The organism is Actinosynnema sp. NPDC050436 (genome assembly GCF_040655415.1).
Taxonomy (GTDB): Bacteria; Actinomycetota; Actinomycetes; order Mycobacteriales; family Pseudonocardiaceae; genus Actinosynnema.
In genome coordinates this window covers 56,873-172,215 of the sequence record NZ_JBFAJV010000012.1, presented here as the reverse complement: position 1 = coordinate 172,215, position 115,343 = coordinate 56,873, and the positions used below count along the sequence as shown (strand labels likewise).

The following is a 115,343-nucleotide window of genomic DNA, read 5'->3' as shown; positions in this document are numbered from 1 at the left end:
GTGGAGACGCTGCACCGCGTGGTGACCGATCACCGCCTGATGTCGACGGAGGTCCTCTTCCTGGGCATGTGGACTTCGTTGGAGCGCTACGAGTTCTTCGACCCGGACACCCCGGACCCGGTGGGACGCGCGGACTTGCTTCCGGGTGACGAGCACTGGCGCCGCGTTCTGCCGTGGGCCGCCCGCCGCCGGGAACGCCTCGCCCGGACCTACTACCGTGAGATCCACGACGACCGCGGCGCGCTGAACACGTTCCTGGTCGATTGGGTCCTCCTCCAATCCTTCCTGTCACACGGCGGCTACCACTTCGGTTTCCTGGCCTCCCGCCCGTTGTTCCGCGACGCCCCACCACCGCCGGCACACCTCACGGACCTGATCGACCCCCGCTACGTGCACGGCGGCCTCACCGGTCTGGACGGGCACTCGATGTCCACCATGACCGCGCACAGCCACGCATACGGCCCACGCCGCCACCCGCTCACGGCAGCACACGAGCATTTTGCAGGAGCGATCATGCCTTGGCTGCGGTCGTTGCAGATCTCGAACGCCACGCACGCCGAGACCCGCTCCCGGCCGGACCTGGACGCGATCCGTTGACGACGTGCGCACCAGCCTCGTCGGGCTCTGCGGCGGGCCGGGCACCAGGTCAGGCTGTGCCGGCCGCCGCGGCGAGCAGTCGGGCGAGTTCGGCGGGCTTGATGTGCATGGGCCAGTGGCCGGAGTCGAGGTCGATGAGGTCGAGGTGTTCGACCCGTGCGAGTTCGGGTGCGTCACCGGCGTCGATCCACGCCTGCGCCTGGGTCGGGGTGAACTCGGGGCACACGAGGGTGACCGGGACTTGGAAGCGTCGCTCGTCGGTCAGTCGCACGGTGCCGCCGGTCACGCCTTCGGGAACCGGGATCGCGGCGGTGGCGAAGGCGTGTTTGGTTTGCTCGTCGAGGTCGGCCGAGTCGGGTCCTGCGAACGGTTCCCAGGCGGGGAAGGGCATGGCGCCGTCGCGCAGTGCGAAGAAGTCCGCGTAGGGCTTGCCGTCGGCGGTCGGGAAGCCGCCGATGAGCACCAGCCGGGCGATCTTGTCAGGTCGCGCGTCCGCGGCGAGCCAGGCCAGGGTGCAGGCGGCCGAGTGCCCGACCACCACGGGCTTGCCGGGTGCCGCGTCCACGGCGGCGAGCACGGCCGCCACCTGGTCGTCGAGCGTCGCGGAGGTGGACCCGTCGCCCTGCCCGGGCAGGGTGAGCGGAACGGGGTAAGGGCTCGGACTACGCGACCGACGGCATGGCGGGCGGGTACGGCTACGCCCAGATGGCGGCGGCCGAGGACAGCACCCCGGTCCTCCCGCTCGTCGGCCTGGGTGCCCTGGCCGTGCTGGGCTGTGCCGCCCTCCTCCTCCGCCCGGCCCGCCGCGACTGACCCACCCTCCGAAAACGACGGGCACCGGGTTCTTTCCGAACCCGGTGCCCGTCGCCCGCTCGGAAGCGACCGCCCTACCTGCACCACGCGGTACGCCAGAACTCCAGCGTGCCGAAACCGCCGTGCTCGCTTGCGGTGGACATGGCCGGAACAACGCACGTGAAGGTGCTCCCTGTCTCTGCAAGAAGAAATGCGTTGCGATGCGCCTCCAGATCAGTGCACACTCATGACACACCACGAAGGAAGGGTAGGGACCATGACGGACATGCGGAAGCGAGAGTCGCAGCGCCTGCACCACAGCGCCGCGATCGCCGCCCTGTGCCCGTCCTTCGAGTGGTGCCATGCCGCTTCGAACCGGTGTGAGTGGGCGCTGACCGGCGCGGACTCCCCGCCCTGACCTGAACCAGGTCGTACCGGCAGGGAGCCGCCCATCGGGAAACCGATCCGGGCGGCTCTTCTCGTTCAACACACCCGAAACACCTTTCCCGGTGGCGAGCTTGGGAAGCGGAACGGCCTCCAAAACTGTTACCCGAGGGTTCGACTCCTTCCGCCACTGCTGGATGCCGTCCATTCCTGTATGGGATCGGCGCGGTCGTTGACAATTCCACAGCGGAGCAGACATGAATTTCAGCGCTTCGCCGACCGTCACACGGTCCTGGGCGGGGCGCCGGGAAATGCCGTCCCGGGGTTGCCCGGGGACGTGCGGCTCCCACGGTGGAGACGGGCGGTGCCGCCCACCCCGACCGTAGATCGGGTGCCCGTCAGGGCGTTGCCGGTCGGTCTCCACCACCAAGCCCCTGGCGTGCAGCGGCCACAGCAGCGGCGACCTACGCCGGCCTGCTCGGGTTCGACTTCTGCCGGGGATGCTTCCGCCCGTCTTCGCCATCACGATGGCGGAGAGGGCGGGTTGTGCGGTCGTGGTGAACTCGGGACACGTCGGTCTTCCAAACCGAAGCAGCGGGTTCGATGCCCGCCGACCGCTCTGCGCGAACCCCGCGGCGAAGGTTCGCCAAGGCCGATGCGACTGCTGGCCAGGTCACCGCACCCTCACTGCGGAGGACCGGGATCGATACCCGGATCGGCTGCGTTGCAAGACCCTGCCCCTGTGGCTCAGTCGGATAGAGCGCCGCGCTACGAACGCGGAGGTCCCAGGTTCGAGTCCTGGTAGGGGCGCAACTTGCTGTCCACTCAGGACAGTGAGGTGACGTGCCCACGCGGTCCAGCGGCCGGGGCACCTGTCTCGTAGCGAGGGACCGGGTTCGACTCCCGGGGAACTCGCACCACGACCCGCCACCGACCGCGTCCGCGTGGCGGCCGGCCCATATGGCCCAACGGTAGAGGCAACGCGCTCAGAACGCGTCCGGTCCAGGTTCGAATCCTGCATTCTCCGCAGAAGGACCAGGTTAGAGCCCTCGCACGCACACCGACCACCGCCCCGCTGCGAGTGGTGGTGACGTCCCGTAGCTCAGCAGGCAGAGCGTCCGCCCCACGCGGAAGGTCCCAGGTTCGACTCCTGGCGTGGACGACTGTGACCGAAGCCGAAGAAGACGAGGCACCAGATTGTGATTCTGGTCGAAGCCGGTGCGAGTCCGGTCGGTCACCCCACCCACCGCCACACCCGCCCGGTGTGGCGAACGCGCGTGACCCGGTGGTCGACCGGAGCTCATATCTCCGGTGTGCCTGGTCCGACACCAGGACGCGCGACCGGAGCGACGCCCTCTCACCACGGGCGGTCGATCCCCTCGGCCCGCGTCACGACGGTCGTGAGGCGGCCTGCAAAGCCGTCGATTCCGGGTTCGACTCCCGGGTGGGTCTCGTCACCGGTCTGCTCCGCAGTGGAGTTGCACGCCCTCTGGCACCTCGGCCGCCGCGTCGCCAAGCCCAGAGGTGATCACCGCACCCATCCGACCGGTACGACAGCCAGTGCAAGCGTCGCGTTCAACGACACGCCGCAACGACGCAGCGGATCAACGACGCCTTGACCAGCCCCCATGTGCGATGTCGGCGAGCAGTCGCAGTGGTGCTCGGGGATCGGTGAATCGGGGTGGGGTGGAACCTGCTCGGTGGATAGTATCGATCGGGAGCGTGCCGGTCGGTCAAGGCGAGGCGGACTCATGATTCGAGGTCCGTCGTGCACGTCGGACAACCTCGGGCCGCTCCCTGGACCGCCGGTGCTGTGACACGAGGAGTTCTCCGGGTAGATGCGCACTGCCTTGCTCATCGCAACCGACACCTACGCCGACCCGGCCTTCAGTGCCTTGGCTTCGCCCGAGCACGACGCCGTCGAGCTGGATCGCGTGCTCAGCGACCCCTCGATCGGCGAGTTCACCACCGAGGTGCTGGTCAACCGCCCGGTCGAGCTGCTGCGAACCCGATTGGAGAGCGTGTTCACCAACGCCGGCTGGGACGACTTCCTGCTGCTGTACCTGTCCGGCCACGGCGTGAAGGACCGCACCGGGCGGCTGTTCTTCCCCGTCCGGGACACGCGGGCCGGGCTGCTGGGGTCGAGCGCCCTCGACGCGCGGTTCGTCCGGGACCTGGTCAACCACAGCCGCGCGCGCCAGGTGGTGGTGCTGCTGGACTGCTGCTACGGCGGCGCGTTCCCCAGCGGGATGCTGCCCAGAGCGGCGGGGAACGTCGACGTCGTCGACCAGTTGGACGGCGGGGCGGGCGGCAGCGGGTGCGTGGTGATGACGGCCGCGACCCACATCCAGTACGCGTTCGAACCGGGCGGCCGGCGGGACGGCGATCCGGAACCTTCGGTGTTCACCAAGGCAGTGGTGGACGGGCTGCGCACCGGGGACGCAGCCCTGGACGGCGACGGCGAGATCACCGCCCGGGAACTCTACGGGTACGTCTACGAGCGCGTGCGTCGGGAGAGCCCGGACCAGACGCCCACCAGCAGCGGCACCATCAGCGGGGAACTGCGGATCGCCCACGCGGGTGCGTCGCTGCCCGGTGGGGTGCCCGACGAGTTGCGCAGGCTGCTGCGCAGCGCGGACCCGGCGTTGCGGCGATTAGGCGCACGGGAACTCGGCGCGCGCGCCGCTGCGGGCGACCACGCGGCTGCGGTGGCGATGCGGTTGCTCGCCTCCGGCACCAACCCCGACCTGGCGAAGGTTGCCCGCGAAGTCCTGACCTCGTCCCACGAACCGCTCAGCGACGCCTCACCGGCGGTACCGGAGCGCACCCCGCCCACGCCCGACCCCGCCCCGCCGGCCCTACCGGACTCCCAGCCGACCCGGCCACCGGCCGACCTCGGGCCGCCGGAGACGGCGCCGGCTGCTCGCCTCCGGCAGCTCCATCTGGAACACCGCGACATGGCAGAAGGTCCAGGACTTCGACACGTCCGGCGTGAGCGCCTTCAGCCCGGACGGCCGCCTGTTCGCCACTGTGGTGGCCCAGCGCGTCATCGTCCGGTCGACCTCCTCGTGGGCCGAGGTCGGCGACGTCGAGGTTGCGGACCGGGTGGAGGAATTGAGCTTCAGCCACGACGGGGCCTACTTGGCCGTGACGGCCGAGAGCGGTGCGGCGCTGTGGCGAATGGTTGGTCCCGCCTACCGGCCGGTCGCGGGACCAGATCCTGACCCTTCAGGACGCTCGCATTCAGCACGCGGAGCCCCCGGGCGCTCGCCGTCTCCTGGGATGACGAAGTGTCGCTGTGGGACGCTTCCAGCTGGAACTGCCTGGGCAGCGTGTCCGTGCCCGACGTGCAGGCCGTGGCGGTGAGCGCTGACGGACGTCGCGTCGCGACGGCCACCGGTACGTGGATCACGCTGTGGCAGACCCCGCGCTGGCGGGTCGAGCGGAGGGCGCCCTACGAGCGGTACAAATACGGGCTGTTGCAGTTCAGCCCGGACCTCAAGACAGTGGCAAGCCAACACAGCGACGGGCTCTGCTTGGTCGACGCTTCGACGGGCGACGTCGCCCAGCTCCTCTCCACGAACATGTACGCGGTCGCCTTCAGCCCGGACGGCGAGTTCTTGGCCGGCGCGTCACACACCGGTGACTGGCGGCGCCCGGACGCCTGGGTGTGGCGACGCGACACCCACCTCCCGGCGGGGCACACGGACGACGCGGCGTTACCTCTCGCCGAATGACGAAAGAAGACGTGAAACGGCGCGCACACGCGAACTGCGGATACACGGCGTGCTGGCCACGACGGTGGGTGTGGTCGTCCCGGTGGCGTCCGGGATGTCCTTCCTGACCCTCGCCATCGGAGCCGAGACCGCGCTGGTCGCGTTCGGAGGGATGCGAGTGGCCAGGCGCTTCTGGACCGCCCGACCCACGACGTGACGGTCCCGCCAGCCGCCCTCGTACTGGATTTCGTGGATGTCGCTAGCCGAGGGCGAGAGCGCCGAGCGCAGGCCACGGCGGACCCTTGCGTAGCAGGGACAGGATGTTCCGGCCGTGCCGACGCCCGTCCGGGAAGTCGTCGCGGACGTCCCAACGCCAAGCGGCGACCAGCGCGAGCACGAGCCGCCGGCACTCCGCGAGCAGGACGTGGTCGATGCCCGGATAGCGCGCGCCGACCTCCTCCGGCAAGTGGGCCACGTCGAACTCGACGGGTCCACGACAGCACGTCTCGAAGTCGATGAACAGGAGTCCGTTCTTCGTGCTCTCGTCAGGCAGGGCCTCGGTGTAGGCCAGGCGGGAGAAGCCGTCGATCGCGGAGTGCAGGTGGGTGTAGCCCCTGCGGGCACCGGCCGCCCTGGTGCGTTCGGCCTGTTTCGCCTGGTCGCTGCCCTTGCCGTGGACGCGCCACCCGCCGCCGTCGGGGATCACGCCGACCTTCTTCACGTCCGGGTGGACCATGTGGCCGGGTCACCGGGCGGTGATCCGCCGCGGCGCGCGGTTGTCCTGCCCGGTCGGGTCGAGGAAACGGCGCCGGTTCAGGCCCAGGTGGGCCAGGTGCCGGCCGACCGGCGCACCGAGACGGGCGTGCCCTCGGCGGCGAGTTGCAGGGCGATGCGGCGGGCTGACCACTTGCGGTCACGACGCAGCCGCTCGATCCGGGCCACCACCTCGGCGCGGGTGGCGGTGGGCTGCCGATGCGGAGCACTGGCGCGGTCGGCCGGACCGGCCTCGCCGAAACGGCGATGGCGGTTGACCCACTTCGAGGCGCACTGCCGGGAGATGCCCGTCTCCGCCGCGACGTGGGCGATCGGGCGGGTCCTACAGCGCCGGACCAGGCGGTGGCGGCCTTCGACGGACAGCGGGGCGTTACGGTGGAGCACGGACGGGTCTTTCTCTCGGCGGATGTGTTGGTCGCACTTCCATCCTGCCGCCGAAAGACCCGTCCCCTCGTCTCAGCCCCGGCCAGGTGTCACCAACGTCATGACCCGCAACAGCTAGCGTGCTCGAATCGATCACCCACGCTTCCGAAGGGCGACCCAGTCGATCATGAGCGCACCGCACGTCTACCGGATCACCAAGTACGATCCCGCCGATCGCGATGACCGGGGCGCGTACCGAGGGTCCGAGGACGTGTCGAGCGACCACGGTCCGGTGGAGGCCGCCTACCTCGCCGCCGTGACGGCGTTCGCCGAGGACATCGGCGTGACCCGGCTGACCATCCGCGACCCCGCGGTCAGCGGGTTCGTCCACTTCGGAGTAGAGCCGCCCATCGACGGCCACGGGTTGCACGGGCTGTTCCCACCCGACCTCACCGGCTACCACGACGGCGCGCGGATCACCCTGGACGTCGGTCGTGAACTGGTGCGCGCCATGCTGCGTGACAACGGCGCGTGGTGCCGACTGGAATCCGAGGACCGGTTCTTCGTCCATGTCGGCTACGACCAGTACATGTACATCGGAAGCGCGCAACCGTGCGGACGTGCGGTCGCACTGACCGCCGCGAGCGGTTTGTTCGTCGAGCCGCTGGACGGCTCGCCCTACGACCCGGATGGCGACGGGCCCTACGAGTCGCGTCCGGCGGACGCGGCGTTCTGGGCCGAGGTGGCGGCACTCGCGGCACGGCACGGCAGCGTGCTGTTGGAGGAGCAGTTCGTCGGCAACCGCTCCCGTTGGCTTCGACTCACAGCCGACGCCACGGTGCCCGACCTCGGTCCGCGCGCCCTCCTGTCCGTGTGGCCGGACCTGTCGGCCGATGTCCCGGCAGTGCTGCGCACGATGTCACCGGACTTCACCGGCCGGGCCGTCGTGGAACACGCGGACGGCCACATCCGCAGCTTCCAGGCCGACGGCGATGACCGGGCGGGCCTGACCGAGGCGTTGGCAGGCGTCCGAGCGGCCATCCTCCTGCCGCACACCACAGACGACCACAACCCACTGCTCGTGGCAGTGCAACCGGACGACGACGGAATCGTCCGCGCTCGCTGGCAGATCTGAACCGCGGTAGACGAGCCGGTGGCGCACCCGGCTCATCGTGAGCCTACGGCCCACAACACCTGGGCGTCCTGTCGTCGGCAGAAGCGTGCGTTCACCACACGCTGCTCGCGGCATGAGGGGTGCCGGTTGATCTGCCGCACGGGCGTGGGCCGGTCCTCCCGGGAGGAGATCGGACCGGTCCGCGCTGCTCAGCGCGGTCAGCGGATGGTGTGCCAGCACGCCATGTGGCCGGACTGGGCGTAGTCATCCGGTCGATGCCGGCCGTCGCGTGTCGTGAAGGCACGGCAGTGATTCTCGTCGACGACTGTGCGGATTCGGGACCCGCCGGGGGCAGTGGGAGAGCAGGATTGGCGGCGTGATGAACGTCTTCGTGAGCTACTCACGACGGGACTTCTACGCTGCCGAGGCGCTGGCCTCGGTCCTCGCCGCTTCCGGTGAGGTCGAGACCTGGTTGGATGTCGAGCACCTGGTGCCGGGCACCGACTGGTCGAGCGCGATCGACACCGCGATCGACCAGGCCGACGTGGTCGTGGTCGTCGCGTCACCCGCAGCGATGGCGTCGGAGTGGGTGACGCAGGAGTGGAAGCGCGCGCTGGCCAACGGCACCCCGGTGCACGTGGCGCTGGTCCGCGACACCGAGCTGCCCTCGGAACTCGCGCTGGTGCACGACCTGCGCGGTAGGTTCTTCACCGAGGCGCGCAGGATGGTCGAGGTCCTCCTGGGCCGCGCCGCGCCCGGTTCCCGCCGCCGATTCCCGCTGTCACCGCAGGTGGCCCTGCTGTGGTTGTCGCTGCTGTTCTGCACGGTCATCGCGGGAGTGGGCGCCACCCTGGGCTGGGACCTCAGCGTGGTCTACCGGCCGGTACATGCCGGTTTCGAGCGGATCGGTCTGGCCACGGCGTTGGCGAACGTCCTGGTCGGGGCCGGGCTTGTTGCCGTCATGGTGCGCCTGTTTCGACGCACCGCGTCACCGTCGTCGTTACGGGAGGCGTTCGCGCGGACGGGTCTCAGCCTGATGCTGTCCCTCGTCGGAACGCTGATAGTGGGCAACGGATCTTATCGCGAGGCGGCCGGGCCGGACGCGCGGACGGACTCGGCGTGGCTCTACCTGGCTGCGGGGGCTGTTGCCCTGTTCGCGTTCGTGTTGGTGTCACGCTCGCGCGTCATCCACCTGGAGATGCCGACCGGTCGCGGCGACGACCACATCCGCGCTCGCTTCAAAGGTCACCGCACGGGCAGGTTTCGCATGCGCCGGTTCGCGCACATGTGGGCCGTGTACCGGCCCAGGATCGACGCTCTGAAGCAGGTCACCGGCGTCGGTTCCGCCGCCACCTACCGGGTGTGGAGCCATCCCGGGGACAAGCCCTTCGCCAACGTGATCGCCGGAACGTGCGAGGCCGCCGGATTCGCCAAGGACGAGGTGGATCCACGTTGGGTGTTCATCGTGGTGAGCACTCGGACTCCGGCCCAGGCGATCCGCTACGCGAACGAGGTCTTCGGCGATCGGGTCGTGTTCGTGCTGACGACCAGCCTGCCCTCCCTGGAAGACCGGACGGTCCTGCGCCGCTATCAGTGGCTCGACTTCCGCGAGCAGCAACCCGAGGGGCTGTACGAGTTCCTGCGCGCGGTGGTCACCGGCGAGCAGGGCGAGCGAGGCGTGGTCACCGTGCCGATGGGCGTCGACTCCTTCCGCGCGCCCCGCTACATCACCAACTACCTGGTCTTCGGCCAGGTGCTGATCGGCTTGGCCGCAGCGCCACCGCTGGGACTCCTCCTCGCCGGGGACTTCGCGCGGGCGGTTCCGGTCGTGCTGGTGACCGCACTGCTCGCCGCCGCCGTGGTCAACCTGATCCGCCGGACGGCGGACCGCACGATCACCGCAGGCGGGTGGTCGATCAGGTCGGTGTTGGTATTACTGCTGTTCATCGCCTGGCTGGTGCTGGCACCGGCCCTCCCGCACATCCCGCCGGTCAACCGGATCGTCCTCGCCCTCGTCGTCGTGGCGAGTCTGTTCGGCTCGACGAAGGTGCTGCTGTCACTGTGGCTGCCACCCGAGGAAGGGCAGAAGGTGCGGCCGGCGTCACCGCCCGTGACACCACCCTGGTACGCCTTCTCGGTGCCACTCATGTCGTTGGTGCTCGCGACCGGCTACTTCTTTGTGACCCAGCCCTGACCGGCGGGAACCCGCCTTCCCACGACACTGACCAACCCATCGCCCACCGACGACGTCTGTACCGCGTCACGACCGCTCGCATCTCGGCACGGGCCGACGTTCCGAACGGGTGGCTCGCGGTGGGAGCTGACGTTCGGCGGAGGGCTTGCCTACTGCCCGTAAGAGCGGCGGAGATCGGCGAACAGCAGGTGGTTGAGCCGCCGCCGAAGGTGTCCGGTCTTGCTCGGGTCCGGGAGTTCGGTGGGAGTGAGCAGGGTGAATCTCAGGAGGGTTCCCGCGTTCCCGGCGTCCGTGAGCGTGAAGTGCACCTGGTCGTGGGGCCGGCTCCGCCACAGCGATGACCACACGACCCGGCCTGGTTTCTCCGCGTCCAGAATTCGGGGGGCGACCTCGTCGGGGAGCAGGTCGAGCCACGGTCGTGATCCTGGCCGGCGGGGTTGCGCGAGCGACTGCCAGACAACATGCGGCGGCGGAGGCAGTACACGCGCCCGTGAACCGATTTCGATCACCCACGCAGGATATGCGGTTTCTCTGGTCCACCGTCTGATCATTGACACAGGCGGACGTCGTACCCCTCACCGTCAACGGCATGAGCGGACCTTCGCGCTGTCGGTAGTCGGTTCTGTCTCGGGTCCGAGGGTTTCCGGGCTCCGTGACGGCGGCACCGTGCTACCGGTGATCGTTTTCCGTCGAGTGTTCCGTGTCCATCGAGGCGGTGTGGACCCGGGCGTGCCGGAACGGGGAGGAGCCCAGGATGAGCGCCGCGCCGACCAGTCCGGCGATACCGGTCCACAACGCGGTGCGGTAGCCGGCGGTGTCGGCGAGGATTCCGCCCAGCGGCGCACCGACCACGATCATGCCGCGGTTGAGTGAGCGGATCGTGGTGTTCACCCGGCCTTGCAGGCGGTCGGGGGTCACCGATTGCCGGTAGCTCACGCTCCGCGAACGCCCCACCGAGCACCGCGCTGGCCAGGGTCACTAAAAAATAATTACTCCCAGCCGAAATTCCCCCAGCCGGAGTTCTCGCAGGCCGTAGGCGAGGTAGACGGTGCCGAGCATGCTGTTGGCCAGGAACCACAGGTGGCCCGACAACGCCGCGGGGGCCAGCGTCCGATGCCGGTACACGTAGGCCAGGCCCTCGCGCAGTTCCGTCCAGACCGGCCGCCGTTCGGGGCGGCGGGGTGCCGGTCCGGCGACCGGGACCGACGCCAGCAGCAGGCCGGAGACCAGGTAGGAGACCGCGTCGAACAGGATCGCCACCGGCGCACCGACCACCTTGATCAGCCAACCGGCCGGCACCGGGCCGGTGGTCTGGGCGGCGGCATCGGACTGCTCCAATCGGGCGTTGGCGGCGGTGAGCGACGTCCGGGGCACGAGCCGGGGCAGGAACGACTGGTTGGCCGCGTCGAACAGCAACGACAGCACCCCGAAGGCGAAGACGACCACGACGAGCGTCGCCATGGTCAACAGGTCCGCGAAACGCCAGCACCGGGAGCACGCACAGCAGCGCGGCCCGACCCAGATCCGTCGCCACCAGGACCGGCTTGCGTCGATACCGATCGACCAGAACCCCGGCAACCAGACCGACCGCCAGGTACGGCGCCCAGCGCGCCGCGTTCAGCAGACCGAGCTGGGCGGTACTGGCGTGCAACGTCTTCAACGCGAGGATCTGCAGGGCGAACGCGGTGACCGGCGTGCCGAAGGCCGACACGGTCGACGCGGCCCAGAACCGGCCGTACCCCGGCAACCGGCGCAACGACGCCCCGACTCATCGGACCTCGTGACGAACGAATCCACCGTCTCCCCATGGCGCCACTGTCGCCTGTTCGGCGCGGTCACGGAACAACCTGGCGAGCGCATGGTGTGGCGGTCCATCCGCAGACGGCGTCGGTGGACCAGGATCGGCCCGGTTGCCCTGCTGTCGACAGCGCGTGCGATCGCCTTGTCGACCGAATGTGGCAGGGGATACGAGGGGCCCCTTGCCGCCTTTGCCGTCGACCGGTAGCTCCCGGTGTAGCGGCCCAGATGGGCAGAAGCGGCAAGGCGCAGCACGACGTCGTCAAGGCTCGACAGATCCGTGACCCACCACGGTCACCCCGCACCGGCAGTACCAAACCAGTCGCGGGTGAGCGCGTGTTGGCGTCGAGGTGTGCCGCTCAGTGCGGTGCGACGACGCGCTGGACGCTGTCGCGGAGCAGGGCTCGGCGTCGCTCGTGCAGCTCGGGGGGTTCCTGATCGCTGGCGGCGTAGACGTTGCTGACCGGTGACCATGCCATGGACATCGCAATGACCATGGCCATCAGGTCGAACGGATCTCCGGGCCGGAGGAGGCCGGCGGCTTGCGCGTCGGTGATGGCGCGCAGTTTGGCGTCGTCGAGGCGGTCGGCGTCGTCGACGAGGTGACCGGTCGGGCGTCGTTCCAGGCGTGTCCAGGTGGCCAGCCGGATGAGGTCGGGGCGGCGGAGGTACTCGTCGTAGAGGCGGACGGCCCAGTCGGCGAGGTCGGCGGTGTCGATCGGCACGACGGTCGTGATCCGCTCCAAGGAGCCGACGAAGATGGCGTCGAACAGTCCGTCCTTGCTGCCGAAGTAGCCGTAGAGCTGAGCCTTGTTGGTGCGTGCCGCCGCCACGATGCGTTCGACGCGCGCCCCGGCTATCCCGTGTTCGGCGAACTCCTGCGTCGCCACATCGAGGATGCGCTGCCGCGTGGCAGCGCCACGCGAGGTCAAGGGCTTGTCAGGCACACGGCGAGGGTAGCAACAGACCAGTCGGTTTGCCGGATGGGTGGGGTTCGACTAGCCTCCAAGCAGACAGAACAGTCTGTTTGCTATGAGGTGCACATGAGGACCACCGTGGGTTGGCAAGCCGACCGCTCCGGGACCGGGTTGCGGCGGACGGCGCTCGATCGCCGAGAACTGCGGGCCGACGACGTCGCCGTGCGCGTGGACTACTGCGGCGTCTGCCACAGCGATCTCCACGCCGTCCGCACCCGTGCCGGCGACGCACCGTTGGTGCCGGGGCACGAGTTCACGGGCGTGGTGACCGACGTCGGGGCCGAGGTCACCCGATTCGCCCTCGGTGACCCGGTCGCCGTGGGCAACATCGTCGACTCGTGCGGCGGGTGCGCGATGTGCCGGGCGGGACAGGAGAACTTCTGTCACGAGTTGCCCACCCTGACCTACGCCGGCACCGACCGCCACGACGGAACCACCACATTGGGGGGCTACTCCCGCGAGTACGTCGTCCGCGAACAGTTCGCCTACCCGCTCCCCGCCGGACTCGATCCCGCGTCCGCCGCTCCTCTGCTATGCGCGGGAATCACCGTCTGGGAACCACTGCGAGCCCTCGGCGTCGGGCCGGGCACCCAGGTCGCCGTAGCCGGGCTCGGCGGCCTCGGACACCTCGCGGTCAAATTCGCCGTCGCACTCGGGGCCGACACCACGGTCATCACCCGGTCGGCCGGCAAAGCCGACGACGCCCGCCGGCTGGGCGGCCACGACGTGATCGTCTCCACCGACCAACGCCGGATGGCCGCGGCCCGCGAACGGTTCGACGTCGTCATCGACACCATCGCCGTCCCGCACGACGTCGGCCCCTACCTCAAACTGGTCGCCCTGGACGGAACCCTCAGCCACGTCGGACACCTCGGCACGATCACCGTGCAAGCCACCGATCTGTTGATCGGACGCAAGAAGCTCAGCTCCGCCGGCAGCGGCGGCCGTCCCGCGACTGCCGCCATGCTCGAATTCTGCGCCCGGCACAACATCACCGCCGACATCGAACTCCTCCCGTCCGCACGCGTCAACGACGCCTTCGACCGCCTGGAGCGCAACGATGTCCGCTACCGCTTCGTACTGGACATGTCAGACCTGCCGTAGCACCCCCGACGACCCAGAGGGCCCGCCCGCGTCCAAGGGACTCACCTCGACAGAAGCGGACGGGTCGTGGTCCCTCAACGACGCCGGGGAATGTGGTGGCCGGCTGTCGCGGGATGGTGGGTTGGTGACGAAGTGGGCCACGCGACGTCGTCGATGGCGAGCCACGGCGCGACGGCCACGGCCGAGGGCGTCAGCCCGGTGAACGCCTTGACCTCGCGGTGGAGGTGCGACTGGTCGACGTAGCCGCACTCGGCGGCGACACCGGCAGCGGTGTGCCCAGTCGAGAGGAGACGGGCGGCATGGTCGAACCGCACCAACCGAATGGCGCGCTTGGGACTGATTCCGAGCCGGGACCGGAAGCGCGACCACAGGCGTTTGCGGTCCCACCCGACCTCACCTGCCAAGCTGTCGACCTGTACCTGCCCTCGGCTCGTGAGCGTCCGCCGCCAGGCGTGGGCGACTTCCGGTTCGACTGGCCTGCGAGCCCGTAGCCGTTGACCCACGACCTCGGCCGCGATCGTGAACCGCTCGTCCCACGACGTGGCGGTGCGCAACCGGTCCTCGATCCGCCCGGCATCGCGACCCCAGACGTCCGCCAGGGGTGCCAGCGTCCCGCTGAGATCGGGTGCTGCGTCGAGCACCGTGGCCGCCACGTCCGGCTCCAGCCGGATCTGGAGGCATTCGCCCACGCAGCCACCTGCCCGCAGATCACCGGGCACGAGCCCGATGACGACGCTGCCGCGCTCGCGCCGGCCACGGCTCTCGCAGACGACACCTGCTCCCTCGCTCAGGTCGATGAGCACGGTGACGGACGGGTGCGCGACCATGGCGATGTCCACGGGAGAGCGGAGGCTCTGGCGGAACCCGGCCATGCCAATTCCCGGCAGCCGATCCGACGGGCGCGGGACCGCGATGTCCACCGATGCCCAGTCCGGCGGTGTTCCGGTCGACAGCACACCACCAGTCTAGGGATCGGGGACCACGGGCGGGGCGCTCGGTGTCCGTTGCCGCGAGGTCCAGCTCAGCAGCAGTTCGCTGGTCGCCTCGGGCACCTCGAACGCGGGGAGGTGCCCAACGCCGGACAGCAGTTCGATCCGAGCGTGGGGCACCGACTCGTACCGGCGCACCGACGACGGGTCCCAGCGCGGGTCGGCGGTACCGAAGATCACCAGCACCGGGACGGTGAGGGCGGCCAGACGATCGGGCACGCTGCGCTCGGCGATGTACTCGGTGTTGCAGCGCAGAATCGTTCTGAACGTGCGATAAGAGGTGTGCTTGAGATCGGCGACCACGTCATCGGGTACGTCCACCGTGCGAGCGGCCGTTGCCCGGATGCCCCTGCGGATCATCGCGTCCGAACGCCTCGGCCAGATCAGCGGTCCGAACGGCGGGCCCAGCAGGACCCGCAGGATCAACGGCTGGGGGAGCAGCGCGTCGGGATGCGGACCGCAGCTGATCAGCGCGATCGAGCGCACCAGGTCGGGGCGCTGTTCGGCGAGGGCGGTGGCGACGTAGCCGCCACTGGAGTGCCCGACGACGGTGACATCACCGAGGCCAAGGCCGTCGAGCACCGCCGCCACCTTGCTGGCCTGCGTGGGCACGTCGTACGACGGTGAAGGCGGGGATTGGCCACAGCCCGGGAGGTCGACCCGGACGACGTGGTGGTGCTCGGCAAGGACCGGGACCACCGGGCTCCACGAGGCACCCGAGGCTCCCGATCCGTGGATGAGCACCAGCGGCGGTGCCTGCCGTGGACCGTCCTGCACCACGTGTATCCCCTGCGCGTGCCCGACACCGTTCTCGCTCATGCGAGGAGGATGCACGGTCACCCAACCGCCAGGATTGGACGAATGTCGTCGTGCGACCGACGTCGCGGGACTCTCGCCGCGTGCCCGGTTCCAGCGAGCGGTCGAAAGACGCCTTCTGGTGGGCAGCACAGCTACTATGTGCAGGCTGGTCGGAAAGAATGGAAGTGGAGATCTGACCGTCAACCACGTTATCGTGGACGAGGGCAAGGTCGTTGACGCCCTCCTGTGGCAGGCGGGCAACATTCCTGCGAGGAGTGAGATGATCCACCTTTCCTTCAACCTTCCGGAGTCCTCTTCCCCGTGGCGTGCGACCTGGGATGATGTCACGCGGCTAGGGACCGCGACCATCTCGGAGGTCGACCTTCGCTATAAGTACTTCGGGGTCGACGTCGAGATGGTCGTGAACGACGTGGAAATCGTCTCGAAGAGAAGGTCCGTGACGCTCGTGGATCTGGCGCTATCACTTCGTGGAGCGGTCGATCGGATCTCTCGCGGAGAGGATGCAGCATTCGACTTCACGGAAGAATTCCGGGGAAGTCTGGGTGGCGCGAGGAGAGTTCCTGGAGAACGTCTCGAAGTTCCTGCTGGCGGTGCATACGCGACTGGTCGAGGAGGTCCCAGGGTTGGGCGAGAACCCGGTCGTCCGCAGAATGACCTAGGGCCGACCTGGACTTGGACGGGGAGCGGGTTGCCTGTTGCGGGTGCCGGGAGCAAACCTCGAATGGAGGCCGCAGGACATAGGGGTTGGCGACAGGGGAAGGGTGGAGCGACGCAACCCGTCAGTCACGCGTCCCGGCTGGTCGGTCCACACTGGATCGACAGGTGGAACGCCTCCGACAGGCCGTTGTCAGATCTCGAAGATGCCCGGCGCGAGGCTGCGGGCGAGGCAGAACTCGTTGCCCTCCGGGTCCGCCAGCACGACCCAGGAGCGGCCGTCGCCCTGGCCGACGTCCGTCTTGGTCGCGCCCAGATCGAGCAGCCGTGCCAGTTCCGCGTCCTGGTCGCCGTCGATGGGTGTGATCTCGAAGTGCAGCCGGTTCTTGCCCGTCTTGGCGTCGTCCACGCGGACGAACGTCAGGCTCGGCACGGTCGGCCGGTCGCGCAATTCGGCGAGGCGCTCCTCGTCGGGCTGCTCCGGGTCCGGGCCGATCTCCACGGCGTCGCCGCGCTCCCCGTAAACGACGTAGCCCAATACGCCGCACCAGAACTCGGCAAGCGAGCGCGGGTCGCGGGCGTCGACGGTGATCCACTCCAGACGACTGGTCATTCGGGTCCTTCCGGCGGTCACGGTTGGTAGTACTGCGGGCACAGCATTCCACTACACGCGCGGCGTTCCACCTCATTTAAGGCGTCATGCAAGCGGGTCGCAGCACGGAACAAGAGGTTCAACGGCCGTAGCGACTGCGGAGCCGTGATGTCCTCCATCGACTCCAGAACGCCAGTGCTGAGGCCGAACCGGGCGGCGGACTCGACCACGGACTCGTCGAGCGCACTCGGCGCTACCTGGTCGCCTCTACCGACCACCGCGTGGCCTGGATCGCCGACCACGGCGAGCTGCACGTACCGGCCTGAGGCATGTCCGGATCCTCAGTAGAGCTGGCCTACCTGTGACAAACCGGTCCGGAGTCGAGCACCTCGCCCGTCTCCTCGCGTGATGACCGGGTCGCCCCTGCAGTTCCGCCCGGAGCCGATCAGTCGAGGAAGGCGGGCAGGAGGCGGCTCAGGTGCTGCCGCCCGTCGGGGGTGACAACGAGGTCGCGAGGCCCGGAGCCCCGCCGGACCCAGTCACGGGCGAGAAGTGCGTGCAGTATCTGTTGACCGAGACTCCCACCCACGTGGGGAAGGCGCTGGGCGCGGTCGAGGCACGCCAGGGCGAACCGTCGGCGTCCCGGGTCGATCGCGGTCGGGTCGACACCGAGGTCGTGGTACGCCGACAGGTCGTCGCCCAGTGCCAGGTCGGGTCCGGAGCCGTCGGGCGGTTGCAGTGCGCCCCGGTCGACGAGCATGGCGAAGATCCGCACGCCGAGTCGTCCGGCCGCGTGGTCGTAGCACGTGCGGGCGACCGCCCCGTTTGGTTCGGCGCGGTCGGGCGGGAGCAGGGCGTTGCTGCCGGCGTAGCGCGCGAGGGCGGTGAGGACGTCCACGACGTCGGAAGCGCCGATGCGGTAGAGGGCGTGCCGGCCGACGTGCTCGACGGTCACCAGCCCGGCGGCTCGCAGTCGGGCCAGGTGGTTGCCCAACCGGGGAGCCGGAACGCGCAGCATGTCGGCCAGCTGCACCATCGTGTGCGGCCCCTCGGTGGCCAGGATCTGCAGCGTGGTCAGCCGGACGGGATCCGAGAGTTCCCGCGCCAGTCCGGTGATCGCGCTCTGCACGATCTCGCCTCGGTCGCCCGGCCCGCTCATGATCAGCCCTCCACCGCGAGCCTATCACCGATCACGAAGTCCTGAATGGTTGTTGCGCTCCGTCGACCGCGGCATCTACCGTTCAGGAGCTGCTGAAGGGTGGATGAATGGATGAGGCGACGGCGGGGCTCCGGGTCATGCTGTGGGGCCGTGGAGTCTCCGCGCTCGGAGACGGCCTGTGGTTCACGATCTGGGCCCTCTACCTCACCCGGGTCGTGGAGTTGGCTCCGATCACCGTCGGGGTGGGGATGGCCGTGGCCGGTGCCGTGGGCATGGTCGCCGCAGTGCCGCTCGGAGCGCTCTCGGACCGGATGGACGCACGGCTGGTGCTGGCCACGCTCACGCTGGTACGCGCCGGAGCGATGGTCGGCTACCTCGCGGTGGACAACACGTGGTCGTTCCTGGCCGTGACGGTGCCCTTCACCGCCTTGGCCACGGGCGGAACAGCGGTGCGGACCGCGCTGGTCGCCGGACTGGTCACCGAGCCGGATCAGCGGGTGCGCGTGCTGGCCTGGCAACGGGTGGCGCAGCACGCCGGGTACGCCGCCGGCGCGGCAGTGGGCGCGCTGGTGCTCACTGCGGACACCCGGTGGGCGTACGCACTCGCCATCGTCGGCAACGCGGTGAGCTTCCTCGTGCTGGCGGCAACGACGCTGCTGGTCCCCGCGCCCGCCACCACGACACGATCGCAGCGACAGTCCACGATCAGGACGGTTCTGGCCGACCGGCCCTACCTGTGCATCACCGGGGTCACGGCGGTGCTCTCGCTGTGCTGGGCCATGCTGTCGACCGGGCTGCCCCTGTGGCTGTCCGGCTGGACGCACCTACCGCTGGGGCTGGGCGGGATCGTGGTCGTGATCAGCTCGGTGGGCATCGCCTTGCTCCAGGTGCCGTTCTCCCGGTTCGCACGCACGGCACGCCAAGCGGCGAGAACGGCCGTGGTCTCCGGCGTCGTGCTCGCCGCGAGCTGCCTGCTGTTGGCCACGACGTCCGGCGGTGCGGGGGCGGGAGCCGTCGTAGTGGTGATCATCGTTGCCGTGCTGCACCTGCTCGGCGAACTGGGCTACGTCGCGGCGCGGTGGGGCTTGTCGGTGCACCTCATGGACGACGGGGCCAAAGGCGCCTACCAGGGCGCAAGCGAAGCGACCACGGCGGTCGTGCAGATGGTGGGGCCGGCAGTGTTCACCCTGGCGATCGCCGGCCTGGGCCCCGTGGGATGGCTGCTGGTGGCGGCACTGTTCCTGACCGCTGTCGTCCCCGTCCCAGCGCTGACCCGATGGGCCGATCGAACCCGAGAGCGCTCACCCGCCACTCATTGATCGATCTCGATCGGGGGCGGTCTCCGGGGCGAATACCGTCGCGTGATGCCGTGCCACTCGGCCGCCCACGCGCAGACCGGCCCGGTATTGCTCGCCGCAGGCGATGACCACTCCGGCTTCCGTGGGAGCGACCCGCTCACGAGTTGATGGTGGGTGCCGACGCGTTGACCGGTCTGGGCGTGGTCCGCTGTGCCTGGGTGGGCGGTCGAGGACGATCTCGACGGCGGCGAATGGTTCAGCTGTGGCGACCGGACGAACCCAGACGGCAGCGAGTTCTCCTTCTGTGCTTACCGGCCGCACCCAGGCACGGTGATCGTCGCCGTCGCGTGAAGGCGCAGTACTGCGCGGAGTTCGCCGAGTGCCCGGAGCGGGCATTCGGAACCTCCGAAGACGCGCCGCCGATCCCGCTGCGATGGGCGGTTGCAACGCGTGGATCACCTGATCGGGACTGGCCGTGCAGCTCCTGCACCTGGAGGATCAGGTTCATGGTGAGAGGCGGCCGACTGACCGTCGGGGTGGAGGAGGAGTACCTGGTCGTCGACCCTGTGAGCCGGGCAGTGCGCCCGGACGGTCCCCGTATCGCGGAGCGCGCCGCCGACGTGTTGGGTGGACGGGTCGGTTCCGAGTTCACCCGGTTCCAGGTCGAGACGAGGACCGATCCGCACGATCGCGTCGGCGAACTCGGCGAACAGATCGACGAGCTGCGGACGACCGTGGCGCACGCGGCAGCGGAACAGGGGTTGCGGGTGGTGTCCTCCGGCTCCCCGGTACTGGGTGAGGTGACGCCGCCGCCGGTCACCGACGGGTCGCGCTACACCGCGAGTTCGGACCACTTCCGGGCGTTGGACGACGAGCAGTCCGTGTGCGCCTGCCACGTGCACGTGGGACTGGCCGACCGGGCGCAGGCGCTGCGGGTGAGCAACCACCTGCGACCGTGGCTGCCGGCGCTGGTCGCGCTCGCGGCGAACTCGCCCTACTGGGCCGGCCGTGACACCGGCTACGCGAGCTGGCGCGCGATGACGTGGGCACGCTGGCCGGCCGCCGGAGCGCCGCCGTACTTCCGCTCTCCCGGGCACTACGACGACCTCGTGGGCCGGCTGCGCGAGACCGGGGCGATCATGGACTCCGGTGGCGTCTACTGGGACGTGCGGCCCTCCCACCACGTGCCGACGCTGGAGGTCCGCGTCGCCGACGCCGCGACCACAACAGAGGAAGCGCAGCTCTGCACCGCGCTCGTGCGTGCCCTGACCGACACCGCGTTGGATGCCATCGCCGCCGGCGAACCCGACCCGACTCCCGGGCAGGAGGTACTGCGCGCGGCCTGCTGGCGTGCCGCTCGCGACGGCCTCACCGGCCACGTCACCGACCCGCGCACCGAGCGCCTCGTCCCCGTCCAATCCCTGGTGGCAGACCTCGTCTCCCACACACGGACGGCCGCCGAACGATACGACGACCACCACTTCATCGAGCAGGCATGGCAGCGGCTGCGCGAACACGGCGGGGGAGCGGACCGCCAACGCTCCGTCCACCGCCGTCATCGCCGGCTCGCCGACGTGGTCGACCACCTCACCATCACGACCCAGACCCGTTTCAAAGCGACGCAGGGAAGCCGGTACTCGGCCTGAACGCCCTCGGCACGGCGGTTGTCCGGTCGTTCTCGCCGACCCGGCTCCGCATCGGTCCGTCAGGAGATCGCCGTCTGATCCGCGCCTTGGCCGCGAAGAGCTTCGCAGGTCGGGATCGCGTCAGCGATCGGATCCGAGCCGATGCCCGTAACGGGTGACCGGTCATGTTTTGCCCTCTGAGGTTTCAGTCGATGCGGCTGTCGTAGGTCTCGCGGTGGGCGAGCACGTCGTCCATGTGCGTCTGGGCCCAGCTTTTGAGGCCGCGCACCGTGTCGTACAGCGACAGGCCGAGATCGGTGAGTTCGTAGGTGACCGTGACGGGCACGGTCGGTGTCACGGTGCGGGTCACCAGGCCGTCGCGTTCCAGGGCGCGCAGCGTCTGGGTGAGCATCTTCTGGCTGACCCCGGCCAGGAGGCGGGCCAGTTCCGAGTAGCGCATCGCCCGGGGCTCGCCGGCGCAGTCGGTGCCTGCCTGGTGCGGGCTGCCGTTGCCGAGCGCGGCCAGGACCAGCGTGACCCACTTGTCCGAGATCCGGTCGAGCAACCGCCGACTGGGGCACGCCGCCACGAACGCGTCGTACTGCACCTTGGCCTGCGCCCTCCGCTGGGCCGCCGTCATCGTCGCCATCGGAACCACTCCTCCCACCCCTCCGGGTGCCTTACGCACTCCGAAGTGCCTACTTCCCCACCGAGAGCTACATGCCAAGGATGGCGCAGGAAGCCATCAGGCATCAGTACCTGTTCTGACCCGAAAGGCAGCGCAGCAGCATGAGCACGCTTCCCGCTCCACTTCCCGGCGGCACCTGGACCCTGGGCGACCTGACCGTCACCCGGTTCGGCTACGGCGCCATGCAGCTCGCCGGCCCCGGGGTCATGGGGCCGCCCGCCGATCACGACGGCGCCCTCGCCGTCCTGCGCGAGGCCGTCGACCTCGGCATCACCCACATCGACACCGCCGACGCCTACGGCCCGCACCTCACCAACCGGCTGATCCGCGAGGCGCTGCACCCCTACCCCGACTCGCTGCACATCGTGACCAAGGTCGGCGCGACCCGCGACGAGCAGGGCGGCTGGCCCCCGGCCCGCAAGCCCGACGACCTGCGCCGCACCGTCCAGGAGAACCTGGACAACCTCGGCCTCCGGACGCTGGACGTGGTCAACCTCCGCCTCGGCGACGCCCAGGGCCCCGTGACCGGCTCGCTCGCCGAGGCGTTCGAGACACTCGTCGACCTCCGGCGGCAGGGCCTGATCCGGCACCTCGGCGTGAGCAACGCGACGCCGGAACAGGTCGCCGAGGCACGGTCGATCGCACCGATCGTGTGCGTGCAGAACAGGTACAACCTCGCCCACCGCCACGACGACGAACTCATCGACGAACTCGCCGAGCAGGGCATCGCCTACGTGCCCTTCTTCCCGCTCGGCGGCTTCACCCCGCTACAGTCCTCTGCCCTCACGGCCGTGGCCACCAGGCTGGACGCGACACCGATGGCCGTCGCCCTGGCCTGGCTGCTGCACCGGTCGCCGAACATCCTGCCGATCCCCGGCACCTCCTCGGTGACACACCTGCGCGAGAACGTCACAGGCGCGGGAATCCCACTCTCCGACGAGGACCTCGCCGAACTCGACAAGATCGGCCGCTGATTTCACGTCATCATGACGATGCGGATCGTTCAGCCATGGTGAAGGACAGGCGCAGCTCTCCCCAGAAGTCACACAGCGTCACAACCCCACGATCACTGGAACCTGGGCCCGCCTCGTTGTCGAGGTCCCACGCCGCCGTCTGCGCGAGTTCTTGCTTCCGCTGAACTCACGGTTGCCGGCGAACGCACCTGGTTCCGCTCATCGTCGCGTTCCGGCCGCCCGTGGTGTCGCGCGGTCACGGGTTCGGCGTGGGTGTGCTACACCCGGCTCGCGGTGAGCAGCAGCGGGGAGGCGACGCCCTGTCGGGCGCTCAGATCGGCCAGGAGGCCGGCGAGCCATCCGATGGTCTCCGGTGACCACTCGGCGAGGGTGCCGTGCAACGTGACCGAATGTCGGGGTGGGCCGTTCCAGAAGCTGTCTTCGAACGGAGGCTTGATGTCGGCCTGGTCGGTCGTGTGCGACTCGCACGCGAACACGACCTGGTCCAGCTCGGCCAGCCAGGACGCGATCGACAGCACGGCGGGGGACCGACCGCCGGCCAGCGTCACGCGGACCGAGGTGCGTGCAGTCGGGTCGCTGTCGGCGAACCAGGCCGTGGTGAGCAGCGTCGGCGACCGGAGGATCTCCGGTCGCGACGTCGTGTCGAGGCACTGGACAGGCAGAAGAACCTGGACCGCGTCCAATGCCAGGCTGCCCAGCCGCGCTACCGCGTCACCGGCGCATCGCAGGAACGGTTGCACCGGCAACGGCCGATCACCCGGCACCGATTCGGCCTCCACCTGAAACCACGCGCCGAGCGAAGCGTCGGCCAACGGGTGCTCCTGGCCGGCGTCGTTCATCCCCCACAGCCCCGCCGGGCCGTCGTCGCGCAGCCACCCCATCGCGATCGACCGCTCGTAGAACACCAGGTACGCGTCACGGTCGGTGTCTGGAGAGCGCCACGGGTGCGGCGTGAACTCGCCGTAGAAGGCCGCGAACATGGTGCCCGCGAACCTGCGAGCACCATGTGCCAGGCCAGGGACGACTTCCTCGCTGTTGCCCGTCACGTCACCTCTTGCCCAGTCACGATCGCGTCAGCTCACCGGTCGGGCCCGGTGACCCGGCACGCCACGTCAGCCTGGCGGTTGCGCACCTCTCCGCTGTCGATCTCCCAGTTTACGTCGACGTCCACGTGATTGCGCCAAGACGGCGACCTGTTCGACATGCGGTACTGGGAGCTGGAGCAGATCAAGTTCCGGCTCTCCGGCGCGCGCCTGCCGAGTTCGCCGGCGAAGGCTGGTCACCGGGGCGGCACCGGACCGAGCGGGTGATCTGATCTCCGTACTGGCACGGGAATCACCGCGCACGTCGTCGGCCAGTCGAGGACCGCCCACTCCATCCGCCCTCCGCTGCCGAGCTGGTCCAGCCGTTGCGCTCGATTGATTCCAGGTCCAGCCGCCCTCGGTGACGGACCGACCGATCTGGCGACGCCTGACGTGACGGGGTTCGAGCCCGCGCCCTCCAGGCTCGAACCCGGGGTTCTGCCTGCTGGGCGACGCGTCGTCGCTGCGGTGGGTGCCTAGTGGGCGGTCGGGGCGGGCCGGGTTTCGTGATTGCGGGCGGCTGTGGCGCAGGCGGTGGCCACCAGCCAGAGCACCGGGCCTGAGATGCCGCCCACCAGGTCCACGTGGCCTGGCAGCACCAGCACCAGGAGAAACGCCACGTCGACCACGCCCAGGACCGCGGTGTTGAGCCAGTAGCCCAGGCGATTGTTCGTCCGGGTCATCGTCAGCGCTACGAAAACCGCCTGTGCGCCCAGCAGAGCCGCGCAGAGGAAGAACATCAGGCTCTCCGCAGTCAGTTCGGTCGTGGGCGGGCCTTCGGCGAGCGTGCTGATCACCATCGACAAGCCCAGGCCCACGTGCAGCAGGCCCCACAGTACGTACAAGGCGGCTGCGGTCGTCGCCCAGCGGCGTGTGGTCTTCATGGTTCGGCCCCCGTGATTTCCCCCGAAATCGCCGGACCGGGTATGGCCCGGGTATTGGCAATGTAGGGCGGGGGAGGGGTTCGGGCATCAGGGTGATCACCCAGGGTTGCCCGGAGATGCGCCCGCCCGGCACGCTCGGGAAGTCTTGCGGGAGGCGGCGCGGACGCGCTGCGCTGGAAGTGCCTTCGATGCCGGCCTCCGGAACGCTGTCCACGCGGATCAACCCGCACCGGCTGGTGCTCGCCGACATGATCGCCGTCTGCCGCACCGTCGTCCTGTTCAGCGCGAACCTGAGAGGACGTCGAGTTCGTCCCGAGGTGGATTCGACAACGGACCGGGCGACAACCGGCCTCCGACGTCCTCCCAGCGCTGTTCCCCTGCCCCCGCGGTTGCGCAATCATGAGGACCGTGGCGACGACAGGATGGTTCCTGGCCCTCCGGGTGTTGCGGATCGTGCTCCTGACAGTGGTGTTGCCCCCGTTGATCGTCGGCGTGGCGGTCGGTTCGGTGTTGCTGTACTTCCTGGGCGGGTTGGGCTGGTGGAGTTGGACCTCCCTGGTCTGGGCGGCTTGATCGTCCTGGCAGGTGCTGGGCTCGCCATCAAGGAACTGAGATCGATGAGCGACGAACGCCACGACGTCGACGTGGTCCTGTTGGGCGTCGTCGTGTTGGTGTTCATGGCCCTGGCCCCGGCCTCCGCGACCAGGGCGCGGTTGACGCTCGACAACGCCGTCGCGGTGGAGTGCACAGTGCTGGCCCTGAGCCCGTTCATCGCGCCGGCAGGGGACCCTCCCACACCGTCGACCCAACACGACCTGGAGTGCGCGGGCGGGTACCCGACAACCTATTTCAAGCCGTCTCCGCAGGCCGAAGTGGGCGGGCGGTTCACACTGCTGGTCGATCCCACCAGAGCGTTTCGCCCGACGACAGCGAGCCACCTGGAAGACGAATGGTGGTGGGGGCGGCTGATGACCGCCGTCGCAGCAAGTTTGTACATGATGTGGAGCGGGTGGCTCGGAGCCCGCCGGCTGATCACCACCTCGTCACGCCCTCCCGATTCCCCGACGCCTGCTTGAGTCTCGACGCCGTGGAATCGGCCTGTCGGTCACGACGCACTCGACTGCCCGCGCCGGTCGCCGCCCGCACGCGGTGGGACGCCGCTGAAGTCTGCCGCCCGTCGATAGCGGTGTGCACCACCTCGGATGCGCCGCCGGCACCGCTGAACCGTCCAGGCCACCGACCTCAAGGCAGGGCACCGATCGAAGTAGGTCCAGGCTGAGCATGGCTTGGTGGACTCGGCTCGTCTTCCCATGCGGACCAGCGGTACTTGTCGTGGTCGTAGTCGCGGTTGGCGTAGAGTTGTGACCCAGCCTCGCGGCCGGCGCTGCGGAGCGGATCACTCGACCGTCGCGGACACCGATCACCTGATCGGTTGCTCCACCCGTCGACTAGCGGATTACCGCATTCTGCGTTGACATCATCCCGGAAAACCGCGTCTGGCTCGATTCACTGCTTTCCGGCTACGCTCGCGTCGGCTTGTCCGAGCAGCGACGACATTGCGGTCGATGGTCCGCCCCTGTCCGTTCCCGAGTCGTCGACCTATCTTTCGGGATGTCACCGTGGCATTGATCAGTCCGAAAATTGTCGGCCCGCTGTCGGTGCTCAGCACGTCGATACGCGTGTTGGGTCAGATCTCCGGCGTGACCGTGTCCGTCTACTCGGCGAAACCGAACAAGCACCTCGTTGCCGAAGGCGTGGCGACCGGGAGCGACCAGCGTTTCCCGCTCCTGCCGGGCGCGGTGCTCACGGCGCAGGACCAGTTGTTCGCCGTGCAGGAGTCGGGCGCGGAGTCCAGTGCCGAACCCGCCGGGGACCTGCTCGTGGGTGTCCAGCCCGCGCCCACCGCCGTCGCGGAGATCGGGCACGTCGACTTCAAGACCCACCTCTACGAGTGCGGCCGGTACATCTGGCTCACGGGCGCGGTTCCCGGCGCTACCGTCGAGGTGCTCATCGGTGGTCAGGTGCAGGTTAGCGGGCTGTCCTTGGAAGTCGGCGCGAGGCTCGTGCTGCCTGCCGGGTTGCAGAAGGGCGTGCAGGTCACCGCGCGCCAGGTCGTGCCCAACGTGGGCAGCGGACCCGCCACCAAGCAGGCACCGAAGCCGCTGCCGCTGGCCGCCGGCGCGCCGCTGCCACCACCGGTCATGCACCCGCCCGTGCGGGGATGCGACGTCTCGTTGCACGTCACGGACGCTTTCGACGGCGCGCTGGTGACGTTGAAACGCGGCTCGGGCGCGACGGAGTCCGTGGGGTTCGACACGAGCGGCGGGTACTGGTGCGTCCAGACGCCGTTCGTGGCGGGCGAGGTGCTGACGATCCGCCAGGAGGTCGCGAAGGACTGCCAGCGGCAGGGCCTTTGGTCGGAGCCGCTCGAAGTGGGCCCTGCGGCACCGGTCGAGCCGCCGCTCGTGCTCAGCCCCCTGTGCGTCGGCGCGACCGTCGTGACCGTGGTGAACCTGCGCCCGGGCGCCCTCGTCCGGATCTTGGCGAACGGGCAGGCGTTCACCGGGCAGGCTCCGCCCGATGAGACGACGTTCGACTTCACGGTGGCCCCGCTGACGGGCGGATCGGTCAGCGCGACCCAGGAGGTCTGCGGTGTGGAAAGCCCGCCGTCGCCGGGCGTGAAAGTGCACCCGCACGACGAGGAGGTGGCTCCCGCCGCAGTCGTCGGCCCGTTGTTCTCCTGCGCGAAATCGGTTTCGGTGGACCACGTGCACCCCGGCGCGACGCTCCAGGTGCGCGCGAAGAACGCGAACTACGACAAACCGATCAGTGACCTGGTGACGCTCTACTCCGCTCAGGCGACGATATCGGTCACACCGCATCTCAAGGCCGACGACGAGGTCTACGTCGTGCAGTGGGCCTGCTCCGACAAAGGCGTGAAATCGGCGGCCGAGACGGTGAAAGCCCATCCCCCGCTGGTCGCGCCGGCCCTGGCCGCACCGATCTTCGACGGTGACCCGTCCGTGCGGGTCGACGGCGTCATCCCCGGCGCGCTGGTCGAACTCCACGTCGACAAGGGGTTCGGCTTCGAGGTCGTGGGCTCCCTGGTCGCGAACAACCTCGGCCCGGTGGAGATCCACCAGGACGTGGTGTTGGCGCCCGGCGACGTCGTGGTGGCCGAGCAGTTCCTCTGCGGCACGTCGGTCAAGTCCGCTTCGGTGCGGGTGACCCCCGCGTTCGGGCGGCGGCCGTTCTACATCCTCGGCCACAACACGAACACCATCGCGGAGGTGAAGACGGCCCTCGCACAGGGCGCGAACGCGCTGGAACCTGACGTGAACGTCTTCTCCGACGACGAGGGCAAGCTCTGCATCAGCCACGGCGAGGGTGACTCCTCCGCGCCGGTCCTCGTGGACTTCCTCAAGGACCTGCACACCATCGCCGTGCAGAACCCGCAGTTGGCGCTGGTCGTGTTCGACTGCAAGTCGACCGCCGCGACACCGGACTTCGGGCTGGAGCTGCTCGACGCCATCCGCGCGAACCTCACGTTCGACCTCCCGCTGAACGTGATCATCTCCGTGGCCTCCTTCGACGACGTGAGCATGTTCGACAAGATCCACGGCCTGGTCGACGGGCGGGAGGGGCTCATGATCGACGAGGAGAACGACGCCGTCGCGGTCCGGGACCACTTCGCCGCGCACGGGGTGGTGAACCGCTGCTACGGCAACGGCAACCACTTCTTCAACCCGGTCACCAGCCCCAACCTGAGGCCGTCGGTGGAGCACGCGTGCGCCCTGCGGGCAGGCGAAGACGCGTTCAAGTTCGTCTACATCTGGCCGATCAACAGCGACGACTACATGAAGGAGGTCATCCGGATCGGGCTCGACGGGATCATCACCGACAACGTGGGGTCGCTGAAGGCGATCATCGGGAACGCGGAGTTCTCGGGCGTGGTCCGCCTGGCCACCCGCGCGGACAACCTCTTCAAGCAGCCGAACGCGGCGTACGGGCTCTCCATCCACACCGCCGACGTGGGCGACGCCGGTACCGACGCCCACCTCACGTTCACGCTCACCGGGACCAACGGCACGCGATCGAAGACGATCGACTCCGAACTCAACGGCCGGATGGAGCAGGGCGACTGGAACCACGTCACGATACCGAGCCCCGACCTCGGCGACCTCCTCTCGATCACCGTGGAACGCGACGACGTGGGCAACGGCCCGGACTGGTTCCTCGACCGCATCATCGTGCGCAGTGCCCGCTACAAGGTGGCCAAGGAGGCCGTGTTCGACGTCTGGATCGACTCCCCGGCGAAGTTCACCAAGCCGCTCGTGTGACGCGAACGGCCTGCCGGAACCGGACGCATCCCAACTGGACCGGACCCGGTCAACAGCAGGAAGTCCGGCACGTGTCTGCGCCGTGCGCCCAAACCCTCCAGGAGGGGAAGACGCCCACCGTCAGTCCCGCGCTGAGTCGACGCCGCGAACCACCCCCGCTCGCGCGGGGGAAGACCGGATCATCAAATCGACACGCATGTGTTTGCCCGGACCACCCCCGCTCGCGCGGGGAAGACACCGTCACCAGGTGGGCCGCGTCCGCGTGCTCCGGACCACCCCGCTCGCGCGGGGAAGACGCGTCCCGCCAGCACGTCACCTCCGACTGGCCGGGACCACCCCCGCTTGCGCGGGGAGGACTGGAACCACTCGCCGGGCACGGTACGCACCACCGGACCACCCCGCTTGCGCGGGGAAGACTCGGTCTTCTGCGACGCCTCGTGGTCGCGCCGCGGACCACCCCCGCTTGCGCGGGGAAGACCACGAGCTGACCGGGGTGGCCGGTGGCGTGCGGGGATTACCCCCGCTTGCGCGGGGAAGACGTGGCGTTGCGGCGGATCAACGGGCCGCAGTGGGGATTACCCCCGCTTGCGCGGGGAAGACCGTTGAGCGAACTTCGTAGTCAACTCCACTTGGGGATTACCCCCGCTTGCGCGGGGAAGACACTCTTTGACCAGTGAGTTTACAACGAGGTGAGCCGGTTTTCATTCGGTGCGTTCCGGTTCCGGAATCCGCTATCCCGGCAGTAGAGTCCGGGCGTGACTTCCGGAACCACCGCTGACGGCACACGTCGTCTCCTCCGCGCGACTTGCGGAGACGACCGGCTCGGCGAGGGCGGGGTCGAGCAGGAACAGGAACTCGCCGACGAGGCCGGCACCGCCCAGGTCGACATATCGCTTGCAGGATCCGGACCAGCATGGACCTCCTAGCCGTCGGTGCCGGCGCGGCCCGGCCTGGACGACCTCGACACGCTGTCCGGCGTCGGTGATGAGTTTTCGGGCCAACCGCCGTCATATACACCATGAGCCCCATCACCGACGACCTCGCGCCGCTCGCCGAGCAGGCATTCGGCGCTCGCGTCGAGCCGCACCGCCGCGAGCTGCACGTCCACTGCTACCGCCTGCTCGGTTCGTTCGAGGAGGCCGAGGACTTCGTCCAGGAGGTGTTCCTGCGCGCGTGGCACCGCCGCGAGACCTACGAGGGCCGCGCGTCGGTGCGCGCGTGGCTCTACCGGATAGCGACGAACGCCTGCCTCGACGCGCTCGACAAGCGTCCGCGACGACCGGGCGCGAACGGCGAGGTCACGTGGTTGCAGCCCTACCCCGACGAACTCCTCGAACAGCTGCCCGACCTGCGCGAGGGCCCGGAGGACGTGGCGCTGGCCAAGGAGACCATCGAGCTGTCCTTCATCGCCGCGATCCAGCACCTCGCGCCACTGCCACGGGCCGTGCTCGTGTTGCGCGACGTGCTCGGCTGCTCGGCGAAGGAGACCGCGCGGCTGCTTGAGACCACAGTGGCCTCGGCCAACTCCGCCCTGCAACGCGCGCGGGCCGGGTTGCGGAAAGGTCTGCCCGAGGACCGGGAGGCGTGGCGACACGCCGCCGAGCCGGACACCGCCGAGCAGGAGCTGCTCGCCCGCTACGTCGAGTGCAGCGAGCGCGCCGACGTCGAGGGCTTGGCGGCGCTCCTGCACGAGGACGTCCGCTTCTCAATGCCGCCGACGCCCGGCGTGTGGACCGGTCGGAGCACAGTTGTGCAGGGCTGGATCGACGGCGGGTTCGGATCGGGGGTGTCCGGTAGCCTGCGGTGCGTGCCCGCCCTCGCCAACGGTCAGCCTGCGGTTGCGGGCTGCGTGCGCAAGCCGGGCGACGCCGCCTGCGTTCCGCTGGCGATCGTCGTCCTGCGGGTGCAGGACGAGGTCGTGACCGAGATCGTCACCTTCGACGGCGCGGTGTTCGAGTACTTCGACCTGCCGGCCACGCTCGGCGCGGAGGGCGGTGCGCGATGAGCGATCCCGCCTCGATCACCGTCACGCCGGTGTTCGTCGCCGACCTGCACGTCGAGGGCGAGCGGATGCCGGTCTACGTGCACGTCATCGACCACCCGCACGGGCGCGTGCTGGTCGACACCGGCATGACGGAACTGCACCCGGCGGCCGGTGACCTCGATCCCCGCCTCCGGCCACTCGACGAGCAGGACTTCGACCTCGCCGGCATCGACATCGTCGTCAACACCCACCTGCACGGGGACCACTGCGGCGGCAACCACCTCTTCGCCGGCAAGCCGACCTACGTCCAGCGCCGGGAACTCGACGACGCGCGCAGCCAGGATGTCTACATCCGCGAGTGGGTCGACGCACCCGGCGTGCGCTACGTGCCGGTCGACGGAGAACTGGAGCTGCTCCCCGGGCTCCGGCTCGTTCCGGCGCCGGGCCACACACGCGGCTCGCAGGTGGTCGTCGTTGAAACCGGCGGGCGTCCGGTCGTCATCGGCGGCGACGTGGCGGTATGGCACGGCGAGTTCGACGAACCGCCCACCGAAGGCCGTCAACGAGTCCTCGAACTCGACCCCGAACTGGTGTGGCTCGCACACGAGCACGAACCGTGGCGACCCCGCACCGCCTGAGACATGACGGCCCGGCTGCCACCCCGCACGCGCAGGCCGCGACATCGTCAGGCACGAACCGCAGCCATGGCGACGAGGCGACTTCTTCGGACCACATGACGTTCGCGTGACGGAAGTCCTCGCGGCCTTGGCCAACGTCTACGACCACCTGCCACGTCTACGACCACCTGCGGGCGTCGTGAGTCGGACCGGCCTGGGGCGCAGCTCATCCGCCGGAGCGTTCGCGGGCGATCGCGGCATTCCACTCGTCGACGAGCGGCAGCAGGCCGCGCAGGTCGTGCACGGTGGCGTCGGGTTCGCCGTCGGTGTGGCCGAGTTCGTGGACGGGAATCGTGCTCTTCGGGATGTGCACGGCGCGCATCCCGGCGGCTTTCGCGCCGTAGACGTCCTCGAACAGCCTGTCTCCGACAAAGACCGCGTGTTGTGGCGCGATGTCGCCGAGTGCGCGCAGGGCGCTGCGGAACGCCTCCGGGTGTGGTTTGGTCCACGCGATTTCGCTGCTGTACACCGCCGCGTCGATCAGGTCGAGGACGCCGTCCCGCTCGAAGATGTCCTCGTGCCACCCGCGTGGCCAGGTCGTGTTGGACAGCACTCCCACCATGATGCCGCGTTCCTTCAGGCCGGCGAGCACTTCTGCGCCCTGCGGGTCGATGTGGGTGTACGGGGTCCAGGCGGTGAGGTAGGCGTCGAGCGCAAGGTGTTCCATGGGGATCTCGGCCAGGGTGAAGATCTGCTCCAGGGTCGCCGACACGCTGTCGTCCAGGCACCTCCTCATCAGTTGCCGCTCGGCTGCGTGCAGCGCGGCGCCCAGCCGGTCCGCGTCGTCGGGGTCGATGGCCATCGCGGTCTTCGACCACTGGCCGAGGATGTCGATGTCGCACCAGGGTGTGAGCGTTCCCGCCCAGTCGAAGATCACCGCTTCCACCCGCATGGGGTTCGTCCCGTCCTTCCGTGGTTCGAGTTCGTCGGCACGCCTGCGCAGCAGTACCCCGAACCGCTCAGTGCTTCCGGGGTGTGTCGGCCTGCCCGGGTTGTGCAGGCCGACGGGTGTGTCCCATCGTCGTCACCGCCGCTACCGCCCACCGCTCGCCAGTCGGTCCCCTCGCAGAACCCCAGCAGCGGACAGGAGTCGAAGGTGTCGAAGCCAGCGAGCGTCAGCCCGGTGACAGTCGTCGGTTCGGTCGTCCTGGACAACAAGTGGTTCCCGGTGGGATCGGTGCGGACGAAGTCCGCCGACCACCCGTTGTGGCACGTGCACCGGCGGCATGGCGGTGTGGGGCGCAACGTCGCGGAGAACCTGGCACGGTTGGGCGTCCCCGTGTTCTTCACCGGGCTGTCCGGATGGGACGCGGTGGCCGCTGAGATCGAAGGGCGACTCACGGACACCGGTGTCCGACTCGCGGTCGTGCGGGTGCCCGACGGCGTCGGCAGGTTCGACGTGCACCTCGACCACGCGGGGGAGTTGGTCCGGTCGCGCATCTGCCTGCCCGATGCGGAACTGCTGACCTGGGACGCGGTGAGCGCCGCGCTGCCGGACCTCGGCGGCGCGGCCGTGGTGGCGGTGGAGACCGGGTCGGCGCGGCGGCTGTTCGAGGCGTTGCGGTTCCACACCTCGCGGCGCGGCGCCCGCTTGCTGGGGATGCCGACCCAGCTGGTGAACCTGGGACCGCGCTGGAAGTTGGTGCGACAGGTGGACATCCTGGTGCTCAACCAGAAGGAGGCGGCCTTGCTGACCGGCCTGCCCCGGGGCGACCTGTCCGCCGCCCGCGACCAGGTCCGCGCGCTGCTCGCCGGCGGGCCGTCGACGGTGGTCCTGACCTGCGGCGGGCTCGGCGCGATCGCGGCCTCGGCCGAAGACCCGGAACCGGTGCACTACCCCGCACAACGGGTCACGTGCGTCGACGACACGGGAGCAGGGGACGCCCTGACCGCAGCGCTGGTCGCCGGCTTGGTCAGTGGCGCGGACCTGGCCACCTCCGTCAGGTCGGGCCTCGACGCGGCCCGGGTGACGGTCGGGTGCCCGGCCGGGGTCTGCCGGCGGGTCGGCGGTCGGTGAGGAGCCCGGCCGAAGTGGGCGGTCGGCTCTCACCCGAGCGACACCGGGTGCGCGGCGATCGGTGTCGCCGACCGGTCACCGGTCCAGCGCGGCGCGTCCGTCCGCACGAAGCCGAGCAGGTCCAGGGCGCGGGTGACCGTGTGGTCGACCAGGTCCTCGACGGAGGAGGGCCGGTGGTAGAAGGCCGGGACCGGGGGCATGACGATCGCGCCGGCTGCGGTGGCCTCGCACATCAGCCGCAGGTGACCCGCGTGCAACGGGGTCTCCCGGACCAGCAGCACCAGCGGTCGGCGTTCCTTGAGCTGCACGTCCGCCGCCCTGACCAACAGGGTGTCGTCGAAGCTGTTGGCCACGCCGGACAGCGATTTGATGCTGCACGGCGCGACGAGCATCCCGGAGACGGGGAAGGAGCCGCTGGAGATCGCCGCACCCAGGTCGTTCTCCCCGTGCACCACCGAGGCTCGCGCCTTGACCTGTGCCACCGTCAGGTCGGTCTCGTGCGCGATGGTCGCTCGCGCGTGCCTGGTCAGCACGAGGTGGGTCTCGACGCCGCAGCGGGCGAGCAGCTCCAGCGCGCGGATGCCGTAGACCACGCCGGAGGCACCGGAAATGCCCACGATCACTCGTTTCACGACTTCTCCTCGTGCGCTCAGAACTCCACGGGTGTTCCCTCGGGCCGCCGGTCGAACAGCACCCCGATCCGGTCGCCGTAGGGCGCACCCCGCCAGTGGTAGGTGTCGGTGTCCGCCGAGAACCCGTGCGACGCGACGGTCTGCCAGACGTCGGTGGGGTCCGCGCCGCACACGACCACCTTCGCCCGCCGGTCGAACTCCATCGCGGCGTGCAGCAGTTCCCGGTCCGGTCGCGGCGAGCTGATCACCGCGAGGAACTCGGCCCGTGCGGCGTGCGGGTAGGAGACCCGGTCCACCGCGAATCCGGCTGCGGTGAGGTGGGCGTACATCAGGTACTCGTTCTGCAGCGACATCAACGTCAGCCCGGATTCGTTGCCGGTCACGATGGTGGGGTAGAACGGCGCCGGGGCGGCCAGCACCCGTTCTACGGTCGCGACCGGACTCTGCCTGGCGGGCACGTAGTAGCCCTTGAACTCGGCGAAGGGCCCCTCGGTCTCCAGTTCGGCTCCCACCTGTCCCTGCACGACGTACTGGGAGTCGACGGGCACGCCGAGTTCGTCGTCCAACACGGTCGCCCGTCCCCGCAACTTCGCCGCGATGTCGAAGTCGCTGCCGTCGACCGGCAGCCGCGAGGCGCCCGCCAGCAGGTGGACCGGGTCGGCGCCGATGAACGTGGTGAACGGCAGCGTCCGCCCGGAGTCGATGTGCCGCCGCCAGTTGCGGTGCGCGTCGGTGCGCGGGTCGAAGAAGATCCGCACCCGGTGCGGGCCGACCACCTGGATGCGGTAGACCCCGAGGTTGAGGTCGCCCTCCGGCGAGTGCGTGATGGTGACGCCTGCGGTGATGTAGCGCCCCGCGTCACCGGGTCGGTGCCACGGCACGGGTACCTCGTCCAGCCCGCCGAGTTCCCGCCACCCGCCCCGCGCCCACCGGGTCGGCTCGGCGGGTTCGGCGATCCGGCGGCCGAGGGCGGGCAGCCAGTCGTCGGTCCCGATGCCCATCGCCGCCAGCAGGACCGGCAGCGGGCAGGGGTTGCCCAGCACCGCCGCGCCGGGGTGTCCCTCGACGTTGCGGAACAGCGTCACCGGGCGGGTGCCCCGCCGGCGCTCCTCCTCGGCGAGCCACCGCGCCAGCTCGACCGTCGGCGAGATCGGGTCGTCGTGGACGTGCACCGGCACCGCGCGGTAGTGGGCCGGCAGGTCATCGAGGTGCGGTGCGCGCTTCACCGGCGACTCCGATCCGACTGCCGGTGAAGGCCGTCATGGTGATGCCGTCGGCGGCCAGCCGCCGCGCGATCTCCGGTTCGGGGCAGGACATCACCCCGGCGTCGACCAGGATGCGGTAGTCGGTGGAGTGCAGGGGGACGTCCTGGACGCGGTCCTGCCGCACGCCGTCGACGTTGTGCCCCGCGAAGTCCCGGGGCACCCGGTGCTCGGCGTGTTCCAGGAACGCGGTCATGTTCAGGTGGTAGGTCCGTCCGTCCGGCCAGTGCCCGATGATCTCGTAGACCGCGAAGGGCTGCGGGTCGCGCAGCAGGCAGCCGACCTCCTCGAACGCCTCGCGGACCACCGCGTCCCGGGCGCACTCGCCGACCTCGATGCCGCCTCCCGGCAGCAGCCAGTTCCCGGCGAAGGGCCCGTTGCGCTGGTGGACGAAGGTGATCGTGCCGCCGGGGCCGGGCACGACGGCCAGGGCGGCGACGACGATCCGCTGGTATCGGGTGGTCTGGTCGCTCAACGTCCCACTTCCTGTTCCGGTACGGTGACCGCCCTGGTCCGCGCACCGGGGGGCGGTTCGGTGCCCTCCCACGGGAAGACCACCCAGTCATCCAACTCCACGGCGACGAAGTCGACTTCCCCGGCACCGCGTTTCATCCGGACGAGGACGGTGGTCCACACCTCGGCGGCGCCTGCCAGCGCCACCTGCTCGCGCACGTGGCGCAGCGTCGCGCCGCTCCCGGCGACGTCGTCCACCACGAGCACCCGCCTGCCCCGCAGGCCGGTGAGGTCGTCGCCCCAGAGCACCGTCGGGGGTTGCTTGTCCAGGTACTGCCCGTCGCCGACGTTGCGCCCGACCGCGATCGCGTGGAACGTCGACACGCCCAGGGCGTTGGACAGGGCGACCGCCGGCACCAGGCCGCCTCGGGAGACGCCGAGCACGCAGTCGACCTCCGGTGCGGTGGAGCGCACCCGGGCGGTCAGGCTCCGGATCGCGGCGTCGAAGTCGGCCCAGGTCAACAGGTAGAGGGAATGCCTGCTCCACAGGTCGTCCCCGTCGGTGCCCGTCGGTCCGGCCATCGTGCCTCCTTCTGGTCCATCGGTCGGGCCGGCGGTCCGCGACCCGGTGTCGTGCGGGTTCAGCGCCGTCCTGCGAGGAACTCTGTGCGGTAGTCGGGGTGCAGTTGCGGTGCGCGGTCCAGGGCGTGCGGCTTGTTCTCGCCGAGCCCGGCGGCGGAGACCTGGACGAACTCGGCCCGCTCCCGCAGCTCGTCGATCCCCAGCGCCCCGGAGTAGCTCAACCCCGAGCGGATGCCGCCGGCGTACTGCTTGAGCAACGCCGCGAGAGCGCCCCGGTGCTCGAAGGTCGCCTCCACGCCCTCCGCGACGTAGTCCTCCAGGTCCTCCTTCGTGATCTCCTGCCCGCCGGCCCTCTTCAGGGTCAGGGGGACGCCGAGCGTGACGAACCCGGTGGTGACCTTGTAGCGCCTGCCGTCGCGCTCGATCGGCACGGCCGCGCTCTCGTCGGCACCGGCCAGCATGGATCCGAGCATCACCGTCGACGCGCCCGCCGCCAGTGCCTTCACCATGTCCCCGGAACTCCGGATGCCGCCGTCGGCGATGATCGGCGTTCCGGTGGCCGCCGCCTCCTCGGCGCAGTCGAGCACGGCCGTCACCTGCGGCACCCCGGCGCCGGCGACCTGCCTGGTGGTGCAGATGCCGCCGGGACCGATGCCGACCTTCACCGCGTCGGCGCCGGCCTCGATCAGCGCTCTGGTGCCCTCGGCCGTCGCCACGTTGCCCGCGACGAGCGGGATGCCGGGGAACTCGGACTTGACCTTCCGCAGCGCGGCGAGGGCCTGGGCGGAGTGCCCGTGCGCGATGTCGAGCAGCAGCACGTCCGCCCCGGCGGACACCAGGGCCCCGGCGCGCACCAGGTAGTCGTCCTTCACCCCGATCGCCGCCCCGGTCACCAGCGAGCCGCCGGCGTCGGTGGTCGCCGCCGGTGAGCGGACGGGGTCCACCGGCACCGCCTTGACCTCGGCCACCATCCGGACCTGGTCGGCGGCGGGTTGCATCCGGTGGAGGAAGCCGCAGCCCCCGAGCCGCGCCAGCTCGGCGGCCATCGCGGCTTCGGTGCACCACGGCGTGTTGGCGGAGATGATCGGCAGCGCCAACTCGATCCCGGGCACCAGCCGGGTGTCGAGCCGGACGTCCCGCCGGCTGTCGGCGCGGGAGAGCTGGGGCACGAGCAGCACGTCGTCGAAGGACAACCCGGCCCGCACGACCGGCCTGCGATGGGTGGCCACGGGAACTCCAACCTGGTCGGTGGTCGATCGGGGTCAGTGCCGGGTGATGAGTCGCGTCCGCATCCCCGGATCGGTCTGGAAGACCCCGCGCAGCACCGAGGTGGCCATCTTCGCGGCCGTCCGGACGCCCCGGATCGTCATGCACAGGTGTTCGCCGCTGGCGAAGACGGCGACGTCGGGCGAGCCGGAGACCGCGCTCACCGAGTCCGCGATGCCCGAGGTCAACCGCTCCTGGACCTGGAGCCGGTGCGCGTGGTCGTGCGCGATCCTGGCGAACTTCGACAGGCCGACGATCCGGTTGCGGGCGACGTAGGCGATCGAGACGTCGCACCAGAAGGGCAGCAGGTGGTGTTCGCACAGCGACCACACCCGGATGTCGCTGACCTGGATCAGCTGGTCGGAGGTGACCGACTCGAAGGTCGTCTCGATCTTCCCCGGGTCGTAGTCGACGAACTCCCGCCACCAGCGCGCGTACCGCGCCGGGGTGCCGCGCAGCCCTTCGCGGCCGGGGTCTTCGCCGATCTCGGCGAGCAGCGTCTCGGCCAGCGCCTCCAGCGGGTCCCGCCCCTGTTTCGACCCGTTGTCGCGGTAGCCGAGCTCCGGCTCGGTGATGGGCAGGGCGGGGTGCGCGTCGTCGAGATGCTCCGATGCCGTGAAAGTCATCTCATACTCCTCTTGAGTGTCCCCATGCGAGTACGTGCAGGCGGCTCGTGAGGTTCCACCGGCGGCTCACGACCGCGTCGGCCACCGCTCCCAGCGTCTGGGAGAGCTCGTCCGCGGTCTGACCCTCCGGCATGATCCACACCGGTGCCAGGTCGTGCCGCGCGACGACGGTGGCGACTTCGTCCAGGTCGTCGGTCGACTGGACCACGAACTTGAAATCGGCCTTGCCGGAATCGCGGAAGGCGCGCAGCGCCGAGGGCACGAGCCTGCGCGACTCCGGGTCGCCGGAGTGGGCGAGCTTGGGCGAGACCACGAACCGGCGGACCAGTCGTTGGACTTCCGGGCGCGGTGCCCGGGTGCCGTTGGTTTCGACCTCCACGGCCACACCGCGGTCGTGGAGCCGTTGCAGCACGGGAATGAGCCTGGGTTGTTGGTTGAGCGGTTCGCCGCCGGTCAGGATGATCAGGTCGACCTCCATGTCCAGCAGCCGTTGCGCGACCTCGTCGGCCGACATCGGGTGCAGCTCGTCGGCGGGCACGTGCGCCACCGGCGAGCTGATGCCCGTCCAGTCCCACGTGTAGGGCGTGTCGCACCACCGGCAGGACAGGTTGCACCCGCCGAGGCGCAGGAAGCCGCAGATCCGTCCCGCGCTGGGGCCTTCTCCCTGCACGGCTCAAGTGGGCCCGAAGATCTCGTTGACCACGAGCTCCGGACCGGTGCGGGCATCACCCCCGCCCGTTGTCGCCGTGCTCCCGGACCGCAGATCCGACATGGACAGCTCCTTTCACGACGGGCTCAGCCGTGCGCCGGCAGCCGGTACTCCGCCCAGGTGCGCGGTGTCTCCGAGACCTTGACGGCGCTGAGTTCGGGGAACTTCTCCTTCCACTGGTCGAAGATCCACCGCGCGATGTGCTCGGCGGACGGGTTCAGCTCGCCGAGCACGTCGTTGAGGTGCCGGTGGTCGACCTCGTCGTCGATCCACGACTTCACCGCGCCCAACTCGCCGAAATCGCGCACGAAGCCCGCCCGGGTGAGCTGGTCGGGCGGCGCGCTGAGTTCGATCACGACCACGTAGTTGTGCCCGTGCATCCGGCCGCACTGGTGCCCCTCGGGCAGTTCGTGCAGGACGTGGCTCGCGGAGAAGTGGAACTCCTTGGAAATGATCAGCATCTGGCCATCCTCCGGCTCGGGTGTCGTCGGTTCGGCGGTTGTCCGGATAGCAGGGAAAGAACTTCCCGGATCCCGGCGAAGGCGGCGCCCCTGCCCCGGGCCGCCGGTCGCCCGTTTCGAGGAGGGCGGTGACAGGTCCTGGGTGGAGCGCGGTCTCGGCTGTGGTGTGCGCTTTCGCCCGACCGGTTGAACGACCACCGGGACCGGAGCGTCGGCCGGTCCACCTGGACGCGACCGGTTTTGGGAGAAGTCGGCGGCGCTTCCGATCCGTTGGAGGTCCGCCCCGTTCTGTATACCCGGCAAATCGGAACCGGGCAACAGCGGGCTTTTCGGTGGAAGCCGTTCGGAGGTCGGAGGTTACCCCGGTCTGGCCAACAAAAATTGTTGATCGTCCACCTGCGACGGACTGCCCGGCGCGGTACGGAAAACCGAAGGGCGACCGCGTATAGCACTTCGGTCCACAAGTGCGGGGCGGCGGGTTTCCTTTTGTGCCTCTAAAATTTGGCAACCGCGGATGTCGTCCGTTCGTCACCCCGCGCACCTCTGGGATTCATTGTTCTAAGTCATCGGGAATATTCGCTGCAGCGTGGGTATTTTTCGGGTTCGCGCAGTGCCCGCGCCGCCGAACGGGTGCCTGCCCGAATGCACGTGTTGTCCGTGGGGCGGGTCGCCGGGTACACAGGAGCCAATCGACCTCCGAGAGCACGTCGAGAGATCGCGGGAACTGGTTCACCACTGCGCCCCGGCGGGCGGGGTGCCCGCCGCTTCGCCGGCGACACGCTGCCCACGGCCGCAGGGGACACCTGGCGGATGGTCGAGTCCCACTGCACCGGAACGTGCCGCACCGGGACCGCTGTCCGTGCGCACACCGCCCCGGAGGCGGACCTGTGCCGCTTTGTCCGTGCAAACCCGTGGCCGGTGCCGGCCACCACTGTGGAGGTGGTCGCAGCCGTGGAAGTACTGGTGGTGGGATGCCAGTCCGGTGACGAGGGCAAGGGCAAGTTCACCGATCTGTTCTGCGAGCACGCCGATCTGGTGGTCCGCTTCCAGGGCGGGCCGCACACCGGCCACACGGTCGTGGTCGGCGGGACTCCGCTGCGCTTCGTGCAACTGCCCGCCGGCATCAACCGCGACGTGCGCGGTGTCCTGGGCAACGGGTGCGTCGTCGAACCGGGCTCGCTGCTGGAGGAGATGGCCGAACACGGGGTGCACGACCCGCGACAACTGCTGATCAGCAGCACCGCGCACGTCGTGCTGCCCTACCACCGGCTCCAGGACGAGGCGATGGAGTCCTGGCGCGGCGACGTCGTCGCCAGTTCGGCGGCCACCGGGTTCGCCGACGGGACCGGGAGGATCGGCTCGACCAGGAAGGGCGTCGGCCCCTGCCGGGAGGACAAGGTGGCGCGCATCGGGCTGCGCCTGGTCGACCTCCTCGACCCCGACCTGACCCGCGCCCGGCTCCGGAAGCTGGTCCCGCTCAAGCGGTCCCTGCTGGTCGACACCTTCGGCATGGCGCCCGAGGCGGTCGACGCCGAACTGGACGCCGACGTGCTGGCCGCGCGGTTGCACGACTTCGGCAGGCGACTGGCGCCGTTCCTGGGCGACGTCGCGGCCGAGCTGCGCGCGGCCCGGGAGGCGGGCGCGACCATCGTCCACGAAGGAGCCCAGAGCGTGGCGCTGGACCTCGAACACGGCACCTACCCGTACTGCTCCAGCGGTTACAGCGCGGCAGGAGGGGTGACCGTGGGGACCGGGACGCCGGTGAACACGCCGATCTCCGTGGTCGGGGTGGCCAAGGCGTACATGATCCAGGTCGGTGGCGGTCCGCTGACCGCCGAGCTGACCGGCGAGGCGGCCGACCGCCTGGTCGAACGCGGCCTCGAAGTCGGAACGGTGACGGGGCGCAGGCGCCGTGTGGGGTGGTTCGACGTGCCGTTCGTCCGGCACGCCGTGCTGCTGGACGGCGTGACCCACCTGTGCCTGACCAACGTCGACGTGCTGGCAGGACTGGACGAGGTCGCCGTGGTCTCGCACTACGCGCTCGACGGCCGCCGGATCGACCGCTACCCCGTGTCGCTCGCGGAGGCGGCCCGCGTCGAGCCGGTCCTGCAACGGTTCGCCGGCTGGCCCGAGTTCGACCGGGAGGAGGTCGCCCGCGCCGGGTTTGCCGCGCTGCCGGTGCAGGCCCGGCAGTTCGCCCGGTCCGTCGAGGCCGCGGTGGGGGCGCCGCTGGCGGCGGTCGGGATCGGCAGGGAACGCCACCACACCGTCTGGCTCGACCGCGGCGCGGCCCTGCGCGACGGCCTGCGCAACGACACCCGGCGCGACACCGCCGCACCGGCAGGGCGTTGACGAGCCCATGCGCCACAACGACGTCCACGTCGTCGGCCTCGGGGTCGAACTCGGGCAGCTCGTGCCCAGCCGCGTCGCCCTGGCCGACGGTCGGTTCAGCGCCGACGACGCGGCCAAGACCGGACAGGTGTCGGTGTCGTGCTCGGACCGCACGGCCACCGAACTCGCGGCGGCGGCCGGGCGCAAGGCCGTGCAGGAGGCGCGGGGAGCCGGCATCGACATCGACTCCCGGCTGGCGTTGCACCTGCACGCCAGCGTCTGCGCGCCCGGCATCGAGGTGTGGTCGGCCTCCTGCCACGTCCTGGGCCGGCTGACCGGGCCGGGCCCCCTGATGTCGCTGCACCTCAACGCGGTGTCCAACGGCTGCCTGGCGGCCCTCGAACTCGCCGCGCAGGTGATGGCCGGCGCCGACGCCGACGCCTGCGCGCTGGTCACCACGGCGGACAGCTTCACCGAACCGGAGTTCCCGCGCTGGAGCACCGAACGCGGCATGGTCTTCGGCGACGGTGCGACGGCCGCCGTCCTCGCGCGCCGACCCGGGATCGCGGCCCTGCTGTCGACCGCGTCGTTCACCGACCCGACGATGGAGGGGCTGCACCGGGGCAACGAGCAGGTGGTGGGCGGCGGGAGACCGCACCTGACGCCGATCGACCTGCGGGGCCGGAGCAGGGCCCACCTCGCGCAGGTGGGAGGCCCGGCGACGGTCTCGGCACGCCACCTCGACGTGCTGGCCGGCGTCATCGGCCGCGCCCTGGACGACGCCGAGGTCAAGGCGGACGACCTCGCCCGGGTCGTGCTGCCGTTCTTCGGCCGCCAGTTCATCGAGCGCGAGTACCTCGAACCGTTCGGCTTCCGCTCCCGCGACACCCTGCTCGACCTCGGCCTGACCGTGGGACACCTGGGGGCGGGGGACCAGCTCGTGGGCCTGGACCACCTGCGGGCGCGCGGCGAGGTCGGCCCCGGGGACCTGGTGCTGCTGATCGGGGTGGGAGCCGGGTTCACCTGGACGACGGCCGTGGTGCGCATCGAGTGAACGGACACGCGGCACCCGCGACCACATCGACACCCACGGGAGAACCCATGAACCAGGACTCGGCGCAACGCCTCCGATTCGACGACCCGGGGACACTGGCCGACTGGCACAACACGTTGGCACTACTGCGGACCCACGACCCGGTGCACTGGGACGAAGGCATCGGCGCGTGGATCGTCACCCGGCACGCGGACGTCAAGGCGGGCCTGTTCAACCGCGACCTCTCGTCGCGGGGACCCAGCGCGTTCATGGACCTCCTGGACGCCGCCGGGCAGCGGGAACTGCGGGAGCTGCGCTCCTTCTACGAGCACTGGATGGTGTTCTCCGACTCGCCCTACCACGAACGCGTCCGCACGTGCGTCCAGCGGGTCCTCACCCCCCGGGCCGTGGAGCGGCGACGCGCCCACGTCCGCGAGGAGGCCCGGCGGCTGGCCGACGCGGCCACCGGGCGCCCCGTGGACCTGTACGCGGAGTTCTCCCGACCCCTGGCCGTGCGCGTCATCTGCGACCTGCTCGACATCCCCGTCGAGGACTGGGAGGAGTTCTCGGTCTGGTCGCGCGACCTGATCGCGTTCATCAGCACGCCGCGCCCGGAACCCGCGCTCGGCAGGATCGCCCTGGACTCCTACCACGCCACCGTGGATTACGTGCGGCGTGCCGCGAAGGACCTGCGTGCGAGAGGACTCGTCGAGAACCCGATCCTCGCGGTCGAAGACCTCGGCGAGGCCGCGATGGTGGCCACCTTCGCGCAGTTCCTCACCGGCGGCTGCGACCCCATCTCCGCCGCGATCGGCAATGCGGTCGCCACCCTGCTGGCGCACCCGGCCGAGCTGCGGCTCGTGCGCGACGACGACACCCTCGTCGGCAGCGCCCTGGAGGAGTGCCTGCGGTTCGAGACCCCGTTCACCATCATCCCGAAAGTCGCCCGCACCGACACGGTGGTCGGCGACGTGCACCTGCCCGCCGGCTCCCGCATCCACTTCTCGATCGCCGCAGCCAACCGCGACCCCGAGGTGTTCCCCGACCCCGACCGGTTCACCGTCACCCGGACGCCGAACCCGCACCTCGGGTTCGGCCTGGGGGCGCATTACTGCATCGGTGCCGGGCTGGCCCGCGTGGAACTGGCGGAGGCCGTCCGGGCGCTGGCCGACGGCCGCGCGCGGTGGCAGCCGGCCGGGACTCCCACCTGGGTGTCGAGCTTCGGCCTGCGATCGGTCGCGACCGTGCCGGCACGGATCGAGCCGGTCTGAGCCTCCTCCGGGTTCCCGAACCCGGACGACGCGGTCGCAGCAGGACTACCGGCGAGGAGAGAACATGCGCAGGAACGACAAACGCAGCGGACCGACCGTGTCGCAGCAAGCCGCCGACTCGGCCCGGATGTCCAAGCCTTTCCGGGTCCCCCTACCGCTGCCGCCCCGACTGGTCCCCCCGCTGTTGCGCGCGGTCCGCCGTCGCTTCCGGCGCATCGAGGAGCCCTACGTCGCAGAGCTGCGCAAGTGGCTCGTAGAGGACGTCACCCACCACGACGTCGACGGCGTGCCCGTGGTGGAGATCGTCCCGCGCAGCGCGCCCGACGACGTCCGGGAACGCGGTGACCGCGCCGTCTACCTGCACGGCGGAGCCTACTTCCTGGGCAGCGCCTGCGACGGCCTCGCGGTGATGATGGCGGACGAACTGCGCCTGCCCGTGTTCTGCATCGACTACGACCTGGCACCCGAAAGCGTGTTCCCGGCCGCCTTGGAGCAGGCGGTGCGCGCCCACACCGCCCTGGCCGCAGCAGGCGGCCGGACCGTGCTGTTCGGCGTGTCCTCCGGTGCCGGACTGGCCCTGTCCCTGGTCAACCGGCTGCACCGCGAGGGCCTGCCGCTGCCACGCGCGCTGGGCCTGTTCACGCCGTGGACGGACCTCACCGGCACCGGGGACAGCTACCGGGCCAACGAGGGGCGCGACCGGGCCATCCGATGGCGGTACCAACTCGAACGGGCGGCCCGTGCCTACGCGGGAGCCACCCCCGCACGGCACCCCGGTATCTCGCCGATCTACGACACCTACCCGCCCGACTACCCACCCAGCATGATCACCACCGGCACCCGGGACCTGTTCCTCAGCGACTGCGTCCGCCTCTACTGGGCGTTGCGCGCGGTCGGCGCGCCGACCGAACTCCGGGTGTGGGAGGGGATGTGGCACTCGTTGCCCGATGATCCCGGGATGCCGGAGGCCCAGGCGTGCCGCGCCGAGGTCGCCGGCTTCCTCCGCCGCGCCCTCCAGGACGCCGACGCCCCCCACGACGGGAACCCGGAGTCCGCGCGGGCCACGAGGTGAAGGGGCGGCCGGTGTCGCGTCCAGCGGCTTTCACGGCGCGGGAATGGGCGAGGCTGCTCACGGTCTGCGGCGCGCTGCTGTTCGAAGGGATGAGCCTGTCGAGCATCAACGTGCAGGCACCCCTGATCCGCGACGACCTCGCCCTGTCGCCCTTCGTCCTCCAGGTGACGGTGTCGGCGTTCCTCGTCGTCGTCGCAGGCGGTCTCCTCGCCGCCGGCCGCTGCGCCGACCGCTACGGACGCCGCCGGGTCTTCATGATCGGCGTGCTGCTGTTCGGCATCGGCTCGGCGGCGGCGTTCCTGGCCGCCGACGCCACCGTGCTCGTGACCGGGCGCGTGCTCCAAGGCGCGGGTGCCACGCTCTCGCTGCCCGCTGCGATCGCCGTGGTCACCACGACCTTCGCCGCAGGAGGGCCGCGCGAACGTGCACTCGGCTTCTACAGCGCGATGGGAGCCGGCGGCTTCTCCCTGGGACTGGTGGTCACCGGCGTGGTGACGACGCTGTTCGGCTGGCGATGGGGTTTCGGCATCTACGTCCCGCTGGCCGCGCTCGTGCTCGTCGTCGCCCGCCGCGCGATCCCGGCCGACGAGGGCGTCGAGCGGCCGGCCCCGGTCGACTGGCTCGGGGCGGTGACCGGGACGGTGGGCCTGACCGGTGTCACCTTCGCCCTGGCCGCCTCCCCGGAACCCGGGCAGGCGGGACCGGCGGTCGTCACCGGGTTGCTGGGCGCCGCCTTCCTCGCGGCCTTCGTCACGCGGCAGCGCACCGCCGCCCAGCCGCTCGTGCCGGCCGAAGTGGCGCGCGCGCCGGGAACCCGGCTCGGCGGGCTGGCGCTCCTGGTCGCCTTCGCCGGCATCGCCGCCTCGCTCTACCACCTCAACCTCGGCCTGCAGGGCGAACTCGGCTACTCGGCGCTCCAGGCCGGACTCGCCTTCCTCCCGCAGGGCGCGGCGGTCGCGCTGCTCTCCGGCACCGGCGCACGTGCCGCCGGCCGCTGGGGCGCGGTCCCCGTCATCACCGCCGGGATGGCACTGGAGGCGGTGGGGATGGCGCTCTTCCTGACCGTCGGACCGGACCGCCCCTACGCCCTGACGTTCCTGCCCGCGTCGACCCTGGTCGGCCTCGGCCTGGCCGCCATCTTCCCCGCAGCGACCGCACTGGCCGTCACAGGCGTGCCCGACCGGTCGCACGCGGTCGCCGCCGGCGTGGTGACGACGTGCCAGCAGGGCGGCGGGGCACTCGGGCTCGCTCTGGTCACCGCCGTGGCCCTCGGCACCACCTCGGTCACCGCCGTGCACACCTGGGCGATGACGCTGATCGTGCTCGGCACACTGGCCGGGACCCTCGCCGTGCGGCTCCTCGCGGCGCGACTCCGGTGATCCACCCACGGCGGCGTGGACCCCCGGACCCGCACCGCCGCCTCAGACGGCGGTGCGCCCGCCGTCGACGGGCAGGACCGCACCGGTGATGTAGCTGGACCGGTCCGAGGCCAGGAAGGCGACGAGCTCCGCGATCTCCTCGGGCCGGGCGGCGCGGCGCATCGGGGTCGTGGCACCGAGCCCGTCGATGAACTCCACCAGGTCCGGGTTGGTGTGGACCGGCCCCGGAGCGACGGCGTTGACCCGCACCCCGGTCCCGCTGTACTCGGCCGCCCACGCGCGGGTCATCCCGTTGACCGCCGCCATGGCCGCGGCGCACGGTGCGCCACCGGGCAGACCCAACGACGCCGCCATGCTGGAGATGTTCACGACGCTGCCCCGGCCGCGCTCGGCCATGCCCGGAACGAGCGCCCCCACGAGCAGGAACGGAGCCCGCACATTGACCGCCAGCAACGAGTCGACGGTCCCGGAAGCGATCTCGGCGGTCGATCCCCACGCACAGAACCCCCCGTTGTTGACCAGGACGTCCACCGGTCCCACCGCTGCGGCCAAGCGGGCGACGGCGGCGGCATCCGCCAAGTCGGCCGCGACGAACTCGGCCACTCCACCGCACCGCTCGATCTCTGCCACCACCTGCGCACCACGCTCGACGTCACGGCCGTGGACGATCACGGTGAAGCCCATGTCGGCGAGCCGCACGGCCGATGCGCGCCCGATACCGTTGGTGGACCCGGTGATCAACGCCCTCCGGGAACGGAGGTCGGAGTCGGGTTCGTCACTCATGGCCGCTCCTCGCAGAATGTGTCGCAAAAGGACGATCGCAACAGTGCCGGCACGGTCGCCGGGAAGGTCGTCTCCACGTCGCACGCTACGTCATGTCGGTGGATCGCGGGAGCGTGCGAACGAGTGCTTTGCACATACCCTAGAGCCAAGGCGCACAACGATGATCGCACATGCGGAGTGGTGAACCGATCTCAAACGGTGCTGTTCTTTCGGTTCGAGGGGGTCTGACTGTTCGTTCCGACGATGGTGTGGACGTCATGGCGTGATGTGGGACGGTGCCGGCGCGCGCCTCAATCGCTGATCTGAGAAGGAACTTCGGGGACTGAGCCAGACAGACGAAGGTGGCGAATGGAGTGACCGGCCTGGAGGTGCACCTCGCGCAGTCCCTCCCGGGCTCGGCAGGCCAGAGCGGACACGCCGTTGGCGGTCATGCCGAGTACTTGGGCGGCCTGGCTGGGGTTCCCCTCAATGTTGGTGGCACCGGGGCAGGGGACGAAACCAGCCGGTGCCGTGTTCCGATCCGCCCAGAACGCGAATCCCGCCGGTTCACGACGAAGTGCCCGGACCAGCGGTCGGCAGTCGCCACGCTACCGCGTCCCTGAGGGAACGTAGCCGTGGACGGCTCGCCACGCTCGACGGTGGTGCACCCAGTTCCAGCACCTTCCCTTCGGTGTTCGGGCAGCACTTCCTCTCCGGTGGACGGGCCTCCTGCCGCTCTGCCTGGTCTGGGGAGCCGACCGGGTCCCGACGCCGGGGCGACGTCCGGATGCGCGGTCGGTGAACGGCGGGTATCCCGACGATCAGTCTGCGGCGAGCCGCAGGGAGGAAGCGTTCTACATGCCACCGAGAAACCATTCCGCCCTTGACCACACGCAGCCGACATGACCCGACGCGACACCACTGCAGTGGGTTGCTCCGGGAAACGGCGTGCAGTCGGACCCAGTGGAGCGGTGTCGGTGCCCTGGAAGTCCGTGCCGTGGACGCCGTGCGCCGCGCGGGGTCCCTGACGACTTGGCGTCGGTCGTGGATCCAGCCGCAGTCGTGCCGGGCAGGACTGGTCGCAAGGGTCGCCGGTGGTTGTTCTCCTGCGGCTGACGAGGTCGGCGGAGTCGGTGTTGGCGCCGCAGAGCACGACGATGACGCGGTCGTCGGGTCCGGGCTGGTGGGTGCCGGTGTGCAGGGCTGTGAGCGCGGTGGCGGCACCGTGGTCCACGGCGGTGCGGCGGTCGTTCTACAAGGTCTGGCGGGCGGCGGCGATGGTGGCGTCGACCGGGACCGAGTGCGTCTGCGCGCGTCGGGCGGCCTTCAACGCCAAGTCGGACACGCGGCGCGCGCCAGGGGAGTCCGCGGCGATGGAACGGACCCCGACGTCGACCGGCCGGCCGTGCTCTAGGGCGGCGTTGAGGGCGCGGCAGTCCTCGGGTTCTACGGACACCACGCGCAGGCCATGATGGACAGCGGCGGTGGCGACTTCGATGAACAGGCTCCCGTCGCCTACCGACACGACGATCGTCATCCCGCCGGAGGTGCGGTCTGAAGTCGGGGAGAGCGGGCGCTCTCCCCGACCAAGGTGCCCGCGCCCGCAGCGATGAGCGGGTGGTAGTAGGCGTGCGAGGCGACCGTGCTCGGGTGCGGTCTCCGGGTCTGGCACCGTCGCGGTGATGCTGTGCTGCCTGGCCGCCCACGCGCAGTTCGGTCCGGCGTTGCTCCCGGAGGTGATGACCACCCTGGCCTCCGGCATGGCCTGCTCCTGCAGTGAAGCTGACCGCGCCCCGGGCCTTGAACGAGCCCGTGTGCTGCGTGAACTCGGCCGCCTGCCACACCTCGGCCGCGCCGGACCGGTCGGCCTGCACCGGCAGGAGTCGGACCGGATGGACCAGGTGGGCGAGGTCTTCGAGTCGATCAGGCCGTCCACCTGGCACGCTGGACGGCCTGGAGCGGCCTCTCCAGCTTGTCGGCGTCATCGGTGCGGGTTCTCTGGATGTTGTGGCAGTCGTGGCTGTCGCGCTGTGTGATCGGCCTCGTGACTCGCAACTCCACCGGCACATCGCGTCCGTGGGCGGCCTCGATCGTCGCTCGAACGGGTTGTTCTACCGGCGGGGAGGGACCTACGCCCGCGAGCGGGTATTCGGGAGGCGTGACCGACTTGTCGTTGATTGGAGTCGTGATGGGTTACAAGGGACTTGCGGCCGCTCTCGTGGTGAGCTTGGCGGTGGTGTCGACGACCGGGGTGTCGGGTGCGACACAGGTCTCCGTGCGACATGAACAGAAGGCGTTGTTCAAGAGCACGAGCGAGGAGCGGATCAAGAGCTTGCGGATAGCGGGCTGCGTCAGCGAGGCCGACCCGGTGAGCGGCAAGGTGAAGGTCAGTGTGCGCGCGTTGGTGCCTGATGACGCGGTGCCCAACGGTTGTGTGGCCACTCCGCTGGCGCCTGAGGCGACGACGCAATCTCCGCTGCGGCAGCAGGACGACGAGAACTACGGCGAGCAGGTGCTGGGCGAGTTCCCGGTCAGCGAGGTCCCGAAGCAGGGCACCGCTTGGGCGTGCAGGTTCTCGGGCAGTGAAGCTCTCATGGCGATCGCCGGCCTGGGGAACGCAAAACCGGACTACTGCATCGAACTGCTGCCGGGCAAGACCTACCACCTTTCCTGAGCATGGACTGTCGGCAGGAGGACGATTGCGTTCACGCTGGTGCCGTTCCGGCTCATCCACTCCGCGCCCGGACATGGCTGCGGTCGTGGAGGCGTCCAGGCACCGGCTCGTGGTGCACGGCAGCTGACGGCGACGACACGCCATGGAACGAAGACCGTCCGACTGTGCCAGCGAGGCGAAGACACCGGAACCGGTCCACGGAGTTGACCCGGACGCGAGGCTGGTGGCGCTGACGTGTTCGCTTCGGGGCCCTCGGTCAGGCGGGGCCAACGACCTCAGTACCCAGGACGACCGCCGTCGAGCCCAAGACCGCCACGACGTCACCCTCCACCTCCCCGCTGCCGGTGCCGGTGCTGTGGCAGGGCGGGGTGAAGCTGCGCGGTGACGGCAGTCCAAGGGGTGGCTGGTTCCTCGACGCGCCCCCGCCGCAGGAGGCATTCACCTCCGGAGCCCGGATCGCCGTACCGTCGGTCTTCGACGGAATCGGACGGTTACGCGCAGGGCCGTCGTCATGACGATGATGCAGAGCGGGTTCACCACGGCAGCGGCGGGTGCTCGCCGTGCTCGCCGCCGTCCAGACCGGTTTGGCCGCTGCGGAGTGGTGCGATCTCGCCCGCCGCACTGCGGCTGCGGTGAGACGGGCCGAGGTAGCGATCGGTATTGGCCACCGGAATCAACCTCGCCGGTCCGGTGGTCCATTTCGCAGAGGCCGCCAGCGTGACATTGGTGATGCTGCGCTCACCCTGAATCTTGCCCCTCCGAACACCGGTGCCTGACGTGCGGCAGAACCTGCACGACAGGAACTCTTACAGACGGTTCCTCGACCGGGCTGCCCGCAACCTCCCCAAGGTCTACGACGCCGACACCGAAAACCGTGTCGGACTTCAAGTCGGAGCTCTGCACCAGGTAAGCCTGCGAACGGTACAGATCCCGGAAGAACGCCACGACAACCGCATGAGCCTGCCCGTCGTCGCCGATTTGCGCGGTGCCGAACCGGTGGACCTCACAGCCGCTGAGCGTGACATGCGAACGGACCATCCGCCGCCGGCTTCGTGGGGGTCACGGTGCCGCCTGGAACGCGGGGGCGTCCGGTCCGGCGTGTCGGGCGGCGATCGCCGCGTGGAATGCCTCGGCCTCGGCCACCCGGCCGCTGCGCGCGTGCCAGCCGAGGTCGATGGTGATCTCCGGCGGGAACCGGCCGAGTTCGGTGACCGTGATCGTGTCGCCCCGCGAGTCCGGCGGGATCGCGCTGATCGGGAGGATCGAGATCGTGCCGCCCTTGCGCAGCAGGGAAAGCATCACGTCGAGGTCGTCGACCACGCGGAACCGGGTGAGGCCGTAGTCGTCGATCAGCCGGGTGGTGACGCCCGCGTGGTGGGTCAGCACGGGGTTGTCGAACAGCAGGAAGTCGTGGGCCGACAGCGCCTCGCGGACGGCGGACTCCCGCTCGCCGTCCACCACGAGGTCCTCGCGGTGCACCAGCACCATCCGGTCGCGGAGCAGCGGACGCGCGTGGATGGCGTCGCCCGTGCCCGTCGAGTAGAACACGGCGTAGTCGATGTGCTCCAGTTCGAGCAGGTCGATCAGGGTGGGTGCCGGCCTGCCGGTGATCCGGAAGCCGTGCGGTCCCACCGCGGCGTCGAACGTGTCCACGACCGCGTCCGTCATCCGGCCGGTGAGCCACGAGTCCACCCCGACGACGAGCTGGTCCTCCTGGTCCCGCGCGACGGTCGCGAAGCTCAGCGGGCGGCCCTGACCCGCCTCACCGAGCACCTCCGTCGCGCTGGCCAGGTCCCGGACCAGTTGGGCGGCGTACGGCAGGAAGTACGCGCCCTGGCGGGTCAGGGTGACACCGCGCCACCCCCGTTCGAACAACGGGAAGCCGAGCCCCTCCTCCAGGCGGCGCAGCCGCAGGCTCATCGTCGGCTGGGTCACGTACAGGCTGGCGGCGGCCTTGGAGATGGTGTGGTGCTTGGCCACAGCCAGGAACGACCGCACGCCCTCCAAGTCCATGCCGTCCACCGTCTCACACCACTTCGGACCGCGCCGCAGGTGCGGCCCGGCGTGACCTGCGCGGCGCGGTCTCCACGAAGAACACCGCCGTGACCACGGCGACGAGCAACCCGCCCAGCGCCAGGTACAGCGAGTACTGGATGCCGTAGTGCTTCGAGAGGTAGCCCGCGACCACGGGTGCGACACCGCCGCCGAAGATCTCGCCGATGCCCATCACGGTCCCGATGGCGGTGGCGGCCAGCGCGGGCGGCACGGACTCCACCGTCAACGCGCCCACGATCAGCGCCAGGCACCCGTTCGCGCCGAACGCGACGAAGAACAGCAGCAGGAACAGCACGGGCATCACGGGGCCCTGCGCGGCGAACACGACCAGCAGCGCGGCGCACAGCACCAGTGCGACCAGCACGGCGGGCCTGCGGCCGATCCGGTCGGACGCGCCGGGGATGACGAGCTGGCCGAAGAACGCGCCGAACCCGATGCCCGAGGCGATCATCCCCATCTGCACGGTGCTCAGGTGCAGGAAGTCGGTGAGGTAGCTGGGCACCATCGCGCTGAGCACGAAGATGCACGTCATCGTGCCGCACAGGGCGACGATGGCCAGCGGGATGTTGCGGTGCCGGAACAGGTGGCGCCACTTCGGCCGCTCGGCCGCGACCGGGGCGGGCACGACGAGCACGTCCGGTTCCCTGATCACCCTGGACAGCAGGACGGCCAGCACGATGCCGGGCACGATCAGGAGCGCGAACACCCAGTGCCAGCTCGGCAGCACCTGGAGCAGCTGGGTGGCGAGGATCGGTCCGAGGCCGACCCCGAAGAGCGCGAACGTGCTCTGCTGGATGCCCATGTTGAGACCGCGGCGCTTCGGATGGGACGCCTCCGCGGTCGCGGCGAATGCCGCCGGGCTGTACGCCCCCTCGGTCAGCCCGATGACCAGCCGGATGGCGATCAGGCTGAACAGCCCGCCGGCCAGTCCGGTGAACGCCGTGCACAGCGAGAACAGCAGGATGCCGGGGACGAGCACCTTCCGGCGGCCGATCCGGTCGGACAACCGGCCCATCAGCAGCGACGACACGCCCCAGGCCACGCCGAGCGCGCCGACGATGCCGCCGAGGTCCTGGTAGTCGAGGCCGAGCTCGTCGGCCATCGCGGGGAACAGCGGGGCGATGATCCACCGGTCGAGGCCGACCAGGCCGAAGCCCAACGCGAGCAGGGTGACCGCCCTGCGCTCGTAACGGACGTCCTTGCTCATGCACCCAGCTCCTCGGTGAGCGCGGACGCGGGCAGCACCCGGCCGAAGAAACCTCGGATGGAGCGGAGCGTCGCCTCCTGCGCGGAATCGGAAAGGGCTCCGGTCGCGTCCTCGATGAAGGCGACGCGGTAGTCGTGCATGTACGCACTGCGGGCGGTCGATTCGCAGCACGCCTCGGTCAGGGTGCCGATGATGATCACCGTGTCCACCCGCCGCAATCCCCGGATCGTGTTCAGCACGCTGTGCAGCGGTGTGTTGTGGTAGGCGTCGTACCGGTGTTTCCGGATCACCATCTCGCCCGGCTCCGGCGCGAGTTCCTCGATGATCTCCGCGCCGTGGCTGCCGTCGCGCATACCGGATTCGCGCAGTCGAGGAATGTACGAGGTCTCCAGCGGTGACACGTCGAAGGTGTCATAAAGGATGTGCTGCGTGTAGATCACAGGAATTCCCGAGCCCCGGCACGTGTCGATTACTTCCCGCATGACCGGCACCCGCTCGCGGGCCATCGGCACGGCCATCGGAAAACCCTCGCGCACGAAATCATTCTGCATGTCGATGACGAGCAACGCGCAGGTGGCTGGATCGACAATCCAGGGAGGGGTCGTCATATCGGTCCTTCACGGCCGTCACGAAGAATTGTGTCGTGACGCTAACACGGCCCACCGCCGTGCTGGCATTGAAATCGCCTATACCCTCCCGGCCGTCGGGTCGCCCATGTGCGGGCGCGAGCCCGCCCGTCGGTGGCGCCGGGCGAAGTCGTGCGCGGTTCCCGGCGGTCGGCGCACATTCTTCGGCACGATCACCGAAATGATCACCACACCGCGCGACCTGCTGAGCGCACGGTGGCCGGTGGTTGCCGCCGGCCACCGGCGACCCGGACGCTCGGCCGATCGAGGCTGAGGTGGCTTCGTCGCAATGGTGGGGTCCGGAGATGCGCTCGACTGGAGCGTCATCGGCGATTCCTACGGCAGGCTGGGACCTGCGCGTTCATCCCGGACACGCGTTCCACCGCGATGAACACCGGAAGGTCCGCACGGCGGGTCGACAGCGGCCGTTGCAGCAGAGCGCGGCCCGCAGGCCCGGCACCACCCTGCCGGGCCTGCGGGCGCTCACGTCAGCGCACCTTCCGGAAGAACGCGCGGACGTCGGTGACCACCGTGTCCGGCGCCTCCATGGCCAGGAAGTGCCCGCCGGCAGCCAATTCGGTCCAGTGCACGATGTTGTGGTCGCGCTCGGCCCAGCGCCGGATGGTCACGTCGTGCGCGGAGACCAGCACCCCGGTCGGCACCGTGCCGCGACTGCTCGCCGCCCAGTCCTGCCCGTCACCGTCCCACTGCCCGCCGGACTCGCTCCACTCGGCTGCGGAGATCTCCTCGTAGTACACCTGGGCCGCCGGGCCCGCCGTTCCGGTCAACCAGTACACCGAGACGTCGGTGAGCATCCGGTCGCGGTCGACGCTGTCCTCGGGCAGCCCGTCCTGCGGGTCGGTGAGCTCCTTGAACTTCTCCACGATCCAGGCGAGCTGGCCGACCGGTGAGTCGTGCAGCCCGTAGGCCACGGTCTGCGGCCGTTTGGAGTTGCACTGGAGGTAGCCGTCGTTGAAGTTCTGCATCGCTTGCCAGCGCCGCTGTTCGACCTCGGTCAAGCCGTCCATCTCTCCGTCGAGCCCGAGCGGGAACGTGATCATGGCACTGACATGGACGCCGATCACGTGCTCGGGGGCCTGCTTGCCCATCTCGGGAGCCACCCACGAGCCGGTGTCGTAGCCGTGCACGCCGTACCGGTCGTAGCCCAGTTCGGACATCAGGCGCACCAGCAGCCCGGCCATCCGCGCCGCGTTCATGCCCGGCCCGGTCAACGGGGTGGAGAACCCGAATCCGGGCAGTGACGGGATCACCAGGTGGAACGCTTCGCCCGGATCCGCGCCGTGCGACCGGGGATCGGTCAGCGGTCCGATCACGTCGAGGAAGTCCACGACCCCGCCGGGCCAGCCGTGCACCAGCACCAGCGGGGTCGCGTCCGGCTCCGGCGAGCGCACGTGCAGGAAGTGGATGTTCTGCCCGTCGATGGTGGTGATGAACTGCGGGTGCTGGTTCAGCTCGGCCTCGCACGTCCGCCAGTCGTAGCCGGTGCGCCAGTACTCGGCCAGCTCTTTCAGGTAGCCGACCGGGACGCCCCGGCTCCAGCCGACCCCGGGCAGTTCGTCCGGCCACCGGGTGTTGGCCAACCGCGCGTGCAGATCATCCAGTCGCGCCTGCGGGATGTCGATGCGGAAGGGGCGGATGCCCGGCTGTGCTTTCGTCATGGCCACCACGCTAGGGGCAGGTTAGGACTACTTCGTTCCTAAGAATCGGGCATACTTGCCGCTGTGGTCGAGACCTCGGCAAGACTGCTGAAACTGCTCTCACTCCTGCAAGCGCACCATGAGTGGTCCGGCACCGAACTTGCGGACCGGCTCGGCGTGACCACCCGCACGGTGCGCCGGGACGTGGAACGGCTGCGTGAACTGGGCTATCCCGTGCACGCGGCACAAGGCACCGCAGGCTACCGGCTGGGCGCCGGTGCGGCCCTGCCGCCGCTGTTGCTCGATGACGAGGAGGCCGTCGCGGTGGTGGTCGGCCTGCGCACGGCCACGGGCGGCTCGGTGGCGGGAATCGAGAACGCCTCGCTGCGCGCGCTCACCAAGCTCGAACAGGTGCTGCCGTCCCGGCTCCGACACCGAGTGCGCACCTTGCACTCCGCCACCGTCCGAGCCGGGGTGGCACCCGGCCCGCAGGTCTCGGCGGACACCCTGATGGCCATCGCCGAATCCTGCCGCCGCCACGACAAGCTGCGATTCGACTACACCAGCCCCCGCAGCGGCGACACGACCCGATCCGTGGAACCGCACAGCCTGGTCAGCTTCGGCCGACACTGGTACCTCGTCGCCTTCGACACCGACCGGGACGACTGGCGCACCTTCCGGGTGGACCGACTGATCCCGCGGATTCCCACCGGTCCCCGCTTCACCCCGAGACAACCACCCTTCGGCGACGTCGCGACCTACCTGGCACACCAACTGTCCGCGCGAACCTGGCCCTGCCAGGCGACCGTCGCCCTGCACGGGTCCGCCGAAGCCGTAGCCGACCGGGTCTGGCCCGGAATGGGCGTCGTCGAAGCCGTCGACGACCACAGCTGCCTGCTTCACCTCGGCGCGGACAGCCCCGCAGCACTGGTCTGGATGATCACCTCGGTGGACGCCGACTTCACCCTCGTCAGCGGCCCACCGGAACTCACCGAAGCCCTCCGCGCGCAGGCAGACCGCTGTCTCCACGCGATCCACAACGGACAGTGACGGACAGGGGGCAGGGATCTGCTCTGCTGCGACGTTATCGTTGACGAGGGCTGCAAGGTGGTGAAAACCAGGGACATCGAGACCTGGCTGCAGGCGTCGGTGCTGCACGAAGGGGACGACTCCGTCCTTGGATTCGGCACCCGGCGCGACCGTGGCGAAGGCGGCCAACACCTCTGCGGGCAACTGTGGACGTTGGGCGCTTCTCACCGCCGCGCAGCGGCGTTGTCGAGTCTGCGCTGCTCTCGTTCGGCCGACGGACCAGTGCCGTTCAGGTCGCCGATCCGTTTGCTGCGCAGCCATCGGCGCAGCTCGGCAGTGTCGTAGACCTTGTCGGCGTGCAGCTTCCGTGGTGTGCGTCGGCGCCCCGGTCGGGGCCGTGGCCCGGCAGCAGGCCGGACACCATCGGCTTGAGGCCGTTGGCATCGTGCGTGTTGCCACGTGAGATGACGATCAGAAGCGGTGTTCCGCGCTGGTAGGTCAGGAGATGCGTCTTCGACCCCGGCTTTTCCCCCTTCTACAGTGCTCGGGCCGGTGGGTTCGCCCCTCTTCTCAGCCCGGCCATTCGCCTCCACCCTTCCCCATGTCGGGGAGTTCGACCACGCGGAGCGCATCGCCGGTTCGATCGACATGCCATTCCACCGCGGCGTCGCGCTGACGAGGACGGTGTCCGCGTTGGCTCACAACGACCAGGAAGACAGGGCGCGTGTCCTGACCGACGCAGCCGAAGCGGCGATCAAGACCATGAGGCACAAACTCGGGCAGGTCGAGATGTCCACCTGGCTGGCGCGGATGAGCACGCAGCTCGGCGCGGCACTCGCCAGAACCGATCCCGACCGCGGCGAAGAGGTCGTCCGTTCGATCTCGGATCGGTGGGAGCACATCAGAGCCTTGACCCAGGTGGCGGTGGCGTTCGTTGTGGGCGCTGGTGGAGCCGTTGATCCCTCGGTTCGCGGTGTGTCCGCAGGGTGGTGGGACGGCTCCGGTGGACGACCGGGCGGTGTTCACCGCGATTGTGTTCGTGTTGACCAGCGGGTGTCGGTGGCGGGATCTGCCGCTCTCGGACGGCGTGTCGCCGGGCAGGTCCAGCCGGAACTGCACGGCATGGCCCAGTTCGTGGGAGAGGACGGCGACGCCGGAGATCTCGTCCAGGACGGGCAGCAGCCGCATCCGGTCCCAGGCGACCGGGTCGTCGGTGCGCACCTGCGGGAACTCCCGACCGAACAGGTCGGGGAACCGCTTGCGCCAGTACTCGGAGACGTCGGCCACGGCCGGGCACGTCGACGGCTGTGCCGGGCACGCTCGTCGCGCGCCCGGCCGGCACGAGGGCGGTGGCCGCCAGGAGGATCCGCATCAACCGAAGAACACGGACTTGGGGCCGGTCGGGAAACCGATCGCGGACAGGTCCGGTACGTCATCGGTCACCACTTTGGACGTACCCTTGCAGCCGGGCTCCGACCACAACTTCAGCGAGCCGTCGACGGTGAGGGAGAGGAAGTCGCCGTCGGTGTCCTGGCAGCCCTTGCCGGCGAGGCCGCGCGCGAAGTCGTCCCCGGTGGTGTCGTCGAAGTTGCGGCCGGTGAACAGGGTCACCGAGGTCGCGGGCTCGGCCGGCGGCTGCGTCTGCGTGGGCTGCGTGGGGCGGGTCCGGGTGGGCTTGGTGGGCTGTGGCGACTGCGGGTTGCCTGCCTTCTGCCCATCAGGGGTGACGCCGAACCACGTGCCGCCGACGCCTTGGCCCAGGGTGTCGCCGGGCCTGGTGTCCTTCGCGAACCGGTAGACCGGCCAGCCCTTGATCGTCACCTGGAGCTGCCCGTCGGACCGGGCGACCGTGCCCACGTCGGACTTCTTCACACCGGCGACGAACACCTTGGCACCCTTGGCGATGGTGACCGGCGGCCAGGTCTTGGCGCAGTCGCCGGCGCAGGTGGACGTCGAGGGGTTCGCGGTGTCCTTGTCGAACCGGTAGAGGGTCAGGCCCGCGCCGTTGACCACGACCGGGTTCAGCTCGCCCGCCTTGGCGGCCCGCAGCTGCACCCAGCGGTTCTTCACCTCCTGCGGGGCGTCCTCGGGGGCCAGGTCCCCGGACCGGTCGTCGGCCTGGTTGGACCGCGCGGTGCCGGACAGCAGCGAGACCGCTGCCGCCGGCGCGCGGTCGTGCTGCTGGTCCTGCGGCGTGGGCTGGGCCGCGTCGCCGGCTCCACAGGCGGTCAACGCGGCGACGCTGAACGCCACCAGGGCGGCAAGGGGCGCAACATGCTTGCGCAGCATGGGAGTTCTCCGTTGGGTGAAGGGGTTGCGCCGGTCACTGCGACCGGCCGACACCCCTCACCACGTACGGCTCCCCGCCCCGGTTCAGGGGCCGTCTCGAATCGCTGGAAGACCACCGTCCGGTCACGGTGGACGAGCACCCGGCCCTGCAGACGCCGGCGCGGGCCATGTCGCGTGGTGAGGCCGGTGTAGAAGGCGTACTCGAACGGCGCGAACTGGCCCCGGTGCGCCGGCATGTGAACCCGTCCGGCAGCACAGGACGTGATCGCGATGCCCTCCGGCTGTTCGTCCACGGGCACGGTCACCACCACTTTGCCCGCCAGGGCGTCGAACCTCGACACCGAGTCGCTCTTGGCGTTGGTCACCAACACCAACCCGTCGTCCCGGCCTGCGTCAGCGCTGCGGGCCACCGCCCCACCAGCACGGCAGGACCGGTCCGCCCGCGCCCGTGGGATCATCCGTACGCGGTTCACCGACGGGCCGCTGGCTCGACCCTGTCGGTGATCTTGGTCGCTGCTGTGCCAGCGGCGGCTCGCCAGGAATGCAGGCGCGGGTAGTCCTGCTGATCGAGGTAGTCCTGCTTCACCGTGGCGGGCTGTGCTCGGGGGCCGGCTCGGGGGCGCGGAAGAACAGTTCGGGGTCTTCGTCATCGAGGCCGTGGACGATTCCCGCCGACTGCCAGCCGAGGCGGGTCAGGAGCCGCTGCATGGGCTGGTTGGACAGGTTCGTGGAGGTGAACAGCTTGGGGTTGGTCCGGCGCTGTTGCGCGTCCAGCAGCAGTCGGGTGCCGACTCCGAGACCGCGTGCGTTCTCGGCGACCACGAGCATTGCGACGAAGGCATGGCCGAAGAACGTGTGCTCGGTGACGCAGTAACCGGCCACCCGCCCCTGGGCCTGCGCGACCCGGGTGCCGGCGGTGGCGACCCAGTGCAGGATCTCGTCGCGCCTGCCGGAGTGCCCGGCCGTGGCCACCGAGTCCGCCTGAGCCAGGAGGGGCACGTCTGCGGCGAGTGCGTCCCGGACGGTGATCTCCGGGCCGGAGATCCGATCCTCGATTCCCATGGTCGCCCTTCGTCGTGGGTCATCCGGGATGCGCCTTGCCCAGGCATCAACCCTACCGACGCCGAGCACCAAGTGGTCGGCGTCGGAAGGCGCGCGGTCCGGAGGCGGAATTTCATCTGAGTGGCCTGACGATCACGCCTGTCCAGGAGTCGACGGCGAAGCCGTTTGACCGATACCGCTACGCGAGCCGCACCCTGCGCGCGCTGTGCAACCAGATGCACGCTCGACTCTGCGGCGGCGGCTTCACCGATGCGGGAGGCGAGTACTGGATCACGTACCGCGCTCGGTGTGCTGATCGGCCACCACGGCCCTTCAGGCGTCTGTTCTGGCAGCGGCGGACAGCCGGACTTCACGGCCCGGCCAGGCGCGAACAGCGCAGGAAGCCGGGGGATGACGGCGATCCGCTCCGCCCGGGACAACGAGTCACTCGCATCATGACCACCCGGGCGGCCGATTACCGAGATGCGGGACAGCCCTCACGCGAAGTCTTCCTGGATGGCTTTGATGATGTCCGACACCGACCGTGCGATGTTCTCGTCACGAGAGGTCAGGTAACCGATGTCGGTCAGTGCGTATCGCACGGTGAACCGGGTGTACTCGGTCGGCGACTCCAACTCGTCCACGGTCTCCGTGATCCGCTTGGCCACGTGCACACGCTCCTCGGGCGGCAGCCCCTCGCTGTTGAGGACCAGGCGCAGCACCTCGGCGAGCCGTGCGCCGTGGGCGGAGGTGTGGGCGTTCTGGAAGTCTTTGATCACCGTGTTGACCGGCTTGTTGATGAAGGTCGTCGGACCGTGGATGGTGACGTTCTCCAACGTCCCGTGGGTGATGACCACGTTCTGTCCGTGGAACTCCTTCTGCCGCAGCGCTTTCTTCGCCGCGCTCACCCGCGCCAGCGCGGCCCGGTCCGCCCACGACGCGGACGCCGCCAGCGCTTCCAGTGCCGCCGCGCCGCGCAGCACCGGTCGGCCGGGGTCGCGGTGGCCGGAACGGTCGTAGACCTGTCTTGCCTGGTAGTCGGCCGGTTCCTCGCCCACCGCCCGGTGGATCGAGGCGAACAGCTCGCGGAACGACGCCGGGTCGGCCGACTCGATCGGGAAGACGACGGTGTCGTTGTCGTCGCCGCCGAACAGGGCGAGGCACGGGAAGTGGTCGGCCTCGACGCCGAGTTCACGCGCCACCTGGTAGAGGCCGCTCTTGTCGTAAGGCGACGAGTGCAGCCACCGCATCACCGACATCGTGCGCAACAGGGCCGGTTCGAGGTGGGCTCGCCAGTACTTCTTGGCGCGCCTCCAGTCCGGTGGGCGTTCGACCACGAAGATGCGCAGGAGCGGACCGGACATGGCGTTGAGCTGGTCGAAGTGCGTGCGGACGTACGTGGCCACCGCCACGTCCTCTTCGGTGTACAGCAACGCGCCCCACAGCCTGGGCCACGCCGCCACCTCCAGCGCGGCGGCCACGTGGAGGACGTCGAACAGCTCCTCCGGTCTGCCCAGCGAGTCCAACTGGTAGCAGGCGTCCGGCGGCACCTCGGCCTTGACCAGCACCAAGTCGCCCGACTCCAGGACATCGCCGAGCACGGACTCGTCCGGCAGGCGCTGCCCGGTGACGGCGTCCTCCGCCCAGACCTTCACCACATCGGTGCGGCCCTCACCCGACTCGTCCAGGGCGAGCCGCGCGAAGTCGGCGACCGCAGTGCCCGGGTCGACTTCCAGCGCCAGCAGACCGGAGGCGACCTCCGTGTCCGTCTTGTCCCACCGGGCAGGGTCGTCGGGGGCGGTGCGGTGCGTGAGAACGTAGGCGGCACTGTGCCCGAGCGCGCCTTGGAGAAGCGCGTGGTCGTCCACCCAGACGACGGCATCGAGCCGCATGGGGTCGCTCATCGGGTATCGCCCCTGTATCGATGGAGGAGAATGGTCGGAGCGCGGAAGTCGCCTGACGAGACTCAGGTGAACATCGACGAGACGCTGTCCACGATCACCGAAGCCGGCGTGGCGATGTCGGCAGCCCTCGACACGATGCGACCGATCCTCGTCAACTTCCGCTCCACGGCTGCGGGCTCGTCCCCGTCCGCTGCCGCAGCGGCCTCCTCCACCAGGCGCGCGGTGTTCTCGCGTTCCTCGTCGGTGAGGTCCTTGCTGCTCAGCACGAGGCGCAACAGCTCTGCCAACTGCTCGCCGTGCACCGAGTTGTGCGTGTTCTGGAAGTCTTGGACGACGGTGTTCTGCGGCCTGTTGATGAACGTCGTCGGACCGTGGAAATTGAAGTTCTCGGTCATCCCCACCCCTGGTGCCTCGAATCCGAACCGACAACATAGCGAAGGTCCGCACAGCGCCGTGGGACATCCGCCTGTTGCGATTCGCGGGGGTGGACGAAGCCGTCGTCGGGCCGACCTGCGCGTCCCCCAGGACACCGTCCACACTGACCACACGTCCGACGCACACCGCCGGCCCGCCACACCAGCCACGAACCCGCTCGGAGGGAACACCAGATGGGTGCTCGTTTCCAGGAACTCGACCGGCGTCCGACCACCCTGGGCGAATTGGTCCTGCGCCGCCGCTGGGATCCCGTGGCCGACCGCGAGGTCCACGAGATCAAGCTCGACGACGAGTTCCTCATGTCCAGCCTGTTCACCGCCGCCGAGGAGGAACTGGCACGTCTCGCGCTCGCCGGGATGTCCGCACCCCTCGACGTGGTCGTGGGCGGCCTCGGGCTCGGCTACACCGCGCGCACCGTCCTGGCCGACCCGAACGTGCGCTCCCTGCTCGTCGTCGACGCCCTCGACGCGGTCATCGATTGGCATCGCCGGGGACTGGTACCCGGCGGCACCGACCTGGCCGAAGACCCCCGCTGCACCCTCGCGCACGGGGACTTCTTCGCCCTGGCGCGCTCCCCGGAAGGATTCGACCCGGAGGTTCCCCACCGACGCTTCCACGCCGTCATAGTCGACATCGACCACTCGCCGCGCCACCTGCTGCACCCGGACAACGCCGACTTCTACCAGCCCGCCGGCATCGCCCGCCTCGCTGACCGCCTGCACCCCGGTGGTGTGTTCGCCCTGTGGTCCAACGACCCGCCGGACGAGGACTGCACCGCAGCGCTGTCCACCCACTTCGCGCACACCACCGCGGAGGTCGTCCGCTTCCCCAACCCCCTGCAAGGAGGCGAGTCCACCAACACCGTCTACCTGGCGACCACCGCAACCGATTGACCCGATCGGGCGTTGGTCGCAGTGCCGTCTGTCCGGGGTCTTCCGAGCGGGGACGCGGCGGATGCCGTCGCTGCCCTGGTGGTCGTGGGCGCGGCTGAAGGGCCTGCTCGACGGCATCCCACGACTCGCGCCGGCCCTCCACGTCATCCTTGAACCCCAGGCCGACATCGGACGGGACCGATGCCTCCTTGTCACCTGACCGGGTCGCTGCTCGCACCTCCTGATAGTGGATTTGCGGCGTCGCGGTCAGGTGCCGGCTGAAGTCCTGCCCGCGATGCACCTCGCGGCCCCGGTGCAGCGCTCGCCGCTCTGCGTCACCCAGCTCATCGTGGGCCTGCCCGCGCAGGTGGGTGGCGGCTTTGCCAGGATCGTTCGACGACAGATGAGTCGGCTGGGCTGTTCCGGCGGGAGTCACCGGTTCGCGAGTACGCGTCGTACGAGGGCTGGAAGTGTCTCCGGATCTGCCGGGATGGTGCCGCGCCAGGCGATGTGTCCGTCGGGGCGTATCAGGAGTGCGGCGTTCGCGTGGTCGGCGCCGAGGAGGCGTGCCCACTGCCCGGGGTCGGTTGCCTGCTGTCCGGCGGTGCGTACGGCCCGGAGGGTGAACGGGATTCCGGTGTGCCGTACGGCTTCCGCCTGCGCCTGCCACCGGGCGTCCTCTTCGGCTGTGAGCAGGGTGAGGCCCGGGCCGACGAGGTCGAGGGTGGAGGTGACGCCTGCGGTCCCCGGGGTGAGGCGGACATGGGGTGCGCGTTCTCCCGGCCGGCAGCCGGGCCTGTACCCGGACGGGTCCAGAACCCCGTGTTCGCCGGTGTGTTCCCGGTCGGGGATGACGGCGGTGGAGCGGTAGGTGGCGGTCAGGAGGAGTTCGTCGTCGATGCGGTAGCCGGCGCGGTTGGTGGCGTTGGCCGTGGAGATGTCGATGACCTGGCGGGCGAGGGGGCGCCGCTCGGCTTCGTAGGTGTCCAGAAGGGCTTCGCCGGCCTGCCCGGCGGTGACGGCGGCGAGTTTCCAGGCGAGGTTGTCGGCGTCGCCGATGCCGGTGTTCATGCCGTGCCCGCCGGTCGGCGGGACGACGTGGGCGGCGTCGCCTGCCAGCAGGACGCGGGAGCGGCGGTAGGAGGCGGCGAGTTGTGCGTCCATGCGCCACGTCATCGTGTCGTGGACGGTCACGTCCAGGCCGGGGATGCCTGCGGCCGTGCGGACGAGGTCGGCCAGGAGTTCGTGGTCCGTCGGGTCCGTCTCGGCGTCGGGTCCGAGGGGGTACTGGTAGATCCAGTGGCGGTCGTTGTCGACGGCCATGAACCCGCCCCGGCCGGGGACGGTGAGGAAGTACGAGGCGCTGGCGCGGTCGGCGACGACCTCTCCCAGGGGCGCCTCGAAGCGGACGCTGAGATAGCGCCCCAGTCCGGTGGGGCCCTCCATCCCGACTCCGGCTCCGGTGCGGACGGTGCTCGCAGCGCCGTCGCAGCCGACGAGCCAGTCCGCGCGCAGGTGGTGCAGGCGGCCCGTGGCCCGGTCCTCGACGACTGCCCGCACGCCGAGGCCGTCGTCGGCGAAGGAGACCAGACGGGCGGCGAACCGGATGCGGGAGCCGACCTGCTCCGTGGCGCGGCGCAGCAGCAGCGGCTCCAGGGCGTCCTGGGGGCAGATGAGGCCGGGCGACGGCGTGTGCTCGGGGCCTTCGCCGGGCTCTTGGGCGAGACCGTTGCGGACGTAGTCGGGGTCGACGAGGTCGCGCCCCCGGTAGAAGTGGACCTGCTCGGCAGGCAGCCCCGCCGCGCGGACCTCGTTCTCCAGCCCGAGCCGTCGGAAGATCTCCATGGACCGGGCCGAGACGCCCCGGGCCTTGGGGTGGCGGGAGGTGCCGGGGTGGGACTCGATCAGGACGTGGTCCACGCCCTGATCCGAGAGCAGGCAGGACAGGGTGAGCCCGACGGGTCCGCCCCCGACGACCAGTACGGACGTGTGCGATTCGGTCATGGGGGCTCCTTCGAGTGGGTGCGACCACCTCGGTAACGACTAGACAGATTTTAGACGTTACCATGGGAGGGGCGATGATGGACTGCTGCTGTCGACAGAAACGGGGCGAGCCATGGACCAGCGGTTCACCGATGGCAATCCACGCGGCCTGTACTTCCTGCCCGACCTGGTCAACGCCGTGCAGGACGGGACCGGCGCCACGCCGGCGGGGCTGGAGGCCGTCGTGGAGGCGCATGGGGGCCCACCGCTGCGGCTGACCGAAACCACCGCGGGGGAGATGCGGGAGGCCGCAGCGGCCATCGCCGGAATCCTGGACCTCGACGACGAGGACAGCGCCGCCGAAGCGATCAACGCCCTGCTCGACCAGTACCCCGCCAGGCCCCGCCTGGAGCGCGTCCCCGAACGCCGCTGGTCCCTCCGTGCCACAGCGCCCTACGAAGCACAGCCCGCCCGCTGGCTGCTGTCCACCGCCGCCCTCGCCCTCGCCCTCTGGCTCAGCGAACGCGGCTACTGCGCGTGGGGCCGCTGCGCCGCCCCTCGATGCGGCCGCTACTTCATCGACACGGGCCGCCGCACCCCGCAGCGCTACTGCTCGACCCGCTGCGGAACCCGCGTCCGCGTCGCCGCCCACCGCGACCGGAGCCGATGATCCACATCGACACATCCGGCTGCCATCGAGACGGCCGCGGTCATCTTCGCTTGGGCCTGTACGACATCCCGTCCACGCGATCGCCCCGGCCGTCGCCGGTCGCTGAACGGATGGTGCCCTGCTTGCCCCGCCGCACGTGGTTGAGCAGACGGCGGCCCTCGTCCTCGGTTGATCGACGTGCTCTGACCGGCACGACCCCCGGCGGCGACTACGTCACCGCCGAGCATGAGATCAACGCCGTTCCAGGATCGGGACGCCGTCCGGGGTGTCTCCAACCCGGCGAACGTTCGTGGTCACTGGACTTGCCGTGCGCTATCTCCGGCCCGTACTCCAGCGAGATCTCGCCGTAGATCTGCGCCCGGTCGGAGCTGCCGATCTTGGTCAGCGGATCGAAGATCGCCAGGATGAAGGGACCACCCCGCTCGCGCGGAGAAGACCTGATAGCGACCGTCCACACGGACACCGGCGACGGACCACCCCCACTCGCGCGGGGAAGACCACAGCGCGGGCGCGGAGTGGTACACGAACGACGGACCACCCCCGCTCGCGCGGGGAAGACTACGACCTGGACTTCGGGTCGATCGCCGACACCGGACCACCCCCGCTCGCGCGGGGAAGACTCGACCAGCAGCCCGGCCGTCAGCAGTACGGCCGGACCACCCCCGCTCGCGCGGGGAAGACCAACCGAGCGCGGTCAGCAGCACGCTGACGGCGGGACCACCCCCGCTCGCGCGGGGAAGACGGCCTGGTCGATCGGCGGGCGTCCGTCGTCGGGGGACCACCCCCGCTCGCGCGGGGAAGACTTGTGGCGTTTGAACGCCACCGCCGACCCGTACGGACCACCCCCGCTCGCGCGGGGAAGGCGTAGTGGCCGCGTGCGCCCCGGTCCGCCCTGACGGACCACCCCCGCTCGCGCGGGGAAGACCTCACCGACAGCGCCAAGGAGACCGCCGGCGAGGGACCACCCCCGCTCGCGCGGGGAAGACCACGCGACGACCGACTCCAAGGAGCTGGACAAAGGACCACCCCCGGCTCGCGCGGGGAAGACTTCGGCCTCCGCCCCGGCGTCAACACCGTCAGAGGACCACCCCCGCTCGCGCGGGGAAGACGCCGCCTCCAAGGCGGACAGGTGGTCCACGAAGGGACCACCCCCGCTCGCGCGGGGAAGACTCGACCGGTGACCTCTTCCGCCGGTACGTCCAGGGACCACCCCCGCTCGCGCGGGGAAGACTCCTCCGGCCGCAGCAACCGCCCGCTGGGCGCGGGACCACCCCCGCTCGCGCGGGGAAGACCTGCCGCTGTCGCTGCGCAACGCCGTGAGCCAGGGACCACCCCCGCTCGCGCGGGGAAGACTTACCGCGTTGATGAAGCTCGAACGCGACACCGGGACCACCCCCGCTCGCGCGGGGAAGACGGCGGCAGCCAGTGGGTCAACACCTCCAGCTCCGGACCACCCCCGCTCGCGCGGGGAAGACCTGGGACAGCCGACGCCCGGGACGAGCGAGATGGGACCACCCCCGCTCGCGCGGGGAAGACGCGGGGGCGGCGGCGTGATCTACGAAATCGAGCGGACCACCCCCGCTCGCGCGGGGAAGACGGTGACGGCACACCGGTGAACCTCGCGCTCCTGGGACCACCCCCGCTCGCGCGGGGGAGACACTTGTTGACCTGTGAGTTTACAGCGGGGTAGGGCGGGTTTCATTCGGTGCATCTGGGTTTCGCTAGTTGTGCGGGGGTGGCGCTCAGGGTGAGCTTGGTTGGCAGCAGCACACTGACGAACGACGGTGTGGTGGCCGGGGCGGTGACGGCGAGTCGGTACCGGGTTGCTGCGTGGGCGGCGGTGAGGGTGAGCATGCCTTGGCCGAGATGCACGCCTACCTGTGGCGGACAAGGTGACCGAGATGGTGACCGCTACCCGTCCTCGGCCGAGAACTCCGGCTCGCCGGGATCGGCTGTCCGCCGCCCAACCCGCAGGCGCTGCCCGGTGGCGGTGGGTGGTGTGACGTCACGGCGGTCTCCCCGTTGGTGACCGGTTCCGGTATCGCAAAGCGGCTCCCGGGCCTCGACCCGCCGGCCGATACGGAGAAAGCCGGGGCGGTCTGGCACTGTTCGGTGCGTTCCCGGCCTCGCCCCTGTTCGGATCGGTACGAGAGTGGTGGCGTGGGGGAGCGGGCGCACCGCTTCATCGTGCCCGACATTCCACCGGCCGACCTGGGGATCGCGCCCGTCGACGTTTTCGCGGGCCACAGCCGCCTGGGTGCGCCGTCGCGTCCTGGGTCTGGATGGCGAAGACCCTCCGGACCGCCGTCTCCGCTGCGGCCTCCGTACCCCGCCCGCCGGCGCTTGTGCGCCGGCCCGCGACAGTCGTACACGTTCCTGGTCGAGCATGGGGTTGCGCCGACTCGGCGGCTCAGGAGACGGCCGCGTTGAGGACGTCGGCGAGTTCGACAGGCACCGAGAGCATCGGCCAATGCCCCGTGTGCAGGTCGAAGCGCCGCCACGGCGGCTGGTTCAGGTAGGCCAGCATCGGGATCCCGGCGTCGAGCAACCCCGTGAAGTCGTGGCACGCGATCACGACACGGTCCACTCCGGGCCCAGGGTCGCCGGCTTCGGTGAGGCGCTGGGTGTAGGTGCCGAACGGCTGAGGAGTGGCCCGCGCGATCAGTTGTTCCCGCTGAACCTCGTCGAGCCCGTCGAGGCTGCTGGACATGCCGAGAACGTCGACAGGCGGCATCGGGAGCCGCCAGCCGTCCCCGAAGGCGGCGACCTGCTCACGCAACTGGTCGGCTGCCTGCGGCGGCATGAGGTCGAGCATGCACATCCCCTCCGCGAACGGGGCGCTGTCCACGTAGACCACGCGCTCCAGCCGATCACCGAGACGCCCTGCGGCGGCGGTGACCGGAGCGGCCGCGTAGCTGTGAGCGACCAAGGTGACGCCGCGCAGATCCCGGCCTTCGACAAGATCGGCGATGTCGCCCACGTGGGTGTCCAGGTCGGTCTGGGGACCGCCCAGATCGGCCCGCTCGGCCAGGCCGGTCAGCGTGACCGCCACTGCGGTGTGGCCGCGCTCCTGCAGGGCGCGAGCGGTCTCTTCCCAGGCCCATGCCCCGAGCCAGGCACCGGGAACCAGTACGAACGTGGCCATGTGATCTCCCTGCGATGTGGTGTCTGCCGGGAGCGTAAACTCCATACAGGACAGAATCGGCCCTGATAAGTAGGGTGACCCGTGTCGCATCCTCTGACCCGCGTGTTGACGCTGCTGGAACTCCTCCAGTCCCACGCCACGCTGACCGGAGCCGAACTGGCCGAGCGCCTCGGCACCGATGTCCGCACCGTGCGCCGATATACCGCTCACCTGCGTGACCTCGGCATCCCCGTGGAGGCAGAACGCGGCCGCTACGGCGGCTATCGACTGGCTCGTGGATACCGGATGCCACCGCTGGTCCTCACCAACGACGAGGCACTGGCCGTCGTCCTCGGCCTGGTCGCCGCAGAACGAGTCGGGATGGGCACCACGGTGGCCACCGCAGGCGCCCTGGCGAAGATCGAGAGGGTGCTCCCGCAAGCGCTCCGCGAACCGCTCGCCGCCATCCGCGAATCTCTCGCGTTCACGGCCAACGCCGTGATCGGGCAGGCACCAGGCACCGGCATCCTGCTCGCCCTGGCCCAAGCCGCCTCCAGTCGCACGACGGTCGGCATCAGCTATGAGTCGTGGCACCGGCAGAGCACGGAACGCGATGTCGACCCCTACGGTGTGGTCTTCCACAGTGGCCGGTGGTATCTCGTGGGCCACGACCACCTCCGAGACACCCTGCGAACCTTCCGCGTCGACCGCATCGACTCCGCCACCCCTCAAGCCCGCGATTTCACGGTTCCCGAGAACTTCGACGTCGTCGCCCACCTGACCGCAGCCCTGGCGCAGGTCCCCTACCGCTGGCAAGTGGAGGTGACCATCCATGGACCCATCGACGAGATCGCCCGCCGACTGCCCCGCTCGATGGCAACTCTCACCGCCGACAGCACGGGCGTCCTCATGCGTGCCCGGGCGGAACGCCTGGACGGCATGGCGCACCTGCTGGCCTCCTTGCCATGGCCCTTCACCATCCACCACCCCACCGAGCTGAGACATGCCCTCAAGGCGTTGGCCGACCAGCTCGCAGCAGCCGCAGAACGAGAACCGGCAGAACGAAGCCCGTAACCCGAGACTTCTGCTCCCGGTGTCACCACCCGGCCCGCACACAGTGCAGTGACGCCTCCTGAAGGCCGAAGGCTGACCGCTGGACACCTGGCGCTCCCACGAGATCGGCAACGGCCGGGTACGTCCACGCCATCGGCTTCAACACCGAGCGAGGCGACAGCACGATCGCGCTCGGCGGGCGACGCAACCCCATCTACCCGATCCTCAAGGACGACGGCCGCAGGTTCGCCGTGGTCGGCGACGCCGAACGGTGGAGACCCCGACCGGGACGCGTGCACCACGAGACTGACCGGACGCACGTGGAGGGTTGATGACCGGATTCCACGGTTTGCGTGTCGACCGTGACGGCGTGCGCGAACTGCTGGACTCAGAGGAGTCCGCCGCCTTGCGCGCGGGTGGGCCATCCCGGCAGGAATTCGGATGCCTGCGACCCGGCCCGGGTGGGACGGCTCAACCGTACGGTGGCTTGGTGACCCCTATGGTCGGATGTCGACCGAAAGTAGCGGCCTGGCTCGCTCCACGGCGGGCCGCCGGCGCAGCGGTTCTACCTGGCCGTCGGTGCGGCCCGGGTCGGCACCGTCCCGGCCAAGCCCCCACGCTCACCTGGGAACGGCCCGAGGTGGTGTCCACCCTCGACGGACGTCCGCGCCAGCGCGATCAGCAGGCGCAGGGACGGCGAGGTGGAGTCCCGGTGCCACACCAGGTCCAGGCCCACCTCCGGCGGATCGGTGAAGCGCAGCATCGTGGTGCCCGGCGGCCGGTTCACGCCGATCGTGCGGGTCACCACGACGAACGTCTCGGCGGTCAGCTCGTCGAACCGCCGCCAGCCCGGCAGGTGCGATTCCTGCACGGTGGTCGAGGGGGCCAGTGCCGCCAGGACGGTCGTGCGCCACGCCAACAGGTGGCGGGGTGAGAGCAGCAGTCGGCTGCCGGTCAGGTTGCGCGGCGTTACCTGGTCCTTTGTGGACAGCGGATGGCTGTTGTCCACCACGACCACCAGTTCCTCGCGGTGCACCGACACCCGCTCGAACTCCGGCCGGTCCGCGACGCTGCGCGACAGGACCGCGTCGAACCGCTGCGACAGCAGCCCTTCGGCCAGCTCCGCCGACCACGCCTCGGTGGTCTCGACGGTCATCGCGGGGTGGTACCGGCGGACCGCGTCCACAAGCCGAGGCACCGCCTCGAAGGACGCGCTGACCACGTGCCCGAGCCGGACCGTGCCGAACTCGCCCCGGCCCGCCGCGCGGGTCAGGTCGGGCAGGTGGTCGGCTTCGTCCAGGATGCGGCGGGCCGACTCCACGAACACCCGGCCCGCGTCGGTCAGCGCGGTCGGGCGGCGGGTGAACAGGTCGACGCCGAGTATGCGTTCCACGTGGGCGACCTGCCTGCTCAGCGCCGGTTGCGCGACGTGCAGGCGGTCCGCGGCGCGCTGGAAGCCGCCTTCGTCGGCCACCGCCACCACGTAGCGCATCAGCCGCAAGTCGATCGACATGCCCGCAGGATATGTCGCCAGACCGACGCGGTATTGGTTGCGGTGGCGGTCCGCCGGCCAGACTTGCGCCCACGGTTCGAACGGGGAGGAAACATGCGCAGACGCGCTGTGTTGGCGGCGGTCGCGGCACTGGGCGCCGCAGTGCTCGTGCCGGGGACGGCGGGGGCGACGGCGTTCCCGAGGCGGTTCCCGCTGCCCGACGGGCTCATGCCGGAGGGCATCGCGATCGGCGCGTGGCCGACGGCCTACTTCGGGTCCCGCGCCGACGGCTCGATCTACCAGGTGAACCTGGCCACCGGGCGCGGGCGGGTGCTGGCCACCGGCCCCGGCACGCCGTCGCTGGGCATCAAGGTCGACTCGGCGCGGCGGCGGCTGTTCGTCGCCGGCGGCACGGGCGGGGACGTGCGGGTGCTCGACGCGTTCACCGGCCGGACCATCGCGAGCTACGAGCTTTTCAAGGGCGAGTCGTTCGTCAACGACCTCGTCATCACCCGGGACGCGGTGTGGCTCACGGACTCCGACGAGCCCACCCTCTACCGGCTGCCGTTGGGGCCGTGCGGCGAACTGCCGACGCAGGACCAGGTCCAGCGGGTCCCGCTGACCGGGCAGATGGAGGACATCCCGGACCTGGCCAACGCCAACGGCATCGTCACCACGCCCGACGGCAAGGCGTTCATCATCGGTCAGACGTCGACCGGCAAGCTGTTCCGCGTCGACCACCAGGGCGTGACGAAGGAGATCGACCTGGGCGGTGTCCTGCTGCCGCGCAACGACGGCCTGCTGCGCGAGGGCCGCAACCTGTACGTGGTGCAGAACCGGGTCAACCTGTTCACCAAGCTGGAACTGAGCGCGGACGCGTCCAGCGCCAGGGTCGTGACACAGGTGACCGACCTGCGGTTCGACGTGCCCGCCACGGTCGCCGCCTGGGGCAACCGCTTCTACCTGGTCAACGGCCGGTTCAGCACCACGCCGACGCCGACCACCACGTACGACGCGATCGCGCTCGACAAGTTCTGACCGGTCCCGAGTCGGCCCGGCACCACGGCCGCCACGTCACGCACCCCCCGACAGGACCTCCACCCCGTGCCGCAGACCTACATGAGCGGGCACCAGGTCGTTGCCCCGCCGACCAGCACGACGTCCGGCGCGAATCCGGCGTGAACCACCACCCGTGCCCGGCAACGGCGGGAAGCGCGCACCGGACCGGCCCCCGGAACACGACGGAGCCGCCCGCAGCCGAAACCCCACCACCACAGTCCCATGGTGCGGGCGGTCGATGCTGGGATGGCCGAGACCGACGTCCACGACCGGAAGCAAGCGCCGCCGTCCGAGGTCGGGACGAAGCGCCGGGAGTTCGCCGAGGACATCGCGGCGATGGGCAACACCCGTGGCGGGCTGACCGTCCATGAGGTCCGTGGCGAGAACGAGCGTGCTGTTGGGCTGAAGGGTGTGCTGAATGGTGAGTGGGCTGGCAGGCCCTACGGTCATCCGCCAACTGGTGTGGGCGGCCATTGGTCGACGGCCTGCTGATCGAGGCGCTCGACGGCGAGGACGGAGCGCCTGGCCTGAACGCAGTGTTCGTGCCTCCGAGGCCGGACACGTCCCATGTGACCGGGGAGAAGAACGAGATGGGTGCTCCGTATCGCGATGGAGCTTGGTGAAGAAGGTGGGAGTCAGCGCCGCTGTGGACCATGGATGGAGGTCGGGTGCAGGTTGGTCGAGACGTGGCCGATCCGTCTGGGCATCGTGATCCATGGTGTGGCGATCGGGGCTGGCGGTGGAGTCGGCGGCGTATCACCGCCGCTGTTCGTGGCGGCTACAGCCGATGAGAACTGTCCAGAGCATGGTCGGACACTCTGCTGTGCGTCCCGATCGGCGAGCGGTCTGCCCGGCTGCGTTGTGCTTGTCGCCGGGTTGTAGTCCGGCACCGGCTTCCGCGCCGCGGGGAGCCGATGGCGTTGACCGCGCAGTACGAAAATGATCGTTCTGCATTCACCGGCGGACCCGTCCGCAGGCGAGCGCTAGTTGCCAGACAGTCGAAGCCATGAACCCGATCCAGTCGACCGGGTAGGCGGGACTGTCGCCGAACGGCCGCGCCGAGCCCGGCCGGACCGTTTTTCGGCCGAATCGGTATACGAGGCACTCGGGCTGGATCCCCGATCGCCTGCGCCCGGAACGCGCATCCGCAACCACCACCGGACGCCGTTCCGCCCCAGGGGCGACGCTCCGCGACCGACGCCACCCATCGTCGCCCTCCGGCAACACACGGTGAGCGACACCGTCCGGGCACCGCCCCGCCCACCCAGGGGGTGTTTTCTAGGTATCGCCACTTAATTGCGCGTGCGTTCCGCTCCCGGAGGCGCTCGGGGAGGGTGATCGCGCCGGCCGCTCATTCTTCACCCTGCCTCGCGGGCGGCACGCCCCGGCGTAGCCGTGGGTGCGAAAAAGGAGAGTTCGATGGACTACAGGTATTCCAGGCGTGCGCCGGCGGTGGTGGTCGCTGCGGCGGGTGCCGTGCTGGTCGCCGCGGTGGCACCCGCCGCTGCCGCGCCCGCCGAGGGCACGATCCGCAACGCGGGCGCCCAGGGTTCGGTGACGGGCAGTTACATCGTGGTGCTCAAGGACGCCGGCGCGTCGGCGGCGTCGGTCGATGCGGTCTCCACCGACCTGGCGGGCCGCTACGGCGGGACGCGCAAGCTCAGCTACACCGCCACGATCCGCGGCTTCTCGGTCGCCATGCCGGAGGACCGCGCGCGGCGGCTGGCGGCGGACCCGGCCGTGGCTTACGTCGAGCAGGACGGCACCGCGCGGGCCGTCGGCGAGCAGGCCAACCCCACCTGGGGCCTGGACCGGGTCGACCAGCGCGCCCTGCCGCTGGACAGCAAGTACGCCTACCCCAACGACGGTGACGGCGCGACGGTCTACGTCGTGGACACGGGCGTCTACCGGGGTCACGCGGACTTCGGCGGCCGGGTCACCTCGGGCCGCGACTTCATCGACAACGACAGCGACGCCTCGGACTGCCACGGCCACGGCACGCACGTCGCGGGCACGGTCGGCAGCGCCACCTACGGCGTGGCCAAGAAGGCCAGGATGGTCGCGGTGCGGGTGTTGGACTGCCAGAGCAGCGGCCAGTGGTCGCAGATCATCGGCGGTTTCGACTGGGTCGCGGCCAACGCCGGCGCGAACTCGGTGATGACCGCGAGCCTGGGCGGCAGCAGCAACTCCTCGGTGGACGACGCGGTGGCCAAGGTCGTGGCCAAGGGCATCACCTCGACCATCGCCGCCGGCAACAACAACGGCGACGCCTGCCAGACCAGCCCGGCCCGCACGCCCAGCGCGATCACCGTCGGCGCGACCGACAACGCCGACAAGCGGTCGCTGTGGAGCAACGGCCAGGGCTCGAACTACGGCACGTGCGTCGACCTGTTCGCGCCCGGCACCAACATCACCTCGACCCTCCAGAACGGCGGGTCCGGGCAGATGTCGGGCACCTCGATGGCCACCCCGCACGTCGCGGGCGCCGCCGCGCTGTACCTGACCGCCAAGCCTGGCAGCACGCCCTCCCAGGTCACCCAGGCGCTGCTGACCGCCGCCACCCCGGACAAGGTCACCGACCCGAAGGGCTCGCCGAACAAGCTGCTCTACGTCAAGGAGTTCGGCACCACCCCGGGCACCTGCACCCCGCAGAGCAGCTCCGGCGCGGTGGCCATCCCGGACGCCGGCTCGGCCGACTCGCCGGTGACCATGAGCAACTGCACCGGCAACGCGTCGGCGTCGACCACGGTCAAGGTCGACATCGACCACACCTTCACCGCCGACCTCGCCATCGACCTGGTCGGCCCGTCCGGCGCGGTGCTGAGCCTGCGCAAGTCCGGTGGCCTCGGCGACGCCAACGGCATCCACACCACCTTCACCGCCAACGCCTCGGGCGAGACGAAGAACGGCACGTGGAAGCTGCGCGTCACCGACGTCTACCGCTACGACACCGGCTCCATCACGTCTTGGACGCTGACCCCGTGACCGCCGCGACGAGGACGATCACATTGCGGCGCAAGCGTTCCACGCGGGTCGCGGCGGCCCTGGTCGGGGTCGCGGTGAGCGCGCTGGCCGTCGTCGCGGTCGCCGGCGCGGCCTCGGCGGGCACCCGGACCGCGGCCACCTTCGAGGGCGACACCCCGTCGCCGCCGCCCGGTGACGCCTCGGCGTTCATCTACAAGGGCCAGGACGCCACCCTGTCCGAGTACCCGCCGGTGATCGCCGCGCTGCGCCAGGGCGGCGTCCGCCCCAAGGGCCAGTCGTGCACCGGTTCGGTGGTGGGCAGGCGGTCCATCGTGATCGCCGCGCACTGCGCGGGCCTGGAGGGCACCAAGACCTTCAACTACGGGCTGGACGACCTCGCCGCCGGCACCGGCACCACGCTGACGGTCAAGTCCTACGAGCTGCACCCGCGCTACGTCAACTTCGACCAGGGCTACGACGTCGCGGTGGTCACCACCAACGAGGACATCCCGCTCGCGCCGGACAAGTGGGCCAAGTTCGCCACCTCGGCCGACGCGGGCATCTGGAAGGTCGGCGACCAGGGCCTGAGCCTGGGCTACGGCAAGAAGACCCACGACGACAACCCGGCGGACGTCTCGCTGGACAAGCAGAGCTTCCCCATCGTGGACGGCGCGCGCGCGTGCCAGGGCGTCGGCGCGGGCTTCAAGGCCGCGACGATGATCTGCGCGGGTCACCCCGACGGCCGCACCACGATCCTGCCCGGCGACAGCGGCGGGCCGCTGGTGGTCAACGGCACGCTCGTCGGCCTGGCGTCGTGGAGCAGGTCGGACTTCAAGTGGTACGGCATCTGGAGCAGGCTCGACAACGAGATGGGCGACTGGGTCAAGGAGAAGGTCGGAGCGACCCGGCCCGTCGAGTTCGGCATGGCGGTCGACCCGTCGTCGGTCCGGGTGGCGGCCGGGTCGAGCAACTCGGTGGGCGTGACCACCACGGTCGGCGCGACGCCGGAGGACGTCGCGCTGTCCGCGTCGGGCCAGCCGTCCGGGGTGGAGGCGGTGTTCCAGCCCGCGTCGATCAAGGCCGGTGAGGGTGCCAAGCTCTCGTTCACGGCGGCGGCGGGCACCCCGGACGGCACGTACACGGTGACCGTCACGGGCAAGACCGCGTCGGCGACGAAGCGGGCGACGGTGACCCTGGTCGTCGGCCAGGGCGGTCCCGGCGGCGAGTTCGGCCTGGGCGTGAGCCCGGCGGCGCTCAAGGTCGAGCCGGGCAAGGCTGCCTCGACCAACATCACCAGCGAGGCCGTCGGCGGCACGCCCACCGAGGTCACCCTGTCCGCGAGCGGTCTGCCCCCGGGCGCCGAGGCGGTGTTCCAGCCGGGCACGATCACCTCGGGCCGGACGGGCAAGCTCACCGTCACCACGTCGGCGAGCACGCCCAAGGGCGAGTACCGGGTCACCGTCACCGGCACGTCGGGGTCGGTGGGCAAGCAGGCCGCGCTGACCCTCACCGTCGGCGACGGCGGGCAGCAGCCCGGCGGCCTGACGGTGTCGCTCTCGCCTGCCTCGGGCACGCTCCAGCCGGGCGGCGCGCTGTTCCCGACGATCCGGGTCACCGGCGCGACCGGCCCGGTGACGCTGTCCACCGAGGGCGTCCCGGCCGGGGTGAACGCCCAACTGGTGCCCGCGACGATCAGCGCCGGCCAGTCGTCGATGCTGTTCCTGACCTCGTCGTTCTCGGCCACGCCGGGCACGCACAAGATCAGGGTCACGGCCACCGGCGGCGGGAAGTCGGGAACGGCCGACTTCACGCTCACGGTGGCGTCGCGCTAGCGGGTTGCGACCGGACCGGGTGGGGCGTGCAGGGCCCCGCCCGGTCCACCCGCACGTCCGCACGCGACAGGCCGTCGCCCCTTCGGCCCGCGCGGAGGCCGCCCGGCGGAACCTGACCGGACGGCACGGGCCGATAAACACCGTCTGCACGCGGTTCGGCCGTGGGCGCTGGACGGCACGGTCGAGTGCGCCGCCGATGAGCCCTGACAACGCTCCCTACCGTTCGTCGGGTCCGGCCGACTCGGCGACGAACGCCGCCCGCGACCGCAGGCCCAGCTTGCGCATCGCCTTGGCCACGTGGTGCTCCACCGTGCGCGGCGAGAGGTACAGCTCCTCGGCGATCTGCCGGTTCGTGCGCCCCGCCGCCACCAGCCCCACGACCTCGCGCTCACGCGGCGACAGGTCGTCGCCGTAGCTCTTGCGCCCGCGCGGGGTGCCGCGCCGGAACCGGCGGGCCAGCCGATCGCACCGGGCGGCGTCGCGGTCGGCCCCGAGCCGGACGAACGCACTGCGGGCAAGGTCGAGCTGGACGGTCGCGGTGCCGGTGTCGTCGCGCTCCAGCGCGGCGCGCGCCGCCGCCTCGCGCGCGGACGCCCCGGCGTGCGGATGGGGGAGGGCATCGTAGCGGTCGGCCGCGCGCAGCAGGCGTGCCAGCGCAGTGGCGTGGTCGCCATCGGCGGCGGCCAGCACCGCGTGGCACATCTCGGCTCCGGCGGCGGCGAGCGGCGCGTCCCGGCCGTCGATGCCCTCCTCGTACTCGGCCACCACCTGCCGGGCGTCGTCCAGCCGACCCGCGCGCACGAAGGCCCGTGCCGCCTGCGGGGCCAGGTCCGACGCCCACACCCACACACCCTTGCGCCGCGTGTGGGCCAGCGCGCGCTCCGCTCCCACGGCTGCCGCCGCGACGTCCCCCCGCGCCAACGAGATCGCGACCCGGCACGCGGCGACCGCAGCCGACACCGGCGCGTTCTCCGGAGCGGCGGCCACGGCGTCGTCGAGGTGCCGCTCGGCCAGGTCGCGGTCGTCCCGGGCCAGCGCGAGCCACGCCAGCGCGATCCACGCGTCGACCGCCAGGAACGGCATGTCGCCCGCCTGCTCGATCAGCAGCGCGGCAGCGGACGGCAGCCCGTCCCACCGGCCGGTGGCGGCGTCCAGCCGCAACCCGGTCCCGGTGCTGAGCATCGACAGGAACGGCACGTCGGCGTCGGCCAGCAGCGCGCCGCCGGTGCGCAGGTACTCCCGCGCCGTGCCGTAGTGGCCGGTCCACGCCGCCGCGTCGGCCAGGTTGTTGTACGCCCGGCTGAGCTGGCGGCGGACGCGCGGCGAGCGCCCGGCGGCGGGCAGGGCCGCGACCGCCGCCCACAGCGCCGGGTCGGCGAGCTGGGCGAGCGCGCTGACCTGGTTGGCGCGCACCGAGACGACCAGCTCGGCGTCGTCCACGGCCTCGACCGTGCGCACCGCCTCGGCCAGCCAGCGCAGGTGGAACCCGACCGGCCGGGTGCCGAAGCTGGGCAGCGTCAGCACCGCCATGCCGCGCAGCGCCAGCGCGGGCCGGTCGCGCAGGTCCAGGATGGCCGTCTCGATCTCGTGCTGGCCCAGCTCGATCCGGCCGGCCTGGTTGATCAGCAGCCGGCCCAGGTTGAGCCGCACCTCCGCGCGCGCCGACCGGCCCAGCGACTCCTCGCGCAGCACCGACCACAGCCGCTCCACGGTGCTGGCGTGCGCGATCCCGTTGAGCGCCACCCGGCTCAGCCGCACCGCGAGGGTGTTGCGGGCGCGGGCCGGCAGCGCGTCGTCGACCAGCGCGTCCTCCAGCAGTTGCAGCGCCAGGGCGGTGTCGCCGACCTCGGTGGCGTAATCGACCGCCGCCAGGGTCTTGCGCGCCCAGTTGGCCAGGTCGCCCGCGCGCCGGTGGTGGTGGGCCAGCCGCACGGCCGGCGGATCCGGCCTGGCCGCGAGCAGTTCGGCTGCGCGCGCGTGCAGCCTGCGCCGCTGCGGGCCGGGGATCGAGACGTAGGCGGCCTGGCGGGCCAGCGGGTGCCGCAGGGCGTACCGGTGCCCGCCGGTCTCGTGCAGCACGGCGGCACCCAGCGCGCGGATCAGCGCGCTGCCCACCCGGCGCGCGGGCAGCCCCGTGACGGCCACCAGCTCCTGCTCGGTGGCGGGCATGTCCAGCACGGCGGCGGCGTGCACGACGGCGGCGACGGTCGGCCCCAGCCGGGCCAGACGCTCGGACATGGTGTCGCGCAACAGGACCGGGATGTCCACCAGGTCCAGCACCCGGGGACGCGGCGCGTCGCCGGTCTCCCGGACCTCCCGCAGGACCTCCTCGACCACGAACGGGATGCCGGCCGTGCGGCGGTGCAGTTCCCGCGCGAAGTCCTCGGGCACGCCGGTGCCGAGCAGGTCGGCGGCCAGCGTGCCGACCGGTCCCGGACCCAGCGGGCGCAGGCGCAGCAACGAGTTGCGGCCGTCGGCGAGCAGCCGGTAGCCCGAGCCGGGCAGCAGCATCGCCCCGCCGACGCGGTGGTCCTCCCGGCGGTAGCTCAGCACCGCCGACAGTTCGGCGGTCGGCTGCCCGGTCAGGAACCGCAGCAGGTCGTGCGTGCCCTCGTCCGCCCAGTGCAGGTCCTCCACGACCAGCAGCGTGGGACCCAACGCCGCCAGGAACTCCCGCACCGCCCGGAAGACCCGGTACCGCTCGACCGCCGCGTCACCGCGTTCGGGCTCCGGCGGCAGCACCGCCGCCAATTCGGGCAGCAGGGGTCGCAGTGCGCCCATGACCGCCGGCAACGGCCCGTCCGGCTTCTCCAGGCGCGACCCGTTCTCCCGCAGGATGTCCACCACCGGCCCGTACGGCAACGGCGTCCGCATCGGCTGGCACGCGCCGAACAGCACCGTGCGGTCGGCGATGTGCGGCAACCGCAGCAGCTCCCGGATCAGCCGGGTCTTGCCCACCCCGGCCTCGCCCTCCAGCAGCACCACGGCGGGCGGCCGGCCGACCGTGCCCGCCAACTCGGCCAACTCGGTGGCGCGGCCGACGAAGGTCGAGGTCGGCACGCGCACCGGGGGGAGGTCTGGTTGCGCCACGACCGCACGCTACCCGCGCGGGCAGCCGGTCGAGAAGACATCACCGGCAACCGCATTCCGGAATTTGAATGGGTACCCCCACAAATAGCGCGCGGCATTCACCGGCTCGCCCGGCCGGCGGATGGTGGTCGCCGAGCGGTGCCCTTTCCCCTGCCCCTGTCACCGCTCGTGCGAAGGAGCCCAGGAATGATGAGTCGGAAAACCGGACTCGCCGCGTTCGCGGCGGGCCTCGCGCTCGCCGGCCTGCCGGCCACACCCGCTGCTGCCGCACCGGCGGTCGGCACCGTGGTGCAGGCCAAGGAGCACTACGCGGGCCAGTACATCGTGGTGCTCAAGGACGCGAGCGCCGCCGCCGTCGACACCACGTCCCGCTCGCTCGTGGCCACCTACGGGGGCACGATCGCCTCGACGTACAAGGTCACCGCGCGCGGCTACTCGGTGCACGGCATGACCGAGGAGCAGGCCCGCAGGCTCGCGGCCGACCCGGCCGTGCGCACGGTTCACCAGGACGGGAAGATGCGCGGCAGCGACGTGCAGACCAACCCGACCTGGGGCCTGGACCGCGTCGACCAGCGCGACACCGCACTGGACCGCAAGTACGAGTACAACGCCACCGGCGAGGGCGTCACCGTCTACAGCGTGGACAGCGGCGTGCGCATCTCCCACCAGGACTTCGAGGGCCGCGCCCGGCACGGCTACGACTTCCTGGACAAGGACAACGACGCCTCCGACTGCAACGGCCACGGCACGCACACCTCCGGCACGGCGGTGGGCAAGACCTACGGCGTGGCCAAGAAGGCCAAGCTCGTCGCCCTGCGCGTGCTCGGCTGCGACAACAACGGCCCCGACTCGCTGCTCAGCGACGCCGTCGAGTGGATCACCGCGAACGGCGTCAAGCCCGCCGTGGTCAACATCAGCATCGGCCAGTTCGAGACCGGAATCGGCGACGAGCAGATCCAGGCGTCCATCCGGGCGGGCTTCGTCTACGCGGTGGCAGCGGGCAACAACAACGGCGCGAGCGCCTGCAACTACAGCCCCGCCCGGGTGCCGGAAGCGATCACGGTCGCCTCGATCGACCAGGGCGACCGCCGCTCCGGCTTCTCCAACACCGGAACCTGCGTCGACATCTACGCCCCCGGCGGCAACATCACCTCGCTGTCGCACAGCAGCGACACCGGCACCGCAGGCAACTCCGGCACCTCGATGGCCACCCCCCACGTGACCGGAGCCGCAGCCCTGTACCTGCAAGGCCACCCGACCGCGTCCCCCGCCGACGTGGCCAAGGCGCTCACCGACCTCGCAACCCCCGGCAAGGTCACCGACCCGGGCACCGGATCGCCGAACAAACTGCTCTACACCAAGGAGATCACCGCAGGCGGCCCCAACCCGACCTGCCCCCGCCAGACCAACGCCACCGACGTGGCCGTCCCCGACGCAGGCGCAGCCGTGACCACCCCCATCACCGTCTCCGGCTGCGACGGCAACGCCTCCGCGACGGCCTCGGTGGAAGTCACCATCACCCACCCGTACCGAGGAGACCTGACCGTCGACCTGATCGCCCCGGACGGCACCACCTACCCGCTCAAGGCCTCGTCGGCGGGCGACCCGGCGGACGACGTCCGCGCCACGTACACCGTGAACCTGTCCTCGGAGGCGAAGAACGGCACCTGGAAACTCAGTGCCCGCGACGTCTACCGCTACGACACCGGCACCATCGACACCTGGTCGATCACCGTCTGACCGACGCGAACGCACCGCCCGCCCCGGCCGCCGGGGCGGGCGGTCACACCGTGGGAGACGTCCGGACAGGCACGTCCGGGCCGACGCGTGCGGCGGCCCGCTTCCTTGCTGGCGCGGCTGCCGAGATCTGCACGGCGGGGTCATGTCGAACGGCCGGCCGTCGAACCCCGGGAACGCTGTCCAGAACGCGGCGCTCCGCGTGGCCAGGGGCAGCGATCGGCGACGACGTGGCCGGAGCGGACCGGCGGCTGGAATCCCACGCTCGATGCGGTGGTAGTGCTCCGCCGCGAACAGGCAGGCCGGCGCATGTCCGGTGACCGTTTCCGCCAGTTCGGAGGCGAGCTTCTCCACGGGTCCGCCGCGCCGGCGGGCTCGGCGGTGGTGTGGGTGTGTTCGCCGTGGGCGACGAGCGTCTGCACCAGGTACCTGACGATCGCGGTCCTCCCGGCACCGCTCGGCCCGTCGATGTCGACGAACACGCCGCCCTCGTCGTCAGAGAAGGGCCAGTTCGTCTTCCCTGGCACCTTCCGACGTGGGTCGCGCAGCTCGGCCAGTGTCCGTCGGCCTGCGCGCGTGATGCGGGTGGCGCTCGTTGTGCACCCGGCAACCGAGCGAGTGTCGGAGGAAGCAGCGCGACTGCTCGGCCGCCAGGCCGCTCACGATGGCCGCCCGCTCGGAGATGTCTACGACCGTCGTGGTCGATCGCCTCGGGCAACACGCGCGCCGGATCGTGTACTTGTTCCGCGGTCCGCACCCGGTGCGGTACCGATCGAGCCGTGGAAGCGGGCAGAGCTCGCACAGTTCCCGCACGCCGTAGTGGCAGCTGTAGTTCGGCAGCCCGTCTGCGCCGGATGATGCGCGAACGACCCCCGCTCGCGCAGAGAAGATGGCGCGGCGAGCTTCGTGCCGTCGCCCACGTCCGACTCACCCTCCGCTCGTGTGGAGAAAACGGACGTGGCCACCGGACGATCTGCGGGGCGGCGTTGTGGCCCGGCGGCACGACGGCGGTGGACGCGACGTTGCTGCTGGCCCGGATGCTGGTGCCGGAACCGTTGCGGCTGGGTTGGCGACGGTGCTCGGGGTGCGGGCTTCGGCGTTGCCGCACGAGGAGCTGACTCGGGGCGACCCGAGCCTGGCCGACGCGGCCAGCCGGTCATCGTGCCGGAGACCATCGTGATCGACCACGGCAGCGTGTTCGTCTCGCGGACCCCACCGCCGCCTGCGACCGGCTGGGCATCTCGGTGCAGCGCACCCACGAACGCGCCCCGCGAGGAAGCGCACGTGGAGAACGGCTTCGGGTCAATCAACACCCTGTCCGCCAAGTATGTCGCCGGCTACACCGGGAACAACCCGACCCCAGGGTCGGGCGCGCGGTGGCAGCAGTTCACGGTCCCCTGTTGTGGTGACCCTGCGAAGCGGCCTGTCGGCATACTGAACTGTGATGCGGCAACATCCGCACATGCCGAGGAGCGAACGACGTGGCCGGAAGTGACAGGGGTACGCCCGAAATTGTGGCCCGACGCGATCGGTCACGGTGCCGAGAAGCAGTAGGTGGTCGTCACCTCCGGGTACACGAGCGACTCGAACGTGCCGGGGCGGCAGGCCGTCTTGTCGAGCGAGTTCGTGAGGACCTGTACCCGCGCGTTCACCCCGGTGCACTCGCTTTTCGGTATCTCCGCCTGGAACAGGCCCATCTGGTAGCACTGGCCGTCTGCGAACACGGGTATCAGACACAGCCCGAGCGCGCCGCTCCACCTGTACCGCGCGTACTGGTCCTGGTTCGTGCCGGAGGCAGACCCGCAGTCCTCGCCCTTGCGCTGGAGGCTGCCGACGACGTAGTTGTGCGTGCCTGCGGCACAGTCCACCGCGCTGTACTCCGCCTCCAGGACCGGGCCCGTCAGCCGCACGCACGCACCGACGACGGGTTCGTTCGGGTCCGGCACCCGGCTGGCGGAGAGGGGAACCGGTCGTGCGTCGGCGGTGTGGTCGGGCTCCGGCAACATGATCACGTAGTAGACCGCGAGACCCACGACGAAGATCAGCGCCACGCTGACTACGAGCAGCGTCCGCAGGACGCCGGTCGACGGCCTCTCCGGTGCCAAGGCGTGTTCCTGCGGCGCAAATCTCTCAAACGGATCCGACATGGTTCCCCCTACCGAGTACGAGTGCATCTTAATCCACGTACCCGACGTCGTCGGGAAGGCGCCGCCGGGGTATTCCGCAGACGGCTCGCACAAGCCGATCGGCCAGGTGGTGAACGAGGAGATGCCACCCCGACGGTCACCGCAACGCACAACCATCCGTTCTGGGTCGAAATCCGCGCGCTCTAGGCGGACGCGGCGGCCAAGGTCGACGACCGGCTCCGGACGCCCGACGGCACCACCGCGACCGTCCGCGCGGTCCGCACCCGGACCGAGGTCACCACGGTCCACAACCTCACCGTGGATGGCATCTTGCTCCTCGGGCGCTACTCCAACGCCGAAAAGACCTTCAGCCTGACTGGAAAGAGTCGGGAGAACCTCCGTGACATATTCCGGTTCATGGAGAATCGTTGGCGGACTGGTGCTACCGTGAGGGCGGGATGAGTGTGCGTGGAGAATCCGCAGCAGCGGCGCTTGTCCGGCCGCTGGACACCCTCGTCGTCGAGAGCGAGCGCGTAGGGGTCGCCGAGGACCCGGTGGCAACCTGGGACCTCAGACCTGCCGACCGTGTGACCCTGGCTCGCTTCGGGGTGCCTCGCGTCCGGCGTGTCGATCCCCAGGTTCAACAAGGCCGAGAACCCGAGCTGGTGCACGACCAGCGCTCGTTCTACTCGCTGGGCCGCTTCAGCCGACTTGAAATAGGGTTGGTGCCGGGGCTGGGAGAGGTCCGGGGAATTCCGTCGGACGAGTGGTCCGAGGAGTGCTTCACCAACTCCTCGGTCGTCTATTTTGTCGAGACGGCGTGGCGTTGGTACCGGGTTTGGAAGGACGTCGAGCAACTCCAAGGCGACATCGAGCTGTACGATGTTCTTGACGACTTCCTGGCTTTCGCCGCCCAGCTGGATCCGCAGGTGGGTACCGACGATTCGTCTGCGTGGCGCGGTCGAATCAAGGTGTGGTAGCTGGGCGCATGACGGCATCGCTCCGAGGTTCGGAGACCAATCCCATCCCGCGCCCGCCTCTGCGGCTGGCGGCGACGGTCGACAATATTCACCGACGTCTGGGCACGATTGCTCGACGGGAGATCTGCTATGCCGGTACCGAGCCGTTTCCTTGAACATCGGTGAGTGGTTGAGGCCGATCAGCTCCTCTTCCACGCCTGACACCCGCCATCTGCTCAACCTCAGCGCACGGCTGTCGAAGGCCGGGGTGCCGGCGTCGGCGAGACGGCACCTGAACGAGGCGATCGAGGCCGACCTTGTCCTCTCCGCCGGGATCGCGGCCGGAAGCACTTGGGTCGTTCCTGGATCGGTTGATCGGTTGATCCGGCCAGCGGGCTGTTCGCGGACTGCTGGGCGACAGTCCGCTCGTGCGCCCGAAGTCCAGATGTCACGGTCTGATGGCGGCGATTCCAGCGAGGCCGCAAGGTGGGCAATGTTCACGTTTCGGTGCCCAACGGGGTTGAGGTGATGGTGTCGATACTTCACGCGTCGGCATCGGACGACGCATTTTTGCGGAGATCGCGGACATTCGTTCATGGTCTAACTGACAGTTCGACTGATCTTCAGTTCAGGAGATTGCGGTATTTGGGTGAATCTCGACCTCTGCGAGGTCGGGCGAGAAGTCGAATTGGATTTTCGGCGCTGCACCTGCTTACATGTCCACCCTCATCTACGAAGCGTTGCGCATCAGGAGAGTGAGTTGCAGTGGGGTCGCCTCCTGTGTGGGGTGCCTGGGGGAAGGCGTCCGGGACGCGGCCTCCGCATCCGTTGGTATGTCACGTTGTGGACACCGCGGCAGTGGCCGAGTTGGTGATGCCGGGGTTGTTGGGCCCGGTGTGCTTGGCGGAGTTGAGGGCGTCATTCTCCGTGTTGGACGATCCCGACACCTGGATCGCGCTCCTGTGCGGCCTGCACGACCTCGGCAAGTACGGGGCGGGCTTCCAAGGCCAGCGTGTTGATCTCGCCGTTGAACGGTTGGGTGGCGAAGCGGCTGCCGATCTGGCGTATCTCGCGCGGCCGAAGGGTGTGCCGAGAGTGGATACGCCGCACGGGACCGTGACCGCGTTACACCTACGCGACATGTTGGCGCGGTGGGGGATGCCGTCGTCGTCGGCGGAGATGATCTCTTGCGCGTTGGGCGGTCATCATGGGTACTTCCCGGCTCGCGGCGAAGTGGACCAGGCGGGGACCGAGGTCAACGACCACGGGGGCCAGCGGTGGGCCACATGGCGTAACGACCTGGTGAAGGACCTGGTTCGCGCGTTCGGATTGAGCGAGCCGGAGCCGTCGCGGTGGGCCGGCGTCCGGATCGGAGTCGAGACGGCGGTGGCATTGGCGGCACTGACGACCGTGAGCGACTGGATTGCGTCGGACACGTCGAACTACACGTCGCCGGGGGAGCCGTTCGACCTGGGTGACTACATCGCGCAGGCGCGGAAGCGTGCTGGTGGTGCCGTGGTGACGGCGGGAATGCGGTCGTGGAAGGCTCCGGTCGACACCTCCTTCGACGCGTTGTTCGCCGGGCTGTCCGAGGTGTGGCCGGTGCAGGTCACCACGGCGTCGTTGGTGGCGGGCCGCAGCGAGCCGACGATGCTGGTCGTCGAAGCCCCGACAGGTGAGGGGAAGACGAACGCGGCATTGCAGGCGGCGGCGACACTGGTCGGACGCCTGGAACTGACCGGGGTGTACGTGGCGATGCCCACGAAAGCCACCAGCCGCCAGTTCCGCGGCGAGTTCGAGAAGTTGCTGAAGCACGTTGGCGACGACTCCACCGTGAAGTTGGTGTACTCCGAGGTTCAGGCGTCTCTGGAGGAGCCTGCGGTCGAGCCGTCGGACGTGGGACAGGACGATCAACAGGACTCCGACGTCGCGGCGCGGGAGTGGTTCACGCGGAAGAAGAGCCTGTTGGCCGCTCTCGGTGTCGGCACGCTCGACCAGGCGGCGAAGTCGGTGGTGCGATCGGGGCACCAGTTCGTTCGGTTGGCCGGGCTGTCGAGCAAGGTCGTGGTATTCGACGAGGTGCACGCATACGACACGCAGATGTCGGCGTTGCTGGACCGGCTGCTGATGTGGTTGGGACGGCTGGGGGCGTCGGTGGTGCTGTTGTCGGCCACGCTGCCGTCCCGTCGGCACCACGAGTTGGTCACGGCCTGGCAGGCGGGCGTCCTCGGATGTCCTCCCTCTGCCGTCCCGGCGGGGGAGGAGGGAATCGCCTACCCACGGGTCACCGTCGCCGGACGTGGGCCGGCCAGGACGGTTCCGGTCGGTGTGTCGAAACTGAACACCGGCCGGCTGGTCGTGCTGCACAAGATCGTGCCGGACGAGCACGTCGCCGACTGGTTGGTCGACCGTGCGCGAGACGGCCGTGCTGTGGCTGTGGTGCACAACCTGAGGGGCCGCGCGAAGGCGACGTTCGAGGCGGTCCGCGAGGCGGTCCGTGACCTGCCGTCCCATCGGCGCCCGGAAGTGGTTCTCCTCCATGGTCAGTTGACCAACGCTGAACGAACGCGGCGGGAAGCGGACGTGCGCCGCTGGTTCGGGCGGGACGGCGAGCGGTGCCCGGCGATCGTCGTCGGCACGCAGGTCCTGGAGCAGAGCCTCGATCTGGACTTCGACACGATGGTGACCGACCTCGCCCCGATCGACCTGCTGATCCAACGCGCCGGTCGGGTCCACCGGCACAGCCGCGCCGGGCGCGGTGACCTGGTGCTGGGAATCACCGGGGTGACCGACACCCCGGCCGGGCCGACCTTTCCCCAGTACCTGCACTCCGTGTACTCGCGCTACATCCTGCTGCGAACCTGGGCCGTGGTGCGCAACAAGAATCTCATCAGGTGCCCGGATGAGGTGTCCGAGCTGGTCGACGCCGTGTACGGGCCGGCCGGGGCGGTCGCCTGTCCCGACGGCTGGCAGGCCCTGTGGCAGGCATCGGCCGCTGCCCACCAGCGCGACATCAACAAGCAGAAGGACCAGGCGCACCAGTGGTACGTGCCCATGCCGATGGCGGTCGAGCGGCTGAACGAATTGACCGACATCCCGGCACACGTGAAGAACCTGCGATCGGGAGGGAAATGGCGTGACGGACGAACCTGAACCACTGAGCACGTCCGTCGACGTCGTCCTGCTCCGACGTGACCGGGCTTCCGGTCTGCTCACCACCGTGTCCGGCAGCGGGCCGGTCGACTTGAACGACGAGCGGCTCTCGCCTGACGTGGTGGAGGGTCTGCTGGCGGACGCCACAGTACTGGCCGCCCCGGAAGGCGTCACGGAAGCGGTGGTGCGTGCCGTGCAGGCGACGGCGGTGCCGGTGGCGTTCGCGGCCCAGTCCTGGCTTCGCCACCACCGCGCCCTGGTGTTCGAGGACGGACGCTGCCACGTGAGTGGAGACGTGCTCCACTACGACGAGGAGTTCGGTGTGTACACCGATGACGACCTGTGACCGAGCCCGTGTTCGACCTGCTGACCGAGCAGTGGATTCCGGTGCTCGACCTGGACGGCAACGCCGACGAAGTCGGCTTGGAGCAGGTGTTCCTGCGGGCTGACAGGTTGTTGCGCATCGTGGGGGAGACCCCGCCGATGACCGCTGCCCTGTACCGCGTCGTGCAGGCGTTGCTGCACCGCGCATACGGTCCGGCGGACGGAGCGGCGTGGGGTGCGCTGTGGGAAGGCACGGCGTTCCCCGAGGAACCGCTGGTGAAGTACCTGAAAGACAAGAGGTCCCGGTTCGACCTGTTCGACCCGCAGTGGCCGTTCTTCCAATGCGCGGCGCTGGCCAAGCTGACGCCGAGCACTCCGTACAAACTCGTCGCCCACCGCGCCGTGGGCAACAAGGTCACCTTGTTCGACCACACGACTGCACAGGACCAGGTGACCATGTCACCAGCGCAGGCCGCTCGTTGGTTGGTGACGAACCAGGCCTACGACCCCGGCGGGATGAAGACCCCGTTCCCCAAGGACAAGTCCTCGCAGAAGGCGCCGTGCAACACGATGGGCGTCGTCCTGCTCGAAGGTGCGACTTTGAAGGAGACCTTGCTGCTCAACGCACCGACGTACATGCCCGAGCTGGAACGCGGGACGAAGGCGGGCGATCGTCCGGTGTGGGAAGCCGACGACGTCCCGGAGGGCGATCCGAAACCCCGACCTGCCCACGGATGGACCGACCTGCTCACCTGGCCTTCCCGCCGCATCCTGTTGCACCACCGGGAGGAGGACGGTCGACGGGTGGTCGACGGCGTTGTGCTCACCCCTGGCGACCGGTACCACGGCTCCTCACCCGTCGACGAGAAGATGGCCGCGTTCCGCCAGCCGATCGGCAGCAACGGCAAACCGATGCGGGACAAGCCGCTGCTGGCAGTGCGGCTGCACCCGATCCGTGGGGTGTGGCGGCACAGCGTCGAGCTGCTGATGTCCGACCGCCGGGAGGAGAACAGGTCCCGACTGCGGCCCCGGACGCTGCACCTCATCCCCGACCGGGTGGCCGACGGGTACATCCGCGCCACGGCGGTGTACACGCTGCGGGTGTTCGGACAGCAGTTGGACGACAAGGGATCGGTCGTCGAGGCATACCTGGAAGACCAGGTCCCCGCACCCGTCGCCCTGCTGCGCGCCGACGACCCGGTGCTCGGTGCCCTGATCGGCACGGCGATCGCGTTGGCCGACAACGCCGGTGCGGCGCTTCGCCACATGGAGCGCGACTACCGCAAGGACAAGCGCGCACGACCGTCCAGCACCCTGGACCTGGACTACTGGCCCCACCTCGACTCCGCGTTCGCCACCCTGCTCACCGATCTCGGCGACCGCTGGTCCGCCGGCGCGGCGACCACCGATGCCGTCACCGCCTGGTCCCGGCACGTCCGCCGCACTGCACGACACGCCGGCGAACGCTGGGCGCGAAGCGGTCGTTCCGACGTCAATGACCTGGTCCTGATGGCCAAGTACTTCGATCGGTTCCTCACCCGCTTGAACTCGCTCATCCGCACCTTCGAGACCGAGGTGCGCAACTACATTCCCCGGGAGGAGGAATGACAGAAGCCATGTCCGTACCGGATCGCCGCCGGGCATTCGTCGACGGCCTCTACGCCCTCGAACGCGGGACCCGATCGAAGAACACCAAGCACACGGGTGAGTGCAGGCAGGCGCTGGCTCGGATGCGCCGCTCGTTCTCCGGACCACGGCAACAGGCGGAAGCCTTCGAGTACGTCTTCCCCTACGACCCGCCGCGAGCAGAACAAGACGCCTGGCTGCTGGTAGCCGGGTTGTTCGCCCTCAACCCGCAGCCTCCGCGCAGCAAGAAGGGTCGCCGTACCTTCGGCGCGTCCATGGGCGAGCTGAAAGCCAAGACCGGGTCCAACGCCGACCGCCGCTTCGCCCAGCTGCTCGCACGCGATCCCGTGGCGTTGTCCCACCACATCCGCCAGACCATCCGACTGCTCGCCTCGCACGACATCGCGGTGGACCACTACCTGCTGCTGGACGACCTGGTCGTCCTGCTCGGCGACGACCACCGGGGCGACCGCGCCCACCGCATCCGACTCGACTGGGCGCGCGAGTTCCACATCCCGCCCGCCAACGGCCGACCCGGCGCAGCAGGCACCACTGACACCGACGACCAGCCCGAAACCGGAGAAGCACCGTGATACTCGAACTGCACCTGTTGCAGTCCTTCCCCGTCAGCAACCTCAACCGCGACGACGTCGGTCAGCCCAAGACCGCGACCTTCGGCGGGCACACCCGCGCCAGGGTCTCCAGCCAGTCCCTCAAGCGGTCCGCGCGTCTGCTGTTCCAGGACCACGGCCTCGACATCAGCGAGACCGGTGTGCGGACCAAGCGCCTGGTCGACAGCACCGCCGATCAACTGGTTGCCCAAGGCCGGGACGAGAAGCAAGCCCGCGAAGCCGTGATCGCCGCGCTCGGCCAGTTCGGATTCGGTGTCGACGCCAACGGCTTGGCCCAGTACCTGCTGTTCATCGGACGGTCGTCGATCGACCTCCTCGCCGAGTACTGCCAGACCCACTGGGACGCGCTCGCCGGCATCGAGAAGAAGGGCACCAAGGTCAAGCCGGACAAGGCGCTCGCGGCGGAGGCCAAGCGGATCCTCGACGGGAGCCGCGCGGTGGACGTCGCCCTGTTCGGCCGCATGATCGCCGACAACAAGGACTTCAACGTCGACGCCGCCTCCCAGGTCGCCCACGCCCTGTCCACGCACGCCGTGGTCAACGAGTTCGACTTCTACACCGCCGTCGACGACCTCAAACCCACCGAGGACTCCGGCGCCGACATGATCGGCACCATCGACTTCAACTCCGCCTGCTACTACCGCTACGCCAACGTGGATCTCGCCCAACTCACCCACAACCTGGGTGACGACACCGAACTCGCCGCTCGCGGCGTCAAGGCGTGGCTGCACGCGTTCGTCCACGCGGTGCCCGGCGGAAAGCAGAACTCCACCGCCGCCCGCACCATGCCCGACACCCTGCTGGGTGTCGTCCGCGACAACGGTGCCTGGAACCTGGCCAACGCCTTCCAGAAGCCCGTCACCGACCCCGACATCATGGCCGCATCCACTGAGCGCCTCACCCACCACTTCAGCCGGCTGCGCGGCTTCTACGGCGACACCGGCTTGCGCGCCGTTGTCGGCGCGAGTGTCAGCAGCACCCTCCCGCACCTCCGTGATGACGAGGTCGTCACCGGCATCGACGACTTCACCGGCCGTCTGCTGGCCGCAGCGACGGCATGACCACGTCACTGGCCCTGTGCTTCGACGCACCACTGCAATCGTGGGGCACCCGCTCGCGCGGCATCATCCGCGACACCGCCCGTGAACCGACCAAATCCGGTGTCGTCGGCCTGCTCGCCGCCGCGCTCGGCGCACGCCGTGACGACGATGAGACGACACAGCGACTCGCCGCACTGCACCTGGCGATCCGTGTCGACCGCGAAGGAATCCTCGAACGGGATTACCACACCACGCAGAACGTGCCCACCACTGAAGGGAAAGGGCACCGCACCGTGGTCAGCGAGCGCTATTACCTCGCCGACGCCTTGTTCCTCGTCGTACTCGAAGGCGACCCTGACCTCCTGCACCAACTCCACGACCGCGCCGACCGACCGCACTGGCCACTGTTCTTCGGCCGCCGCGCGTTCGTCCCCGCACGCCCTCTGCTCACCGAGGACGCCCTGACCGCCGCCCCGGCAGCCGAGGTGATCTCCACCCACCGCTGGCTGGAAGCGGACCCGGACGCGATCAAAGCCGCACGACTCGGCGCCGACCGCGTGCCACTGCGCACCATCACCGACTGCGAACCCGCGAAGCACGGTGCACAACCACGACACGACCACCCGGTCAGCATCGCCCAGCGCACCTTCCGCACCCGCTACGTCCTGAACGCCACCACCGACCTCACCGACGCCCTGATCCGCGCAGGAGAGTCCACCTCGTGTTCCTGAGCAAACTCACCCTCAACGTCAGATCCCGCGAGTTCCGCCGCGACTTCGCCGACATCCACGAGCTGCACCGCACCGTCATGTCCGGCTACCCCCACACCGACGGCGACATCCCCGCCCGCCAGGCCAACGGTGTCCTGTGGCGCTTGGACCCCACCCAAGTCGGGTACACGGCGTACGTCCAGAGCCACATCAGTCCGAACTGGACTAAACTCCCTGCCGGGTACACCACCACGCCAGCCGAAGTCCGACCCCTGCAACCAGTTCTCGACGCCGTCACGCCCGGCCGCAAACTCGCCTTCCGCTTGCTGGCCAACCCCACCCGTGACGCCGTTCCCGTCGAACTCAAGGGCAAGACCCGCAGGGTGGCTCATCACAAGCCCGAAGACCAGATCGCCTGGCTGATCCGCAAAGGCGAACAGCACGGCTTCGTGATCCCCACCGCCCTCGACGGCCAACCGGACGTGGCCCCGTCGCCGGTTCCACGGCTGACCGGGTGCAAAGACGGAACGACCGTCACGGTCGACGCAGTCCGCTTCGACGGCCACCTGGTCGTGACCGACGCCCCCGCCTTCGCCCACGCTCTCGCCACCGGCATCGGGCGCGCGAAGGCATACGGTTGCGGCTTGCTTACCTTGGCAGCGCCCGCCGTATGAGCGGGACGTGACAGCCTCGATCGGGTAGCGGGCCACCTGGGGCCTGCCCGCTACCGTGATCGATACCATGGACGCTCGAAGACATCCCGTCCGGCAAGCGTTCATCATGCCGCATCGTCGTCGAGAGCTTCGGCTGATGTGGCAGTTGCCGCGCCCCTGAGCCCGCCCTGTGTTTCGGGACGTGCTGAACTCCACTATGTCTTCAGTGAAAGTTAATGGCAGCTGTCAGGGAACCGCACGTTGGCGGCCTGCCGCCACTTCCGCCCAGGTGGCCCGCCAGCCACGACTCCGCGGGGAACCGGTGCCGACCGAGCCTGGATCGGCTGCCAGATTGGGCGCGCTCCGACGTGCGGGAGCCTGGTCGGCAGTCGAGATTACGTCGAGTACACCGCCAACCGAGCAGGATTGACCGACGAATCGGATGATGCCGTCCGTCGAGAAGCTGATCGGGAGGGAATGATGCGTGGTCTGTTGCGCAAGAAGGCGATCTGGGTGGGGTTGGCGTTCGGGGTGGTGGCTGCCATGGTCGGATTGTGGGCTTTCCAACCGTGGAAGCTGTGGACGCACAGCGAGGTCAACGAGTCCTTGCCCACCGAGTTCGCCGCCCCGGCGACCACCGGACCCGCGACCGGCGAATCGTTGTCGGCAGCCGTCCCCACAATGAGCACCGAGGCTGCCGCGCCGGCCGTGCTGGCCATGGGCGAGTTCGTCACCCAGGAACACGAGACGCGCGGCTCCGCCAGCGTGCTGAGCAGCGGGGACACGCGCATCCTCCGCTTGGAGGGCTTCTCCACCTCCGACGGTCCCGACCTGCACATCTGGCTGTCCGATGCCACCGCGGGCGGGGAGTGGGGCAAGTACGACGACGGCCGCTACCTGGCGCTGGGCCCGATGAAGGCCACCGACGGCAACCAGAACTACGCCATCCCCGCCGACGTGGACCTCGCCGGCCTGCGCAGCGTGGTGGTCTGGTGCGACCGGTTCAACGTTGCCTTCGGCTCCGCACCCCTGGTCCTCTGAACCGATTCCACTGGCGTGAGTGGCGCCTGGGGGCGTCGCCCGCTCGCGCAGGAAAGACGGGTCGCATTGGCGTGCAGCCTGGTCGACCGGGGGCCACCCGCTCGCGCGGGAAAGCCGTGCGCGCGGACGCGGACGCGCTGCACGCACTTGGACTACGCCCGCTGACGCGGGGAAGTGGACACGACGAGATGAGCATCAGCAACGCAACAGAGCAAGATCGAGAGCAGAGGAGGGCAGGTGCACGCTTCAGGGTGAATTTCCGCGTTCCTCCCAGCCGTGCGCAGTCCCACTCCCACCCTCGGTCCGGCTGACACGGCACGAGACAGGGGAGCGACGTGGCAGGAGGCATCCTCGATCCGGACGGCGCACGCGACCGTCTCGAGGCATGGAAGGGGCGCATCGACAGGCTTGCCGCCGACACGCAGGCGATGAGCGAGTCTTTCCAGAACGTGCGGGTCACTGTGGATGATCAGAACGGGCTCGCCCGAGTGACGGTCGACTCGACCGGTGCGATGGTCGACCTGAGGCTCACCGACCGGATCCACCGGGTCCCGCCGAACGAGGTTGCGCGGGCGGTCCTGGCGACGCTGGGTCAGGCGCGGGGCGAGTTGGCCGACCGGTCGCAGGAGATCATCACGGACACAGTCGGTGACTCGCCGGCAGGGTGGGCCATCGCCGAGCGAGTCGGCAACCAGTTGCGTGGCAGTGAAGGTACCCGTGTGGTGCCTCAAGACGAAGACGACGGCAACGACTCGCGCACCTACCTCAGGGAGCGGTGACCATTGCGTTCCAAGTCGATGTCGGGCAGTTGCGCGCCCACGCCGCGAACGTCGCCAAGATCCAGGCGCGATTTGCCGCGGTGAAGGCCGCGAGCGCGCACATCACGCACGCTGCACCAGAGGCCGCCCAAACCCGGTCCTCCTCCCGGCGGGCCTCGGCAACCGGGCAAACCGTCGCAGCAGCACGGGTCCGTCGACGCGGGCGCGGGCCTGACCAGTGCCCAGCGAGCTACGCGCGACCTGGAGCAGGAGGCCAAGCCCACGGGCGTGACCTCCGACCGTGACGTGCACGGCCAGATGCGCACGGGCCAGCGCGAGGTCGACGTGATCATGTGTGGCGAAACGGCGAGATGTACATTCAGGGCGACGGGCAGATCAAGGTCCTGCCCAACAGCGACGGCAAGAACTATTCGGTCGTCATCAGGGACATGTCCAACCCGTCCGGCGCACCGACCACCGTGCTCGACGTGCTGACCGAGAGCCAACTGCAGAGCCGCATGGATCGTGGGTGGTGGGAATGACCTTGCCCGAGCAGGCGACCAGGACGGCGGTCGGCGAAGTGTGGCAGGCCGTGGTCGACGGCACTCTCAGCAGGGTCGAGGCACACCGTTGGGCGGCTCGCTGGATCGAGGCCGACGACGCGGAGGCCCTCGATCGGTTGGTGTTGTCGGCGTTGCAGCGGTTGCACGGGTTCGACCTGGTGTGGACGGACGGGGCACGGACCACCGTCCGGCACGGTGGTTCCGAGGCGTACGTGCACTCGGCGGGTGAGATCCGGCAGGCACTCACGGCGTGGCAGGACGACTGCCGCAGCTACGACGCAGACCCCGTCGAATATGTCCAGCGCGAGAAAGCCGAAGCCCGCGCCGCAGCTCGGAGCGAGCACTAGCGCTATCCGATACAGCGTCGAGGTTCGAGCAAAGGTGGGTGGTGGCACCCGGTGTCCCAGGCAGTGCAATGTCTAGCGTTCCCCACCCGACGAGGTCTCCCGCGTCCGTCGATTGCCTGCGGCCCGATCTCGGCTGCACGCCGCCAACGCAGCACCCTCGCGCCCACGGCGCATCCTCGCGCCCAGGGCGCATCGGAGCAGGGCGACCGGTCGACCGCGTCGAACAGCCGCACCGAGCGACGTCTTTGTGATCGCAGGTCACCCGGCAGTTGCCGCTTCGGTCCGGTTCTTCGATCGAGTGGCTACGACAATCAGGTAAGCGTGGAGCCCTCGCCGGCTTGAGCGGTAGCCAGATCGGCACCCGGTTCATCCTGGGCTTGGCGGAGCGGAGCTCGATGGAAGTGTCTGGTTCCGCGAGGCGGAGTTTAACGGATCGGCCAGGTCATCCGGCCTTTGCTGCCGGACCACGGCACTGCGTGGATACCTATCGCGTCACGCAGGTCCTGACGACCGGAGGAGCCCACGAGATCGCCCTCACCGTGGCCTGATCGGTGGCCTCCGTTGGAGGTGGAGTGCGGTGGCTGTCCAGGGTTTCCCATCTCCGCAGTGCGATCGGTGTCCGGGTGAAGGGGGTGGTCCGACCGAGGGCCGCCGGCGGAGAACTTCGGCCGGACCACCACGGCAAGGCCGACCGCCCGAACGACCCCCTCTGACATTCCACCCTCGGGTGGCGCGTCCCGGGAGTTGCTTGCGCTCCCGTCCTGTGCCGCGCTCCTGACAGTGCTCGGCTGAACGAGCGAAAACCTGCCGGAAACTTGCCTCCTCGCCTGGACAACAGCAGGCATGGGCGACCTCGACCGTGCCCGCGACCACTGCCGCGAAGCCCTGCGCAGCTCCACTGAACACGACGACCTCGACTGCATGGCGAACGCCGAGGGCAGCCTCGGGTTCATCGAACACCACAGGGGGCACCACTCCCGGGCCATAGACCACTACAGCAGGGCGCTCACCCTGTACGACACCTACGGCGACCTCTATCTCGCAGCCGAGACCTACGAACACCTCGGCCACCCACACGCAGCCCTCGGACATTACGACCACGCGCGCAACGCCTGGCTCCAGGCACGAAGGATGTACCGCCAGCAAGGCCGCGACGCAGATGACGCACGCGTCCACTTGCAGCTCACCTCACTCGACATGCCTGGCGACGACCAAAGACAGGTCGCCGGACCCACTCACGCAACCGAGTAACACCCTCGAATGCCACCGGACCGCAGGCACATCGCTCACCGCGATCCGGCCGCCTGAACCTGGCACAGTGGTCGGCATGATCGACAATCACGACATCATGACCCGGCTGGAACGCGTCGAGGCCGAGTTGGCGCTGCGCAGGCTGGTGTCCGAGTACTGCGTGGCCGCCGACCACCGCGACCTGGAGCTGTGGCGCGCGGTGTGGACGCCGGACGCGGTGTGGGCGACCGGCTCCGCACCAGAGCGGGTGTTCAGTGGCACGGACGCCATCTGCGCGGCGGTCCAGTGGCAGTGGCGGGCGTACCCGATCATGCAGCACGGCACGGTCAACCACGTGGTCGATCTCGACGATGCGGCGGAGGGCACCGCGACCGGCCGCAGCGACGTGATCGTGCACGTCCGACTGGCCGACGGCACGTGGGTGACCGGTGGCGGAACGTACATCGACCAGTACCGCCGCCATGACGGCCGGTGGCGGATCGCCCGGCGGACCGTGCACCGACCGTTCGAGGTGGGCCCGCTGCCGAACTGGGTGCCCGAGCCCCCGGTCGACTTGCCAGGCATCTCACACGAGGTGTCATCGCCCGGCAACGACTCCGGCTAACGGAAGCTGCAGCTACGCCGCCGGCGGCGTTCGTAACGGCGTTGGGGGAGCAGACCGGTCAGGACGGCGGCGCTTCCGGTCGCGGCGGGGTGGAGATCGAGCCGGTCGGGGTGGACACCGGCCACGCCGACTTCGAGTTGACATCGGCCCGCTGGAATACCGCCGCGACGGCGCGCACGGGTCGATCGACTACGCCACGGAGATCCACCCGAAGGGCGCGGTGCGACTGCTCGCGGAGACCTACGCAACGGTGCTGAAGCGGCGACTTCCTGCGGTCCAAGAACTCTGCGTTAAGTTGCTGATGTGGCTCGTGTACACGACACAGTCTTCGACAGCAAGCACCCCGCGTCACTGGCCCGCTTCTGGGCGGCGGTCCTGGACGGCTACCAGGTGGCACCTTACGACGAAGTGGAATTGCGCCGCCTCAAGGACAACGGCATCGACGACCCGGAGGACGACCCCACGGTGCTGGTGGTGGCAGGCCCCGGTCTGCCCCGCTACTTCTTCGTCCTGGTGCCCGAGGGCAAGGTGGTCAAGAACCGCGTCCACCTCGACCTGAGCGCGGACGACCCGGCTGCCGAGGTCGCACGCCTGGTGGAACTGGGCGCGGTGGCCGTGCGGGAGTTCGAGGGGTGGACGCAGATGGCGGACCCGGAAGGCAACGAGTTCTGCGTCCTGCGCTGACCTTCCCCGCGCCGCCCGGCCACGGTCGTTCGGCCCGCTGCCGATCGGACCGCGCCAAAGGCCGCCCGCGCCACAGCGAACAGTTGCGCCCGATAGCCGCTCGATCTGGCGATTCGGTCGCCCGCCAACGCTGCCGAGCTGCTCACGGGCTTGACGGCTGGCACCGGACGACGCCCGGTGCCAGCGCAACGAGGGTCAGTCATCGGAAGCGCAGGCCCTTCCACATGAATAGACCAATGCACGTATTCCGCTCCTCGGTGAGCAGCGAGCCATGACGTCCTACCCCGGTTCCTCCCGCTACCGTTGGGCCGACGGCCAAGCGCAAGGGCTCGGTACAGATGGCGTCAGCGAGACACCACCTCTACGCCTTCCGGCCTGGATGTAGGCGCGTGTGTCGCCGACCAGAACCGATCGAGTGACTAGGAGCGGGTATGACCGACGATGTGGCCGGCCAGGTGATCAAAGCCGAGCAGGATCGGATCCGGTGTCTCCTCGATGTGGATCGCGGCACCTATGACCGCTTGCACACTGCGGAGTACCGGTTGTGCAATCCGACCGGCACCGTGTGGACGAAGGCCGAATACCTGGATCTCCTCACCACCAGGCGGGTCGCCTACCGGGAACTGCGTCCGACCGGCGACGTGGATGCCATCGTCGGCACCGACGTCGTCGTCCTGCGCTACCGGTGCGTCATCGCACTTTCCGTCGACGGCGCGGACATCCCCCGTCACGAGGCCTGGCACACCGACGTCTACACCAATGCTGGCGGCACGTGGCGTTGTGCCTGGTCGCAAGCCACCGGCATCATGGACTTCCCGTCGGCCGCGCCCTGACCCAGCACGAGGGACGCGGAACGAGTGTGCGGCGACGACTTCGGACAACACGTTCACCACCCGAACTCCGCCGAGCCGGCCGCGTCCTCGGCGCCGTCAACACGTTCGCTGTCGGGCATCGACCGAGCACAGCCGGTCACTCTCGAACCACATGTCCAACGCGCCGTGCACCGATCGACCGGAGGGCGCGGGCGGGCCATTTGCTCGTGTGGCGCTGTTGTGAAGCGAGATCATCAGTCCCAGATCGGCCGGCCACGAGGTAGAGACGAGTCGGTCCGCCGAGCCGTGAGCGATGAAGAACCAGTGCTCCCGCGCGATTACCTGTCCCACAGCGCGCTCTGCGCTGGCCTTGTGCACCACGGCGTAGGCGATTCATGAGCCGCACCACCGCTTCGACATCATCGCCGGGCGTCACCTCGGTGGTCCCGGGCTGCTTCGGATGTGGGTGTCCGCTCGCCACCTATTTGAAGAACCTGGTGACCGAGCGCATCCTGTCGAACTGCTTGGCTGCGAGGTCTTCCAGGTCGATCAGGAAGCACCCGTAGTAGTTCTCGCTTCGGGTGGAGAACTGGATGAGCGGCACCCACTCGCGGCTCAGCAAGTACTCTTCCACCTCGCCGGAGTGAAACTGCTCTGCCGCCGGCAAGGCCGCTCGGGTCTCCGGTCGGCTGGTGAAGCCGGCATCCGCCAATTCGGCCACCGGAGAATCCCCTTGACCCGCGTGGTCGCAGTACCCGCCGAGGCTGAGCGTGCTGCACCGCTCCTCCGGCCAGAGTTCGTCGACCAGCTCGCACAGCTCGTCAACGTGCTCCAGCTCTTCGAACAACCGCTCCAGCACTTCGGAGTCGTCGAACTCGAACTCGTCGCGCTCCTCGATCCAGGGCGGCAGGGCCGGCACGACCGACGCGGAAAGCGTGAACTCCGGAGCGAGGAACGGGATGCTCTCGTGGAAGAACCCCTCCTCGTCGTGGCCGGGTGGCGGTGACGCGACTTCTGTTTCTGTGCCTGCCGGGACGTACACGGCGCGCGCGTACTCCGGCCCGTCCACGCCGAGTGGAACCGGGTAGTCTTCCTCGTGGTGGAGGAAGAACAGCAGCGAGCCGTCCTCGGGCAGGGGCAGCCCTTCGGCCCGTGGCAGGACCGCGCAGTCGACGGAGGCGATGAACGGCAGCGGCAATCCGCTTCCGCTGCTCGGCCACTGCGCGCCCACCGGTAACCGGGGAAGGCCGCCGTTCTGCCCGACGACCTCCTCGCCGGGTTCGGTGGAGCCCAGCAGGATCTCGAACCTGAGCTGATCGATGAACTTCTCAACCTCGTCGGCGGGGATGCCGCGATCGGCCGCCGCGCGACGGAATCGTTCGTAAACGTCCATAGAGGAACTGTCGCAGACCGTTGTGCGCGCCACGTGCATTTTGTCCATACGAGATCGGCTTCCTGCTCGTCCGTCTCGGCAGGTCGTCCGATCGGGCATGTTGCTGTCCTTGGTGACCGAATGTGCGTCGGTACGCGTGCGTCGTCCCGTCGGTGGTGCTGAGCAGGTCGTGGACCAGCCGCCGCACGTGTCGAGCGGGCCGTCAGGTGCCCCTCGATCAGCGTCACGTCGGTGCCGGCGATGCGAGGCAGGACCGCTTGGCAGTGCACCTGGGTCAGCGGTGCGAAGCGGTCGATCCTGCCGCCGTCGAAGCCCACCACGCCCCAGTGCCCGGCGACGGGCGTCCGCAGGGATATGCCGTGGGGCGTCGGGGTGAAGCCGGCGGTCGACGGCGCGGGCCGGTCGTCGGTGGCGGCTTGCGGACGCCGGCGGTTTCGCAGTGGTGGCCACCAGGCCGGGCGGGGTGTAGCCGGGGATGTCGCAGAACGCGGACAGCGCTTGCGGCGAGAGCCGTTTCGGGGTGAGGGAGGCCAGGCGGTGGGCCTGGGGCCATCCCAGATGATCACCCGTTCGGTTGATGTGGATGCACTCGTGCACGCACCACTGTTGGCGCATACCTCGACCGTGGAGAACCCCTAGCGCAAGGAGCGCCTCGTGGTGGACCAGATTCGCACCATCGGCAAGTGGATCTCAGTCGATCCGAACACGCCCGAGATGAAGCTCGACGGTCTGGGCAGCGATCACATCAAATGGGGCCTCCCGGCCACGGGTGACCCGAACGCCGGGCGGAGCGAGTACGAGTTCACGGGTGCCCTCGCTCACACGAAACACGACGGCAGCAACAAGTTCGAGGTCACACTGGGCACGTTCACGCACCACAACTACGTGATCTTGATGGGGCAGCAGACGGAGTTCCAGGCGACTCTCGAGGTCGACATCGAGTTCAAGGACGATGGCACCAAGCACAAGTGCACCGTCGTCTTCTCGCACGTCGAAACCGTCAACTCGCCTGGCTACGTGGACGACAAGGTCAAGTTACCGGAGGTCTCCGGCAACGAGATCGTGCACATCGAAGGTGTCGAGTACAAGGTGTCGATCATCGGTTTCCTGGTGGGCGGCCACGGCGAACCGCTTCCCCAGTTCTTCAGCGCTGAGGGCAGGCACAACGAGGCCGACATCATCGCCAGGTTCGAGCGGACGAACCCGTTGGTCGGTGGCTGAACCGTGGATGGGCCAACCGCCGTCGCCGTCCGGGTCGTCGTAGGAGCCGCCTTGAATCGGGCGGACATGGCCCGGTTGTCCTGAAACTGTGTCGAAGTGGGTCGGTGCGATGGTGGCAGGGCCGGGTTTCACGTAGCGCTGCACCGATCGCAGGGACTTGTGGCTGGTCGCGGCCATGACCACCTCGGCGGAGACGTCGGCCTCGCCGAGGTGGTGGCTGAGCCGCGCCGGAGTCGGTGGAGTCGGGGGCCGTCGGCGTGCGGGTCGAGCAGGAGGCGGGCGCGGCCGGTCAGGGGGTCGCCGGCTCGGCACGGGCCTCGTCCAGCCGATTCGAGTTTCCTCAGCCGTGATCGAGGCACTGGTTTCCGATACTCTCCGGTCCGAATCGATCGGCGCTGTCGGGATGCTCGTGGTGGCCAGTGTGTTGACCGCCATGGACTTTTCGATCGGTTCCGCGAGTGCGGACCACCGTCACAAGTTCAACCAGACCTCTTGGGGAGGCGTCTGGAGGTCCGGCATGACGACGACACCACAGGCACCCTGAACCTCTGGCACGCCGACTCTTCCCGCAACGGCGACACCGGGCGGCTTGCGGCGGGCGGTGCGCCCACGCCGGCGGTGTGGGGGAGTGGTAAACGCGAGCATCGTGGCCCGGGCATCATCTCTACCACGTACGTGGGTTCGCCAGCCGGGCACGCTCAGGTCCGGCGTTCAGCGTGGACTGTTCCGGTCGGCCATGACGCCGGCTTCCGGGACGAGGCGACCGTGCCATCCGGGCTGTCGATCTACCCGCGCAATACCACCCGCCCTTCGAGGCGGGAGGCCCGTGGTGGGCACGCCAGTGGGCGGCGATGACGCGGTGAGCCGCTCGGGGGCGACCGCTCGCGCCCCGCCTGTCGTCGTTCGGTGGCCGGGCGTGGTTCCCCTTGCGACTCAGAGGCCGGCTCGGGGCGGTCCGGCCTTGCGATCAGTTGTGCGCTGCGGCCACTCGAAGTCGACGGCTTGGTACAGGTCGCCGTCGACCCTGAACACGCGCGGCGGCGTCTGCCAGTCCCGCCGAAGCAGGCCGAAAGCCTTCCACACCGCCGGTCCGCGACCGAACGGCGTCCGTTCGCCGGGGTCACGGACTGGAAGCGGGACGAGGCGTATGCGTTCGACAGCGACATCGATAGCGGACTCGGGGTCGAGCCTGGCCGGTGCTCTGGTTCTCGATCGGCGACCCGGACCATCCCAGGCCCGCCGGGGGAGAAGCAAGTTCATGTCAGGGCAAATCGGACATAACCCTGTAGTGCAGTTGACTCTGCCCTGCATCTGCCCTGCACGCGCCGTACTTAGCGTGATCCCGGACAGCCGGGCGTGATCCGCCAACAGGGGGGCGACGCCGGGAATGTCACAGTCCGTGACGATCAGGGGGCTTGGTCAAGGATGCGGTTGCTGGAACGCGAACGCGCCGAACTCGAACGGCTGCTGCCCGGCCTCGACGCCGCGCTCGCGGGCGCGCGCCTGGAGGAGTTGGAGCGGCCGGGTAGCGCCGGACTGGCGGCGTTCCGCGAGGCGGGCGGGCCGGGCCTGCTGGTGCCCGCCGAGCACCAGGGCACCGGGGCCGACCTGCCGGCGTCGGTGGCCGGCCGCTGCGTCGAGGCGCTGGGCGGTGTGGGATTCATCGGCTCCGGCGACATCGCCTACCGCAACTCTGCGTGCCGCGCACCGGCCTTTCGCCTGCCCTTCCGGACGCGCATGTCCGCCGCCCTGCTGGAGCACGCCGCCGGCGAGCCGCTGCGCGTGCCCTGACCGACACGCCCCTGACACAGCGCGCTCGGAACGACGTGTGCGCGACGCCTATCGGGACCGCTTACTCCGCACCACTCCGCCTCAGATGTGTTGGGAGACACCCATGTCCAGCTTCGGCGGCCGAGCACGCCCCTCGGCCGGCCCGATGGAGATCTGCGTGATCGGCGCGGGCCCGCGTGGGCTCAGCGTCGTGGAACGCCTGTGCGCCAACGCCGCGCGCAGCCAGGAAGAACTGGTGGTGCACCTGGTCGACCCCCACGTCGGACGCGGTGGTCGGGTGTGGTCCACCGGGCAGTCCCGCTCACTGCTGATGAACACCGTCGCCTCCCAGGTCACCATGTTCACCGACGACAGCGTCGACTGCGAAGGCCCCGTCGTACCCGGGCCCAGCCTGCACGAATGGGCCGGGATGCTGCCGCTGATGGAGCCTTTCGACGACTACCCCGCGTGGGTGTGCGCCGAAGCGGAACGGTTGGGCCCCGACTCGTACCCGACCCGCGCCTTCTACGGCCACTACCTCAACTGGGTGCTCCAACGCCTGTGCACCACCACCCCACCTTCGGTCACCATCCGCCTGCACGCCCGCTCTGCGGTCGCCATCGCCGACACCCCCGACCAGCACCCCGGTGACGGCGAGCAGACGGTGACTCTGGACGACGGCACCACGTTGAGCGGCCTGGACGCGGTCGTACTCGCCCTGGGGCACCTGGACATGCCGCTGGGACGGCAGGAACAGGCGCTGAGCCGGTTCGCCGCCGAGCACGGCCTGCGCTACCAGCCGCCCGCGAACCCCGCCGAAGTCGACCTGAGCGCCATTCGTGCCGGCGAAGTCGTTGCCCTGCGCGGCATGGGGCTGAACTCCTTCGACTACGTCGCGCTGCTCACCGTGGACCGGGGCGGGCGCTTCCAGCGCACCCTCGACGGCCGCCTGGTCTACCGGCCTTCGGGTCGGGAACCGGAAATCCACACCGGTTCCCGTCGCGGCGTGCCGTACCACGCCCGGGGCGAGAACGAGAAGGGCGTGTTCGGCCGGCACGAGCCGTTGTTCCTCACCCCGGCGGTGATCGCCCGCCTCCGATCCCGTGTCAGTCGGGGCGAACCGGTGACCTTCCACGCCGACGTGTGGCCGCTGATCTCCCGCGAAGTCGAACACGTCTACTACACCACCTTGCTGCGTGGCCGCCGCAGCGACACTGCCGTCGCCGACTTCGCCGCCCGCCACACCGCCGCCGCAGACGACGAGGTACCCGCGCTGCTGCACCGCGTCGGCATCGATGACAGCGAGCGCTGGAACTGGGACCTGGTCGCCCGTCCGCACGCCGACCGCCGCTTCCCGTCCCCGCACCACTTCCACGCCTGGTTGCTGGACCTGCTGCACCGCGACGTTCACCAAGCCCGCAGAGGCAACGTCAGCGACCCGGTCAAGGCTGCCCTGGACGTGCTGCGCGACCTGCGCAACGAAATCCGCCTGGTCGTGGACCACAGCGGCCTCACCGGCACGTCCTACCGCGACGAACTGCTCGCCTGGTACACCCCGCTCAACGCCTACCTGTCCATCGGCCCACCCGCCGGCCGCATCGAGGAGATGATCGCCCTGATCGACGCGGGCATCCTCCACGTCGTCGGTCCCGGAATGCGCGTCGACTCCTCCGACGGCAGCTTCCTGGTCTCCTCGCCCTCGGTGCACGGGTCGGAGGTCGTCGCCACCACCCTCATCGAAGCGCGCCTGCCCGAGGGCGACATCCGCACCACCGACGACCAGCTGGTCACCAGGCTGCGCGCCGACGGAGCCATCTCGCCCTACCGCATCCCCGACCCGACCGGCGACGTCGAAACGGGCGGTCTCGCCGTCACTCCCCGGCCCTACCGGGTCCTCGACGCCCACGGCCGCCCGCACCCCCGGCGCTTCGGGTACGGCGTCCCCACCGAATCCGTCCACTGGGTCACCGCCGCCGGCATCCGGCCGGGCGTGAACTCCGTCATCCTCGGTGACGCCGACGCGATCGCCCGCGCCGTGCTCACCGTCGACAACGCCTACGCCACCACCGGAACCCGTGTGGCGTCCACCCGAGCCGCCCGACCGGCATGAGGAGCACCGACATGGAGCGCACGACCACCAGCACCGACACGGGACTGCTGGCACCGGTCTGGGCGGGCAGCAGCGCCGCCCACCTCACCGGCGACGAAGCCTGGCTGCAAGCCATGCTCGACGTGGAGGTGGCCCTGGCCAGGGCACAGGCACACCTCGGCGTCGTCCCTCACCAGGCCGCCGCCGTGATCGCCGAGGCGGCACGCGGCGACCGCATCGACCTGGACGCCCTGGCGGTGGGAGCCCGGGGCGCGGCCAACCCGGTCGTGCTGCTGGTGCAGGCGCTCACCGCCGAAGTCGCCCGCATCGACCGCGCCGCCGCCGAGCACGTCCACCTCGGCGGCACCAGCCAGGACATCCTGGACTCCGCTGCGATGCTCATCGCCGCCCGGGTCCTGGCCGGGGTCGACCAGCACCTGACCCACGTCGCCCGCAACCTGGCCCGCCTCGCCGACACCCACCGCGCGACCCCGATGGCCGGCCGCACGCTGACCCAGCACGCCGTGCCCATCACCTTCGGCCTCAAGGCCGCCGGCTGGCTGACCCTCGTCCTCGACGTGATCGAGCACGTCCGGCGGGTGCGAGTTACCGGGCTGCCCGCACAGCTCGGCGGTGCCGCAGGCACTTTGGCCTCCTACCTCGAATACGCCACGCGGACCGACGCCCAGCCGGGCACCACGCAGTGGCACGACCACGCCGCACAGCTGACCGCCCGCTTCGCCCAGGAACTCGGCCTGGCCGAACCCGTCGTCCCCTGGCACGCCCTGCGCACCCCCGTCGCCGAGATCGGCGCCCTGTGCGCCATCGTCACCGCCGCCCTGGGCAAGATCGCCGTCGACGTGCAGGGCATGTCCCGCACCGAAGTCGCCGAAGTCGCCGAACCCGGCGCCGAGGGCCGAGGCGTCTCCTCCGCCATGCCGCAGAAGCAGAACCCGGTCCTGGCCACCATGATCACCGCCGCAGCCCGTCAAGTACCGCTCCACGCCCTCGTGCTCACCCAGGCCGTGGTCGCCGAGGACGAACGCTCCGCCGGCGCCTGGCACGCCGAGTGGCAGCCCCTGCGCGAGTGCCTGCGCACCACCGGTGGTGCCGCCGCCACTGCTGCCGAACTGGTCGAGGGCCTGCGGGTCCACGCAGGCACGATGTCGACCAACCTGCACCTGACCGGCGGCTCCATCGTCGCCGAACGCCTCAACGTCGCCCTCGCGCCGCACCTGGGCAAGGCGGCGGCCAAGAAGGTCCTCGCCCGGATCGCCCTGGACCCCCGTCCCTTCGAGCAGGTGTTGCTGGAGGCGCCGGAACTGGCCGACGTCGAGCCCGGAACGCTGCGCTCGCTGCTCGACCCGACGGGCTACCTCGGGGCTTCCGAGTCCTTGGTCGAGCGCGTCCTGGATCGCCATCGCAAGCAGGTCGACGGCCACGCGGTGTAGCGCGCCCGCAGTGATCTCGGAACTGCGACGAGCGAGTACTCGATCGGGTGATGTCGTGGCGGGTCGCGTGCGGACACGATGATCACCCTGGATGACTCGTGGGGTGGAATGGGAGGTGGCGGTGACCCCGGTGGACGTGGTGCGGGAGTCGGCGTCGGCCTGTCGGGTCGTGCTGTGGGAGGAGGCCGCGCGGGACGGTGCCCAGGGCAAGACGTTGATGGGCGCGGAGTTCCGGGTGCGGCTGGCGCGGGAGCAGGGCGCGGTGTTCGGCGCGGACGGTCCCCGGCACGTGGTGTTCGCGGCGGGGTTCCCGGCGGTGTGCGCGGAGGAGTTCGAGGCGGTGCGCCGGGTCGCGGTGGAGGCGGAGGGCGCGGTGAGCGTGGCCGCGGTCTGCCGGGGCACGGCCGCCGACGTGCGGCAGGCGGTGGCTTCGGTGCGGGGCAGCGCCCACGCGCGGGTGATGCTCGTCGTGCCCGCGTCCGAGGCGATGGCCCAGGTCATGACCCACCGCACGGCCGCCGAAGCGCTGCGGGCCGGTGCTGCGCTGGTCACCGACGCGCGGGGCGGCGGGGTCGCGGTGGACGTGTGCCTGGCGGATGCCTCCCGCGCCGACCATGCCCTGCTCGCGGACCACGCGCGGGAGTTGACCGCTGCGGGCGCGGGCGTGGTGTTCCTGGCCGACACGGTGGGCGACCAGCTACCCGCCGACGCCGCCGCCATGTTCACCGCCGCACGTGCGGACGGGGTCGTGCTCGCCTCGCACGCCCACAACGACCTCGGTCTGGGCCTGGCCAACACGCTGGAGGCGCTGCGCGCCGGCGTGCGGGTGGTGTCCTCGTCGTGGCTGGGTGTCGCCGAGCGCTCGGGCTTGGTCGCCACCGAGCAGTTGCTGTTCCTGCTGGCCTACCGCGCCGACCGCACCAAGGTCCTGCTCGGCGAGGACGCCGAACCGTGGTGGACACCCCCGGACCTGACCCGGCTGCCGGGCCTGGCCCGCGCGGTGGCCGAGGAGACCGGCGTGCCGCTGGGCGTGACGACACCGGTCGTGGGCACCGGCGTCGGCACGATCTCCACCGGCACGCCGTTCGCGCACCCGGAGCTGTTCCAGCCGTTCGACCCCGGGCTGCTGGGCATCACCCCGGGCGTCGTGCTCACCCACCTGGCCAGCGCCCGCGTCGTCACGGCCGTCGCCGCCCGGCTCGGCCACGAACTGACCCCCGAACGGGCGCGCACGGCGATGGCCTGGGTCAAGTCCCGCGCCTACCGGCAGGGTCGGGCGGTGGTGGACGACCAGGCTTTCGCCGACTACCTCGACGGCCTGCGCGCGACGGGGGAGCAGCGGTGATCGTCGATCCCGCCGGCGCGCGCGACGCCCTGCGCGCGGGCGCGGCCGTGGTGCTGCCCAATCCCGCGCCGCTGACCCACGTCGTGGCCGCGACGACCCCGCAGGCGGTCAACGGCACCAAGGGCCGCCCGCTCGACCAGGCCGTCGCCGTGTGGGCCCACCACCCCGGCACCCTGGCCGCAGTGACCGCCTCCGACCCGGGCCTGGCCGTGGTGGCCCGGCGGCTGCTGGTCGAGGAACGCGTGACGCTGCTCGTGCCGGTGCACGCGGTTCCCGCCTGGCTGGCACCGGCCACCAGGGACGGGTGGGCGCTGCTGTTCGGAGCCCGCTGGGAGGCCGTGCTGCCGGTGCTCGACCCGTTCCCGGTCCTCTACGTCAGCAGCGCCAACCGCACCGGCGGCGAGCCGGTCGCCACCACGGCCGACGCCCTCACGACGTTCTCCGCCGACACGCCCGTCCTGGATCTGCCGGACGAGGAGGCCGGCCCGGTCCGCAGGGCCACCACCACGCTGCGCCTGCACCCCGACGGGCATCTCGAACTGCATCGTCGCGGTGCCCAGGACGACTTGCACGACGACCCCGCCGACTACCTCCACCACGTCCGCACGCGCGTCCTGTCCTCGGCGGAGAAACGGCGGTGATGGGCATCGGCGCGACCGGTCGAACGGACGCTCACCCGTTCACGCGGATCGGTCGGCAACCCGACTGACGACAGAACGGGCCTTCCATCGCCTGGTCCCGGCTCTCGCCGTGGTACTGCCACCGCGCAGCGCGCTCCGGACGGCGGGGGTCGGTGGTCGGGGCTACCCTCCACAGTGGACCCTTCCCGAAGGAGGCCGCGTGACCGGTCTGCACACCGACATCCCGACGCGGCAGCAGGTCGAGCGCCTGCTGACCACCCGGAGCCCGGCCGGGGTGTCGCTCTACCTGCCGACCCGGCCCGAGTCGTCCGGCGACGCCGAGCGGGTCGAGCTGCGCAACCTCGCCGGCGAGGCCGCCGACCAGCTCCGGGCGAGCGGGGTGGAGCGGGCCGCGCTGGCGGCGGTGGAGGAGCAGTTGGCGGACCTGGTCGAGGACGACGAGTTCTGGCGCCACCAGGCGCGCAGCCTGGCCGTGTTCGTCACGCCCGAGTCGCTGACCACGTTCCGGCTGCCCAACCACCTGCTGCCGGCGGCCGAGGTGTCCGACCGGTTCCACGTCAAGCCGCTGCTGCGGTCGATCACCTTCGCCCAGGCCGCGTTCCTGCTGGTGCTCACCCAGGGGTCGGTGCGGTTGCTGGAGGTCGTCCCCGACCTGCTGCCGCACGAGGTGACCGTGCCGGGGATGCCGCCGGACGTGGCGGGCGCGGTCGGCGGGTCGGCCGGCGCGGACCGCGCGCCGACCGGCCGGGTGCAGGGCGGCGAGGGGCACAAGGTCCGGGTGCGGCAGTTCGCCCGCCAGGTCGACCGCGCGCTGCGGCCCGTGCTCGCCGGGCGGGACCTGCCGCTGATCCTCGCCTCGGCCGAACCGCTGGACGGCATCTTCCGGTCGGTGTGCAGCTACCCGGGGCTCGCGGCGGAGGGCATCCCGGCCGGCGTCGGCGACCCCGGCACGGCCGCTGCCGACCAGGAGCTGGTGGCTGCCGCGCGGGTCGTGCTCGACGGGCTGCACGCCCGGCGGCTCGCCGAGCTGCGCGAGGTCTTCGAGCGGCGGACGTCGCAGGGCCGCACCGCGACCGACGTGTCCGACGTGGCGCGGCTGGCGACGATGGGCGCGGTCGACACGCTGTTCGTGGACATCGACGCCACCGTCCCGGGCCGGCTGGACGAGGAGACCGGCGCGGTCGAGTTCCGCGACGCGCCGAACGGCGTCGACTACGGCGTGCTGGACGAGATCGCCCGGCGGGTGTGGCTCACCGACGGCCGGGTGCTGGCGGTGCGCCGGGAGGACGTCCCTGGCGGCGGCGAGGTCGCGGCCGTGCTGCGCTTCACGCCCTGACCCGACCGGCGCGACCCCGGGCCGGCTCGGGTCACCGGGACTCGACCAGTTGCCGGTACCGGGCGGTGTCGTCGGCGGACCAGTCGGCGGGGCCCAGCACCTGCGCCCACGCGCCGGCCACCTCGACCGGCCCGTAGTGGTGGCCGTAGCCCGCCGGCACGTCGGTGGCGAACACCATGTCGATGGTGAGCTGCCAGAACGTGACGGCGGGCAGCCACGTCATCTCCGGGCTGACGTCCGGGCCCGGCGGTTCCTCCAGCCAGTCCGGCGGCCGGGTCAGCAGGTCGGTCGACCACCAGACCACCGGGTCCGTGGCGTGCTGGAGGTACACGACCCGGCTCGCACCCCACGGCGTGCCCAGGTCGAGGTCCTCGGGCCGGGCGGCGAACCGCGCGGCGGCACCGCCGTCGACCACCGGCACCCGCTCGGGCGAGCCCGGGTCGCGCGCGGCGGTCAGCTCGTCCCACACCTCGGTCCAGTTGGGCGTGCCGACCCACAGCGCGCCGGACGTCCGGGTGGTCATGTCCTGGAGCCCGCTGAACGCGGCCTGGCCGCCGAACGAGCCCAGGCTCTCGCCGAACGCGACCAGCCGGGGCCGCCGGTCCACCGGCCGGAGCTGCCAGGCCGCGTACACCTGGTCGAACAGCTCCCGGCCCGCCGCGCGCGGGCTGTTCCGGTCGGCCACGAACGCCGCCCAGCTCGGCAGGTAGGAGTACTGGAGGGCGGCGATCGCGGTGTCGCCGCCCTCGACGTACTCCAGCGCCTCGGCGATCGCCGGGTCGACCCAGCCGGTGCCGGTGGTCGTGGCGACGGCCAGCACCTCGCGGTCGAACGCCCCGGTGCGCTCCAGCTCGGCGACGACCAGCGCCGCGACGTCGCGCAGCGAGCCCGCCGACGACAGCCCGCCGTACACGCGGACGGGCGTGCGCGCGGGCCGCCCGGAGAACGCGGCGAGCTGGTCCGCGCCGGGGCCGCCGGCGACGAACGCGCGGCCCTCCTTGCCCAGCGACTCCCACCGCACCAGCGACCCGGGCGAGCCGGAGCGCTCGGCGGCGGTCGGCCGCACGACTCCGGGGAAGTCGCCCCGGTCGGCCTGGGCGGCGATGCTGTTGACCACCGCCAGGAACCCGGTGACCAGGCCGCCGTTGACCACCAGCACGGTCAGCACGGCCACCACGACGACCCCGGCCAGCCGCGCGATCCGGGCCGGCACGTACCGCGAGCCCCACGCGCCGACCCGGCGCGACGCCAGCCGCAGCAGCCGTCCGACCTCGCGCAGCGCCACGGCGACCAGCAGCGCGATGGCCAGCACCAGCCCGTAGTAGTACTCCTCGTCGGCCTGCACGCCGACCAGCCGCCGGACCTGCTCCTGCCAGTGCGCGCCCAGGCCGAGCGCGACCGGGACGTAGACGCAGGTCACCGCGCCCAGCGCCACGTTGCCCCGGTAGCGGGCCAGCGGCGACCAGTCGGGGTGGTAGCCGATCCGGCGGACCAGCCGGGCGACGCCCACCCCGAGCAGGTAGCCGGTGGCCGCGCAGATGCCGGTGGCGACGCCTTGCAGGTACCACGCGCGCGGCAGCAGCGACGGGGTCATCGACCAGGCGAAGAACACCAGGGCGAACACCAGCCCGACGCTGCTCAGCGACCGGCGGTAGCGGACCAGGGCGTGGCGGACCGGGTGCGGGCGCGGTGCCTCCGGGGCCTTGACGGCTGCCGTGACGACCTCCCCGCGTCGTGCCGAGGGCCGGTGTGAGCCACACCGGAAGCGGGTCCGGCCCGGTGGTGGACGCATCGTATGCCACGCCCGTGTCGGCCGCCCGGCCCAGCCCCGCTGATCCGCAAGGCTCAGCCCGTCGCGCGCAGGTGCCGGGTCACTTCGGCCAGGTACTCGTCCGGTCGGGTGAGCAGCAGCGAGTGGCCGCCGTCCCGGAAGACCCGCACCCGCGCGCCGGGGTGCAGGTCGAGCAGCCGCTGCCGGTGCAGCGGGGTGATCAGCGGGTCGTCGGCGGCGGCGAGCACCAGCACCGGGCCGTCCCAGGAGGAGGGGTGCAGCCCGGCGGAGTTGCGGGCGAGGTCGACCAGCATCGCGTAGGAGTTGGCCACGCCGTCGCGGCCGATCCGGCGGTAGGCGGCCTCGACCTGGTCGATCCAGAAGTCGGCGTCGGGGGAGTCCTGCCACGCCGCGCGCAACGCCGTCCGCGCGGCGTCGAGCGTCTGCTCCCACGGGGCGTCCCGGATGGCGGCGAGCCTGCCGGTCAACCGCTCGACGTCCTCTGCGCCGTAGAGCCCGGTGCCGCTGAACGTCAGAGACGCGACCCGGTCGGGCGCGCGCCGGCTGAGCACCTCGGCGAGCATCCCGCCGGCGGACTGGCCGACGACGTGCGCGCGGTCGAGCCCCTCGGCGTCCAGCACGGCCCGCACGGCGTCGGCGAGCTCGGCGAGGGTGGTCGGCGTGGCGGGGTAGTCGACGGTGAGCACGCGGTGGTCGGCGCGCAGCGCCAGTGCCAGGTCGAGCCAGCTGATGCCGATGCCCGCGCCGCCGGGCAGCAGCAGCACGGCTTCCCCCTGCCCGCAGGTGTGGAACCGCACGCCGGCCGCCTCCCCGCGCCGGCACATCCGCTCGAACTCCGCCGCCCGCTGCCCGATGTCCCGCTGTCCGATCGCCTGCACCCGACTACCCCCATCTCATCAACACATGGCCATCTGTGCATGTATCAGGCCATGTATAGCGGGCGCGGGGAGGTCCGGGCAACCGGTCCCGCGCGAAGGTCTCAACGCACGGTGACGTGGTCCAGCACGGTGTCGGTGAACACCGCCAGGTCGACCCCGCCGACGAACGTGATGCCGCCCAGCGAGGCCGCGCCGGTCGTGATGCCCTCGAACGCGCAGTCCACGAACGTGCAGTGGTCGAAGTGGCTGCCGTGCAGGTCGGCACCGGTGAAGTCGCACCGGGTGAAGGTCCGGCCCGACGCGACGGCACCGCGCAGGCGGGCGCCCTCGAACGAGCAGTCGGTGAACTCCGAGGGCAGCCGGCAGCGGTCGAGCCGGGCCTCGCGGAACGAGCACCGGGCGAACGAGCGGCCCACGTACGTGCCGCGCAGCACGGCCCGGTCGAACGCGCACGACGTGAAGTCCGAGTCCAGTCGGCCGCCGTCCACCACGGTCGCGGCGGTGAGGTCGAGGCCGGTCGCCCGTGCGTACCGGATGGGCTCGGTCAGCCGCAGGCCCCGGTAGTCGAGCCGACCGTCCGGTGTGGACCCGAACGGCGAGTCGGGCGGCGCGAACGGGGCGGCGGGCGACGACCGGCGGTGCGCCAGGTCCGCCCGCAGCCCGGCCATCACCGCCGCCGTCTGCCCGTCGTCCCACCGGGCGCGCAGCGCGCGGGTCACGCGCGTCCCCCGCGCAACGCCCCGTCCCGCGTCAGTCCCACCAGAACGCCCACACCTCGCTGTCCACCAAGCGTTCCGCGTAGTCGGCGAGCGTGGCGACGCCGCCCTGCCAGACGTTGTCCGGGCAGAACGCGAAGTGCTCGGCGGCGACCCGCAGGGCGTGCTCGGGGGTCGACGGCGGGTTGCCGACGCTGAGGTAGAGCGTGGCGAAGCCGACCGCGACCACCCGGGCGCCGAAGCGGTCCTCCCAGTCGCGCAGCACGGCGGAGATCTCGGCGGTGTCGCCGGTGTAGTTGGCCGGGCCGGTCCAGCCGACGGCGGTCAGCGCGTCCGCACCGCGCCCGGCGGCCACCAGGCCCAGGCGCAGTTCGTCCTTGACCGACGCCAGCACGTCGGCGGCCTCGGCGGCGGCGCGGTCCGGGTCGGTCCGGGCGGGCGGCGCCGGCGCGAGGCCCGGCCACGCGCGGCCGAACGGCGCGGTGGTCGACGGGCGCTGATCGGTGTCCTGCTCCCCGGTGTTCGACTCCTCTGCGTCCGGCTCCTCGGGTGCGGTGTGCGCGGCCCACCAGCCGGCCAGCAGCGCGGCCGGGTCGTGGTCGCCGGGCGCGGACATGTCGGAGGGCCACAGCTCGCCGTCGCCCCACGGGCGGAACGAGTCGTCGTCGCCGAGCGGTTCCAGCAGCAGCGGCCACAGGCCGGTTTCGGCGTGTTCGGCGCGCAGCGCGTCCCACAGCCCGAACCGGGGCGGGCCGTCGCTGAGCCAGAGCAGCGGGCGGTCGTTGCCGTTCTCCTCGGAGGACACCACCAACCGGCCCGGCGGCAGCGGGGTCGACGGCGGTCGTGCGCCGGCCGGGTCGGCGTGCAGCACCGACAGGTCGGGCGGGGTTCCCGTGGTCACCCCGCGGATGTTAGGTGGCGCCCGCCCGCGCGCCGCGACCAGGCACCGACTCCCGGCGCGGCGCGGGCACCGGCCGCCGGCCGAGGTTGGGCTCCAGCAGGCCCTGCGACTCCGCCACGCCGATCGAGCCCGCCGGGAGCCGGCCGTCCTCGGCGCGCAGGCGGGTCAGCGCGTCGTCGACGGCCCGGTGCGCCGCGAACAGGCAAGGGGTGCTGTAGATCGCCACGCCCACGCCGAGTGCGGTGAGGTCCGACAGCGACAGCGCGGGCGACCTGCCGCCCGCGATCTGGTTGAAGACCA

99 protein-coding genes, 6 tRNA genes, 2 pseudogenes and 1 CRISPR repeat array (2 of these 108 running past the window's edge) are annotated in these 115,343 nt (G+C 70.2%); of the genes and pseudogenes, 64 read left to right on the top strand and 43 right to left on the bottom strand.

Annotated features, from left to right (window positions below):
• Positions 1-597, top strand: partial view of a DUF6071 family protein gene (locus tag AB0I60_RS27060; RefSeq protein WP_360734257.1) — the 3' portion only. It extends 165 nt beyond the left edge of the window; only the last 597 of its 762 coding nucleotides appear in the window; its start codon lies beyond the left edge, outside the window; it ends in the stop codon at positions 595-597.
• A 49-nt stretch (positions 598-646) separates the two neighbouring features.
• Here AB0I60_RS27060 and AB0I60_RS27055 read toward each other — a convergent pair whose 3' ends face one another.
• A complete protein-coding gene (locus tag AB0I60_RS27055) occupies positions 647-1,231 on the bottom strand; it encodes an alpha/beta hydrolase (RefSeq protein WP_360734540.1) in 585 nt (194 codons plus the stop codon).
• Positions 1,232-1,275: 44 nt separating this feature from the next.
• On the opposite strand from AB0I60_RS27055, the gene AB0I60_RS27050 reads away from it, so the two are divergent.
• The 11 genes from AB0I60_RS27050 (at position 1,276) to AB0I60_RS27000 (ending at position 5,706) form a co-directional block, all read left to right on the top strand.
• Positions 1,276-1,410 (top strand): hypothetical protein, encoded by a 135-nt coding sequence (locus tag AB0I60_RS27050; protein ID WP_360734552.1) that lies wholly within the window; start codon positions 1,276-1,278, stop codon positions 1,408-1,410.
• A 265-nt stretch (positions 1,411-1,675) separates the two neighbouring features.
• The gene (locus tag AB0I60_RS27045; RefSeq protein WP_360734254.1) at positions 1,676-1,807 is read left to right on the top strand and encodes a hypothetical protein; all 132 of its coding nucleotides are present in this window, start codon (positions 1,676-1,678) and stop codon (positions 1,805-1,807) included.
• A 514-nt stretch (positions 1,808-2,321) separates the two neighbouring features.
• Positions 2,322-2,392 (top strand) — tRNA-Gly (locus tag AB0I60_RS27040).
• Between the two features lie 117 nt (positions 2,393-2,509).
• A tRNA-Arg gene (locus AB0I60_RS27035) sits at positions 2,510-2,583 on the top strand.
• A gap of 152 nt (positions 2,584-2,735) precedes the next feature.
• A tRNA-Leu gene (locus AB0I60_RS27030) sits at positions 2,736-2,797 on the top strand.
• A gap of 67 nt (positions 2,798-2,864) precedes the next feature.
• Positions 2,865-2,936, top strand: a tRNA-Trp gene (locus AB0I60_RS27025).
• A gap of 2 nt (positions 2,937-2,938) precedes the next feature.
• Positions 2,939-3,015 (top strand) — tRNA-His (locus AB0I60_RS27020).
• Positions 3,016-3,154: 139 nt separating this feature from the next.
• A tRNA-Cys gene (locus AB0I60_RS27015) sits at positions 3,155-3,225 on the top strand.
• Positions 3,226-3,611: 386 nt separating this feature from the next.
• Positions 3,612-4,997, top strand: coding sequence for a caspase family protein (locus tag AB0I60_RS27010; protein WP_360734251.1), 1,386 nt, complete (start codon positions 3,612-3,614; stop codon positions 4,995-4,997).
• A 66-nt stretch (positions 4,998-5,063) separates the two neighbouring features.
• The gene (locus tag AB0I60_RS27005; protein ID WP_360734248.1) at positions 5,064-5,510 is read left to right on the top strand and encodes a hypothetical protein; all 447 of its coding nucleotides are present in this window, start codon (positions 5,064-5,066) and stop codon (positions 5,508-5,510) included.
• A 49-nt stretch (positions 5,511-5,559) separates the two neighbouring features.
• Positions 5,560-5,706: a hypothetical protein gene (locus tag AB0I60_RS27000; protein WP_360734245.1), complete on the top strand. Its 147-nt coding sequence runs from the start codon at positions 5,560-5,562 to the stop codon at positions 5,704-5,706.
• A gap of 324 nt (positions 5,707-6,030) precedes the next feature.
• Here the strand turns inward: AB0I60_RS27000 and AB0I60_RS26995 are convergent.
• Positions 6,031-6,647, bottom strand: a pseudogene (locus tag AB0I60_RS26995) (leucine zipper domain-containing protein); the annotation flags it as partial.
• Between the two features lie 166 nt (positions 6,648-6,813).
• Between AB0I60_RS26995 and AB0I60_RS26990 the strand changes: the two are divergent.
• Together AB0I60_RS26990 and AB0I60_RS26985 are read left to right on the top strand one after the other, a co-directional pair.
• Entirely contained in the window at positions 6,814-7,761 is a 948-nt protein-coding gene (locus AB0I60_RS26990) for an RNA-binding protein (RefSeq protein ID WP_360734242.1), read from the top strand.
• A gap of 358 nt (positions 7,762-8,119) precedes the next feature.
• The gene (locus AB0I60_RS26985) at positions 8,120-9,934 is read left to right on the top strand and encodes a toll/interleukin-1 receptor domain-containing protein (protein ID WP_360734240.1); all 1,815 of its coding nucleotides are present in this window, start codon (positions 8,120-8,122) and stop codon (positions 9,932-9,934) included.
• 669 nt (positions 9,935-10,603) lie between these two features.
• Here the strand turns inward: AB0I60_RS26985 and AB0I60_RS26980 are convergent.
• The 3 genes from AB0I60_RS26980 to AB0I60_RS26970 all read right to left on the bottom strand — a co-directional run bounded on the left by AB0I60_RS26980 (position 10,604) and on the right by AB0I60_RS26970 (position 12,678).
• On the bottom strand, positions 10,604-10,852 hold the full coding sequence (locus AB0I60_RS26980) for a hypothetical protein (protein ID WP_360734238.1): 249 nt from the start codon (positions 10,850-10,852) through the stop codon (positions 10,604-10,606).
• 60 nt (positions 10,853-10,912) lie between these two features.
• Entirely contained in the window at positions 10,913-11,395 is a 483-nt protein-coding gene (locus tag AB0I60_RS26975; RefSeq protein ID WP_360734235.1) for an MFS transporter, read from the bottom strand.
• Positions 11,396-12,090: 695 nt separating this feature from the next.
• A complete protein-coding gene (locus AB0I60_RS26970) occupies positions 12,091-12,678 on the bottom strand; it encodes a TetR family transcriptional regulator (protein WP_360734233.1) in 588 nt (195 codons plus the stop codon).
• Between the two features lie 96 nt (positions 12,679-12,774).
• Here AB0I60_RS26970 and AB0I60_RS26965 point away from each other — a divergent pair, with 96 nt between their 5' ends.
• Positions 12,775-13,812: an NAD(P)-dependent alcohol dehydrogenase gene (locus AB0I60_RS26965; protein ID WP_360734231.1), complete on the top strand. Its 1,038-nt coding sequence runs from the start codon at positions 12,775-12,777 to the stop codon at positions 13,810-13,812.
• A 74-nt stretch (positions 13,813-13,886) separates the two neighbouring features.
• Here the strand turns inward: AB0I60_RS26965 and AB0I60_RS26960 are convergent, their stop codons facing one another.
• From AB0I60_RS26960 to AB0I60_RS26945, 4 genes are all read right to left on the bottom strand, one after another.
• Entirely contained in the window at positions 13,887-14,768 is an 882-nt protein-coding gene (locus AB0I60_RS26960; protein WP_360734229.1) for a helix-turn-helix domain-containing protein, read from the bottom strand.
• Between the two features lie 9 nt (positions 14,769-14,777).
• The gene (locus AB0I60_RS26955; RefSeq protein WP_360734537.1) at positions 14,778-15,620 is read right to left on the bottom strand and encodes an alpha/beta hydrolase; all 843 of its coding nucleotides are present in this window, start codon (positions 15,618-15,620) and stop codon (positions 14,778-14,780) included.
• Positions 15,621-16,467: 847 nt separating this feature from the next.
• Positions 16,468-16,887, bottom strand: coding sequence for a VOC family protein (locus AB0I60_RS26950; protein ID WP_360734225.1), 420 nt, complete (start codon positions 16,885-16,887; stop codon positions 16,468-16,470).
• A gap of 424 nt (positions 16,888-17,311) precedes the next feature.
• Positions 17,312-18,025 (bottom strand): helix-turn-helix transcriptional regulator, encoded by a 714-nt coding sequence (locus AB0I60_RS26945; RefSeq protein ID WP_360734222.1) that lies wholly within the window; start codon positions 18,023-18,025, stop codon positions 17,312-17,314.
• A gap of 107 nt (positions 18,026-18,132) precedes the next feature.
• On the opposite strand from AB0I60_RS26945, the gene AB0I60_RS26940 reads away from it, so the two are divergent.
• Together AB0I60_RS26940 and AB0I60_RS26935 are read left to right on the top strand one after the other, a co-directional pair.
• Entirely contained in the window at positions 18,133-19,344 is a 1,212-nt protein-coding gene (locus AB0I60_RS26940; protein ID WP_360734219.1) for an MFS transporter, read from the top strand.
• A 485-nt stretch (positions 19,345-19,829) separates the two neighbouring features.
• On the top strand, positions 19,830-20,969 hold the full coding sequence (locus AB0I60_RS26935; protein ID WP_360734216.1) for a glutamate--cysteine ligase: 1,140 nt from the start codon (positions 19,830-19,832) through the stop codon (positions 20,967-20,969).
• Between the two features lie 184 nt (positions 20,970-21,153).
• Here AB0I60_RS26935 and AB0I60_RS26930 read toward each other — a convergent pair whose 3' ends face one another.
• Positions 21,154-21,597 carry a helix-turn-helix domain-containing protein gene (locus AB0I60_RS26930; RefSeq protein ID WP_360734213.1) on the bottom strand — a complete coding sequence of 148 codons (444 nt, stop codon included), beginning with the start codon at positions 21,595-21,597 and terminating at the stop codon, positions 21,154-21,156.
• A 140-nt stretch (positions 21,598-21,737) separates the two neighbouring features.
• Between AB0I60_RS26930 and AB0I60_RS26925 the strand changes: the two genes are divergently transcribed.
• Positions 21,738-22,610, top strand: a complete 873-nt coding sequence (locus AB0I60_RS26925; protein WP_360734210.1) for an aldo/keto reductase family oxidoreductase — start codon at positions 21,738-21,740, stop codon at positions 22,608-22,610.
• 257 nt (positions 22,611-22,867) lie between these two features.
• Here the strand turns inward: AB0I60_RS26925 and AB0I60_RS26920 are convergent, their stop codons facing one another.
• On the bottom strand, positions 22,868-23,656 hold the full coding sequence (locus tag AB0I60_RS26920; protein WP_360734208.1) for a hypothetical protein: 789 nt from the start codon (positions 23,654-23,656) through the stop codon (positions 22,868-22,870).
• Positions 23,657-23,785: 129 nt separating this feature from the next.
• Between AB0I60_RS26920 and AB0I60_RS26915 the strand changes: the two genes are divergently transcribed.
• Positions 23,786-23,920, top strand: a complete 135-nt coding sequence (locus AB0I60_RS26915; protein ID WP_360734205.1) for a hypothetical protein — start codon at positions 23,786-23,788, stop codon at positions 23,918-23,920.
• Between the two features lie 248 nt (positions 23,921-24,168).
• Here AB0I60_RS26915 and AB0I60_RS26910 read toward each other — a convergent pair whose 3' ends face one another.
• The gene (locus AB0I60_RS26910) at positions 24,169-24,576 is read right to left on the bottom strand and encodes a hypothetical protein (protein WP_360734202.1); all 408 of its coding nucleotides are present in this window, start codon (positions 24,574-24,576) and stop codon (positions 24,169-24,171) included.
• 408 nt (positions 24,577-24,984) lie between these two features.
• On the opposite strand from AB0I60_RS26910, the gene AB0I60_RS26905 reads away from it, so the two are divergent.
• The 5 genes from AB0I60_RS26905 (at position 24,985) to AB0I60_RS26885 (ending at position 31,538) form a co-directional block, all read left to right on the top strand.
• Positions 24,985-25,149: a hypothetical protein gene (locus tag AB0I60_RS26905; protein WP_360734201.1), complete on the top strand. Its 165-nt coding sequence runs from the start codon at positions 24,985-24,987 to the stop codon at positions 25,147-25,149.
• Complete coding sequence (locus tag AB0I60_RS26900) at positions 25,116-25,652, top strand: hypothetical protein (RefSeq protein ID WP_360734198.1); 537 nt, start codon at positions 25,116-25,118, stop codon at positions 25,650-25,652. The genes AB0I60_RS26905 and AB0I60_RS26900 overlap by 34 nt, the downstream gene beginning before the upstream one ends.
• 489 nt (positions 25,653-26,141) lie before the next feature.
• Positions 26,142-28,916, top strand: a complete 2,775-nt coding sequence (locus AB0I60_RS26895; protein WP_360734195.1) for a PLAT/LH2 domain-containing protein — start codon at positions 26,142-26,144, stop codon at positions 28,914-28,916.
• 1,018 nt (positions 28,917-29,934) lie between these two features.
• The gene (locus AB0I60_RS26890) at positions 29,935-30,921 is read left to right on the top strand and encodes an RNA polymerase subunit sigma-70 (RefSeq protein WP_360734192.1); all 987 of its coding nucleotides are present in this window, start codon (positions 29,935-29,937) and stop codon (positions 30,919-30,921) included.
• Positions 30,918-31,538 carry an MBL fold metallo-hydrolase gene (locus AB0I60_RS26885; protein ID WP_360734190.1) on the top strand — a complete coding sequence of 207 codons (621 nt, stop codon included), beginning with the start codon at positions 30,918-30,920 and terminating at the stop codon, positions 31,536-31,538. Before AB0I60_RS26890 ends, AB0I60_RS26885 begins: the two co-directional genes overlap by 4 nt.
• 205 nt (positions 31,539-31,743) lie before the next feature.
• On the opposite strand, the gene AB0I60_RS26880 is transcribed toward AB0I60_RS26885, so the two are convergent.
• Positions 31,744-32,469: an HAD family hydrolase gene (locus tag AB0I60_RS26880; protein ID WP_360734187.1), complete on the bottom strand. Its 726-nt coding sequence runs from the start codon at positions 32,467-32,469 to the stop codon at positions 31,744-31,746.
• A gap of 231 nt (positions 32,470-32,700) precedes the next feature.
• On the opposite strand from AB0I60_RS26880, the gene AB0I60_RS26875 reads away from it, so the two are divergent.
• On the top strand, positions 32,701-33,594 hold the full coding sequence (locus AB0I60_RS26875; RefSeq protein WP_360734185.1) for a PfkB family carbohydrate kinase: 894 nt from the start codon (positions 32,701-32,703) through the stop codon (positions 33,592-33,594).
• A gap of 29 nt (positions 33,595-33,623) precedes the next feature.
• On the opposite strand, the gene AB0I60_RS26870 is transcribed toward AB0I60_RS26875, so the two are convergent.
• The 8 genes from AB0I60_RS26870 to AB0I60_RS26835 form a co-directional block, all read right to left on the bottom strand.
• Entirely contained in the window at positions 33,624-34,226 is a 603-nt protein-coding gene (locus tag AB0I60_RS26870; protein WP_360734182.1) for a UbiX family flavin prenyltransferase, read from the bottom strand.
• Positions 34,227-34,243: 17 nt separating this feature from the next.
• Positions 34,244-35,452 (bottom strand): UbiD family decarboxylase domain-containing protein, encoded by a 1,209-nt coding sequence (locus AB0I60_RS26865; RefSeq protein WP_360734179.1) that lies wholly within the window; start codon positions 35,450-35,452, stop codon positions 34,244-34,246.
• Positions 35,427-35,963 carry an NUDIX domain-containing protein gene (locus AB0I60_RS26860; RefSeq protein ID WP_360734177.1) on the bottom strand — a complete coding sequence of 179 codons (537 nt, stop codon included), beginning with the start codon at positions 35,961-35,963 and terminating at the stop codon, positions 35,427-35,429. The genes AB0I60_RS26865 and AB0I60_RS26860 overlap by 26 nt, the downstream gene beginning before the upstream one ends.
• A complete protein-coding gene (locus AB0I60_RS26855; protein WP_360734175.1) occupies positions 35,960-36,523 on the bottom strand; it encodes a phosphoribosyltransferase family protein in 564 nt (187 codons plus the stop codon). The genes AB0I60_RS26860 and AB0I60_RS26855 overlap by 4 nt, the downstream gene beginning before the upstream one ends.
• A gap of 59 nt (positions 36,524-36,582) precedes the next feature.
• Positions 36,583-37,752: an IMP dehydrogenase gene (locus AB0I60_RS26850; RefSeq protein WP_360734172.1), complete on the bottom strand. Its 1,170-nt coding sequence runs from the start codon at positions 37,750-37,752 to the stop codon at positions 36,583-36,585.
• 33 nt (positions 37,753-37,785) lie between these two features.
• Entirely contained in the window at positions 37,786-38,415 is a 630-nt protein-coding gene (gene folE / locus AB0I60_RS26845; RefSeq protein WP_360734169.1) for a GTP cyclohydrolase I, read from the bottom strand.
• A gap of 1 nt (position 38,416) precedes the next feature.
• Entirely contained in the window at positions 38,417-39,085 is a 669-nt protein-coding gene (locus AB0I60_RS26840) for a 7-carboxy-7-deazaguanine synthase QueE (RefSeq protein WP_360734166.1), read from the bottom strand.
• A gap of 125 nt (positions 39,086-39,210) precedes the next feature.
• Complete coding sequence (locus tag AB0I60_RS26835) at positions 39,211-39,585, bottom strand: 6-carboxytetrahydropterin synthase (protein ID WP_360734164.1); 375 nt, start codon at positions 39,583-39,585, stop codon at positions 39,211-39,213.
• 951 nt (positions 39,586-40,536) lie between these two features.
• Here AB0I60_RS26835 and AB0I60_RS26830 point away from each other — a divergent pair.
• The 5 genes from AB0I60_RS26830 to AB0I60_RS26810 all read left to right on the top strand — a co-directional run bounded on the left by AB0I60_RS26830 (position 40,537) and on the right by AB0I60_RS26810 (position 46,671).
• On the top strand, positions 40,537-41,937 hold the full coding sequence (locus AB0I60_RS26830; protein ID WP_360734161.1) for an adenylosuccinate synthetase: 1,401 nt from the start codon (positions 40,537-40,539) through the stop codon (positions 41,935-41,937).
• A 7-nt stretch (positions 41,938-41,944) separates the two neighbouring features.
• The gene (locus AB0I60_RS26825; protein WP_360734158.1) at positions 41,945-42,970 is read left to right on the top strand and encodes a ketoacyl-ACP synthase III family protein; all 1,026 of its coding nucleotides are present in this window, start codon (positions 41,945-41,947) and stop codon (positions 42,968-42,970) included.
• Between the two features lie 47 nt (positions 42,971-43,017).
• Complete coding sequence (locus AB0I60_RS26820) at positions 43,018-44,220, top strand: cytochrome P450 (protein ID WP_360734156.1); 1,203 nt, start codon at positions 43,018-43,020, stop codon at positions 44,218-44,220.
• A gap of 64 nt (positions 44,221-44,284) precedes the next feature.
• Positions 44,285-45,292, top strand: coding sequence for an alpha/beta hydrolase (locus tag AB0I60_RS26815; protein ID WP_360734153.1), 1,008 nt, complete (start codon positions 44,285-44,287; stop codon positions 45,290-45,292).
• Positions 45,293-45,303: 11 nt separating this feature from the next.
• Positions 45,304-46,671, top strand: coding sequence for an MFS transporter (locus AB0I60_RS26810; protein ID WP_360734151.1), 1,368 nt, complete (start codon positions 45,304-45,306; stop codon positions 46,669-46,671).
• 42 nt (positions 46,672-46,713) lie between these two features.
• On the opposite strand, the gene AB0I60_RS26805 is transcribed toward AB0I60_RS26810, so the two are convergent.
• Together AB0I60_RS26805 and AB0I60_RS26800 are read right to left on the bottom strand one after the other, a co-directional pair.
• A complete protein-coding gene (locus AB0I60_RS26805; protein WP_360734148.1) occupies positions 46,714-47,454 on the bottom strand; it encodes an SDR family NAD(P)-dependent oxidoreductase in 741 nt (246 codons plus the stop codon).
• Between the two features lie 1,231 nt (positions 47,455-48,685).
• Positions 48,686-48,970, bottom strand: coding sequence for a hypothetical protein (locus AB0I60_RS26800; protein ID WP_360734145.1), 285 nt, complete (start codon positions 48,968-48,970; stop codon positions 48,686-48,688).
• A 621-nt stretch (positions 48,971-49,591) separates the two neighbouring features.
• Between AB0I60_RS26800 and AB0I60_RS26795 the strand changes: the two genes are divergently transcribed.
• On the top strand, positions 49,592-50,107 hold the full coding sequence (locus AB0I60_RS26795; RefSeq protein ID WP_360734143.1) for a hypothetical protein: 516 nt from the start codon (positions 49,592-49,594) through the stop codon (positions 50,105-50,107).
• A 533-nt stretch (positions 50,108-50,640) separates the two neighbouring features.
• Here AB0I60_RS26795 and AB0I60_RS26790 read toward each other — a convergent pair.
• From AB0I60_RS26790 to AB0I60_RS26770, 5 genes are all read right to left on the bottom strand, one after another.
• The gene (locus AB0I60_RS26790) at positions 50,641-50,775 is read right to left on the bottom strand and encodes a hypothetical protein (RefSeq protein ID WP_360734140.1); all 135 of its coding nucleotides are present in this window, start codon (positions 50,773-50,775) and stop codon (positions 50,641-50,643) included.
• A gap of 391 nt (positions 50,776-51,166) precedes the next feature.
• A complete protein-coding gene (locus AB0I60_RS26785; protein WP_360734534.1) occupies positions 51,167-52,120 on the bottom strand; it encodes a LysR family transcriptional regulator in 954 nt (317 codons plus the stop codon).
• 13 nt (positions 52,121-52,133) lie between these two features.
• Complete coding sequence (locus AB0I60_RS26780; RefSeq protein ID WP_360734137.1) at positions 52,134-53,369, bottom strand: MFS transporter; 1,236 nt, start codon at positions 53,367-53,369, stop codon at positions 52,134-52,136.
• Positions 53,366-53,977 carry an isochorismatase family cysteine hydrolase gene (locus tag AB0I60_RS26775; RefSeq protein WP_360734135.1) on the bottom strand — a complete coding sequence of 204 codons (612 nt, stop codon included), beginning with the start codon at positions 53,975-53,977 and terminating at the stop codon, positions 53,366-53,368. The genes AB0I60_RS26780 and AB0I60_RS26775 overlap by 4 nt, the downstream gene beginning before the upstream one ends.
• 506 nt (positions 53,978-54,483) lie before the next feature.
• The gene (locus AB0I60_RS26770; RefSeq protein ID WP_360734132.1) at positions 54,484-55,674 is read right to left on the bottom strand and encodes an epoxide hydrolase family protein; all 1,191 of its coding nucleotides are present in this window, start codon (positions 55,672-55,674) and stop codon (positions 54,484-54,486) included.
• 63 nt (positions 55,675-55,737) lie between these two features.
• On the opposite strand from AB0I60_RS26770, the gene AB0I60_RS26765 reads away from it, so the two are divergent.
• Both AB0I60_RS26765 and AB0I60_RS26760 read left to right on the top strand, forming a co-directional pair.
• Positions 55,738-56,703: a YafY family protein gene (locus AB0I60_RS26765; protein ID WP_360734130.1), complete on the top strand. Its 966-nt coding sequence runs from the start codon at positions 55,738-55,740 to the stop codon at positions 56,701-56,703.
• Positions 56,704-57,616: 913 nt separating this feature from the next.
• Positions 57,617-57,772, top strand: a pseudogene (locus tag AB0I60_RS26760) (transposase); the annotation flags it as partial.
• A 281-nt stretch (positions 57,773-58,053) separates the two neighbouring features.
• Here AB0I60_RS26760 and AB0I60_RS26755 read toward each other — a convergent pair.
• The 4 genes from AB0I60_RS26755 to AB0I60_RS26740 form a co-directional block, all read right to left on the bottom strand.
• Entirely contained in the window at positions 58,054-58,971 is a 918-nt protein-coding gene (locus AB0I60_RS26755) for a hypothetical protein (protein ID WP_360734128.1), read from the bottom strand.
• 582 nt (positions 58,972-59,553) lie between these two features.
• On the bottom strand, positions 59,554-60,033 hold the full coding sequence (locus AB0I60_RS26750; protein WP_360734126.1) for a GNAT family N-acetyltransferase: 480 nt from the start codon (positions 60,031-60,033) through the stop codon (positions 59,554-59,556).
• A gap of 476 nt (positions 60,034-60,509) precedes the next feature.
• Positions 60,510-61,916 (bottom strand): hypothetical protein, encoded by a 1,407-nt coding sequence (locus AB0I60_RS26745; RefSeq protein ID WP_360734123.1) that lies wholly within the window; start codon positions 61,914-61,916, stop codon positions 60,510-60,512.
• A gap of 62 nt (positions 61,917-61,978) precedes the next feature.
• Positions 61,979-62,311 (bottom strand): hypothetical protein, encoded by a 333-nt coding sequence (locus AB0I60_RS26740; protein ID WP_360734121.1) that lies wholly within the window; start codon positions 62,309-62,311, stop codon positions 61,979-61,981.
• A 213-nt stretch (positions 62,312-62,524) separates the two neighbouring features.
• Here AB0I60_RS26740 and AB0I60_RS26735 point away from each other — a divergent pair, with 213 nt between their 5' ends.
• Positions 62,525-63,244 (top strand): spermidine synthase, encoded by a 720-nt coding sequence (locus tag AB0I60_RS26735; protein WP_360734118.1) that lies wholly within the window; start codon positions 62,525-62,527, stop codon positions 63,242-63,244.
• A gap of 411 nt (positions 63,245-63,655) precedes the next feature.
• Here AB0I60_RS26735 and AB0I60_RS26730 read toward each other — a convergent pair whose 3' ends face one another.
• Positions 63,656-65,227 carry an FAD-dependent monooxygenase gene (locus AB0I60_RS26730; RefSeq protein ID WP_360734115.1) on the bottom strand — a complete coding sequence of 524 codons (1,572 nt, stop codon included), beginning with the start codon at positions 65,225-65,227 and terminating at the stop codon, positions 63,656-63,658.
• Between the two features lie 112 nt (positions 65,228-65,339).
• Here AB0I60_RS26730 and AB0I60_RS26725 point away from each other — a divergent pair, with 112 nt between their 5' ends.
• On the top strand, positions 65,340-65,876 hold the full coding sequence (locus AB0I60_RS26725; protein ID WP_360734112.1) for a CGNR zinc finger domain-containing protein: 537 nt from the start codon (positions 65,340-65,342) through the stop codon (positions 65,874-65,876).
• 409 nt (positions 65,877-66,285) lie between these two features.
• Positions 66,286-67,534: a CRISPR direct-repeat array (repeat unit 28 nt; unit sequence GGACCACCCCCGCTCGCGCGGGGAAGAC).
• A gap of 752 nt (positions 67,535-68,286) precedes the next feature.
• Here the strand turns inward: AB0I60_RS26725 and AB0I60_RS26720 are convergent.
• A complete protein-coding gene (locus AB0I60_RS26720; RefSeq protein ID WP_360734109.1) occupies positions 68,287-69,021 on the bottom strand; it encodes an alpha/beta fold hydrolase in 735 nt (244 codons plus the stop codon).
• 102 nt (positions 69,022-69,123) lie between these two features.
• Here AB0I60_RS26720 and AB0I60_RS26715 point away from each other — a divergent pair, with 102 nt between their 5' ends.
• Positions 69,124-70,074 (top strand): YafY family protein, encoded by a 951-nt coding sequence (locus AB0I60_RS26715; RefSeq protein WP_360734107.1) that lies wholly within the window; start codon positions 69,124-69,126, stop codon positions 70,072-70,074.
• Positions 70,075-70,618: 544 nt separating this feature from the next.
• On the opposite strand, the gene AB0I60_RS26710 is transcribed toward AB0I60_RS26715, so the two are convergent.
• Entirely contained in the window at positions 70,619-71,566 is a 948-nt protein-coding gene (locus tag AB0I60_RS26710) for a LysR substrate-binding domain-containing protein (protein ID WP_360734104.1), read from the bottom strand.
• 93 nt (positions 71,567-71,659) lie between these two features.
• Here AB0I60_RS26710 and AB0I60_RS26705 point away from each other — a divergent pair, with 93 nt between their 5' ends.
• From AB0I60_RS26705 to AB0I60_RS26690, 4 genes are all read left to right on the top strand, one after another.
• On the top strand, positions 71,660-72,583 hold the full coding sequence (locus AB0I60_RS26705; protein ID WP_360734101.1) for a superoxide dismutase: 924 nt from the start codon (positions 71,660-71,662) through the stop codon (positions 72,581-72,583).
• Between the two features lie 267 nt (positions 72,584-72,850).
• The gene (locus AB0I60_RS26700) at positions 72,851-73,096 is read left to right on the top strand and encodes a hypothetical protein (RefSeq protein WP_360734099.1); all 246 of its coding nucleotides are present in this window, start codon (positions 72,851-72,853) and stop codon (positions 73,094-73,096) included.
• Between the two features lie 927 nt (positions 73,097-74,023).
• Positions 74,024-75,589, top strand: coding sequence for a S8 family serine peptidase (locus tag AB0I60_RS26695; protein ID WP_360734096.1), 1,566 nt, complete (start codon positions 74,024-74,026; stop codon positions 75,587-75,589).
• Positions 75,586-77,400: a trypsin-like serine protease gene (locus tag AB0I60_RS26690; protein WP_360734093.1), complete on the top strand. Its 1,815-nt coding sequence runs from the start codon at positions 75,586-75,588 to the stop codon at positions 77,398-77,400. Before AB0I60_RS26695 ends, AB0I60_RS26690 begins: the two co-directional genes overlap by 4 nt.
• Before the next feature lie 216 nt (positions 77,401-77,616).
• Here the strand turns inward: AB0I60_RS26690 and AB0I60_RS26685 are convergent, their stop codons facing one another.
• A complete protein-coding gene (locus tag AB0I60_RS26685) occupies positions 77,617-80,490 on the bottom strand; it encodes an AAA family ATPase (protein ID WP_360734090.1) in 2,874 nt (957 codons plus the stop codon).
• A gap of 186 nt (positions 80,491-80,676) precedes the next feature.
• Between AB0I60_RS26685 and AB0I60_RS26680 the strand changes: the two genes are divergently transcribed.
• The gene (locus tag AB0I60_RS26680; protein ID WP_360734087.1) at positions 80,677-82,230 is read left to right on the top strand and encodes a S8 family serine peptidase; all 1,554 of its coding nucleotides are present in this window, start codon (positions 80,677-80,679) and stop codon (positions 82,228-82,230) included.
• Positions 82,231-83,759: 1,529 nt separating this feature from the next.
• Here AB0I60_RS26680 and AB0I60_RS26675 read toward each other — a convergent pair.
• Positions 83,760-84,662 carry a hypothetical protein gene (locus AB0I60_RS26675; protein WP_360734084.1) on the bottom strand — a complete coding sequence of 301 codons (903 nt, stop codon included), beginning with the start codon at positions 84,660-84,662 and terminating at the stop codon, positions 83,760-83,762.
• 119 nt (positions 84,663-84,781) lie between these two features.
• Between AB0I60_RS26675 and AB0I60_RS26670 the strand changes: the two genes are divergently transcribed.
• The 16 genes from AB0I60_RS26670 (at position 84,782) to AB0I60_RS26595 (ending at position 99,531) form a co-directional block, all read left to right on the top strand.
• Positions 84,782-85,333: an SUKH-4 family immunity protein gene (locus tag AB0I60_RS26670; RefSeq protein ID WP_360734081.1), complete on the top strand. Its 552-nt coding sequence runs from the start codon at positions 84,782-84,784 to the stop codon at positions 85,331-85,333.
• Between the two features lie 744 nt (positions 85,334-86,077).
• On the top strand, positions 86,078-88,465 hold the full coding sequence (gene cas3 / locus AB0I60_RS26665) for a CRISPR-associated helicase Cas3' (RefSeq protein ID WP_360734078.1): 2,388 nt from the start codon (positions 86,078-86,080) through the stop codon (positions 88,463-88,465).
• A complete protein-coding gene (locus tag AB0I60_RS26660) occupies positions 88,449-88,811 on the top strand; it encodes a hypothetical protein (protein ID WP_360734075.1) in 363 nt (120 codons plus the stop codon). Before cas3 ends, AB0I60_RS26660 begins: the two co-directional genes overlap by 17 nt.
• Positions 88,808-90,397, top strand: coding sequence for a type I-E CRISPR-associated protein Cse1/CasA (casA, locus tag AB0I60_RS26655; protein ID WP_360734072.1), 1,590 nt, complete (start codon positions 88,808-88,810; stop codon positions 90,395-90,397). The genes AB0I60_RS26660 and casA overlap by 4 nt, the downstream gene beginning before the upstream one ends.
• 8 nt (positions 90,398-90,405) lie before the next feature.
• Entirely contained in the window at positions 90,406-91,008 is a 603-nt protein-coding gene (casB, locus tag AB0I60_RS26650; RefSeq protein WP_360734070.1) for a type I-E CRISPR-associated protein Cse2/CasB, read from the top strand.
• Positions 91,005-92,108: a type I-E CRISPR-associated protein Cas7/Cse4/CasC gene (gene cas7e, locus AB0I60_RS26645; RefSeq protein WP_360734067.1), complete on the top strand. Its 1,104-nt coding sequence runs from the start codon at positions 91,005-91,007 to the stop codon at positions 92,106-92,108. The genes casB and cas7e overlap by 4 nt, the downstream gene beginning before the upstream one ends.
• On the top strand, positions 92,105-92,818 hold the full coding sequence (gene cas5e / locus AB0I60_RS26640) for a type I-E CRISPR-associated protein Cas5/CasD (protein ID WP_360734064.1): 714 nt from the start codon (positions 92,105-92,107) through the stop codon (positions 92,816-92,818). The genes cas7e and cas5e overlap by 4 nt, the downstream gene beginning before the upstream one ends.
• The gene (gene cas6e, locus AB0I60_RS26635) at positions 92,809-93,471 is read left to right on the top strand and encodes a type I-E CRISPR-associated protein Cas6/Cse3/CasE (protein WP_360734062.1); all 663 of its coding nucleotides are present in this window, start codon (positions 92,809-92,811) and stop codon (positions 93,469-93,471) included. The genes cas5e and cas6e overlap by 10 nt, the downstream gene beginning before the upstream one ends.
• Before the next feature lie 459 nt (positions 93,472-93,930).
• Positions 93,931-94,491, top strand: coding sequence for a DM13 domain-containing protein (locus AB0I60_RS26630; protein WP_360734059.1), 561 nt, complete (start codon positions 93,931-93,933; stop codon positions 94,489-94,491).
• Positions 94,492-94,826: 335 nt separating this feature from the next.
• A complete protein-coding gene (locus AB0I60_RS26625; RefSeq protein WP_360734056.1) occupies positions 94,827-95,270 on the top strand; it encodes a YbaB/EbfC family nucleoid-associated protein in 444 nt (147 codons plus the stop codon).
• 332 nt (positions 95,271-95,602) lie between these two features.
• Positions 95,603-95,791 (top strand): hypothetical protein, encoded by a 189-nt coding sequence (locus tag AB0I60_RS26620; RefSeq protein ID WP_360734054.1) that lies wholly within the window; start codon positions 95,603-95,605, stop codon positions 95,789-95,791.
• Positions 95,788-96,159 (top strand): hypothetical protein, encoded by a 372-nt coding sequence (locus tag AB0I60_RS26615; protein ID WP_360734051.1) that lies wholly within the window; start codon positions 95,788-95,790, stop codon positions 96,157-96,159. Before AB0I60_RS26620 ends, AB0I60_RS26615 begins: the two co-directional genes overlap by 4 nt.
• A gap of 843 nt (positions 96,160-97,002) precedes the next feature.
• Positions 97,003-97,410, top strand: a complete 408-nt coding sequence (locus AB0I60_RS26610) for a tetratricopeptide repeat protein (RefSeq protein WP_360734049.1) — start codon at positions 97,003-97,005, stop codon at positions 97,408-97,410.
• Between the two features lie 76 nt (positions 97,411-97,486).
• Complete coding sequence (locus AB0I60_RS26605) at positions 97,487-98,014, top strand: nuclear transport factor 2 family protein (protein WP_360734046.1); 528 nt, start codon at positions 97,487-97,489, stop codon at positions 98,012-98,014.
• 303 nt (positions 98,015-98,317) lie between these two features.
• The gene (locus AB0I60_RS26600) at positions 98,318-98,698 is read left to right on the top strand and encodes a VOC family protein (protein ID WP_360734043.1); all 381 of its coding nucleotides are present in this window, start codon (positions 98,318-98,320) and stop codon (positions 98,696-98,698) included.
• 431 nt (positions 98,699-99,129) lie between these two features.
• Entirely contained in the window at positions 99,130-99,531 is a 402-nt protein-coding gene (locus AB0I60_RS26595) for a nuclear transport factor 2 family protein (RefSeq protein WP_360734040.1), read from the top strand.
• A gap of 460 nt (positions 99,532-99,991) precedes the next feature.
• Here the strand turns inward: AB0I60_RS26595 and AB0I60_RS26590 are convergent, their stop codons facing one another.
• Positions 99,992-100,903 (bottom strand): DUF1963 domain-containing protein, encoded by a 912-nt coding sequence (locus AB0I60_RS26590; RefSeq protein ID WP_360734038.1) that lies wholly within the window; start codon positions 100,901-100,903, stop codon positions 99,992-99,994.
• Between the two features lie 654 nt (positions 100,904-101,557).
• On the opposite strand from AB0I60_RS26590, the gene AB0I60_RS26585 reads away from it, so the two are divergent.
• From AB0I60_RS26585 to AB0I60_RS26555, 7 genes are all read left to right on the top strand, one after another.
• On the top strand, positions 101,558-102,124 hold the full coding sequence (locus tag AB0I60_RS26585) for a choice-of-anchor K domain-containing protein (protein WP_360734035.1): 567 nt from the start codon (positions 101,558-101,560) through the stop codon (positions 102,122-102,124).
• A gap of 1,425 nt (positions 102,125-103,549) precedes the next feature.
• Positions 103,550-103,915 (top strand): hypothetical protein, encoded by a 366-nt coding sequence (locus tag AB0I60_RS26580; RefSeq protein WP_360734032.1) that lies wholly within the window; start codon positions 103,550-103,552, stop codon positions 103,913-103,915.
• A gap of 103 nt (positions 103,916-104,018) precedes the next feature.
• Entirely contained in the window at positions 104,019-106,004 is a 1,986-nt protein-coding gene (locus tag AB0I60_RS26575) for an FAD/NAD(P)-binding protein (RefSeq protein WP_360734029.1), read from the top strand.
• A gap of 11 nt (positions 106,005-106,015) precedes the next feature.
• Positions 106,016-107,434 (top strand): adenylosuccinate lyase family protein, encoded by a 1,419-nt coding sequence (locus tag AB0I60_RS26570; protein ID WP_360734026.1) that lies wholly within the window; start codon positions 106,016-106,018, stop codon positions 107,432-107,434.
• Positions 107,435-107,525: 91 nt separating this feature from the next.
• Entirely contained in the window at positions 107,526-108,779 is a 1,254-nt protein-coding gene (locus AB0I60_RS26565; RefSeq protein WP_360734024.1) for a 2-isopropylmalate synthase, read from the top strand.
• Positions 108,776-109,420: a hypothetical protein gene (locus AB0I60_RS26560; RefSeq protein ID WP_360734021.1), complete on the top strand. Its 645-nt coding sequence runs from the start codon at positions 108,776-108,778 to the stop codon at positions 109,418-109,420. The genes AB0I60_RS26565 and AB0I60_RS26560 overlap by 4 nt, the downstream gene beginning before the upstream one ends.
• A gap of 199 nt (positions 109,421-109,619) precedes the next feature.
• On the top strand, positions 109,620-110,756 hold the full coding sequence (locus AB0I60_RS26555; RefSeq protein WP_360734019.1) for a hypothetical protein: 1,137 nt from the start codon (positions 109,620-109,622) through the stop codon (positions 110,754-110,756).
• A gap of 31 nt (positions 110,757-110,787) precedes the next feature.
• Here AB0I60_RS26555 and AB0I60_RS26550 read toward each other — a convergent pair whose 3' ends face one another.
• The 5 genes from AB0I60_RS26550 to AB0I60_RS26530 all read right to left on the bottom strand — a co-directional run.
• A complete protein-coding gene (locus AB0I60_RS26550; RefSeq protein WP_360734017.1) occupies positions 110,788-112,548 on the bottom strand; it encodes an alpha/beta-hydrolase family protein in 1,761 nt (586 codons plus the stop codon).
• A 53-nt stretch (positions 112,549-112,601) separates the two neighbouring features.
• Complete coding sequence (locus AB0I60_RS26545; RefSeq protein ID WP_360734014.1) at positions 112,602-113,426, bottom strand: alpha/beta fold hydrolase; 825 nt, start codon at positions 113,424-113,426, stop codon at positions 112,602-112,604.
• A gap of 101 nt (positions 113,427-113,527) precedes the next feature.
• On the bottom strand, positions 113,528-114,145 hold the full coding sequence (locus AB0I60_RS26540) for a pentapeptide repeat-containing protein (RefSeq protein WP_360734011.1): 618 nt from the start codon (positions 114,143-114,145) through the stop codon (positions 113,528-113,530).
• A gap of 31 nt (positions 114,146-114,176) precedes the next feature.
• Positions 114,177-115,043, bottom strand: a complete 867-nt coding sequence (locus tag AB0I60_RS26535; RefSeq protein WP_360734008.1) for a DUF4253 domain-containing protein — start codon at positions 115,041-115,043, stop codon at positions 114,177-114,179.
• A gap of 10 nt (positions 115,044-115,053) precedes the next feature.
• Positions 115,054-115,343, bottom strand: partial view of an isocitrate lyase/PEP mutase family protein gene (locus AB0I60_RS26530; RefSeq protein ID WP_360734005.1) — the final stretch only. The gene runs 595 nt beyond the window's last position; only the last 290 of its 885 coding nucleotides appear in the window; its start codon lies off the right edge, out of view; the stop codon is at positions 115,054-115,056.

Bases quoted from the DNA above. Each gene is read 5' to 3' on its own strand.
- AB0I60_RS26680 (WP_360734087.1), top strand. From the start codon at position 80,677: ATGATGAGTCGGAAAACCGGACTCGCCGCGTTCGCGGCGGGCCTCGCG.
- AB0I60_RS26615 (WP_360734051.1), top strand. From the start codon at position 95,788: ATGACCTTGCCCGAGCAGGCGACCAGGACGGCGGTCGGCGAAGTGTGG.
- AB0I60_RS26755 (WP_360734128.1), bottom strand. From the start codon at position 58,971: ATGCTGCGCAAGCATGTTGCGCCCCTTGCCGCCCTGGTGGCGTTCAGC.
- AB0I60_RS26745 (WP_360734123.1), bottom strand. From the start codon at position 61,916: ATGAGCGACCCCATGCGGCTCGATGCCGTCGTCTGGGTGGACGACCAC.
- AB0I60_RS26805 (WP_360734148.1), bottom strand. From the start codon at position 47,454: ATGAGTGACGAACCCGACTCCGACCTCCGTTCCCGGAGGGCGTTGATC.
- AB0I60_RS26720 (WP_360734109.1), bottom strand. From the start codon at position 69,021: ATGGCCACGTTCGTACTGGTTCCCGGTGCCTGGCTCGGGGCATGGGCC.
- AB0I60_RS26550 (WP_360734017.1), bottom strand. From the start codon at position 112,548: ATGCGTCCACCACCGGGCCGGACCCGCTTCCGGTGTGGCTCACACCGG.
- casB (WP_360734070.1), top strand. From the start codon at position 90,406: ATGTCCGTACCGGATCGCCGCCGGGCATTCGTCGACGGCCTCTACGCC.
- AB0I60_RS26800 (WP_360734145.1), bottom strand. From the start codon at position 48,970: ATGACGATCGTCGTGTCGGTAGGCGACGGGAGCCTGTTCATCGAAGTC.
- AB0I60_RS26740 (WP_360734121.1), bottom strand. From the start codon at position 62,311: ATGACCGAGAACTTCAATTTCCACGGTCCGACGACGTTCATCAACAGG.
- AB0I60_RS26735 (WP_360734118.1), top strand. From the start codon at position 62,525: ATGGGTGCTCGTTTCCAGGAACTCGACCGGCGTCCGACCACCCTGGGC.
- AB0I60_RS26595 (WP_360734040.1), top strand. From the start codon at position 99,130: ATGACCGACGATGTGGCCGGCCAGGTGATCAAAGCCGAGCAGGATCGG.
- AB0I60_RS26885 (WP_360734190.1), top strand. From the start codon at position 30,918: ATGAGCGATCCCGCCTCGATCACCGTCACGCCGGTGTTCGTCGCCGAC.
- AB0I60_RS26770 (WP_360734132.1), bottom strand. From the start codon at position 55,674: ATGACGAAAGCACAGCCGGGCATCCGCCCCTTCCGCATCGACATCCCG.
- AB0I60_RS26785 (WP_360734534.1), bottom strand. From the start codon at position 52,120: ATGGACTTGGAGGGCGTGCGGTCGTTCCTGGCTGTGGCCAAGCACCAC.
- AB0I60_RS26700 (WP_360734099.1), top strand. From the start codon at position 72,851: ATGGCCGAGACCGACGTCCACGACCGGAAGCAAGCGCCGCCGTCCGAG.
- AB0I60_RS26985 (WP_360734240.1), top strand. From the start codon at position 8,120: ATGAACGTCTTCGTGAGCTACTCACGACGGGACTTCTACGCTGCCGAG.
- AB0I60_RS26890 (WP_360734192.1), top strand. From the start codon at position 29,935: ATGAGCCCCATCACCGACGACCTCGCGCCGCTCGCCGAGCAGGCATTC.
- AB0I60_RS26775 (WP_360734135.1), bottom strand. From the start codon at position 53,977: ATGACGACCCCTCCCTGGATTGTCGATCCAGCCACCTGCGCGTTGCTC.
- AB0I60_RS26750 (WP_360734126.1), bottom strand. From the start codon at position 60,033: ATGGGAATCGAGGATCGGATCTCCGGCCCGGAGATCACCGTCCGGGAC.
- AB0I60_RS26990 (WP_360734242.1), top strand. From the start codon at position 6,814: ATGAGCGCACCGCACGTCTACCGGATCACCAAGTACGATCCCGCCGAT.
- AB0I60_RS26825 (WP_360734158.1), top strand. From the start codon at position 41,945: ATGCGCCACAACGACGTCCACGTCGTCGGCCTCGGGGTCGAACTCGGG.
- AB0I60_RS26630 (WP_360734059.1), top strand. From the start codon at position 93,931: ATGCGTGGTCTGTTGCGCAAGAAGGCGATCTGGGTGGGGTTGGCGTTC.
- AB0I60_RS26880 (WP_360734187.1), bottom strand. From the start codon at position 32,469: ATGCGGGTGGAAGCGGTGATCTTCGACTGGGCGGGAACGCTCACACCC.
- AB0I60_RS27050 (WP_360734552.1), top strand. From the start codon at position 1,276: ATGGCGGGCGGGTACGGCTACGCCCAGATGGCGGCGGCCGAGGACAGC.
- AB0I60_RS26820 (WP_360734156.1), top strand. From the start codon at position 43,018: ATGAACCAGGACTCGGCGCAACGCCTCCGATTCGACGACCCGGGGACA.
- AB0I60_RS27010 (WP_360734251.1), top strand. From the start codon at position 3,612: ATGCGCACTGCCTTGCTCATCGCAACCGACACCTACGCCGACCCGGCC.
- AB0I60_RS26975 (WP_360734235.1), bottom strand. From the start codon at position 11,395: ATGGCGACGCTCGTCGTGGTCGTCTTCGCCTTCGGGGTGCTGTCGTTG.
- AB0I60_RS26705 (WP_360734101.1), top strand. From the start codon at position 71,660: ATGCGCAGACGCGCTGTGTTGGCGGCGGTCGCGGCACTGGGCGCCGCA.
- AB0I60_RS26730 (WP_360734115.1), bottom strand. From the start codon at position 65,227: ATGACCGAATCGCACACGTCCGTACTGGTCGTCGGGGGCGGACCCGTC.
- AB0I60_RS26910 (WP_360734202.1), bottom strand. From the start codon at position 24,576: ATGAAGACCACACGCCGCTGGGCGACGACCGCAGCCGCCTTGTACGTA.
- AB0I60_RS26815 (WP_360734153.1), top strand. From the start codon at position 44,285: ATGCGCAGGAACGACAAACGCAGCGGACCGACCGTGTCGCAGCAAGCC.
- AB0I60_RS26930 (WP_360734213.1), bottom strand. From the start codon at position 21,597: ATGGCGACGATGACGGCGGCCCAGCGGAGGGCGCAGGCCAAGGTGCAG.
- AB0I60_RS26580 (WP_360734032.1), top strand. From the start codon at position 103,550: ATGCGGTTGCTGGAACGCGAACGCGCCGAACTCGAACGGCTGCTGCCC.
- AB0I60_RS26965 (WP_360734231.1), top strand. From the start codon at position 12,775: ATGAGGACCACCGTGGGTTGGCAAGCCGACCGCTCCGGGACCGGGTTG.
- cas5e (WP_360734064.1), top strand. From the start codon at position 92,105: ATGACCACGTCACTGGCCCTGTGCTTCGACGCACCACTGCAATCGTGG.
- AB0I60_RS26565 (WP_360734024.1), top strand. From the start codon at position 107,526: ATGACTCGTGGGGTGGAATGGGAGGTGGCGGTGACCCCGGTGGACGTG.
- AB0I60_RS26570 (WP_360734026.1), top strand. From the start codon at position 106,016: ATGGAGCGCACGACCACCAGCACCGACACGGGACTGCTGGCACCGGTC.
- AB0I60_RS26855 (WP_360734175.1), bottom strand. From the start codon at position 36,523: ATGGCCGGACCGACGGGCACCGACGGGGACGACCTGTGGAGCAGGCAT.
- AB0I60_RS26950 (WP_360734225.1), bottom strand. From the start codon at position 16,887: ATGACCAGTCGTCTGGAGTGGATCACCGTCGACGCCCGCGACCCGCGC.
- AB0I60_RS27045 (WP_360734254.1), top strand. From the start codon at position 1,676: ATGCGGAAGCGAGAGTCGCAGCGCCTGCACCACAGCGCCGCGATCGCC.
- AB0I60_RS26895 (WP_360734195.1), top strand. From the start codon at position 26,142: ATGGTCCGCCCCTGTCCGTTCCCGAGTCGTCGACCTATCTTTCGGGAT.
- AB0I60_RS26590 (WP_360734038.1), bottom strand. From the start codon at position 100,903: ATGGACGTTTACGAACGATTCCGTCGCGCGGCGGCCGATCGCGGCATC.
- AB0I60_RS26935 (WP_360734216.1), top strand. From the start codon at position 19,830: ATGGTGAGAGGCGGCCGACTGACCGTCGGGGTGGAGGAGGAGTACCTG.
- AB0I60_RS26955 (WP_360734537.1), bottom strand. From the start codon at position 15,620: ATGAGCGAGAACGGTGTCGGGCACGCGCAGGGGATACACGTGGTGCAG.
- AB0I60_RS26725 (WP_360734112.1), top strand. From the start codon at position 65,340: ATGGACCAGCGGTTCACCGATGGCAATCCACGCGGCCTGTACTTCCTG.
- AB0I60_RS26610 (WP_360734049.1), top strand. From the start codon at position 97,003: ATGGGCGACCTCGACCGTGCCCGCGACCACTGCCGCGAAGCCCTGCGC.
- folE (WP_360734169.1), bottom strand. From the start codon at position 38,415: ATGACTTTCACGGCATCGGAGCATCTCGACGACGCGCACCCCGCCCTG.
- AB0I60_RS26575 (WP_360734029.1), top strand. From the start codon at position 104,019: ATGTCCAGCTTCGGCGGCCGAGCACGCCCCTCGGCCGGCCCGATGGAG.
- AB0I60_RS26605 (WP_360734046.1), top strand. From the start codon at position 97,487: ATGATCGACAATCACGACATCATGACCCGGCTGGAACGCGTCGAGGCC.
- AB0I60_RS26940 (WP_360734219.1), top strand. From the start codon at position 18,133: ATGGATGAGGCGACGGCGGGGCTCCGGGTCATGCTGTGGGGCCGTGGA.
- AB0I60_RS26695 (WP_360734096.1), top strand. From the start codon at position 74,024: ATGGACTACAGGTATTCCAGGCGTGCGCCGGCGGTGGTGGTCGCTGCG.
- AB0I60_RS26710 (WP_360734104.1), bottom strand. From the start codon at position 71,566: ATGTCGATCGACTTGCGGCTGATGCGCTACGTGGTGGCGGTGGCCGAC.
- AB0I60_RS26925 (WP_360734210.1), top strand. From the start codon at position 21,738: ATGAGCACGCTTCCCGCTCCACTTCCCGGCGGCACCTGGACCCTGGGC.
- AB0I60_RS26835 (WP_360734164.1), bottom strand. From the start codon at position 39,585: ATGCTGATCATTTCCAAGGAGTTCCACTTCTCCGCGAGCCACGTCCTG.
- AB0I60_RS26945 (WP_360734222.1), bottom strand. From the start codon at position 18,025: ATGAGCGGGCCGGGCGACCGAGGCGAGATCGTGCAGAGCGCGATCACC.
- AB0I60_RS26780 (WP_360734137.1), bottom strand. From the start codon at position 53,369: ATGAGCAAGGACGTCCGTTACGAGCGCAGGGCGGTCACCCTGCTCGCG.